Source organism: Frigoribacterium sp. VKM Ac-2859, assembly GCF_013204925.1.
In the GTDB taxonomy this organism is placed as follows: domain Bacteria; phylum Actinomycetota; class Actinomycetes; order Actinomycetales; family Microbacteriaceae; genus Frigoribacterium.
Genome location: NZ_JABMLC010000001.1, coordinates 628583 through 743322 on the forward strand (window position 1 = coordinate 628583; position 114740 = coordinate 743322).

Annotated in this window: 104 protein-coding genes and 1 tRNA gene (1 of these 105 cut by a window edge); 42 read left to right on the top strand and 63 right to left on the bottom strand. The window is 71.7% G+C overall.

Features of this window, described 5'->3' with window-relative positions; genetic code table 11:
* Nucleotides 1-139: 139 nt before the first annotated feature.
* The 4 genes from dxr to HQQ78_RS02955 all read right to left on the bottom strand — a co-directional run bounded on the left by dxr (nt 140) and on the right by HQQ78_RS02955 (nt 3467).
* Nucleotides 140-1216: a 1-deoxy-D-xylulose-5-phosphate reductoisomerase gene (gene dxr / locus HQQ78_RS02940; RefSeq protein ID WP_056045850.1), complete on the bottom strand. Its 1077-nt coding sequence runs from the start codon at nt 1214-1216 to the stop codon at nt 140-142.
* Between the two features lie 74 nt (nt 1217-1290).
* Complete coding sequence (locus HQQ78_RS02945; RefSeq protein WP_173150986.1) at nt 1291-2304, bottom strand: FKBP-type peptidyl-prolyl cis-trans isomerase; 1014 nt, start codon at nt 2302-2304, stop codon at nt 1291-1293.
* 36 nt (nt 2305-2340) lie between these two features.
* A complete protein-coding gene (locus HQQ78_RS02950) occupies nt 2341-2901 on the bottom strand; it encodes an FKBP-type peptidyl-prolyl cis-trans isomerase (protein ID WP_173150987.1) in 561 nt (186 codons plus the stop codon).
* 74 nt (nt 2902-2975) lie between these two features.
* Nucleotides 2976-3467, bottom strand: a complete 492-nt coding sequence (locus HQQ78_RS02955) for an OsmC family protein (protein ID WP_056045857.1) — start codon at nt 3465-3467, stop codon at nt 2976-2978.
* Between the two features lie 69 nt (nt 3468-3536).
* Here HQQ78_RS02955 and HQQ78_RS02960 point away from each other — a divergent pair, with 69 nt between their 5' ends.
* Nucleotides 3537-4553, top strand: coding sequence for an asparaginase (locus tag HQQ78_RS02960; protein WP_173150988.1), 1017 nt, complete (start codon nt 3537-3539; stop codon nt 4551-4553).
* Here the strand turns inward: HQQ78_RS02960 and HQQ78_RS02965 are convergent.
* The 9 genes from HQQ78_RS02965 to HQQ78_RS03005 form a co-directional block, all read right to left on the bottom strand.
* Nucleotides 4550-5410, bottom strand: a complete 861-nt coding sequence (locus HQQ78_RS02965; RefSeq protein WP_173150989.1) for a hypothetical protein — start codon at nt 5408-5410, stop codon at nt 4550-4552. The genes HQQ78_RS02960 and HQQ78_RS02965 overlap by 4 nt on opposite strands.
* A 95-nt stretch (nt 5411-5505) precedes the next feature.
* Complete coding sequence (locus tag HQQ78_RS02970; RefSeq protein ID WP_173150990.1) at nt 5506-7401, bottom strand: zinc-ribbon domain-containing protein; 1896 nt, start codon at nt 7399-7401, stop codon at nt 5506-5508.
* The gene (locus tag HQQ78_RS02975) at nt 7401-9773 is read right to left on the bottom strand and encodes a transglutaminase domain-containing protein (RefSeq protein WP_173150991.1); all 2373 of its coding nucleotides are present in this window, start codon (nt 9771-9773) and stop codon (nt 7401-7403) included. Before HQQ78_RS02975 ends, HQQ78_RS02970 begins: the two co-directional genes overlap by 1 nt.
* Complete coding sequence (locus HQQ78_RS02980; protein WP_173150992.1) at nt 9770-11176, bottom strand: DUF58 domain-containing protein; 1407 nt, start codon at nt 11174-11176, stop codon at nt 9770-9772. The genes HQQ78_RS02975 and HQQ78_RS02980 overlap by 4 nt, the downstream gene beginning before the upstream one ends.
* 53 nt (nt 11177-11229) lie before the next feature.
* On the bottom strand, nt 11230-12201 hold the full coding sequence (locus HQQ78_RS02985) for a MoxR family ATPase (RefSeq protein WP_056045870.1): 972 nt from the start codon (nt 12199-12201) through the stop codon (nt 11230-11232).
* Nucleotides 12202-12235: 34 nt separating this feature from the next.
* The gene (locus HQQ78_RS02990) at nt 12236-18040 is read right to left on the bottom strand and encodes an Ig-like domain-containing protein (protein WP_173150993.1); all 5805 of its coding nucleotides are present in this window, start codon (nt 18038-18040) and stop codon (nt 12236-12238) included.
* Complete coding sequence (locus tag HQQ78_RS02995) at nt 18040-19404, bottom strand: serine/threonine-protein kinase (RefSeq protein ID WP_267658642.1); 1365 nt, start codon at nt 19402-19404, stop codon at nt 18040-18042. Before HQQ78_RS02995 ends, HQQ78_RS02990 begins: the two co-directional genes overlap by 1 nt.
* A 232-nt stretch (nt 19405-19636) precedes the next feature.
* The gene (locus tag HQQ78_RS03000; protein ID WP_123570230.1) at nt 19637-20434 is read right to left on the bottom strand and encodes a PP2C family serine/threonine-protein phosphatase; all 798 of its coding nucleotides are present in this window, start codon (nt 20432-20434) and stop codon (nt 19637-19639) included.
* Nucleotides 20431-20985 (bottom strand): FHA domain-containing protein, encoded by a 555-nt coding sequence (locus HQQ78_RS03005; protein WP_173150994.1) that lies wholly within the window; start codon nt 20983-20985, stop codon nt 20431-20433. The genes HQQ78_RS03000 and HQQ78_RS03005 overlap by 4 nt, the downstream gene beginning before the upstream one ends.
* 211 nt (nt 20986-21196) lie before the next feature.
* Between HQQ78_RS03005 and HQQ78_RS03010 the strand changes: the two genes are divergently transcribed.
* On the top strand, nt 21197-21757 hold the full coding sequence (locus tag HQQ78_RS03010; protein ID WP_173150995.1) for a methylated-DNA--[protein]-cysteine S-methyltransferase: 561 nt from the start codon (nt 21197-21199) through the stop codon (nt 21755-21757).
* Nucleotides 21758-21790: 33 nt separating this feature from the next.
* Here the strand turns inward: HQQ78_RS03010 and HQQ78_RS03015 are convergent, their stop codons facing one another.
* From HQQ78_RS03015 to argS, 21 genes are all read right to left on the bottom strand, one after another.
* Nucleotides 21791-22546 (bottom strand): YaaA family protein, encoded by a 756-nt coding sequence (locus tag HQQ78_RS03015; protein WP_173150996.1) that lies wholly within the window; start codon nt 22544-22546, stop codon nt 21791-21793.
* A gap of 28 nt (nt 22547-22574) precedes the next feature.
* On the bottom strand, nt 22575-22835 hold the full coding sequence (locus HQQ78_RS03020; protein WP_043594515.1) for a F0F1 ATP synthase subunit epsilon: 261 nt from the start codon (nt 22833-22835) through the stop codon (nt 22575-22577).
* 2 nt (nt 22836-22837) lie between these two features.
* Nucleotides 22838-24298 (bottom strand): F0F1 ATP synthase subunit beta, encoded by a 1461-nt coding sequence (atpD, locus tag HQQ78_RS03025; protein ID WP_043594513.1) that lies wholly within the window; start codon nt 24296-24298, stop codon nt 22838-22840.
* A 41-nt stretch (nt 24299-24339) separates the two neighbouring features.
* Complete coding sequence (locus tag HQQ78_RS03030) at nt 24340-25239, bottom strand: F0F1 ATP synthase subunit gamma (protein ID WP_173150997.1); 900 nt, start codon at nt 25237-25239, stop codon at nt 24340-24342.
* Between the two features lie 44 nt (nt 25240-25283).
* Nucleotides 25284-26921, bottom strand: coding sequence for a F0F1 ATP synthase subunit alpha (gene atpA / locus HQQ78_RS03035; RefSeq protein ID WP_056045891.1), 1638 nt, complete (start codon nt 26919-26921; stop codon nt 25284-25286).
* A gap of 59 nt (nt 26922-26980) precedes the next feature.
* A complete protein-coding gene (locus HQQ78_RS03040; RefSeq protein WP_173150998.1) occupies nt 26981-27775 on the bottom strand; it encodes a F0F1 ATP synthase subunit delta in 795 nt (264 codons plus the stop codon).
* Between the two features lie 2 nt (nt 27776-27777).
* Complete coding sequence (locus HQQ78_RS03045; protein WP_056045898.1) at nt 27778-28338, bottom strand: F0F1 ATP synthase subunit B; 561 nt, start codon at nt 28336-28338, stop codon at nt 27778-27780.
* A 20-nt stretch (nt 28339-28358) separates the two neighbouring features.
* Nucleotides 28359-28592, bottom strand: a complete 234-nt coding sequence (gene atpE, locus HQQ78_RS03050) for an ATP synthase F0 subunit C (protein WP_043594505.1) — start codon at nt 28590-28592, stop codon at nt 28359-28361.
* A 54-nt stretch (nt 28593-28646) separates the two neighbouring features.
* A complete protein-coding gene (gene atpB, locus HQQ78_RS03055) occupies nt 28647-29453 on the bottom strand; it encodes a F0F1 ATP synthase subunit A (protein WP_043594504.1) in 807 nt (268 codons plus the stop codon).
* 182 nt (nt 29454-29635) lie between these two features.
* Nucleotides 29636-30061, bottom strand: coding sequence for a hypothetical protein (locus HQQ78_RS03060; protein WP_123570236.1), 426 nt, complete (start codon nt 30059-30061; stop codon nt 29636-29638).
* Nucleotides 30058-31338, bottom strand: coding sequence for an MraY family glycosyltransferase (locus HQQ78_RS03065; protein ID WP_123570237.1), 1281 nt, complete (start codon nt 31336-31338; stop codon nt 30058-30060). The genes HQQ78_RS03060 and HQQ78_RS03065 overlap by 4 nt, the downstream gene beginning before the upstream one ends.
* Nucleotides 31335-32012, bottom strand: coding sequence for an L-threonylcarbamoyladenylate synthase (locus HQQ78_RS03070; RefSeq protein ID WP_056045907.1), 678 nt, complete (start codon nt 32010-32012; stop codon nt 31335-31337). Before HQQ78_RS03070 ends, HQQ78_RS03065 begins: the two co-directional genes overlap by 4 nt.
* A 39-nt stretch (nt 32013-32051) precedes the next feature.
* Nucleotides 32052-32942: a peptide chain release factor N(5)-glutamine methyltransferase gene (gene prmC / locus HQQ78_RS03075; protein ID WP_371740324.1), complete on the bottom strand. Its 891-nt coding sequence runs from the start codon at nt 32940-32942 to the stop codon at nt 32052-32054.
* On the bottom strand, nt 32939-34021 hold the full coding sequence (prfA, locus tag HQQ78_RS03080) for a peptide chain release factor 1 (RefSeq protein ID WP_173150999.1): 1083 nt from the start codon (nt 34019-34021) through the stop codon (nt 32939-32941). The genes prmC and prfA overlap by 4 nt, the downstream gene beginning before the upstream one ends.
* A 2-nt stretch (nt 34022-34023) precedes the next feature.
* Nucleotides 34024-36357 (bottom strand): transcription termination factor Rho, encoded by a 2334-nt coding sequence (rho, locus tag HQQ78_RS03085; protein WP_173151000.1) that lies wholly within the window; start codon nt 36355-36357, stop codon nt 34024-34026.
* Between the two features lie 290 nt (nt 36358-36647).
* Nucleotides 36648-37601 (bottom strand): homoserine kinase, encoded by a 954-nt coding sequence (thrB, locus tag HQQ78_RS03090; RefSeq protein ID WP_056045917.1) that lies wholly within the window; start codon nt 37599-37601, stop codon nt 36648-36650.
* A complete protein-coding gene (gene thrC / locus HQQ78_RS03095; protein WP_056045920.1) occupies nt 37598-38680 on the bottom strand; it encodes a threonine synthase in 1083 nt (360 codons plus the stop codon). The genes thrB and thrC overlap by 4 nt, the downstream gene beginning before the upstream one ends.
* Nucleotides 38680-40011 carry a homoserine dehydrogenase gene (locus HQQ78_RS03100; protein ID WP_056045923.1) on the bottom strand — a complete coding sequence of 444 codons (1332 nt, stop codon included), beginning with the start codon at nt 40009-40011 and terminating at the stop codon, nt 38680-38682. The genes thrC and HQQ78_RS03100 overlap by 1 nt, the downstream gene beginning before the upstream one ends.
* Before the next feature lie 69 nt (nt 40012-40080).
* A complete protein-coding gene (gene lysA / locus HQQ78_RS03105; RefSeq protein ID WP_216844146.1) occupies nt 40081-41511 on the bottom strand; it encodes a diaminopimelate decarboxylase in 1431 nt (476 codons plus the stop codon).
* A 67-nt stretch (nt 41512-41578) separates the two neighbouring features.
* Complete coding sequence (locus HQQ78_RS03110; RefSeq protein WP_173151001.1) at nt 41579-42358, bottom strand: DUF2993 domain-containing protein; 780 nt, start codon at nt 42356-42358, stop codon at nt 41579-41581.
* Between the two features lie 83 nt (nt 42359-42441).
* On the bottom strand, nt 42442-44103 hold the full coding sequence (argS, locus tag HQQ78_RS03115) for an arginine--tRNA ligase (RefSeq protein ID WP_173151002.1): 1662 nt from the start codon (nt 44101-44103) through the stop codon (nt 42442-42444).
* A gap of 64 nt (nt 44104-44167) precedes the next feature.
* Here argS and HQQ78_RS03120 point away from each other — a divergent pair, with 64 nt between their 5' ends.
* Nucleotides 44168-44794 carry a hypothetical protein gene (locus HQQ78_RS03120; RefSeq protein WP_173151003.1) on the top strand — a complete coding sequence of 209 codons (627 nt, stop codon included), beginning with the start codon at nt 44168-44170 and terminating at the stop codon, nt 44792-44794.
* Between the two features lie 39 nt (nt 44795-44833).
* Here HQQ78_RS03120 and HQQ78_RS03125 read toward each other — a convergent pair whose 3' ends face one another.
* Nucleotides 44834-45661: a gamma-glutamyl-gamma-aminobutyrate hydrolase family protein gene (locus HQQ78_RS03125; RefSeq protein WP_254065003.1), complete on the bottom strand. Its 828-nt coding sequence runs from the start codon at nt 45659-45661 to the stop codon at nt 44834-44836.
* Nucleotides 45662-45762: 101 nt separating this feature from the next.
* Nucleotides 45763-46482 (bottom strand): pyridoxal 5'-phosphate synthase, encoded by a 720-nt coding sequence (locus HQQ78_RS03130; protein ID WP_056045936.1) that lies wholly within the window; start codon nt 46480-46482, stop codon nt 45763-45765.
* A gap of 77 nt (nt 46483-46559) precedes the next feature.
* Between HQQ78_RS03130 and HQQ78_RS03135 the strand changes: the two genes are divergently transcribed.
* Nucleotides 46560-46634 (top strand) — tRNA-Arg (locus HQQ78_RS03135).
* A gap of 67 nt (nt 46635-46701) precedes the next feature.
* Here the strand turns inward: HQQ78_RS03135 and HQQ78_RS03140 are convergent.
* From HQQ78_RS03140 to HQQ78_RS03150, 3 genes are all read right to left on the bottom strand, one after another.
* Nucleotides 46702-47286 (bottom strand): recombinase family protein, encoded by a 585-nt coding sequence (locus HQQ78_RS03140; protein ID WP_173151004.1) that lies wholly within the window; start codon nt 47284-47286, stop codon nt 46702-46704.
* Between the two features lie 105 nt (nt 47287-47391).
* Nucleotides 47392-47607, bottom strand: a complete 216-nt coding sequence (locus HQQ78_RS03145) for a hypothetical protein (protein ID WP_148053617.1) — start codon at nt 47605-47607, stop codon at nt 47392-47394.
* Between the two features lie 141 nt (nt 47608-47748).
* Nucleotides 47749-48639, bottom strand: coding sequence for a DMT family transporter (locus HQQ78_RS03150; protein WP_056045943.1), 891 nt, complete (start codon nt 48637-48639; stop codon nt 47749-47751).
* 50 nt (nt 48640-48689) lie between these two features.
* Between HQQ78_RS03150 and HQQ78_RS03155 the strand changes: the two genes are divergently transcribed.
* The 6 genes from HQQ78_RS03155 to HQQ78_RS03180 all read left to right on the top strand — a co-directional run bounded on the left by HQQ78_RS03155 (nt 48690) and on the right by HQQ78_RS03180 (nt 54863).
* Nucleotides 48690-49097: a hypothetical protein gene (locus HQQ78_RS03155; RefSeq protein WP_043596924.1), complete on the top strand. Its 408-nt coding sequence runs from the start codon at nt 48690-48692 to the stop codon at nt 49095-49097.
* 106 nt (nt 49098-49203) lie between these two features.
* Nucleotides 49204-51213 carry a TPM domain-containing protein gene (locus HQQ78_RS15590; RefSeq protein ID WP_216844147.1) on the top strand — a complete coding sequence of 670 codons (2010 nt, stop codon included), beginning with the start codon at nt 49204-49206 and terminating at the stop codon, nt 51211-51213.
* Nucleotides 51214-51330: 117 nt separating this feature from the next.
* Nucleotides 51331-52053 (top strand): PspA/IM30 family protein, encoded by a 723-nt coding sequence (locus HQQ78_RS03165; RefSeq protein ID WP_056045949.1) that lies wholly within the window; start codon nt 51331-51333, stop codon nt 52051-52053.
* 29 nt (nt 52054-52082) lie between these two features.
* The gene (locus tag HQQ78_RS03170) at nt 52083-53189 is read left to right on the top strand and encodes a DUF418 domain-containing protein (protein ID WP_056045952.1); all 1107 of its coding nucleotides are present in this window, start codon (nt 52083-52085) and stop codon (nt 53187-53189) included.
* A gap of 13 nt (nt 53190-53202) precedes the next feature.
* Nucleotides 53203-54030, top strand: coding sequence for an arginase family protein (locus HQQ78_RS03175; RefSeq protein ID WP_371740325.1), 828 nt, complete (start codon nt 53203-53205; stop codon nt 54028-54030).
* The gene (locus HQQ78_RS03180) at nt 54027-54863 is read left to right on the top strand and encodes a crotonase/enoyl-CoA hydratase family protein (RefSeq protein ID WP_173151005.1); all 837 of its coding nucleotides are present in this window, start codon (nt 54027-54029) and stop codon (nt 54861-54863) included. The genes HQQ78_RS03175 and HQQ78_RS03180 overlap by 4 nt, the downstream gene beginning before the upstream one ends.
* An 81-nt stretch (nt 54864-54944) precedes the next feature.
* On the opposite strand, the gene HQQ78_RS03185 is transcribed toward HQQ78_RS03180, so the two are convergent.
* Entirely contained in the window at nt 54945-55115 is a 171-nt protein-coding gene (locus HQQ78_RS03185; RefSeq protein WP_043595102.1) for a CsbD family protein, read from the bottom strand.
* Nucleotides 55116-55308: 193 nt separating this feature from the next.
* Here HQQ78_RS03185 and HQQ78_RS03190 point away from each other — a divergent pair, with 193 nt between their 5' ends.
* The 3 genes from HQQ78_RS03190 to HQQ78_RS03200 are packed head-to-tail and all read left to right on the top strand — an operon-like array spanning nt 55309 to nt 57880.
* The gene (locus HQQ78_RS03190; RefSeq protein WP_173151006.1) at nt 55309-56709 is read left to right on the top strand and encodes an NAD(P)/FAD-dependent oxidoreductase; all 1401 of its coding nucleotides are present in this window, start codon (nt 55309-55311) and stop codon (nt 56707-56709) included.
* Nucleotides 56706-57062 (top strand): Fe-S oxidoreductase, encoded by a 357-nt coding sequence (locus HQQ78_RS03195; RefSeq protein WP_371740326.1) that lies wholly within the window; start codon nt 56706-56708, stop codon nt 57060-57062. Before HQQ78_RS03190 ends, HQQ78_RS03195 begins: the two co-directional genes overlap by 4 nt.
* Nucleotides 57059-57880, top strand: coding sequence for an SDR family NAD(P)-dependent oxidoreductase (locus tag HQQ78_RS03200; protein ID WP_173151007.1), 822 nt, complete (start codon nt 57059-57061; stop codon nt 57878-57880). Before HQQ78_RS03195 ends, HQQ78_RS03200 begins: the two co-directional genes overlap by 4 nt.
* A 73-nt stretch (nt 57881-57953) precedes the next feature.
* Here HQQ78_RS03200 and HQQ78_RS03205 read toward each other — a convergent pair whose 3' ends face one another.
* Both HQQ78_RS03205 and HQQ78_RS03210 read right to left on the bottom strand, forming a co-directional pair.
* Nucleotides 57954-58910: a siderophore-interacting protein gene (locus tag HQQ78_RS03205; RefSeq protein WP_056045971.1), complete on the bottom strand. Its 957-nt coding sequence runs from the start codon at nt 58908-58910 to the stop codon at nt 57954-57956.
* A 12-nt stretch (nt 58911-58922) separates the two neighbouring features.
* A complete protein-coding gene (locus tag HQQ78_RS03210) occupies nt 58923-59351 on the bottom strand; it encodes an SIP domain-containing protein (protein ID WP_173151008.1) in 429 nt (142 codons plus the stop codon).
* Between the two features lie 285 nt (nt 59352-59636).
* Between HQQ78_RS03210 and HQQ78_RS03215 the strand changes: the two genes are divergently transcribed.
* The 5 genes from HQQ78_RS03215 to HQQ78_RS03235 are packed head-to-tail and all read left to right on the top strand — an operon-like array spanning nt 59637 to nt 64615.
* Complete coding sequence (locus HQQ78_RS03215) at nt 59637-61136, top strand: ABC transporter substrate-binding protein (RefSeq protein ID WP_371740327.1); 1500 nt, start codon at nt 59637-59639, stop codon at nt 61134-61136.
* The gene (locus tag HQQ78_RS03220; protein ID WP_173151010.1) at nt 61133-62086 is read left to right on the top strand and encodes an ABC transporter permease; all 954 of its coding nucleotides are present in this window, start codon (nt 61133-61135) and stop codon (nt 62084-62086) included. The genes HQQ78_RS03215 and HQQ78_RS03220 overlap by 4 nt, the downstream gene beginning before the upstream one ends.
* Complete coding sequence (locus tag HQQ78_RS03225) at nt 62083-63036, top strand: ABC transporter permease (protein WP_173151011.1); 954 nt, start codon at nt 62083-62085, stop codon at nt 63034-63036. The genes HQQ78_RS03220 and HQQ78_RS03225 overlap by 4 nt, the downstream gene beginning before the upstream one ends.
* On the top strand, nt 63033-63812 hold the full coding sequence (locus HQQ78_RS03230) for an ABC transporter ATP-binding protein (RefSeq protein ID WP_173151012.1): 780 nt from the start codon (nt 63033-63035) through the stop codon (nt 63810-63812). Before HQQ78_RS03225 ends, HQQ78_RS03230 begins: the two co-directional genes overlap by 4 nt.
* The gene (locus HQQ78_RS03235) at nt 63809-64615 is read left to right on the top strand and encodes an ATP-binding cassette domain-containing protein (protein ID WP_173151013.1); all 807 of its coding nucleotides are present in this window, start codon (nt 63809-63811) and stop codon (nt 64613-64615) included. The genes HQQ78_RS03230 and HQQ78_RS03235 overlap by 4 nt, the downstream gene beginning before the upstream one ends.
* A 30-nt stretch (nt 64616-64645) precedes the next feature.
* Here the strand turns inward: HQQ78_RS03235 and HQQ78_RS03240 are convergent, their stop codons facing one another.
* Entirely contained in the window at nt 64646-66070 is a 1425-nt protein-coding gene (locus tag HQQ78_RS03240; RefSeq protein WP_173151014.1) for an amidase, read from the bottom strand.
* Between the two features lie 121 nt (nt 66071-66191).
* Here HQQ78_RS03240 and HQQ78_RS03245 point away from each other — a divergent pair, with 121 nt between their 5' ends.
* A complete protein-coding gene (locus tag HQQ78_RS03245) occupies nt 66192-66530 on the top strand; it encodes a multidrug efflux SMR transporter (RefSeq protein WP_056045992.1) in 339 nt (112 codons plus the stop codon).
* Nucleotides 66531-66534: 4 nt separating this feature from the next.
* Nucleotides 66535-67194, top strand: coding sequence for a TetR family transcriptional regulator (locus HQQ78_RS03250; RefSeq protein WP_173151015.1), 660 nt, complete (start codon nt 66535-66537; stop codon nt 67192-67194).
* Nucleotides 67195-67197: 3 nt separating this feature from the next.
* Here HQQ78_RS03250 and HQQ78_RS03255 read toward each other — a convergent pair whose 3' ends face one another.
* The 7 genes from HQQ78_RS03255 to HQQ78_RS03285 all read right to left on the bottom strand — a co-directional run bounded on the left by HQQ78_RS03255 (nt 67198) and on the right by HQQ78_RS03285 (nt 72943).
* Nucleotides 67198-67791 carry a GNAT family N-acetyltransferase gene (locus HQQ78_RS03255; protein ID WP_173151016.1) on the bottom strand — a complete coding sequence of 198 codons (594 nt, stop codon included), beginning with the start codon at nt 67789-67791 and terminating at the stop codon, nt 67198-67200.
* Nucleotides 67792-67823: 32 nt separating this feature from the next.
* Nucleotides 67824-68528, bottom strand: a complete 705-nt coding sequence (locus tag HQQ78_RS03260) for a uracil-DNA glycosylase (protein ID WP_173151017.1) — start codon at nt 68526-68528, stop codon at nt 67824-67826.
* Complete coding sequence (locus HQQ78_RS03265) at nt 68525-69268, bottom strand: Type 1 glutamine amidotransferase-like domain-containing protein (RefSeq protein WP_371740329.1); 744 nt, start codon at nt 69266-69268, stop codon at nt 68525-68527. The genes HQQ78_RS03260 and HQQ78_RS03265 overlap by 4 nt, the downstream gene beginning before the upstream one ends.
* Nucleotides 69265-69813, bottom strand: coding sequence for a phosphoribosyltransferase (locus tag HQQ78_RS03270; RefSeq protein ID WP_056046006.1), 549 nt, complete (start codon nt 69811-69813; stop codon nt 69265-69267). Before HQQ78_RS03270 ends, HQQ78_RS03265 begins: the two co-directional genes overlap by 4 nt.
* A 34-nt stretch (nt 69814-69847) precedes the next feature.
* Entirely contained in the window at nt 69848-70612 is a 765-nt protein-coding gene (locus HQQ78_RS03275) for a YqjF family protein (protein ID WP_254065004.1), read from the bottom strand.
* A gap of 79 nt (nt 70613-70691) precedes the next feature.
* Nucleotides 70692-71888: an FAD-binding domain-containing protein gene (locus tag HQQ78_RS03280; protein WP_173151018.1), complete on the bottom strand. Its 1197-nt coding sequence runs from the start codon at nt 71886-71888 to the stop codon at nt 70692-70694.
* 62 nt (nt 71889-71950) lie between these two features.
* Complete coding sequence (locus tag HQQ78_RS03285; RefSeq protein WP_173151019.1) at nt 71951-72943, bottom strand: glycosyltransferase; 993 nt, start codon at nt 72941-72943, stop codon at nt 71951-71953.
* A gap of 558 nt (nt 72944-73501) precedes the next feature.
* On the opposite strand from HQQ78_RS03285, the gene HQQ78_RS03290 reads away from it, so the two are divergent.
* Complete coding sequence (locus HQQ78_RS03290; protein WP_159825284.1) at nt 73502-74092, top strand: hypothetical protein; 591 nt, start codon at nt 73502-73504, stop codon at nt 74090-74092.
* On the opposite strand, the gene HQQ78_RS03295 is transcribed toward HQQ78_RS03290, so the two are convergent.
* Complete coding sequence (locus HQQ78_RS03295; protein ID WP_371740330.1) at nt 74079-74855, bottom strand: SDR family oxidoreductase; 777 nt, start codon at nt 74853-74855, stop codon at nt 74079-74081. The two genes, HQQ78_RS03290 and HQQ78_RS03295, sit on opposite strands and share 14 nt — an antisense overlap.
* A 185-nt stretch (nt 74856-75040) precedes the next feature.
* On the opposite strand from HQQ78_RS03295, the gene HQQ78_RS03300 reads away from it, so the two are divergent.
* The 5 genes from HQQ78_RS03300 to HQQ78_RS03320 all read left to right on the top strand — a co-directional run bounded on the left by HQQ78_RS03300 (nt 75041) and on the right by HQQ78_RS03320 (nt 81018).
* Nucleotides 75041-76372, top strand: coding sequence for a bifunctional o-acetylhomoserine/o-acetylserine sulfhydrylase (locus tag HQQ78_RS03300; protein WP_159825286.1), 1332 nt, complete (start codon nt 75041-75043; stop codon nt 76370-76372).
* A gap of 102 nt (nt 76373-76474) precedes the next feature.
* Entirely contained in the window at nt 76475-77674 is a 1200-nt protein-coding gene (locus HQQ78_RS03305; RefSeq protein WP_173152131.1) for a homoserine O-acetyltransferase, read from the top strand.
* Nucleotides 77675-77849: 175 nt separating this feature from the next.
* Nucleotides 77850-79007, top strand: coding sequence for a sensor histidine kinase (locus HQQ78_RS03310; protein ID WP_173151021.1), 1158 nt, complete (start codon nt 77850-77852; stop codon nt 79005-79007).
* Complete coding sequence (locus HQQ78_RS03315) at nt 79004-80254, top strand: hypothetical protein (RefSeq protein ID WP_056046027.1); 1251 nt, start codon at nt 79004-79006, stop codon at nt 80252-80254. Before HQQ78_RS03310 ends, HQQ78_RS03315 begins: the two co-directional genes overlap by 4 nt.
* An 86-nt stretch (nt 80255-80340) precedes the next feature.
* Nucleotides 80341-81018, top strand: coding sequence for a response regulator transcription factor (locus HQQ78_RS03320; RefSeq protein WP_043593728.1), 678 nt, complete (start codon nt 80341-80343; stop codon nt 81016-81018).
* Between the two features lie 153 nt (nt 81019-81171).
* Here the strand turns inward: HQQ78_RS03320 and HQQ78_RS03325 are convergent, their stop codons facing one another.
* Nucleotides 81172-82422 carry an MFS transporter gene (locus HQQ78_RS03325; RefSeq protein WP_371740331.1) on the bottom strand — a complete coding sequence of 417 codons (1251 nt, stop codon included), beginning with the start codon at nt 82420-82422 and terminating at the stop codon, nt 81172-81174.
* A 252-nt stretch (nt 82423-82674) separates the two neighbouring features.
* Between HQQ78_RS03325 and HQQ78_RS03330 the strand changes: the two genes are divergently transcribed.
* Nucleotides 82675-84735 carry a cell wall-binding repeat-containing protein gene (locus HQQ78_RS03330; RefSeq protein ID WP_173151023.1) on the top strand — a complete coding sequence of 687 codons (2061 nt, stop codon included), beginning with the start codon at nt 82675-82677 and terminating at the stop codon, nt 84733-84735.
* A gap of 62 nt (nt 84736-84797) precedes the next feature.
* Here the strand turns inward: HQQ78_RS03330 and HQQ78_RS03335 are convergent, their stop codons facing one another.
* Both HQQ78_RS03335 and HQQ78_RS03340 read right to left on the bottom strand, forming a co-directional pair.
* Nucleotides 84798-85127: a thiamine-binding protein gene (locus HQQ78_RS03335; RefSeq protein WP_056046030.1), complete on the bottom strand. Its 330-nt coding sequence runs from the start codon at nt 85125-85127 to the stop codon at nt 84798-84800.
* The gene (locus HQQ78_RS03340) at nt 85124-86329 is read right to left on the bottom strand and encodes a glycosyltransferase 87 family protein (RefSeq protein WP_173151024.1); all 1206 of its coding nucleotides are present in this window, start codon (nt 86327-86329) and stop codon (nt 85124-85126) included. The genes HQQ78_RS03335 and HQQ78_RS03340 overlap by 4 nt, the downstream gene beginning before the upstream one ends.
* A gap of 206 nt (nt 86330-86535) precedes the next feature.
* Between HQQ78_RS03340 and HQQ78_RS03345 the strand changes: the two genes are divergently transcribed.
* The 4 genes from HQQ78_RS03345 (at nt 86536) to HQQ78_RS03360 (ending at nt 89983) form a co-directional block, all read left to right on the top strand.
* Nucleotides 86536-87366 (top strand): transporter substrate-binding domain-containing protein, encoded by an 831-nt coding sequence (locus HQQ78_RS03345; RefSeq protein WP_123570287.1) that lies wholly within the window; start codon nt 86536-86538, stop codon nt 87364-87366.
* A gap of 26 nt (nt 87367-87392) precedes the next feature.
* A complete protein-coding gene (locus tag HQQ78_RS03350) occupies nt 87393-88235 on the top strand; it encodes an amino acid ABC transporter permease (RefSeq protein WP_056046032.1) in 843 nt (280 codons plus the stop codon).
* On the top strand, nt 88232-89077 hold the full coding sequence (locus tag HQQ78_RS03355; RefSeq protein WP_173151025.1) for an amino acid ABC transporter ATP-binding protein: 846 nt from the start codon (nt 88232-88234) through the stop codon (nt 89075-89077). The genes HQQ78_RS03350 and HQQ78_RS03355 overlap by 4 nt, the downstream gene beginning before the upstream one ends.
* Nucleotides 89078-89290: 213 nt before the next feature.
* Nucleotides 89291-89983 (top strand): YceI family protein, encoded by a 693-nt coding sequence (locus HQQ78_RS03360; RefSeq protein WP_173151026.1) that lies wholly within the window; start codon nt 89291-89293, stop codon nt 89981-89983.
* Between the two features lie 104 nt (nt 89984-90087).
* On the opposite strand, the gene HQQ78_RS03365 is transcribed toward HQQ78_RS03360, so the two are convergent.
* Complete coding sequence (locus tag HQQ78_RS03365; RefSeq protein WP_173151027.1) at nt 90088-90921, bottom strand: ADP/ATP-dependent (S)-NAD(P)H-hydrate dehydratase; 834 nt, start codon at nt 90919-90921, stop codon at nt 90088-90090.
* Nucleotides 90922-91061: 140 nt separating this feature from the next.
* Here HQQ78_RS03365 and HQQ78_RS03370 point away from each other — a divergent pair, with 140 nt between their 5' ends.
* Complete coding sequence (locus HQQ78_RS03370) at nt 91062-91697, top strand: HAD family phosphatase (RefSeq protein ID WP_123570291.1); 636 nt, start codon at nt 91062-91064, stop codon at nt 91695-91697.
* The gene (locus tag HQQ78_RS03375) at nt 91694-92839 is read left to right on the top strand and encodes an NADH:flavin oxidoreductase/NADH oxidase (RefSeq protein ID WP_173151028.1); all 1146 of its coding nucleotides are present in this window, start codon (nt 91694-91696) and stop codon (nt 92837-92839) included. Before HQQ78_RS03370 ends, HQQ78_RS03375 begins: the two co-directional genes overlap by 4 nt.
* Before the next feature lie 125 nt (nt 92840-92964).
* On the opposite strand, the gene HQQ78_RS03380 is transcribed toward HQQ78_RS03375, so the two are convergent.
* The 3 genes from HQQ78_RS03380 to HQQ78_RS03390 form a co-directional block, all read right to left on the bottom strand.
* Nucleotides 92965-94005 (bottom strand): hemolysin family protein, encoded by a 1041-nt coding sequence (locus HQQ78_RS03380; protein WP_056046041.1) that lies wholly within the window; start codon nt 94003-94005, stop codon nt 92965-92967.
* On the bottom strand, nt 94002-95453 hold the full coding sequence (locus HQQ78_RS03385) for a hemolysin family protein (protein WP_173151029.1): 1452 nt from the start codon (nt 95451-95453) through the stop codon (nt 94002-94004). Before HQQ78_RS03385 ends, HQQ78_RS03380 begins: the two co-directional genes overlap by 4 nt.
* Before the next feature lie 157 nt (nt 95454-95610).
* Nucleotides 95611-97047 (bottom strand): GuaB1 family IMP dehydrogenase-related protein, encoded by a 1437-nt coding sequence (locus HQQ78_RS03390; protein ID WP_173151030.1) that lies wholly within the window; start codon nt 97045-97047, stop codon nt 95611-95613.
* A 122-nt stretch (nt 97048-97169) separates the two neighbouring features.
* Between HQQ78_RS03390 and HQQ78_RS03395 the strand changes: the two genes are divergently transcribed.
* Nucleotides 97170-100943: a multifunctional oxoglutarate decarboxylase/oxoglutarate dehydrogenase thiamine pyrophosphate-binding subunit/dihydrolipoyllysine-residue succinyltransferase subunit gene (locus tag HQQ78_RS03395; RefSeq protein WP_173151031.1), complete on the top strand. Its 3774-nt coding sequence runs from the start codon at nt 97170-97172 to the stop codon at nt 100941-100943.
* A 683-nt stretch (nt 100944-101626) separates the two neighbouring features.
* On the opposite strand, the gene HQQ78_RS03400 is transcribed toward HQQ78_RS03395, so the two are convergent.
* Nucleotides 101627-102067, bottom strand: coding sequence for a GNAT family N-acetyltransferase (locus HQQ78_RS03400; RefSeq protein ID WP_173151032.1), 441 nt, complete (start codon nt 102065-102067; stop codon nt 101627-101629).
* Nucleotides 102068-102197: 130 nt separating this feature from the next.
* On the opposite strand from HQQ78_RS03400, the gene HQQ78_RS03405 reads away from it, so the two are divergent.
* The gene (locus HQQ78_RS03405; protein ID WP_173151033.1) at nt 102198-102776 is read left to right on the top strand and encodes a hypothetical protein; all 579 of its coding nucleotides are present in this window, start codon (nt 102198-102200) and stop codon (nt 102774-102776) included.
* 64 nt (nt 102777-102840) lie between these two features.
* Nucleotides 102841-104229: a LamG-like jellyroll fold domain-containing protein gene (locus HQQ78_RS03410; protein WP_173151034.1), complete on the top strand. Its 1389-nt coding sequence runs from the start codon at nt 102841-102843 to the stop codon at nt 104227-104229.
* 120 nt (nt 104230-104349) lie between these two features.
* Here HQQ78_RS03410 and HQQ78_RS03415 read toward each other — a convergent pair whose 3' ends face one another.
* Nucleotides 104350-104595 carry a zf-HC2 domain-containing protein gene (locus HQQ78_RS03415; RefSeq protein WP_043593711.1) on the bottom strand — a complete coding sequence of 82 codons (246 nt, stop codon included), beginning with the start codon at nt 104593-104595 and terminating at the stop codon, nt 104350-104352.
* On the bottom strand, nt 104592-105278 hold the full coding sequence (locus HQQ78_RS03420) for a sigma-70 family RNA polymerase sigma factor (protein WP_082460271.1): 687 nt from the start codon (nt 105276-105278) through the stop codon (nt 104592-104594). The genes HQQ78_RS03415 and HQQ78_RS03420 overlap by 4 nt, the downstream gene beginning before the upstream one ends.
* Before the next feature lie 96 nt (nt 105279-105374).
* Here HQQ78_RS03420 and aroA point away from each other — a divergent pair, with 96 nt between their 5' ends.
* The 4 genes from aroA (at nt 105375) to HQQ78_RS03440 (ending at nt 109451) form a co-directional block, all read left to right on the top strand.
* Nucleotides 105375-106790: a 3-phosphoshikimate 1-carboxyvinyltransferase gene (gene aroA / locus HQQ78_RS03425; protein WP_056046052.1), complete on the top strand. Its 1416-nt coding sequence runs from the start codon at nt 105375-105377 to the stop codon at nt 106788-106790.
* Between the two features lie 73 nt (nt 106791-106863).
* Nucleotides 106864-107994: a ribosome small subunit-dependent GTPase A gene (gene rsgA, locus HQQ78_RS03430; RefSeq protein WP_173151035.1), complete on the top strand. Its 1131-nt coding sequence runs from the start codon at nt 106864-106866 to the stop codon at nt 107992-107994.
* A gap of 319 nt (nt 107995-108313) precedes the next feature.
* Nucleotides 108314-109075 carry an inositol monophosphatase family protein gene (locus tag HQQ78_RS03435; protein WP_216844236.1) on the top strand — a complete coding sequence of 254 codons (762 nt, stop codon included), beginning with the start codon at nt 108314-108316 and terminating at the stop codon, nt 109073-109075.
* Nucleotides 109076-109310: 235 nt separating this feature from the next.
* On the top strand, nt 109311-109451 hold the full coding sequence (locus tag HQQ78_RS03440; RefSeq protein WP_157485316.1) for a hypothetical protein: 141 nt from the start codon (nt 109311-109313) through the stop codon (nt 109449-109451).
* Between the two features lie 115 nt (nt 109452-109566).
* On the opposite strand, the gene HQQ78_RS03445 is transcribed toward HQQ78_RS03440, so the two are convergent.
* Nucleotides 109567-111096 (bottom strand): MFS transporter, encoded by a 1530-nt coding sequence (locus HQQ78_RS03445; protein WP_173151037.1) that lies wholly within the window; start codon nt 111094-111096, stop codon nt 109567-109569.
* A gap of 146 nt (nt 111097-111242) precedes the next feature.
* Entirely contained in the window at nt 111243-112463 is a 1221-nt protein-coding gene (gene fdhA, locus HQQ78_RS03450; RefSeq protein WP_056046055.1) for a formaldehyde dehydrogenase, glutathione-independent, read from the bottom strand.
* Nucleotides 112464-112792: 329 nt separating this feature from the next.
* On the opposite strand from fdhA, the gene HQQ78_RS03455 reads away from it, so the two are divergent.
* Both HQQ78_RS03455 and HQQ78_RS03460 read left to right on the top strand, forming a co-directional pair.
* The gene (locus tag HQQ78_RS03455; RefSeq protein WP_123570302.1) at nt 112793-114232 is read left to right on the top strand and encodes a polysaccharide biosynthesis tyrosine autokinase; all 1440 of its coding nucleotides are present in this window, start codon (nt 112793-112795) and stop codon (nt 114230-114232) included.
* A gap of 8 nt (nt 114233-114240) precedes the next feature.
* On the top strand, nt 114241-114740 hold the 5' portion of the coding sequence (locus HQQ78_RS03460; RefSeq protein ID WP_173151038.1) for a low molecular weight phosphatase family protein. It continues 139 nt past the right edge of the window; 500 of the gene's 639 nt are visible here — the first part of the coding sequence; it begins with the start codon at nt 114241-114243; its stop codon lies off the right edge, out of view.

Genomic DNA, 114740 nt, shown 5'->3' on the forward strand with positions numbered 1-114740 from the left:
GCGCCCGGACGTCCACCGCGTCGGGGCCATGACGACGCTGGGAGCCCCGAACTGGGGCGGCGGGATCAGTGGGCCGGCATCGCGGGCGCTCAGCGGCCCGGCAGCGCGGCGGGCTCAGCGGGCCAGGAGCGCGGCGGGCTCAGCGGGCCAGCAGCGCGTCCGCCTCGGCACGGGCCCAGCGTTCGGCCTCGAGCACGCCCTCGAGGCTGCTCTCGCCCGCGGTGTGCCGGTCGACGACGGCCTCGACCACGTCGAGGATGTCGAGGTACCCGACGCGTCCCGCGTGGAACGCCAGGACGGCCTGCTCGTTGGCCGCGTTGAAGACGGCCGGGTACGTCCCCCCCGCGCGCCCGACCTGCTTGGCGAGTCGCACGGCCGGGAAGGCCTGTTCGTCGAGGGGCTCGAACGTCCAGGTGGAGGCGCGGGTCCAGTCGAGCGGGACCCCCACGCCCTCGACGCGGTCCGGCCAGGCGAGCCCGAGCGAGATCGGGAGGCGCATGTCGGGAGGCGAGGCCTGGGCGATGGTCGAGCCGTCGACGAACTCGACCATCGAGTGCACGATCGACTGCGGGTGCACCGTGACGTCGATGTGGTCGTAGTCGACGTCGAAGAGCAGGTGCGCCTCGATCACCTCGAGCCCCTTGTTGACGAGGGTCGACGAGTTCGTCGTCACCACCAGGCCCATGTCCCAGGTGGGGTGCGCGAGCGCTTCGCGCGGGGTGACGTCGGCCAGCGATTCCCGTGTGCGACCGCGGAACGGCCCGCCCGACGCCGTCAGGACGAGCCGACGCACCTCGCGGTCGGAGCCCGACCGCAGCGCCTGCGCGATCGCCGAGTGCTCGGAGTCGACCGGCACGATCTGGCCGGGGGCGGCGCGCTTCGTCACGAGGTCACCTCCGACGATCAGGCTCTCCTTGTTGGCCAGGGCGAGCGACGCCCCCGAGTCGAGGGCGGCGAGGGTCGGCGCGAGGCCGACCGAGCCCGTGATGCCGTTCAGGACGACGTCGGCCCGGACGTCGCGGACGAGCTGCACCGACTCGTCGGTGCCGAGCGCCGTGTGCTCGACCCCGAACTCGGCGGCCTGCGCGGCCACGCCCTCACGGTCGGAACCGGCGGAGAGGCCGACGACCTCGAAGAGGTCGGGATGGGCCCGGACGACGTCGAGGGCCTGGACCCCGATCGAACCGGTGGAGCCGAGGATCGTGATGCGACGCATGGGATCAGCCTAGGGCGAGCGTCGTCGGGGCCGCCCACCGCCTCGAGGCGAGCCGTGGTCGGACGGACCGGGGGCTAGGCGACGGAGAGGATGTCGATGACGAAGACGAGTGTGTCGGTGCCCCCGATGCCGGCCGACGGTTGACCGGCCTCGCCGTAGCCCTCGGCGGGCGGGATGATCACCACGACCTGCGAGCCGACCGTCTGACCGATCATGGCCTTGGCGAACCCGGGCACGACCTGGTCGGTCGAGAACGGTGTCGGCGTGCCCTTGCCCCAACTCTGGTCGAAGACCTCGCCGGTGGTCCAGTTCACGCCCTGGTACTGGACGGTGACGTTCGCGGGGTCGGGGACGACGGGGCCGTCGCCCTTCTTCAGGACCTCGATCTGCAGGTCGGACGGCGGTTCGGTGCCGGGCGGGATCGTCACGGTGGGCCGACCGTCGTCGGCGAGCTCGACCGCCGGGAAACCGTCCTTCGGGGGCTGGGCCTCACCCGTCGCCTTGGTCGGCACGATCGAGACGACGTCCGCGACGATCACCACGGGCGTGGGTGTGGCCGCCTGCTCCCCCGCGGTCGCGGTCGTCATGTCGGCCGCCGAGGCGACGGTCACCGTGCGGCTGCCCGAGGGCACGCAGGCGATCGCGTCGACGATGCCCGGCACGTAGTAGTCGGTGCTCACCGTGAGCTGCGTGGGCTGCTGGCCCTCGTCGAAACCGGCCGAGGTGACCTCGGCCCCGGTGGTCGCGTCGTAGACCGCGATGCGGACGTTGGCCACCGCGCCCTGCCCGGCGACCTCGCCGCTGCCCTCGACCAGGGTGGTGCGTTGGGTCGACGGGACCTCGAGCGGGGTGTCGAAGACGACCTCGGGCTTGCTCTCGACCTCGCCCGTGACGTCGACGCCATCAGAGAGCTCCCCGGACGCCGGAGCCTTGCAGTCACCCGCCGCGCCACTCGCCGTCGGCGACGGCTGGTCGGAACCACTCGTGCATCCGCTCAGCACGAGGAGGACGAGCGGAACGGCCGCCACGGCGGCGAACCGTCCTCGGCGGACACGGGCGGACGGACGAGGAGGCGCGGTGCGGATCATCGGGGAGTCGTGTCGGGGGTCGGCGGCGACGGTCGACTAGGAGACGGCGAGGATGTCGATGACGAAGACGAGCGTGTCGGTGCCCGAGATGCCGGCCTGCGGGGCGCCGGCCTCGCCGTAACCGTCGGCCGGCGGGATGACGACGACGGTCTGCGATCCGACGGTCTGCCCGACCATGCCGTCCGCGAAGCCGGTGATGACCTGGTCGGTCGAGAAGGTGGCCGGTGCACCGCGCGACCAGCTCTCGTCGAAGATCTCGCCCGTGTTCCAGATGACGCCCTGGTACTGGACGGTGACGGTGTCACCGGCCTGGACCGTGGCTCCGTCGCCCTTGATCAAGGTCTCGACACCGAGTTCGGTCGGAGCGTCCGCCTCGGGGACGGTCACCGTCGGGCGGCCGTCGGCGTCGAGCTCGACCGTCGGGAACCCGTCCTGCGGGGCCTGGGGCTCGCCCGAGGCGCGCAGCGGGACGTCGGAGGTCGCCTGCGACGAGCTGCTCGGCGTCGCCGCATCGGAGGACCCGCCGGCGTCACCGGCACAGGCCGCGAGCGACAGGAGGAGGGCGGGGACGGCCAGGAGGGCGAGGGAACGGCGCATGGGGATCTCTCGGTCGGGGTGACGGGGGTCGTGCCGTGGGGCTCGGCGCGGCGGAGGTGCCGTGCCATTCTGCCTCACGCCGGGTCGGCTTCTCTGGACACCGCCACGACGGTGGGCTCGTGACCGACCGGGAAGGCGACCGACGCGGCGATGAAGCACTTGCGGCTCGCCTCGGCGTGCAGCTCGAGGGCGCGCTCGACCATGTCGTCGTCGGCGACGGTCACCCGGGGCCGCAGGGTCACCGAGGTGAAGCGACCACCCCCGTCGTGCGTCTGGGTCATCCGTCCCACGGCGGCGTCCTCGTACGCGACCACGACCACCCCGGCGGCCGCGGCGACGTGCAGGTAGCTGAGCAGGTGGCACTGCGCCAGTGCGGCGAGCAGCAGCTCCTCGGGGTTCCAGCGGTCCGCGTCACCGTGGAAGGTGCGGTCGGCCGACGCCAGGACGTCGTGCTGCTTGCCGGTGGCGACGATCGTGGCGTCGCGGCCGTACGAACGGTACGAGGTCGTGCCCTCGCCCCGGTCGCCCGTCCAACGGACGTCGACGGCGTAGTCGTGGTCGAGCATGCTGCCTCCCTCTCGGGCCCCTCGTCGGTGCGACGTGGTCGCGTGGCGGGCCTCGGTACACTCCCCATCATGACCGACCCCCGCCCCGCCGCGCCCTCCCGTCACCCCCTGACCGCCTCGGCCAGCGTCGAGCTGGCCGTGCTCGAGCGCTCGGGTTGGGACGAGAGCCGTCACCTCGGAGCCGGTGTCGTCGTGGACGCCAACGGACGCGAACTGCGTCGGATCGGGGACGCCGACGCGACCATCTACCCGCGCTCGTGCCTCAAGCCGTTGCAAGCGCTCACGGTGCTGCGGTCGGGGGTCTCCCTCGACGGTCCCCAGGCCGTGCTGGCCACGGCGAGCCACGCGGGCACGCCGGCCCACCTCGAGGTGGTCGAGGCGTTGCTCGGCCGGTCGGGCAGCACCGAGGACGACCTCCTCTGCCCGCCGGACTGGCCCGGTGACCGGGCCAGCGCCCGCGAGGCCACCGCGCCGCGCCGGCTCGCGATGAACTGCTCGGGCAAGCACGCCGCGTTCCTCCTCGCCTGTGCCGAGAACGACTGGGACCCGTCCCGCTACGTCGCCACCGACCACCCCCTGCAGGCCGCGGTGCGCGAGACGGTCGCCGAGTTCACCGGCGAGGCCGCTGACCACTCCGGCGTCGACGGCTGCGGTGCCCCGGTGATCGCGACCACCGTGGTCGGCCTGGCCCGGGCGATCGCGCGCATCACCGGGTCGGTCGGCACGACCGGGTCGGGACGCGACGGCCACGCCGCGCATCTCGTCGAGGCCGTCCTGGGCGACGCCTGGGCGATCGACGGTCCCGGTCGAGCCAACACGGTGACGATCGACGAGCTGGGCGTGCTGGCCAAGCTCGGCGCCGAGGGCGTCATGGTGATGGGCACGACCGACGGCGTCGCGGTGGCCGTGAAGGTGCTCGACGGGAACGTGAGGGCCGGCACCCTGGTCGCGCTGCGCCTCCTGGTCGACGAAGGGGCCGTCGACGCCGCCGCCGCCGCTCGCGTCGTCGAGCGCACGCTCGAGAAGGTCACCGGCGGTGACGGCCTGGTGGGCCGCATCCGCCTGGGCAGCGGGGTCGACCGCTAGGCGCACCGCGCGACGTCGTCGAGTACCGACACGAAGGCGACCCGCAGGCTCTGTCGGCACGGCCGGCCGTCCTTGAGGGTGACCGTCGCTCCTCCGTCCTGACCGATCACGACGACGGTGTCGACCGGGGGTGGCTCGGCCTCGGGCCGGGCCCCGCCCGAGGTCGGCGCCCGGACCACCACGCAGTCGATCGCCGCGGCCGCGTCGACCGACGATGCCCCTGCGGCCCGCAGCTGACGGCGGAGGCCCGACGCCACGGCCTCGGCCACCACGGGTGGACCGACGACCCTCACGGCCGACGAGAGGGGCACGCACAGCGGGGCCTCGTCGAGGGTGGCCGCCTCGGCCCGGAGGCGTGCCAGACGATGGGCGACCGGGTCGCCCGGCTCGAGGTCGTCCTCGGGACGCCCCTCGAGGACGAGCCCGCTGGAGGCGCGACCCACCCCGAGCACCAGCACCCGGGTCGGACGACGTGCGACGTCGCACTCGTCGAGCCGATCGGCCGTCGGGTACCAGTCGGCCAGCTCACGCGACCGCACCGCCCGGAGGCGCGCGACGACCTCGTCGACGTCGTCGAGGGCGGCCAGGAACCTCGACCGTTCGCGCCGTGCCGTGAGCGTCGCCCCGACGACACGGTCGACGGCCCAGCCGACGAGGACCGCGAGAGCCGTCGCGAGCGAGAGCCCGAGGACGGCAGGCGGCGCGGTCCACGGGACGAGAGCACCGCACGCGGACACGACGGCACCCGTCGACATCGCCGCCACGGGCGTCGCCGTCGGGCGGGGTCTCGTAGGCCCGGACGGCAGCCGGACGCGGGACGGCAGGACCGGTGACGCCGCGGTGGTTGAGGAGTTCATGACTCCAGTGGAGCGGAGCACCGTCCGCGGCGGGTACCGGGTGGTCGGGCCGGGGGAAGGACCGACCACCCTTCCGCGTGGGGAGGAGCCGTGGGTCAGACCACGACGAAGAACTGCTCGCCGATCTCGACCCGGGTTCCACGCGTCACGCGGACGCGGACTCCGGGATCGGCACGGCGGGGCGGGAGGTCACGAGGACGGACGACCGTCCCGTTGCCGGACCACCGGTCGCTGACCCAGAGGGCTCCGGCCTCCTGACCGAACTCCAGATGCGTCTTCGACACGGACTTGCCGGGATCGACGATGCGGACGAGCTGGTCGAAGCGCTCCCCCGGCTGGGGCGTCGGTGCACGGCCGACGAGGCCGGTCCCGTCGACCGTGATGCTCTCACCGGTGCTGAACTGCAGCACGTACTCGGTTCCGAGTGCACCACGACGGACGATCCGGGTCTCGTCGACGTCGGCGTCGTCGGGCAGGTCCACGGGCACCCGACGCGGGCGCCAGGACGGAGCCGACGACGACGTGGGAGCAGGGGGGAGGTCGGCGACGCTCGGCGTCGGAGTCGCCGCCGGTCGTTCGGGGCGGAATCCCGGGACGTGGTCGATCGGTTCGGGTGCCGGGCGTGGCGTGTCGTCCTGCCGGCCGTCGGCCTCGTCTCGGACGGGTACGTCGTCGCCGGAGCCCGGGCCGTCCGGAGAGGTCCCGGCGTCGTCGGAGCCCGATCCGGCACCCTCACGGTCCTGTGTGGCGGAACGACGGCGGAGGACGGACTCGTCGTCGGGTCTCCATTCGGGCGGGAGCGGGACGACAGGCCCCGTGAACGACAAGGCGACCGACTGCACGACCGCACCGCATTCACCGCAGAAGATGTCGTCCTCGTCGATGGGTGCGCCACAGTGCGTGCACCGTTCGGGAACGACGGCGGAGCCCGGTTCGACGAGCGGTACGGGGTCCACGAGCGGTGCGGGCCCGACGAGCGGTACGGGCTCGGGGCGGTCGGAGTCGGGGAGGGCGGGCCGGGACCCGCTCGGGACCGGCGGGCGGAGGTCACGGCCGAGCGCGGCCACCGGGGCGGTGTCGCCGTCCCGCGGCCCGTCGGCCGTCGGCCGCACGAGAGGCGGCGGGCCCGCAGGAGGCGCGACCCGGTCGCCGGGGACGACCTCGGAGGAGGAGTCGGACGAGGGAGCGGACTCGTCCGGCATCACCGTCGCCTCGGGGTCGGTCGCGCCCTCGGTGTGGTCGTTCTCGACCGGCCGGGTTCCGTCAGGGGCGGTGGACGTCTCGACCTCGCCTGACCGGACCTCGCCGTCGTCGTCTCGACGTCCGTGGGACGCCTCGGCGGAGGGGGGTTCGACGGCGGCCACCACGTCGGGAGAGGACTCGTCCGATGTGAGAGGCGTCAACGACGCCGTCCAGAGCGGGGCGGACGAGGGGCGGGGCCCGTTGTCGGGGTGCTCGGAGGGCACTCGGAGCGGTGTCGGCGATCCGACCGTCTCGGGTGCCGTCGTCGCGAGGGCCCCGACCGGGCCGTCGGGGACGGCGGGGATGCCGGAGACGGCGGGGTTGCCGGGGTCAGGGGTCCTCGGGGACTCGGCCCGCGCCTCCTCGGAGGCCGTCGGGCGGTGGTCCTCGCCCGTGGACACGACGGTTCGATCGTCCACCGGCCACACCGGGGGCTCGGGAGCCGACGCGGGCGCTTCGGACCGGGCGTGATCGACACGGGGCGGCTCGACCTCGACCCCGGGCACGCCGGTGTCGGCCTGACGGTCGCGCACCCACCACGGGGGTTGCGCATCGCTGCGGCGGGGGTGCGAGGTCGCACGCGGAGGAGCCTCGGGCAGGTCGGGCGCACTGGTGGCGTCGACGTGCTCGGCAGCGGCGTCGGCCCGACGTCGGGCAGCCGCGAGGTCTGCGCTCGAGACCGCCCGACCGCACTCGCCGCAGAACATCGCGCCGACGGGCAGGGGGCTGGCACAGGTGGGGCAGTACATCAGTCGTTCCTCTGTCGCTCGGGAGGGGTGCGCCCATGGTAACCACGCAAAGATCGGAGCGAGACCGCCGCGGCGAACCGCTGCCGCCTCGTGAGCCCGACGCCGAGGGCGTGTCTCATCTCGGCGACGGCCGTCCAGACTCGGTCGGCGTCGGACTCCGCGGGCGGGTTCGGCGAGAACACCGCACGGTCCGCCACCCGGGCGAGCACTGCGGGACGCGAGCCACCGACGACGGCGGCGACCTCGCTCCGGGTCGCCGCGGGCGGGGTGCGGATGCCGTGGTCGACCACGGCATCCTGGAACTCGTGCCAGCCGCCGCTGATGCGGTCGGAGGGACTCGTCGCCGTTCGGCGGCGACGACGCCGCTGCGCCTTGAGGACCACGACCGTCACGAACGGGGCCGCGAGCAGACCGGCGACGAGGGCGCTCCAGCCGACGACCCGCACGACCGCCAGGACGATGGCCAACCAGGCCGGAGGGGTCTCGGGATCGTCCTGCTCGGACTGCGGCGGCGTCTGGTCGTCCCGCATCTGAGGGTCCTGGGGTGGGGGCTGGACGACGGACTCGGGCCGGGAGATCTGCGTCGGGTCCTGCACCTGGTCCTCGGGGATGGGACGTTCGGCCGGGTTCGGGTCGAGCGCCACCCAGCCGTACTGGGCGGTGTCGACCTCGATCCAGGCGGTCACGCTGGACCCCGTGACGTCGACGGGGCCACCGTCCGTCTCGGGGGCGAATCCCATGACGACCCTCGCGGGGAACCCCAGCCGGTCGGCCATCAGCGCGGCGGCCGTCGCGTACTGCTCGGCGTCGCCGATCATGACGGGGTCGGTGAAGAGCTGGGCGATGCGGTCCGCACCGTGCCCGGATCGGCTGACGGGTTCGTCGGCGGTGACGCCGTGGCTCACGTAACCGTCCTCGCGCAGGGCGCTCAGCGCCGCCCGGAGGCGCGCCCCGGGGCCCTGGACCCCGGCGACGTCCTCCTCGAGCGAGGAGGTGAGCTCGTCCGGCACGTCCCGCGGCGTCGGCACGGTGGCGGTCCCCGGTGTGAGCGCGTCGAGCTCGTCGTCGCCGGGCTGGCGGGGCTCGACCGCGTCCAGTCGGTACGAATCGCCCTGTCGCAGTCCGCCGAGGACGGCCGCCGTGCCCGTGAGGTCGTTGTAGAAGAACGCGTCCCGCCGGGCATCCGCCGTGGGTCCGCCGAACGAGACGGACTCGAGTCGGCCGACGGTGGGGAGCCAGAGGTCGTCGTAGGCACCGATCGTGACGTCCACCGCGGTCGCCTGCCCGTCGACCCGGGATTGGTCGACGTCGGACGGCACGCGGGTGAAGAACCCGGAGGCGCTGTCGACCTCGCCGCTGCCGACGCTGTAGACGACACCGTCGTAGGTGTCGAGCGTCGCCACCCGCAGTCGCTGACCGTCGCGGAGGCCCGCGACCGTGAGGAGCGCCTGGTCGACGGTGGGCTCCTGTTCGTACGCCCGGAAGCCGCTGAGCGGGCTGACGTGGTCCCGCGGATCGAACGGTTGCTCGACCACCGTGCGGGCCACGGTCCGCGAGGTGACCGGCGGGATCGCGGCGACGGCGACCGTGCCGGCCGTCCCTGCGACGGCCAGCGTGGCGAACGCGCCGACGACGGCACGGACGGCCACCGGGCGGTGCCCGGCAGACGTCGTGACAGCACGGGTGGTGAGGGCCCCGAGCGCGATGCGACGTCGACGGAGGCGCCACCAGACGACCCAGGCGACCACCGTCACCAACACGGCGAGACCGGTGACGCGGGGCCACCAGGCCTCGCCCGGACCGAGCACGATCGCCGCGATCCAGACGACGACGGGAACGACGACGGCGAGTTCTCCGCGTCGGCTGCGGAGCGCGACGGACAGGCCGACGACCGTGCCGACGAGGACCAGCGCGAAGACCGGCACCAGCAGGGCCTCGTAGCTGCCCACCGGCAAGGCGATGGTGACGAGCTGCTTCCAGCCGAGAGCGGTCGCCGAGACCAACGTCAGGAGGCCCCGACCCGTGGGCAGCACGCCGCCGAAGGCTTGCGACGGCACGGCGAGCGGCACCCCGAGCAACAGGTACGCCACGATCGTCGCCGCGAACACCCACACGCTCGACAGCCGGAGGGCGGCCGTGCCCAGCGCGATGACCACGCCGACGGCGAAGGCGACGACGACGAGCACGACGAAGGCGGCGCTCTCGTACACCGGCCAGAAGGTGACGGTCGCGGCGCCGAGCGAGGCCGCGAACAACGCGACGACCCAGGCGACGAACGGGGCTCGCAGTCGTGACGGCCGCGCGCGGGACCGTGCGCGCGGAGGAGGCGCCGCGGGCCCCGCGGGCGTCCGGACCCCGTCGACGACGCTCATGCGCTCGCCGTTCGGGCGAGCGACTTCTGCAGGTCCTCGAGGAACCCGATGGTCAGCACGGTGAGATCGGCGATGCGCCTCATGCCGGGGACCGTCTCGGGGTCGCACACGATCGCCACCGCCTCCACCCCCAGGGGGAACTGCAGGGCTGCGGCGCGCATCTCGGTGACCGTCGTCGTGGACCCGACGACGAGGAACGCCACCGAGATCCCCACGACCTGATCACCCGCCACCCGCGCGACGTCGGTGATGGCCAGCGCCGACTCCGCCGACGTGACGACCGCGAGTTCGTCGAGCAGGCGGTTCCGGGTCAGCGTGCTCAGGGAGCGGATCTCGAGGTTCTTCCGCTTGGCGAACTCGGGGGTGGTCTCGCCGACGACGACGCTGACCTCACGCGCGTCACGGATGGCGCGGGCACCGAGAGAACCCGCGACGCTGACGGCCAGTTCGAACTCGTCGTCGTTGGCGAAGTCACCGGCCGCGAGGCTCAGGGCGATGACCAGGTGGCTGCGCCGGCTCTCCTCGAACTGCCGCACCATGTAGGTGCCCGTCTTGGCGGTCGACTTCCAGTGAATGTTCCGTCGTTCGTCGCCCGGCTGGTACTCGCGCAGGGCGTGGAACGAGATGTCGCTGGGCGAGAGGTCACGCGTCGGGTTGCCCTCGAGGTCACGGATGAGACCCGTGCTCGTGCTCGGGATGCCGATGGTGCGAGGGTGCACGAACACCTCGGTGACGCCGGTCCACTCGATCTCGCGTCGGGCGAGGCCGACCGGGTCGCCTCGCACGGTGCTGACCGGACCCACGGCCACGACGCCGCGTCGCGTGGTGGGCAGGTCGAACGACTCGGCGACCTCGTCTCCCGATCGGAGGCTCGGCAGGCCGATCTCGGCGAGACCCGGACCGACGGGGACCTCGACGGACACTCCGAGGATGCGGCGGGCGCTCGCGTTGCGCACCCGCACGGTGCCGGCCGCCGGGGCGCCGACGGCCACGCGCTCGTGCGGGATCTCGAGCGTGATGCGGACGGTGTTCCGTCCGACGAGAGCGAGCCCTGCGACGAGCAGCAGGACGATCGCGGCGAAGCCGACCACCACGAGCTCGGTCCAGCCGAGCAGGTAGCCGACGAGCAGCCCGACCGGTGCGGCGACGAGCATCGACCACCCGAAGGGCGTGACCACCGAGGAGGCGCTGGTGAACGCCCGGCGGACGGAACGGCGAGCCCCACGCGTCGTCCTGACCAGCAGGACGAGCAGGTCCGCTCCGATGCCGGTACGGTCGCCGACGATCCGGGTCCGGGCGTTCGTCAGTCCTTGCGTTCCCGTCGAGAACGCGGAATCGAATCGCTGGTCGGCGCCGCGGGTGCCGACCCGCGGTCGTGTCCGGCCGGCGCGGGACCCGTCCACGGTCGACCCCGGCGCGGGCCGGGCGGCCCGGTCGGTGCCTCGGGGACGCTCGCTCACACGGCTACCCGCTCGGCGGGTGGCGCCGTCTCGATGAGCAGCTGGCTCACGACGCTGGACGGCGTGACACCGTCGAACTCCGCTTCGGGGTCGAGCACGAGACGGTGGGCGAGCACGGGCTCGGCGAGCGACTTGACGTCGTCCGGGATCACGTAGTGACGACCGAGGGACGCCGCGTAGGTCTTGGCCGAACGGACGAGGGCCAGCGCACCGCGGACGCTCACACCGAGACGGACCTCCTGGGCCGTTCGCGTCCCGTCGACGAGCCGGGCGACGTAGTCACTGATGGTGGGCTCGACGTGCACGGTGCGGGCGAGTTGCGCCATCTCGGTGATGACCCCGGCCTGGACGATCGGGTTGAGGCTGCCCTCGTGGACCCTCGTGGCGGAGCCCTCGAGGATGCGGACGGTCGCCGCGTGATCGGGGTAGCCGATCGAGGTCTTCATGATGAACCGGTCGAGCTGGGCCTCGGGAAGACGGTAGGTGCCGGCCTGCTCGACCGGGTTCTGGGTGGCGATCACCATGAACGGCGACCCCACGGGGTGGCTGACGCCGTCCACGGTCACGCGGCTCTCTTCCATCACCTCGAGGAGGGCGGACTGCGTCTTGGGGCTGGCGCGGTTGATCTCGTCGGCGAGGACGATGTTGGAGAAGATCGGCCCGCGGTGGAACTCGAACCCACCGGCCTTCTGGTCGTAGATGCTGACGCCGGTGATGTCGCCGGGCAGGAGGTCGGGGGTGAACTGCACACGGTTGCTCGAGCCCTGGACGCTCTGGGCGATCGCGCGGGCGAGCGAGGTCTTGCCCGTGCCCGGGAAGTCCTCGAGCAGCAGATGCCCCTCGCTCAGCAGAGCCGTGAACGACAGCCGCACGACGAAGGTCTTGCCCAGCAGCACCTGGTCGACGTTGGCCACCAGTCGCCCGAAGATGTCGGAGAACCAGGTCGCCTGCTCGGGGGTCATGCTCATGTGTCTTCGTTCCTCGATGTGTCGTTCATGGGCTTCAGCCGCAGGTGACCCGTGCGTAGCCGCTGTCGGTCTTGCCGTCGACCGTCCCGCGGATGCGGACCTCCGTCGCCGAGGGATCGACCCGGGACGTCGTCGTGTACGCGCCGTTCCTGTCTCCCGACTGCCAGTTGTCCAGGATGAGGGGCGACACGTTGAACTCGACCGTCGCCGAGAAGTCGAGGTTACCGTTCGACGGCGGGTTGACCACGAGGGGTTCGCCGGGGACGCACGAGACGATGACGGGCCGTACCGTCACGGGCGTCGCGGCCTGACGATCGGACGCGGCGCCACAGAACGTCTCGGAAGCGTCTCGACAGCCTCGGACGTAGACCTGGAGTTCGGTGCCGTAGCCCCCGGTGGAGACGAAGCCGTCGGCGGCCAGGGGCTGCCAACCCGTCTGCCCGTTCTGCGACCACTCGAAGCGGGCTGCCGTGCCCGACACCACGTCGGTCGCGGAGACCCTCACGTCGAAGCGTCCCCCACCGTTCTCGATCGCCGCCACGGTCGCGCGAGCAGCACCCGGGGCCTTGAGTGCCGTGGTCCGACCCGAACCCGCGGAACAGAAGGTGCCGTTGTCCGCCTTCACGACGTAGAGGTAGGTGACTCCGTCCTCCGCGGACGAGTCCGTCGCTCCCCCGCCGGCGAGCGGAACGGGGTCACCAGGGGTGTCGCAGGACACCGGCCCGTCCGAGCCGGCGACGCGGACCACCCGGTACGTGGGAGCCGATCCGCCGTTCGCGGTCGACGGCGTCCAGGTGATCTGCACGCCACCGCTCACGGGGGTGGCCGTGACCTGGGGTGCCCCGGGGCTCCCGACGGGTACCACCCGCGTCAGGGACGCCCGGGCCCACGCCGCCTCGCTGTCGACGTCGGCGTCGTTCTTCGCGAAGACGTTCACCGTGTAGTTCTGGTTCGGGACGAGGCCGGGGATGACGGTCTGCTGCACCCCACGTCGAACGGTCTGGGATCCCGTCGTGGGCCCGGACCATTCGACGACGTACGACTGGATCGCGGAGCCCGGCCGGGGATCCGGCGAGTCCGTCCACGTGATCCGGGTGTCGCCCTGGCCCGACGGCACCGCAGTCGCGCTCAGGCCCGTGGGTGCGGCGGGCACGTAGTCGGCACTGTAAGCGGGACTCGGCGCCGATGCAGCGGAGTCCCCGACGCCGTTGGTGGCGACGACCGTGAAGGAGAACCGCTGGCCCGCGGGCAGGTCGGTCAGGGTGCAGACCGTCGCCAGCCCGCAGGCCTTTGAGTACGAGCCCCCGGCCGAACCCGCCCCGGTCAGACGGTAGCCGGTCAGCGGCGAGTTGTTGGCCGCGGGAGCCGTGTAGCTCAGGGTGAGCTGTCCCCCCGTGAAGGTGCCCGTTCGGACCGGGGCATTGGGGGCGTTCGGGGCGTCCTGCACGCTGATGGTGACGGTGCCCCAGACATATCGGTCGGGGTCGTCCGTGACGTCGGCGACCTGGTACTGGAGGTTCGTGTCGCCGGGGGCCGCGGAAGCCGCGACCGAGACGGCGAGACTCCGGTTGTCACCGCTCGGCGTGATCGAGACGCCTTCCGGCACGCTCGACCCGTTCAGCCCACGGATCGCCACCACCCGCAGCGCCTGCCCGGGGAAGGGATTGGTCGCCTGGTCGTTCTGCAACACGTCGACCGAGGTCGAGGCCCCGCGCTTGACGACGGCACGATCGGGGGCCGGTTGAGCGAGCGGGCGGGTCGATCCCACGACCGACACGGTGACGGCACCGCTCCGGCCCGGGTTGAGGGCATCGCTGACGGCGACTGGGAGCGACCTGCTCGTCCCCTTCGCGGTGCCGGCCTCGGCCGAGACGGTGAGCTTCGACCCGGACAGGTCGAAGCCGAAGCCCGCGACGCCGCCCTGTTCGACCGAGTACCGGAGCTCGTCGATGTCGTCCGGATAGGGGTACGTGGTGAGCCGAGCGAGGTCGAGCGTGCGGGACTGGCCCGGTTCGAGGTCGATCGAGGTGCCGTTGAAGACGGGTGGCTGGTTCTCTCGCGACGTCACCGTGATGGGCAGCACGAGCGACGCCGTCCGACCGTCCGGGTCGTCGGCCGAGCGACCGTCGGTCACCTGGAACGAGATGGAGGCCGTACCCGAGAACAGGTCGGCGGACGTGAACCGGAGGGTCGTGTCGTCGACCACGAGGGCGTCGCCGTTCGAGTTCGTCGCCCGGACCGTCGCGGGGTCGGTCAGTCGGACTCCGTTGGTGCCGGCGGAGATCACGTAACGGTCGAGGTCGATCGTGACGGCCTTCTCGCTCTCGACCGTGATCGGACGGACCGTCCGGTCGACCTGCGGAAGGGCGTCGTCGAAACCGGGCACGACGATGAACGCGTAGGAGCGGACGCCCGGGTCGTCCTTCCTCGAGACCGAGAACGGGATGATCTGGCTCGAATCGGTGATGCGGACGGTCACGCGCGAGTTCGGCGTCACCTCGGCCGTCGAGCCGAATCCCGGGGCAAGTCCGAGGTCGAGCTGCGAGGTGCTGCCGTCCGAGAAGAACACGTTGGTCAGGGGGTTGACCGTCACGGTCTGCCGACCGGCGATGTCGCTGAGTCCGAGGACCGTGTCGTCGGCGAGCGGGTAGTTCAGTGGTGCGTCGGGATCGACGGTCACGGTGACGAAGGTCGAGCTCTGCCCGCCGCGCTCGTTCGACACCGTGTAGACGAGGCCGTACGTCCCGGGGGTCTCGGGGGGCGTCACCGACACCATCGTCCCCGACACGACCTTGGCGACGACACCCTCGCCGTTCGGCTCGACGGCGTCGACCGACAAGGCGCCCCCGTCGGGGTCGGAGTCGTTGTCGAGCACCCGGACCGTGATGGAACCCCCGGGTCGCATCGTCACGGCGTCCGCGACGGCGATCGGGTTGCGCGATCCGTCGGCGCGGGTCGAGATCCCCACGCGGACCGTGCCGGTGGCCCGGGCACCCAGGCCGTCCACGACCGCGTAGGTGAAACTGTCGGTGCCCGCCGAGCTGGCGTTCGCCTGGTACTCGACGTAGTCGGTGCCGACGGTCGACACGCTGCCCTTCTCGGGGTTCGTGCCCACCCCTAGCAGCTGGACCGAGTCGCCGTCGGGATCGATGCCGTCGAGCGGAACGCCGATGCGCACGGTCTCGCCTGCGACGACGCGCGCCGTCACCGACTGGGGCGCGGGGGCGGCGTTGCTGCCCGCGTCGACCTCGCGGACCGCGATGGCGACCTGGGCCGAGGCCCGCTGCCCGTCGGGGCCCTCGACGGTGTAGGTCGCCGTGACGTTGCCCGGGGTGGTGGGGGCCAGGTACCGGAGACGGTTACCCGACGCGAAGAGCAACCCGCTGCCGGCCGGGACGTCCCTCTCGAGTCGCGGCACCAGCGTCAACTCGTCGCCGTCGGGCTGCTCGTCGTTGGCGAGGACGTCGATGTCGATGGAGTCCCCCACCCGGACGGTCACCTGGTCGTCGGTCGCGATCGGCGGCTGGGTGATCGCCCGGCGCGGGATCTCGACCACCGTCACGGTGCCGGTCGCGGAGGCGAGGCCGTTGCTGACGGTGTAGCCGAAGGTGACCGGCCCGTCGTCGAGCGGGGCCGCGAGCGTGATGCGGGCGTAGCGCTGATCGAGGGTCTCGACCCTGACCCCGGACGCGGCGGGCACGGCATCGGTCGCCGTGAGCATGAGGACGTTGTTGGCCGGGTCACGATCGGTCGCGACGACGTCGAGCGTCTGCGTGCCCAACGTCTCGACGAAGATCGTCTTGGGCGTCGTGACGGGCGGTGTGCCCGCGTCCGGAGGGGATTGGACGTCCACCCTGACCGTGCCGGTCGCCGTCTGGTCGCCGTCCGTCACGGTGTACTCGAGCAGGTGGGTCCCGGGCACGTCGCTGAGGAACCGGAACGTGCCCTGTTCGTAGTTCGGCGTGACGGTGACGTCGGCCTTCGCCGGGACGCTGTTCAGCTTGACGGTGCCCGTGCCGCCTCGAGCGTAGGTCAGCGGCCGCACGGTCAGCTGCTGGCCCGCATAGGCCTGCTGCGAGAAGGGCAGGGCTTCGAGGGGCACCTGCCCTGCCCCCATCACGGTGATCGCGAGCGATCCTCGCCCCTCGTCACGGCCGTCCGAGACCGTCAGGGGGACGTCGACGGTCGTGTCGCCCGCACCGGCGTCCTGGTAGACGACGTCCCCCGAGGGCTTGTACGAGAGCCCCGCCGCCCCTCCTGCCGAGGTCAGGTAGAAGGCATCACCGTCGGGGTCGATCCAGTCGCCGAGCACCGAGGTGGTGACCCGGCCCGACGACGACACCGACGCCGACGTCCTGCGCGCCTGCTGCGGCGGCGAGTTCTCCGACGGTTGGCGCACGGTGAGGGCGACCGTCGCGCTGGCCTGACCGCCACGTCCGTCGGAGATGGTGTAGTCGAACGAGAACGTGCCGGAAGCCGAGTCGGTGAGGGTGAGGAGCACCTGTTGTCGGTCGTTGACGAGGTCGATCCGGCCGACGGCATCGTCGAGTGCGGACACGTCGTCGATCACGAGCGGGTCGCCGTTCGGGTCGTAGTCGTTGAGCAGCACGGGCAGGGTGCTCGCTCGACCGGGTCGTGCGCCGAACGCGTCGTCCACGGCGACCGGTGGTTTCTGGTCGAGATCCAGCTCGGGCGGTTGCTGGTCGTCGTTCTCCTGTTGCTCTTCTTGGTCGCGGTCCTCTTGGAAGAGGTCCGACCAGTTGTCGATGAGCTCGCCGGAACGCTGGACCGCCCAGGACCGACCCGACGCCGGATCGTTGAGCACGACCCGGCGCGCGTTGACGTCGAAGACGAGGCTCGCCCCTCCGGTGACCTGGTCGAGGTCGAGGACTCCCCCGCGGGCCGACGCACAGTCGCTCCACGCCGACCCGCCCGCCCAGGCGCCGAAGCGGCAGTCGCCGACGACGACGGGTCGCGCGGGCTTGCCCTCGCGTCCGCCGACGACCTCGGCGACCCGTGAGGAGTCGATCGACACGGACAAGAGGCCGGTGGACGTCGCGACCAGGACCTCGTCGCCCGTGTCGGACCCCGTCTGCAGAGCGAGCCCGCCCGAGGCCCGGTCGGACAGGTCGACCTGCCGTCCGTCGACGACCAGTTCCCCCGTGACGGCATCGAGCACGGCCCAATGACCGCCGACCGAGGCCACCTGGTACCCGGAGGACGACGAGGCGGGCACGTCGTGCGTCTCGGCGACGTCGGGTGACACCGTTCCGTCGAAGATCGACACCCTGCCGGTGTCGGACGAGTAGGCGACCACACGGCCGTCGGGCGTGACGTCGGTGACCAGTCCCTTGCCGAGGCTGAGATCGGGGTCGACCTCGTTGCTGAAGGACGCCAGGTCCGAGAGCGGTTGGCTCCAGACCTCCCCCGTGCCCTGTGACACGACGAGCACACGGTCCCCGGCGATCGACACGTCGGGCGATTCGGGCGGGAGCGGGACGCTCTCGGCCACCTCGGCCGTGGCGGTGTCGACGACACCGACCGTGGCGTTGCTGCGATCCACGAGCAGGACGTCCTGCTCGCGTTGGACGACCGAGAGGTCGGCACCGGTGCCGCGCACGGCGGAGTTGAGCTGCAGGACGTCGGTGTTCGCCCGACCGATCGCGGCGCGTTCTCCGTTGGCGACCCAGACCGTTCCGTCGGAGAGGTCGACGCGCTGGGCCTCGTAGCCACCGCTGGCCACGGCGACGGTCGTCACGAGCGTGGCCACCACGACCACTCCGACCCCGGTGACGACGGCGGATCGACGACGGGAGGCCCAGTCGAGCAGCCGCCCCATCAGCCCTGACCCGCCGTCGCGCAGTTCTCGTTGCTCTCCGGGCCGGTCGAACCACCGCGGCTCACGGAGACGGTGATGCAGACCTCGTCACCCGGGTCGGCAGGGGTGGCGACGAACCGGTCGGCGGATTGCTGGCTCGTCTGCCCCCCGGTCGAGATGACGTAGGTGTCACCTGCCCGGAGCCCCGGGTCGCTCCAGGTGAAGACCACCGAGGAGCCGTCGCTCGACGACGCGACGTCGGCCACCCGGGGGATGTCGGTCGACGTCGAGCGGACGAGCACCAGCGTCGCGGCGGCTGCGAGACCGATCCCCACCACCGACGCCGCCACGAGGGCCCACGTCACGACGAGCAGCGACCGACGCCGCGTCGGACGTGTACCCGTGCTGCGAGGCACGGCGCGGCTCTGCTGGAGCGAACCGCCGTGCTGCGCCTGGACCTGGGCCTCGGTCGCCCGGCGCCGGCGGCGACGCCGCGAGGCCTGCACGGGGGTCACACCCCGGAGGCGCGTCTTGTCCTCGAGGTCGGCCACGGTCGCCAGGGCCCAGTCGTCGACCGCCACCTCGATGGGGGTCTGCGCGACGCCGATCTCGCTCTCGACCTGCTGGAGCTCGCGCACGAACTCGAGGACGCTGGCCTGGCGGTTCTCGGGGCGCCGCGACATGGACCTCGCGAGCAGTCGCTCGAGGGTGGGAGGGACGTCCGTCCGTCCGGTCGGCACGAGCTTGGCCTTGTCGATGCGACCGATCAGGTCGGACGCGCCGTTCTTGTCGCCGCCGAGGACCTCGAAGGGGCTCCGGCCCGCGAGCAGCGAGTACACCGTCGCCCCGAGGGACCACACCTCGGACTCGATGGTGCCGTTGGTCTCGTCGAGCAGCACCTCGGGGGCCGACCACGGGATCGACATGCCGACGACCTCCTGCGGCTCGCTCTCGCTGAGGGACGCGGCGATGCCGAAGTCGGACAGCACGGGGTGTCCGTAGGCCGTCATGAGGATGTTCGACGGTTTCAGGTCGCGGTGCAGGACGCCCTGCCGGTGGGCCGTCTCGACCGCGCTGCCGATCTTGACGCCGATGCGCAGCACGTCGGCGACGGGGATGCGGTCGCGCCGGTACCGCTCGCTCAACGACGACGAGCAGAGTTCCATCACCAGGTACGGACGGCCGTCGGCCGAGACGCTGGCCTGGAACACCGTGAGGATCGACGGGTGGGCACTCAGCTGGGCCATGAGGTTCGCCTCGGCCTGGAACATCTGGCGGACCTGGTCGTTCACGACCTCGCTGAGCATGACCTTCACCGCGACCTGCCGGCGCGGCATGTTCTGTTCGTAGAGGAACACGTCGGCGAAGCCGCCCGACCCGAGCACGCGCACATGCGAGAATCCCGGCAGGACGGGGGGCGCCGAAGGCAGTCGTCGAGCCACGTCGCCTCCTCTGGGAATCGATGCCGGGTCGGCTGGGCGGAACAGGTCGGCGTCGGTCCGACCGCAGCCATTCTACGTGGGGGTCCCCGACGCCCGAGAGGCCCGTGGGCCCCCCTGTGGACGGACCCGGTCCCCCCATTTCGGGGGCGGGGCCGTCCGTGTCCGCGTGTCGCGCCTACTCGGCGTCCGTCGTCTCGGCGCTCCGGACGTCCACGACGACGGCCGTGACGTTGTCGCGTCCACCCGCCTCGACGGCGGCCTCGACGAGGGCCGTCGCCGCCGGCTCGGCACCGTCGACGCCGCCGAGGAGCTCGGCGATCCGCCCGGCGGACAGTTCTTTGGTCAGGCCGTCCGAGCAGACGAGGAGGCGCAGGCCGGGTCGGGCGGGCACCCTCCAGTAATCCGGACGCGGGTCGACGTCGAACCCGACCGCCCGGGTGATCACGTTGCTGTCGGGGTGCTTCTCGGCGTCGTCCGCGTGCAGGAGCCCCGCGTCGACCATCTCCTGGACGACGGAATGGTCGACGGTCACCTGGCGGAGACGGCCGTCCTCGAACATGTACACGCGGGAGTCGCCCACGTTGAAGACCGTGAAGTCGACCTCGGCGCCTTCTCCCTCTCGTGAGAGGAACGCCCCGGTGGCCGTCGTGCCGACCCCGAGCTCGGTGTCGGCCGCCGCCACCGCGATGTCCTCCGTGGCCACGCGGAGGGCCGTCTCGACGTCGTCCGTGGTGGCGAACGGGCGTGACGCGATCTCGCTCATGCGGCGCACGACCGCGTCGCTCGCCACGTCACCCGCGCTGTGCCCACCCATGCCGTCGGCCACGACGAACAGCGGCGCCTCTGCGAGGTAGCTGTCCTCGTTGTGCGCTCGGCGACGACCCACGTCGGTCACCCCCGCCCAGTCGAAGGTGAGCCCCGGGCCGTCGAGGCCGAGGGCGTGGGCGGTCGTGGGGCGGCCGAGCTCTGTCACAGGAGGGGTTCTTTCGTCGGGATGATGCGCTGGGGAGGCAGGATCTCGAGAAGGTTCCCGTCACCTACGTCCACTATCGTGCCTGCACGGGCGACGAGCGACTCGCCTTGCCGGAGAACGACGGGAACGCGTCCGGGCTCGATCACCCGGGTCCCGTTCGTCGAACGCAGGTCGGTGACGACGACGGTGCCCCCTTGCTGGCGCACGTCGACGTGCGCCCCCGAGACCTCGTGTCGCGGAGACGGCACGGTCACCAACCGTGGCAGGGGTCCAGAGCCCACGCGCGGCCCGGTCGGGCGACGCCCCACGATGACGGGCACGTCGAGCGACAGGTCCTGCCCGGCGACCCTCACCCCGTGGAGGCGCGGGGTGGGTCGGCCCGACGGGTTCGGCTCCCCGCTCGTCGGCGGCCGTGCCGGCGGGGAGACCCGGAGGACCGTGTCGTCCGCGTCCGTCTCGTCGACGCCCGAGGGGCGGGCCGGGCGACCGACGACCGTGTCGTCGATCGAGCCGACTCGGTGCCACGATCCTGGTGACTGTTCGGTGGGCATCTCGTTCCTCTCACCGGGGGCTCTGGCGCGGTTCGGCGACCACGACCTCCACGCTAGCGCCCGGTGACCGGTCCGTTCGGGTGCCGCGTCCACACCCGCGCCCAGGCTGCACCACCGCACGTCTCCTCCCCACGCCGGGTGCGGCAGCCGTCGGTTCACACCCGGCCCGTTCTCCGGCGTCCCGACCGGGCGGCCGCCCTAACGTGACGCCATGACCGACCTCGTCCTCGTACCCCCGCTGCCACCCGGCCGTGCCGACGACGACGAACCGCCGGGGCTCGTCCGACTCGACTCCCCCGTGGGACGAATCGAGATCGTCAGTCGGCACTTCGCCGTCGAGGGCCTCGCGATCGAGCGTGAGGGCGTCCTGCCTCACGACGGTCAACCCGAGCGGCCCGACAACCTGCTCGATGCAGCCCGACGTCAGGTCGACGGCTACTTCGAAGGAGTGCGCACGCGCTTCGATCTTCCGCTCCGCCTGGTCGGTTCGAGCTTCCAGCGCTCGGTCTGGTCTGCGCTGCTCGAGGTCGAGTGGGGACGGGCCACGACCTATGGACGACTCGGCGGGACCTTCGGCAATCCTCGGGCCGGGCGAGCCGTCGGTGGAGCGGTGGCGGCGAATCCGCTCCCCCTGCTCGTCCCGTGCCACCGTGTCCTGGGCCGGACGGGCGGCGTCACCGGCTACACCGTGGGCACAGGGGTCGAGACGAAGAAGTGGCTCCTCCGCCACGAGGGCGTCGCGTTCCGAGAGGGTCCCGTGCCCCTGGACTGAGACAGATCTGAAGGGTCGCCGCCCGCCCGGCGATCAGACGGACGCCTGCAGGACCGACTCCGCCACGAGCACGCTCTCGTCTCCGGGTTCGAGCACGAACCCTCGACCGCGGGCCCACTCCGTCAGGTCGCCGAGGTCGGCCAGGTCCGGACGATCGGCCAGGAGGGCGCGAACGAACAACCCCTTGCTCTTCTTGTTGAAGTGGTTGAGGGCTCGGCGTCGGTCGCCCGCATCCGAGACGACACGGACGTACGTCGACCTCGTCCCCGCCGGCCCCAGACCGACGTATCCCTCGGATCGCAGGTCGACGACGAGTTCGCCGACGCTTGCCAGGACCGCGGACACCGGCCCTCGCCAGAGTTTCTTCAACGACGTCCGGGGAACCCTCGAGTCGTGTGAGAGCCGGTAGGCGGGGATCTCGTCGCCAGCCCGGAGCAAGCCGAACAAGGCCGAATGCACGAGTACGTGCCGGTGAGCCCACGTCCACGCGTCGGCACTCATGCCTGCCACACCGAGAGGGTCGAAGAGGACCCCCGTGTAGCGCGACAGAGCGGGCATCGTGGGCGACACGGTCACGAGCCGGTTGCGCTCGACCTCGTGAGCCTGCGTGGGACCGAGTTTGAGTGCGGCGGCGGCCGCCGCGACGTCGGCCGACATCTCGTCGAGCAAGGCCAAGGAGGCGCGGCGAGGGCCGTCGAGCTCGTCGAACGACAGTGCCGTCACATCGAGCCGCGAACCGACGCTGCCCCCGTCGAGTTTGGTCTCGGACGGGGGCAGCAGGAACAGCATGTCGTTCGGTGGTGCAGACGGGCGGAGCTCAGTTGAGCTGTGCGTTGCGCGCGACGACCGTCACGGTGTCGTTCTCGACGGACAGGAAACCGTCGTCGGCAGTCGCCTCGACGGTGGTGCCGTCGGACAACCGGACCCTGACCTGACCCGAGGCCAGGATGGCGAGGATCGGCTCGTGACCGGGAAGGATTCCGATCTCACCCTCGGCGGTGCGAGCGACGATCGACGACGCCTCGCCCGACCACACTTCGTGGTCGGCCGAGACGACGCTGACAGTGAGAGCAGCCACGATCAGCCGTTCTCCTTCTGGATCTGAGCCCACTTCTCTTCGACGTCCGAGATGGAGCCGACGTTGAAGAATGCCTGCGTGGCCACGTGGTCGAATTCGCCGTCGGCGATCGCGGTGAAGGACTCGATGGTGTCCTTCAGCGGGACGGTCGAGCCCTCGACACCGGTGAACTTCTTGGCCATGTAGGTGTTCTGCGAGAGGAACTGCTGGATGCGGCGCGCACGCGACACCGTGATCTTGTCCTCTTCGGAGAGCTCGTCGACACCGAGGATGGCGATGATCTCTTGCAGCTCCTTGTTCTTCTGCAGGATGGCCTTGACCCGGATCGCCGTGTCGTAGTGCGCCTGGCCCAGGTAACGCGGGTCGAGGATGCGGCTGGTCGACGTCAGCGGGTCGATCGCGGGGTAGAGACCCTGCGACGCGATCTCACGCGACAACTCGGTGGTCGCGTCGAGGTGCGCGAACGTCGTCGCGGGAGCCGGGTCGGTGTAGTCGTCGGCAGGCACGTAGATCGCCTGCAGCGAGGTGATCGAGTGACCGCGCGTCGAGGTGATGCGCTCTTGGAGGACACCCATCTCGTCGGCCAGGTTGGGCTGGTAACCCACCGCCGAGGGCATGCGACCCAGAAGGGTCGAGACCTCGGAACCGGCCTGCGTGAAGCGGAAGATGTTGTCGATGAAGAGGAGCACGTCCTGCTTCTGCACGTCGCGGAAGTACTCGGCCATCGTGAGGGCCGACAGCGCGACGCGGAGACGGGTTCCCGGCGGCTCGTCCATCTGGCCGAAGACCAACGCGGTCTTGTCGAACACGCCCGCTTCGTCCATCTCGGCGATGAGGTCGTTGCCCTCGCGGGTACGCTCACCGACGCCGGCGAAGACCGACACACCACCGTGGTCCTGCGCGACACGCTGGATCATCTCCTGGATGAGGACGGTCTTGCCGACACCCGCACCACCGAAGAGACCGATCTTGCCGCCCTGCACGTAAGGCGTGAGGAGGTCGATGGACTTGATGCCCGTCTCGAACAGCTGGGTCTTGGACTCGAGCTGGTCGAACTTCGGGGGCTTGCGGTGGATGGGCCAGCGCTCGGTGATCTCGACCGTCTCGTCACCCTCGAGGTTGAGGATCTCGCCCGTGACGCTGAAGACCTTGCCCTTGGTGACGTCGCCGACGGGCACCGAGATGGGCGCGCCGGTGTCGATGACCTCCTGCCCACGGACGATGCCGTCGGTGGGCTTGAGGGCGATGGCACGGACGAGGTCGTCACCGAGGTGCTGGGCGACCTCGAGCGTGATCTGCGTGGTCGTGTCACCGATGGTGATCTTCGTGGTCAGCGCGTTGTAGACGCCGGGGATGGCATCGTGCGGGAACTCGATGTCGACGACGGGGCCCGTGACCCGGGCGATGCGCCCGACGCCGGGAGCCGACTCGGTCGCGACCGGTGCGGTTGCGGTGTCAGTCATGGCTTCTCTCTCTTCGGATGATGATGCTGTGGTGCAGAGCTCTACTTGGCCGACCCGAGGGCGTCTGCGCCGCCCACGATCTCGGAGATCTGCTGCGTGATCTCGGCCTGACGCGCGTTGTTGGCCAGACGGGTGAAGTCGCGGATGAGGGTGTCGGCGTTGTCGCTGGCAGCCTTCATGGCCTTCTGACGGGCGGCGTGCTCGGAGGCGGCCGACTGCAGCATGGCGTTGAAGATGCGGCTCTCGATGTAGACCGGCAACAGGGCGTCGAGGACCTCGGTCGGATCGGGTTCGAAGTCGTACAGCGGCAGGACCTCGTCCTCTCCGGGCTCTTCGATGCCCTCGACGACCTCGAGGGGAAGCAGACGGACGACCTCGGGAACCTGGCTGACCATGTTCACGAAACGGTTGTAGACGATGTGGATCTCGTCCACGCCGCCCTCGGCCGCCTCGGTGAGGAACTTGGAGACGACGGCGTCGCCGATCTCTTTCGCCGTGACGAACTCGGGCTGGTCCGTGTTGCCCGTCCACACCTGCTCGGCGTCACGACGTCGGAAGGCGAAGTACCCCTGGGCCTTGCGACCCACGAGGTAGTAGACGACCTCTTTGCCCTGGCTCCGCAGCAGCTGCGCGAGCTGCTCGCTCTCTTTCAGCGTGTTCGAGCTGAATGCACCGTTGAGGCCGCGGTCCGACGTGAACACGACGATCGCGGCACGCTCGACCGTCTCGGGCTCGGTGGTCAGCACGTGGTCGACGTCCGAGAACGTCGCCACGGCCGACACCGCGCGGGTGATGGCTCGCGAGTACGGCCCGGAGGCTTTCATCCGGGCCTGCGCCTTCTGGATGCGCGAGGCCGAGATGAGCTCCATCGCGCGAGTGACCTTCTTGGTCGTCTGCGCAGAGCGGATCCTCTGCCGGTAGATCCGGAGTTGGGCTCCCATTACTCTCCTGTTGTCTCGTCAGTCGTGAACGTCGAACGGGCGCGTCAGCGCTTCGTCTTGACGATCTTCTCCTGGTTGACGTCGTCGGCGTCGGTGGCCTCGAACTCTTCACGTCCCACCGAAGCGAGAGGCTTGCCCTCACCGGTCTGGAATTCTTGCTTGAACGAGTCAATGCCGCTCTCGAGAGCCGCGACGATGTCGTCCGACAGCACGTTCTTCTCCCTGAGATCGGACAACACCGACGTGTTCCGACCCATGTAGTCGAGCAACTCGCGCTCGAAACGCAGGATATCGGGCACGGGGACCTCGTCGAGCTTGCCGTTGGTGCCGGCCCAGATCGAGACGACCTGGTCCTCGACCGGGTAGGGCGAGTACTGCGGCTGCTTGAGGAGCTCGGTGAGACGTGCACCACGTGCGAGCTGACGACGGCTCGCGGCGTCGAGGTCGGACGCGAACATCGCGAACGCTTCAAGCGAGCGGTACTGGGCCAGTTCGAGCTTGAGCGTGCCGGAGACCTTCTTGATCGACTTGACCTGGGCGTCACCGCCGACGCGCGACACCGAGATGCCGACGTCGACCGCGGGACGCTGGTTCGCGTTGAAGAGGTCGGACTGCAGGAAGATCTGGCCGTCGGTGATGGAGATCACGTTGGTCGGGATGTACGCCGAGACGTCGTTGGCCTTGGTCTCGATGATGGGCAGACCCGTCATCGAGCCGGCGCCCAGCTCGTCGGACAGCTTCGCGCAACGCTCGAGCAGACGCGAGTGCAGGTAGAAGACGTCACCCGGGTAGGCCTCGCGTCCCGGCGGACGACGAAGGAGGAGCGAGACGGCACGGTAGGCCTCGGCCTGCTTCGACAGGTCGTCGAAGATGATGAGGACGTGCTTACCGCTGTACATCCAGTGCTGACCGATGGCAGACCCGGTGTACGGAGCGAGGTACTTGAAGCCGGCGGGGTCCGAGGCGGGAGCGGCGACGATCGTCGTGTACTCCATGGCTCCGGCCTCTTCGAGGGCACCCTTGACCGAGGCGATCGTGGAGCCCTTCTGGCCGATGGCGACGTAGATGCAGCGGACCTGCTTGTTCTCGTCGCCGGACTCCCAGTTGGCCTTCTGGTTGATGATCGTGTCGATCGCGATGGCCGTCTTGCCGGTCTGGCGGTCGCCGATGATGAGCTGGCGCTGCCCACGACCGACGGGGATCATGGCGTCGATCGCCTTGATCCCGGTCTGCATGGGCTCGTGGACCGACTTGCGCTGCATGACACCGGGGGCCTGGAGTTCGAGGGCACGACGACCCTCGGTGGCGATGTCGCCGAGACCGTCGATGGGTGCGCCCAGCGGGTCGACGACGCGACCCAGGTAGCCGTCGCCGACGGGGACGGAGAGGACCTCACCCGTGCGGGTGACCTCCATGCCCTCTTCGATGCCGGAGAACTCGCCGAGGACGATGGCGCCGATCTCGTCTTCGTCGAGGTTCTGAGCGAGACCCTGCGTGCCGTCCGCGAAGCGGATGAGCTCGTTGGCCATGACGCCGGGGAGCCCCTGGACATGGGCGATGCCGTCGGCTGCGTCCGTGACGTGGCCGACCTCGGTGGTGGAGGCCTTCGAAGGGTCGTACGACGAGACGAAGTCCTTCAGCGCGTCGCGAATCTCATCCGGGCTGATCTTGATGTCTGCCATTGTGATTCCTATTCGTAGCGAGGCTTCGGGAGGCCTCGAGTCTGTGTGTGAGAGCGTGACTAGCCGGCGAGCTGCAGGCGGAGCAGGCTGAGCTTCGTCGCAACGGTGCCGTCGATGACCTCGTCGCCCACCTGGACGCGGAGACCGCCGACGACGGCGGGATCGATGACCTGGTTGATGCGCAGGCTACGCCCGAACTGCTTGGCCAAACCGTGCTGCAGCCGAGTGACGTGGGCGTCGTCGAGGTGGACGGCGCTCGTGACGGTGGCGACGAGCTGATCGGACTGGTCGGCGACGATGTCGGCCGCGTGACGGAGGAGCTCACCGATCCGACGGCCACGGGGCTGCTGCACCAGGTGCATCACGATGGTGACCGTCTGACGACTGGCCTTCCCTCCGAGCAGACGCTCGACGAGGTCCGCCTTGGCGGCGGGATCGCCCAGCTTGGAGCCGAGGGCCAATTCGAGCTGCGAATCCGTACGGACGGCCGCATCGAAGGCGAAGAGCTCGTTCTCGATGCTGCTGTCGGCCGGCGTGGTCGTCGCGATCGCACGGAAGGCGACCTCTTCGATGCCGGCGAGCAGATCGTCGGACGACGACCAGCGGCTGCCGACGACCGAGACGAGCACGGCTCGCGTCGACTCGGAGAACGACCCGAAGAGCCGGTCGAGCAGCTGCTTCTTCGTCGCCACGTCGACAGCGGGGTCGGCGAGATACGACTGCAGCTGAACGGAGCCGCCGATGACCCGACCGGCGTCGAGCAACTGCTCGCCGGTCGTCAGGTCGACCGACCCGCCGAGGTCGGACAAGACCGACCGCGCCGAACCGAGTGCTTCTCGGGACATGGAACCCATCGTCAGTTGCCCGCCTTAGCGTTCTCGTCCGCCTCGAGGTCGGCCAGGAAGCGGTCGACCACGGCCGACGCCTTCGCGTCGTCGCTCAGCGACTCACCGATGACGCCGGAGGCGAGGTCGATGGCCAGCGATCCGACTTCGGACCGGAGCGAGGCCACGGCGGCCTGGCGCTCGGCCTCGATCTGCGCGTGGGCGGAGGCGGTGATGCGGTCGGCCTCGGCCTGCGCCTGCTGCTTGAGCTCGGCGATGATCTCGTTGCCCTCGGCGCGCGCAGCCTCACGGATGCGAGCGGCCTCGGCACGAGCGTCGGCCAGCTGCTTCTTGTATTCGTCGAGGGCCTTGGCAGCCTCGGCCTGTGCGGCCTCGGCGTGCTTGATGCCGCCTTCGATGCGCTCGGCACGCTCGTCGAGGATCCTGCGGAACTTGGGGATCGCGAAGAGCCCGAAGAACGCGGCGATGACCACGAAGACGACCAAGGACCAGAGGATGTCGTAACCAGCGGGGAAGAAGATGGCGGCGCCTTCGGGCGCACCACCCTCGGCCGCGAGGATCGTCTCGATCATCGGTGTGTCGTCCTAACTGATCAGGAGAAGATGAAGCCGGCGGCAAGGCCGATGAAGCCCAGCAGCTCGGTGAACGCGATGCCGAGGAACATCGTGACCTGCAGGCGGCCGGCCAGCTCGGGCTGGCGGGCCATGGCCTCGACGGTCTTGCCCGCGACGATGCCGATACCGATGCCGGGGCCGATCGCAGCGAGGCCGTAGCCGACGGTCGCGATGTTGCCGTTGATCTCAGCGAGGATCGTGGTGGTGTCCACTTGTGTTTCCTTCCGGTTGGGCGATGCACGTCGGATGACGTGCGTCGTCTGTATTTAGTGTTCTTTCGCCGCGGCCTGTTGGATGTAGACCGAGGCGAGGAGCGTGAAGACGTAGGCCTGCAGCACGGCGACGGCCATCTCGACGATGGTCATCACGAAGCCACCGATGAGGGTGAGAGCACCGAAGGCCATGAAGCCCCCGCTCATGCTGAAGAAGAAGAAGTGCGTCGCCGCGAAGCAGAGCACCAGCAAGAGGTGGCCGACCATCATGTTCAACAGGAGTCGGAGGGCCAGGGAGATCGGCCGCACGATGAAGATGTTGATGAACTCGATGGGCGTCAGCAGGATGTACATGACCCACGGCACACCGGGCGGGAAGAGGGCGTTGCGCAGGAACGTCGCGCCACCGGCCTCGCGGAAGCCCGCGTAGATGAACATGATGTAGGCCACGACCGCCAGCAGCAGGGGCATGGCGATGACCGACGTGCCTGCGATGTTGAGGCCGGGGATGATTCCCGTGATGTTCATGGCAAAGATGCCGAAGAACATGGCGGCCAGCAACGGCAGGTATTTGCGTCCGAGCTTCTCGCCGAGGATCTCCTCGACGATCTGGATGCGGACGAAGTCGAGGCCCAGCTCGGCGATGCTCTGCCCGCGGGACGGGATGAGCCGCCCCTTGCGCAGGGCCAGCCAGAACAGCAGCAACATGACGGCGATCGCGAAGAGGCGGACCAGCATGATGCGGTTCAGCTCGAAGGGGGTGCCCTCGAAGAAGATGGCGGGAGGAAAGAACTCGTCAAGAGTCGGGGCATGGAATCCCCCGTCCCCGTGGCCGGCTTCGGCAGCGGAGAGCAGGTTCACAGCGTTCGCTATCAGCGCTATCTCCTGTGTCGGGGCGAGCACCCTGAAGTGTCGCGACGATTGGTGGGGTTTGTCATCCGTGCACGCTGGAGACGCGGCCGGGGAACGTCGTCAACCCTATCAAGGTAATGGTTGCTTCCACGAATCGGTCGAGGTATTTTCACCGTGTGCACGCATGGTCGTCAGTCCTGCGGAGCAGGGGGAAGCGTGGCATCGCTCACGTACGACAGGCGCCCCCGGACGACCACGAGGGCGTCGACTGCCAGCGTGCCGATGATCGAGACCACGAGGGCCAGGAACAACACGACGTCGTCCACGAACGGTTGGTCGCGCAGCAGGACGAGCAAGACGATGAAGATGACCAGCTTGAGGAGCCAGGCACCCATCACGATGCCGAAGAACGCACCGAGGGTGAAGCGGATCGCCACGAGCATGCTCGCGGCCGTAATCGCCGCGAAGAGGATCGCGAGCCCCACCCCCACGAGGGCGCTCCACAGGCCGTCGGTGCCGGCGAAGAGGTAGCCGAGCCCTCCTCCGACCACGGCGATGACGAGGGCGAGTGCGCCCGTGTACTTGAGGATCTGGGTGAAGATCGAGCTGGCGTTCATGGGTGGTCCTTCGGGTTCGTCAGTTCGGGCACCTCGGCCTTGGCCGCGGTGTCGGTGTCGTGCGGGTCGAGGACGTCCGCGGCGGCGTCGAGCGGGTCGAACCGGTCGGACTCCGTCGTCGACAGATCACCCGTGCGGGTCGTCTGGACGGCGATCTCGACCTTCTTGCGACGGCTGAGCGGAGACAACGTGGCGGCGGTGCAGGCGACCAGGCCGACGCCGAGGAAGACGGCGACCAGGTAGGTCGGCTTCACGAAGAGGAACATCAGGCCCCCGACGGCCGCCACGATCGTCCAGGCGTAGAAGATCAGGACGGCCTGGAAGTGCGAGTGTCCCATGTCGAGCAGGCGGTGGTGCAGGTGCTTGCGGTCGGCGGTGAAGGGGGACTTCCCGGCACTGAGTCGGCGGAGGACGGCCAGGCCGAAGTCGAGCAACGGCACGACGAGGATCGCGAAGGGCAGGACGATCGGGATGAACGCCGGCAGGAGTGCCGTCCGGGAGATCCCGGCCGGGTCGATCTGCCCGGTGACCGAGATCGCACTCGTCGCCATGACGAGTCCGGTGAGGAGCGCACCCGCGTCGCCCATGAAGAGCTTGGCCGGGTGCCAGTTCAGCGGAAGGAAGCCGAGGCAGGCCCCGATCAACACGGCGGAGAGGAGGGCGGCGAGGTTGAAGTACTCGGTCTGGCCGATGGTGATCGAGATCACGAAGCTGTAGACGAAGAAGACGCCGTTCGCGATGATCGCGACCCCGGCCACGAGACCGTCGAGTCCGTCGATGAAGTTCACGGCGTTCATGACGAGGACGATCGTGAGGACCGTGAGGACGAGCGACATGTACGGCGAGCCGATGGCCAGGCTGCCCCCGATGGGCAACGAGACGAGTTGGACGCCCTGCCACGCGAGGACTCCCGCGGCGACGATCTGGCCCGCCAGCTTGGTCATCCAGTCGAGGTCGTACAGGTCGTCGACGACTCCGATGACGACGATGATCGTGGCGGCGCCGATGATGGCCAGAGGAGGCCCCGCGTCGGCGAAGACGAGACGGAAGTAGTCGACACCCGAGATCAAGGGGAAGACGAACCACGCCGCGAGCAGCGCGACCACGATGCCGGCCCACATCGCGATTCCCCCGAGACGCGGCGTGGGCGTCTGGTGGACGTCCCGCTCGCGGATCTGGGGATAGAGGCGGTACTTGAGGCCCACCCGCCAGACGACGACGGACAACACGAAGCTGACCCCCGCCGAGATCGCCAGCGCGAGGAGGTAGTACCTCACGCGAGGGCGTCGACCCCGACGACGCGGATGATCTCGGCGTCGGACAGGACGCCGTGGCGCACGATGCGCAACACCCCGTCGGCGCCGCCCGTCGCGTCGACGATCGTCGACCCCGTGTTGGCGCCGGCCCGGTGTTCGTACGTGGCCCCCGCGGGGCCGTCGTCGAGGTACACCGACACGGAGTCGCCGAGCATGCGGCGGGCGTCGCCCGCCGTCTCGGCCGCGGGCTGGCCCGTGAGGTTGGCGCTCGACACCGCGAGCGGGCCGGTCTCTTCGAGCAGCTCGAGGGCGATGCGGTGGCTCGGCACGCGCAGGGCGACGGTGCCGCGCGTCTCGCCGAGATCCCAGCTGAGCGACGCCTGCGCACGGAAGATGACCGTGAGCGGGCCGGGCCAGAACTCGTCGAGCAACGGACGGACGACCTCGGGCACCCGGTCGGTGAGAGCGGCGAGGGTCTCTTGGCCCTTGATCAGCACCGGAGGCGGGGACTGGCGACCACGACCCTTGGCGTCGAGCAGGCGCTGCACGGCGGTCGGGTCGAACGCGTCGGCCGCGACGCCGTACACCGTGTCGGTCGGCAGGACGACGAGCTCGCCTCGACCGATGGCACCGCGCGCCATGCGCATGCCGGCGAGGAGTTCGGAGTCGACGGAGCAGTCGTGAAAAGTGGCCATGACCTGACGATGATAGTGCGACGGACCGGGAGAACCCGGTCAGCGCACCGCCGTCGTGGCCCGGTCGCGGCCGGTGAGGTCGGGATGCGTGGCCGGGGAGCGCCAACCGTCGACCGTCAGGAGGTCGCGGATGGCGCCTCCTTGGAGCTCGCCGTGCTCGATGACGAGCGCTCCGCCCGGGCGCAGCAGCCGCCGGGCCGTGAGGGACAGTGCGCGGACCAGGTCGAGGCCGTCCTCACCGCCGTAGAGGGCGAGCGCAGGATCGTGGAGTCTCACCTCGGGGTCGCGCGGGACCATGCCGACGGGCACGTACGGCGGGTTCGACACCACCACCGAGACCGTGCCGTCGAGTTCGGGCAGGGCGTCGGCGAGGTCGCCCTCGACGAGGCGCACGTTGTCGACCCCCACCGCGTCGATGTTGCGACGGGTCCAGACGGCCGCCTCGGGAGACAGCTCGACGGCGACGACCGTGGCCGTCGGCACCTCGGAGGCCATCGCCAGGGCCAGGGCGCCGCTCCCGGTCCCGAGGTCGACGGCGACGGGTGACGCGTCCGCCCTGGAGCGCAGGGCGTCGATCGCCAACTGGGCGACGCCTTCGGTCTCGGGTCGCGGGACGAAGACACCCGGCCCCACGCGCAACTCGAGGTGGCGGAACGACGCCCGCCCCGTGATGTGCTGCAGGGGCTCGCGGGAGGCGCGGCGCGTGATCGCGGCGACCAGCGCCTCCTGCTCGTCCGGCGTCAACGACGCGGCCGTGACGGCCCTCGCCCGCACGGCTCCCCTGGTCAGGCCCGTGACGTGGCCGAGCAGGAGTTCGGCGTCGACGTCGGGCGACGGCACCCCGGCGTCGACGAGGACGGTCGACGCGACCCGGAGGGCCACGTCGACCGTCGTCACGCCGTCGAAGGCCGTGGCGATCGCATTGGTCACGACGCGGTGTCACCGATCTCGGCGAGACGTGCCTCTTCGTCGGCCTGGATGCACGACTCGACGACCGCGTCGAGCGCACCGTCCATGACGGCGTCGAGGTTGTACGCCTTGTAGCCGGTGCGGTGGTCGGCGATGCGGTTCTCGGGGAAGTTGTAGGTGCGGATGCGTTCCGACCGGTCCATGCCCCGGATCTGGCTCTTGCGGGCGTCCGACGCGATGGCCGCCTGCTCTTCTTGCTGACGGGCGAGGATGCGGGCCCGCAGGACGCGCATGCCCGCCTCGCGGTTCTGCAGCTGGCTCTTCTCGTTCTGCATCGCGACCACGATGCCCGTGGGCAGGTGGGTGATGCGGACGGCGGAGTCGGTCGTGTTGACCGACTGGCCGCCGGGGCCGCTCGACCGGTAGACGTCGATCTTGAGGTCGTTCTGGTTGATGTCGACCTCTTCGGGCTCGTCGACCTCGGGGAACACGAGCACGCCCGTGGTCGAGGTGTGGATTCGGCCCTGCGACTCGGTCGCCGGCACCCGCTGCACGCGGTGGACGCCACCCTCGTACTTGAGGTGCGCCCAGACGCCCTGCGAGGGGTCGGACGCGTTCGACTTGAACGCGACCTGCACGTTCTTGTAGCCACCGAGGTCGGAGTCGTCGCTCGCGATCATCTCGGACTTCCAGCCCTTCGACTCGGCGTAGTGCAGGTACATGCGCAGCAGGTCGGCCGCGAACAGGGCGCTCTCGGCCCCGCCCTCGCCGCCCTTGATCTCCATGATGACGTCGCGCCCGTCGTCCGGGTCGCGCGGGATCAGGAGGCGCCGCAAGCGCTCCTGGGACTCGTCGAGCGCCTGCTCGAGGACGGGCACCTCGTCGGCGAACGCCTCGTCCTCCTTCGCGAGTTCGCGCGCGGCCTCGAGGTCTTCAGCCGCCTGCTGCCACGTCGAGTGAGCAGCCACGATGCGGCTGAGCTCGGCGTAGCGGCGGTTGATCTTCTTGGCGCGTGCGGCGTCGGCGTGGACCGCCGGATCGCTGAGCTGCGTCTGCAGGTCGTCGTGCTCGGCCAGCAGCACGGCCACCGACTCGAACACGCTCAGTGCTCCTTGTGGCCGGAGTCGTGTCCGTTCGACGCGGGGACCGACTTCTGGACCTGGACGAGGAACTCGACGTTCGACTGCGTCTCGCGCAGGTTGCGCAGGACGATCTCGAGGGCCTGCTGCTGGTCGAGCCCGGCCAGGGCGCGGCGCAGACGCCAGGTGATCTTGACCTCGTCGGGGCTGAGCAGCATCTCTTCACGTCGCGTGCCCGAGGCGTTGACGTCGACCGCGGGGAAGATGCGCTTGTCGGCCAGGTGGCGCGACAGGCGGAGCTCCATGTTGCCGGTGCCCTTGAACTCCTCGAAGATGACCTCGTCCATCTTCGAACCGGTCTCGACGAGCGCGGTCGCGAGGATGGTGAGCGAGCCACCGTTCTCGATGTTGCGCGCGGCACCGAAGAAGCGCTTGGGCGGGTACAGGGCCGACGAGTCGACGCCACCCGAGAGGATGCGGCCCGACGCGGGTGCGGCCAGGTTGTACGCACGGCCGAGACGCGTGATCGAGTCGAGCAGCACGACGACGTCGTGGCCCAGCTCGACGAGGCGCTTGGCGCGCTCGATGGCCAGCTCGGCGACGGTGGTGTGGTCCTCCGCCGGACGGTCGAACGTCGAGGCGATGACCTCGCCCTTGACCGTCCGCTGCATGTCGGTGACCTCTTCGGGGCGCTCGTCGACGAGCACGACCATGAGGTGGACCTCGGGGTTGTTGATCGCGATGGCGTTGGCGATCGACTGCAGCACGAGCGTCTTGCCCGCCTTCGGCGGCGAGACGATCAGACCACGCTGCCCCTTGCCGATCGGCGACACGAGGTCGATGATCCGGGTCGAGAGCTTCTGGGGCTCGGTCTCGAGACGGAGGCGCTCCTGCGGGTAGAGCGGGGTCAGCTTGCTGAACTCGACGCGCTTGGCGGCCTCGTCGACGGGCTGACCGTTGATCGAGTCGATCCTGACGATTGCGTTGTACTTCTGGCGCCCCTGGCCCTGGTCGCCCTCGCGGGGCTGACGGATGGCGCCGACGACCGCGTCGCCCTTGCGCAGGTGGTACTTCTTGACCTGACCGAGCGAGACGTAGACGTCGCTGGCACCGGGCAGGTAGCCCGTGGTGCGCACGAAGGCGTAGTTCTCGAGCACGTCGAGGATGCCCGCGACGGGGATGAGGACGTCGTCCTCGCCGATCTCGGGCTCGACGTCGTCGTTCTGCGCCCCACGACCGCGCTTGCGGTCCCTCTGACGACCACGGCCGTGTCGGCCGCCCTCGTCGTTCTGACCGCCGGACTGGGGGCCGTTGCCGGACTGCTCGCCGCGGGCGGCGTCGTTCTTCTCGCCGGCTTCGCGCTGGGCCTGCTGCTCGGCCCTCTGGTCCGCGCGCTGCTGGTCGCCGCGCTGCTGGCCGTTCTGGGGGGCATCGGCCTTCTGGCCACCGTTCTGCGGAGCGTCGGCCTTCTGGCCACCGTTCTGCTGGTTGCCGTTCTGCTGGCCACCGTTCTGGTCGGCCTGGGTCTGCTGCTGACCGCCCTTGCCGCGGTTGCGGTTGCGGCTCCGGCGGCCCCCACCCTGCTGGCCACCGTTCTGCTGGTCGCCGCCCTGCTGGTCGGACTGGCCCTGCTGGTCGGACTGGCCTTGCTGGTCGGACTGGCCCTGGTCGGACTGGCCCTGCGCTTCGGAACCGGCCCCGTCGGAGGGCGCGGACGGGGAGGTCTCGAGGGAAGCCGAGCCGTCGGCGGCCGGGGACTCGACCGACGCACCGGGCTGCGCCGCGTCGGCGGCGACGGACGCGTCGGAGGCGCGGCGCGAGCCGCGACGACGCGACGGGCGCTCGGAGGCGGCCTTCTCGGTCGGAGCCTGCTCGGTCGAACCCTGCTCGGCGTCGGCGACCTCGACGGCCACGGCCTCGGTGGCGGGCACCTCGACGAGAGGAGTGACACCGGTCTCGCCGGCGTTGACGTGGGCGCCGGCGGCCCGGGACTCGGGAGCCCCGGCGGCCGACGTGGCGCGGCGCGAGCCCCGGCGGGCACGGGTCGGTGCCTCGGTCGGCTCGGTGGGCTCGGTGCCCGTCTCGACGACGGGGGCCTCGGCACCCTCGGCGACGGCGGTCTCGACGGAGGCCTGGACACCGGCGTCGACGACTCCGTCGAGCGTCGGCTGGGGCGCGACCTCGGCGGCCGCCCCCTCGCCCTGCTTCGCCGCGATGGCGGCCACGAGGTCGCCCTTGCGCAGCTTGGAGATGCCGCTGATGCCCAGCGACGAGGCGAGGGCCTGCAGCTGGGGCAGGCGCATGGCGGTGAGTTCGGGCGTGGACGGCGCAGCGGCGCCGTTCTGTACGTCAGTCACGAGTGATGGGTTCCTTTCGCTCCCCCGCGTTGATCGGCGGGGCAGAGCTGGTCACACCTCGTGGACTCTCACCTGCACTGAACGGGTTCGCCCCGAGGGGGCGACCCTGTGCCGGCTCTGCCCTGAACGAGCAGCTGCCCGGGATGAGCAGGAGGCCTGGGAGGTGCGGTGCGCGCCGACCAGATCGGCAGACGAACACTGCTAGATGTGCACTACGGGATGTGCGACCCGGGGACTCGAAGACTTGTGACCCCACGCGGTAATCCCCGCGAAGAACTGCGGGGACGATGCTAGATGCCCAGGAAATCTGAGTTTTCTACCGGGTGCGGCACCACTGTAGCACCTTTGAGATCGACGGCCAGCATCAACGGACGCCACGCCGAGACGGCGTGTTCGCGCACCAGTTCGGCGGCGAACAAGCGCTGTGCCGGGTCGCTGCCGAGGACCAGGAGGGAGGGGCCGGCCCCCGACACGACGGCCGCGAGACCGGCGTCGCGCAGCATGCGGATGAGGGCGTCGGTCTCGGGCATGGCACTGGCGCGATAGCTCTGGTGCAGGCGGTCCTCGGTCGCCGCGAGCAACAACTCTGGACTCTGCACGAGGGCCGCCACCAGCAGAGCGGACCGCGACACGTTGAACGTGGCGTCCTCGTGCGGAACGGAGGCGGGCTGCAGGCTCCGCGCCAGCTTCGTCGAGAGCGTCGATTCGGGCACGAACACGACGGGCGACACGCCTCGGTGCACGAGCAGTCGCTTGTGGGACGGACCGTGCGAGTTCATCCAGGCGATCGTGAGGCCGCCGAACAGCGCGGGTGCCACGTTGTCGGGGTGACCCTCCATCTCGGTCGCCAGGGCGAGCAGAGCCGCGGAGTCGAGTTCGACCGTGCCCTCGAGCAGTCCCTTGGCGGCCATGATGCCCGAGACGATCGCGGCTGCGGACGACCCGAGTCCCCGGCCGTGCGGGATCGCGTTGCGGGCCCGGAGCCGCAGCCCCGGCAGAGGGACGTCGACCGACGCGAAGGCCGCGGCGACGGCCTGGACGACGAGGTTCGAGCCGTCGGTGGGCACCTGACCGGCCCCGACGCCCGTGACCTCGACCGAGACCCCGGGCTCACGGGTCGCCGTGACCTCGAGCTCGTCGTAGAGCGACAGCGCGAGCCCCAGCGTGTCGAAGCCGGGACCGAGGTTGGCCGAGGTCGCGGGGACCTTGACCAGCACCGAACGCCCGACGACCCCGGGGGTCATGCAGAGGCCGGCGCGAGACCGAGCACCTCGGCCACCCGGGCCGTGTCGCTCGCGACCACGGTCGGTTGCACGTCGCTGCCGTCGGCGCGCCGCAGGGCCCATTGGGGGTCCTTCAGTCCGTGGCCCGTGACGGTGAGCACGACGGTGGCCCCGGCGGGGATGACCCCGGCGTCCGCCCGCTCGAGCAGACCCGCCACGCTGATGGCCGACGCGGGCTCGACGAAGATGCCGACCTCGGCCGAGAGGATCTTCTGCGCGGCGAGGATCGCTTCGTCGGTGATGGCCCCGAACCAGCCGTCGGTCAGGTCGCGCGCCTCGAGGGCGAGCTGCCACGAGGCGGGGTTGCCGATGCGGATCGCGCTGGCGATGGTCTCGGGAGCCTTGACCACCTCACCGGCGACGATCGGCGCCGAGCCGGCGGCCTGGAACCCGAACATGCGCGGCAGCTTGGTGGCGCGGCCGATCTCGAGGTCTTCACGGTAGCCGCGCGTGTAGGCCGTGTAGTTGCCGGCGTTGCCGACCGGGATGAAGTGGAAGTCGGGGGCGTCGCCGAGCACGTCGACGACCTCGAACGCCCCGGTCTTCTGGCCCTCGATGCGGTCGTTGTTGACCGAGTTGACGAGGTGCACCGGGTAGTTGGCGGCGAGGTCGCGTGCGATGTCGAGGCAGTCGTCGAAGTTGCCCTGGATCTGCAGCAGCTGACCGTCGTGCGCGACGGCCTGGCTCAGCTTGCCCATGGCGATCTTACCCTCGGGGACGAGCACGGCGGCCGTGATGCCGGCGTGGGCGGCGTAGGCGGCGGCCGAGGCGGACGTGTTGCCGGTCGACGCACAGATGACGGCCTTGGCTCCGTGCTCGACGGCCTTCGAGATCGCCATCGTCATGCCGCGGTCCTTGAAGGAACCGGTCGGGTTCATGCCCTCGTACTTGACGTAGACCTTCGCGCCCGTGCGGTTCGACAGGGCCGGAGCCGGGATGAGCGGCGTTCCGCCCTCGCCGAGGGTGACGATCGGGGTGGCGTCGGTGACGTCGAGACGGTCGGCGTATTCGCGCAGGACACCCTGCCACTGGTGGGCCATCAGGCTCCTTCGACTCTCAGCACGCTCGTGACGGAGTTCACGACCGTGGCGTTCTTCAGGGCGGTCACCGTGGCGGCGAGGTCGGACTCGCGCGCCCGGTGGGTGCCGATGATCAGCGTAGCGGTGGCCACGGCGTCGCCCTCGCCCGTGACGCCCGGCGTCGCGCCCGACGTCTGTTCGACGTTGTGGACGCTCACGCCGTGGTCGCTGAGCACCCCGGCGACCTCGGCGAGGACCCCCGGCTGGTCCGCCACGTCGAGCGTGATCTGGTACCGCGTGGACACGCGACCGATCGGCAGGACGGGCAGGTTCGCGTGGGTGGACTCGGCGACGCCGGGACCGCCGATGACGTGGCGTCGGGCGGCCGAGACGAGGTCGCCCAGCACGGCGGACGCCGTCTCGACTCCCCCGGCGCCGGCGCCGTAGAACATGAGGTCTCCGGCCGACTCGGCCTCGACGAAGACGGCGTTCTTCGCACCGTGCACGGCCGCGAGCGGGTGGCTCAGCGGGACGAGCGCCGGGTAGACGCGTGCGCTGACGCCCTCGACGCCGTCGTCGTCGACCAGGCGCTCGCAGATCGCCAGGATCTTCACGACGTACCCGGCCTTGCGAGCCGCGACCACCTGGTCGTGCGTGACGGACGTGATGCCTTCGCGGTGCACGGCGGAGAGGGGCACGGCCGTGTGGAAGGCGAGGCCGGCCAGGATGGCCGCCTTCTGCGCCGCGTCGTAGCCCTCGATGTCGGCCGTGGGGTCCGCCTCGGCGTAGCCCAGGGCCGTGGCCGTCGCCAGGGCGTCCTCGAGGCTCGAGCCGTCGGTGTCCATGCGGTCGAGGATGAAGTTCGTCGTGCCGTTGACGATGCCCATGATGCGTTGGACGCGGTCGCCGGCGAGGCTGTCGCGCAACGGGCGGATGATCGGGATGGCACCGGCCACGGCGGCCTCGTAGTACACCTGCGCGCCCACCTGCTCGGCGGCGTCGAACAGCTCGGGACCGTGGCTCGCGAGCAGGGCCTTGTTGCCCGTGATGACGTCGGCCCCCGAGTTGAGCGCCTGCAGCACGTAGCTGCGGGCCGGCTCGAGTCCGCCGATCAACTCGACGACGATGTCGGCGCCGACGATCAGCGACTCGACGTCGGTCGTGAACAGCTCGCGCGGCAGGTCGACGTCGCGCGGCGCGTCGACGTCGCGCACCCCGATGCCGACCAGCTCGAGCCCGGCACCTGCGCGCCCGGCGAAGTCGTCGCCCTGCTCGAGCAGCAACCGCGCCACCTGCGACCCCACGGAGCCGGCGCCCAGCAGGGCGACCCTCACGTTGCGGTATTCGATCATGTCAGTCCGTTCTCGGGTGCTTCGTCGGCGGGGTGCGGTGCTCGCACGAGGTGAGGAGGCGCGGATCGCTCAGTCGAGGCCGGCGTCGCGGGCCAGCAGGTCGGCTTCGCTCTCGCCCCGCACGATCACGCGTGCCCGGCCGTCGCGCACGGCCACGACGGGCGGACGCCCGACGTGGTTGTAGTTGCTGGCGAGGCTGTGGCAGTAGGCCCCGGTGGCGGGCACCGCGAGCAGGTCGCCGGGGACGACGTCGCCGGGGAGGTAGTCGGCGAGCACGACGACGTCGCCGCTCTCGCAGTGCTTTCCGGCGACCCGCACGAGGGCGGGCGGGGCCGAGGAGGTGCGGTTCGCGATGCGCACGGAGTAGTCCGCCGCGTAGAGGGCCGTCCTCGCGTTGTCGCTCATCCCGCCGTCGACGCTGACGTAGCGGCGCACCGCGTTGCCCTCGTCGATCGCGACCGAGACGTCCTTGATCGTGCCGACCTCGTAGAGCGTCGTGCCGGCCGGGCCGACGATGACGCGTCCGGGCTCGACCGCGAGGAGCGGCACGTCGACGCCGAGGCGGAGGCATTCCGCCTGGACGATGTCGGCCAGGGCGACGGCGAGGTCGTCGAGGGGACGGGCGTCGTCGGCGCTCGTGTACGCGATGCCGAAGCCCCCGCCGAGGTTGAGCTCGGGCACCGGGCCGGACGCCAGCAGGTCGGCGTGCACGGCGAGCAGGCGGCGGGCGGCCTCCGCGAAGCCGTCCGAGCCGAAGATCTGCGAGCCGATGTGCGAGTGCAGGCCGACGAACTCGAGCGACGGCTGCCGGCGGATCGAGTCGACGATGTCGGCGGTCTCGGAGAGCGGGACGCCGAACTTCTGGTCTTCGCGGGCGGTGGCGAGGTACTCGTGCGTGGAGGCGTGGACCCCCGAGTTGACCCGCAGACGCACCCGCTGGACGCGTCCGTGCCGTTCGGCCGCCGCGGCGACCCGTCCGACCTCGGCGGCGTTGTCGAGCACGACGGTGCCGATGCCGGCCTCGACCGTGCGGTCGATCTCGGCGAGCGACTTGTTGTTGCCGTGGAACCCCATGCGGGCGGGGTCGACCCCGGCGGCCCGGGCCACGGCGAACTCGCCGCCGGTGCAGACGTCGACGGCCATGCCCGCCTCGGCCACCCAGCGGGCGACCTCGGCGGAGAGGAACGCCTTGGCGGCGTAGTAGACCGTCGCCGTCGTGCCGATGCGGGCCGCCTCGCGCTCGAACGAGCGGACGGCCTCGACCGCGCGGGCACGGGCGTCGTCCTCGTCGAGGACGTACAGCGGCGTGCCGTACGACGCCACGAGGTCGGAGACGGTGACGCCGCCGAGCACGAGTTCGCCGTCGGAGGACCGCTGGGCCGTGGCCGACCAGACGGCCGGGTCGAGGGCGTCGGCATCGGTCGGCTCGTGGAGCCAGGCGGGGGCCAGGGGGTTCGGGGACACGCGGACCTCGGGGGTTCGAAGGACGGGGAACGACATCAGAGCCTACCGACCGCCGAGGTGCGTGACGGCCAGGGTCGGGGCGACCTCGTCGCCACACCGGAGGTCAGGAGCAGGACCCCTTGGTGCCGATGCCGCTCGACGAGATCGGCAGGCCCGGCGACGTGACGTCGAGGGTCGCCGCCGACGGCGTGACGTCCACGGCGGTGAGGGTGGTGCCCTGGGGCAGGTACTGCGCGGCGCACACGTCGAAGGCGTAGCCGCCGATGAAGGGGGCGAGGTCGAGCGACACCGACGTGTCCCGCAGCGACGCCGTGGTCGGGGTGAGCGAGATGACCCGGCCCTCGCTCGTGATCGAGGGGGTCGCGACGACGTCCACGGGGACGACCGTGTTCACGATCGGGATGGTGAAGTCGCGGGCGTAGGTGACCTGTCCGTCGCCGAAGGAGATCGCTCCGCCGCTCTCCTGCACGGCCGCGAGCCCGTTGACGGTCGCCGCGTCGGCGGTGACCGTGCCGGTGATGGCCCCGGTCGATCCGCTCAGGTCGGTCGGCACGTCGCGGACGTCGAAGTCGAACGACAGGCCATCCGAGGACCCGGCGGACGAGATGGTGGCCTGCTCGATGGTGCCCTGCACCAGCTGCCAGAGCATCGAGAATCCGCCGATCTGCACGTCGACGGGACCGGCCGCGTCGCCGAGTTGCTGCGAGATCTGCTTCACGGCCTGGTCCTCGGCGACCGTCCGCACGACGAGGTCGGCGACCACGGCCAGGATCCCCAGCACGACCACGATCCCGAGCAGGACGAAGACGAAGATGCCGAAGCCCCGGCCACGGCGACGGGCGACGGGCTTGGCCTCGAAGAAGTCGGAGTCGATGTCGCTCATCGGGCCATCTTGTCAGCCGGGTGGCGAGGGACGCTCACGCCGCGCCTCCTGCGGTCGAGAGCGAGGAGGCGCGGCGCGCGCGGTCACATGCGGTCGGGTGCCGAGACGCCCAGCAGTCCGAGCCCGTTGCGGATGACCTGACCCGCCGCGTCGTTGAGCCACAGGCGGGTGCGGTGCAGGTCGGTGACCTCGTCGTCGCCGAGCGGCGTGACGCGGCACGTGTCGTACCAGCGGTGGTAGGTGCCGGCGAGTTCTTCGACGTAGCGGGCGACGCGGTGCGGCTCGCGCAACTCGGCGGCCTGGACGACGACGCGGGGCAGCTCGGACAGGGCGCCGAGCAGGGCGCTCTCGGTCTCGTGCGTGAGCAGCGACGCGTCGAACGCGTCCCGCGTCACGCCGGCGGCCTCGGCGTTGCGCGCGACCGCACGGGTGCGCGCGTGGGCGTACTGGACGTAGAAGACGGGGTTGTCGTTGCTGCGCTTCGTGAGCAGGTCGAGGTCGATGTCGATCGAGCTGTTCACCGGGCTGCGGACCAGCGAGTACCTGCCGGCGTCGACGCCGACGGCGTCCACGAGGTCCTCCATCGTGACGACGGTGCCCGCACGCTTGGACATGCGCATCGGCTCGCCGTCGCGCAGCAGGTTGACCATCTGGCCGATGAGGATCTCGAGGTTGACGCCCGGCTCGTCGCCGAACGCCGCGCACATCGCCATCATGCGACCGACGTAGCCGTGGTGGTCGGCGCCGAGCATGATGAGGTTGCGTTCGAAGCCACGTTCGCGCTTGTCGAGGTAGTACGCCAGGTCGCCGGCGATGTAGGCGGCCTCGCCGTCGCTCTTGACGATGACGCGGTCGCGGTCGTCACCGAAGTCGGTGGTGCGCAGCCAGGTGGCGCCCTCGGACTCGTAGACGTGCCCGAGCTCGCGGAGCCGGGCGATGGCGCGCTCGACGGCCTGGGATTCGTGCAGCTCGTTCTCGTGGAAGTACACGTCGAAGTCGACGCCGAAGTCGTGCAGCGACGACTTGATGTCGGCGAACATGAAGTCGACGCCGGCGGCGCGGAAGACCTCTTGCGCCTCGTCACGCGGCAGGGCGGCGGCGTCCACGCCGGTCGAGGCCACGACGCGCTCGACGATGTCGCCGATGTACTGCCCGCCGTAGCCGTCGTCGGGGGTGGGTTCGCCGAGCGCGCTGGCCAGGAGGCTGCGGGCGAAACGGTCGATCTGCCCGCCGTGGTCGTTGAAGTAGTACTCGCGGGTGACGAGCGCGCCCTGCGCCTGGAACACGCGGGCGAGGCTGTCGCCGACCGCTGCCCAGCGCACGCCGCCGAGGTGGATCGGGCCGGTGGGGTTCGCCGAGACGAACTCGAGGTCGATGGTGACGCCCCGGTAGTAGTCGCCGCGACCGTAGGACTCGCCCTGCTCGACGATCGAGCGCGCGAGGAGGCCCGCGGCCGCGGCGTCGAGGCGGATGTTGATGAACCCGGGGCCCGCGACGTCGACGTCGGCGACCCCGTCGACCTCGGCCAGGTCGGCCGCGATGTCGGTGGCGAGCTCACGGGGGTTCGTGCCGACGCGCTTGGCGAACTTCATGGCCACGTTCGACGCCCAGTCGCCGTGCTCGCGGTTCTTCGGACGCTCGAGCGCCACGTCGCCCTCGGTCACCGCCACGTCGACGGTGCCTCGGCGTTCGAGGACGCCCTGGACGACGGCGAGCAGGGACGTGGAGAGTTCGGCGGGAGTCACGAGGGTCGATCTTACCGGGAGGCACGGAGACGACGGCGAGCCCGCCGTCGGTGATGATGGAGGGATGAGCCCCGCCTCGACCCGCTCCCCCGTCGTCCTGCGCACCCTCGTCGTGACGGGTGCCCTCGCCCTGACGCTGACCGCCTGCACGGCACCGTCGCAGGCCGCGCCGAGCGCGACCCCGACCTCGGGCGAGGAGTCGCCCTCCACCCCCGTCGCCACGCCGACGGCGGCGGCCACGCCCGAGCTCGTGAGCACGCCGTTCGACGTCGACTGCGGCGAGCTGCTCGATCCCGGCTCGCTCGCGGCCTGGTACCCGGGGATGACGGCCGTCGCCGACGACGAGGCGAGCGGCGACGCGAGCCGCGACGGCGAGGCCCTGCAGCAGGTCGCCGACGCGGACGGCACGACGTGCACGTGGCAGGACTCCAGCGGCTCCACCGTCACGGTCGGTGTCGCGCACTTCGACGCGGACAGCCTCGACGAGCTGGCCAACGATCTCGTCGCGACCAGCAACTCGGTGCCGACCTTCGGCGTCGAGGGCTACTTCGACACCCCCGGTGAGATCGGCACGGCCGAGGCGTTCTCGTCGCCGGCGTTCGTCGTCGCCCGTTCGACGACCTTCCTCGAGCCCGGCGACGCGGAGCCGGTCGTGTCGGCCGTGCTGTCGGCGCTGAAGCAGGTCGACTGAGACCGAGGGCGGGAGGCGCGCTCGGGTGAGGGGCGCGGCCTAGGCGACCAGCGCCTCCTGGTCCGTTCGCGAGGCGACGGACGCGGCGAGGCGCCCCGCCTCGACGGAGGCGCCCAAGGACGCCAACAGTGCCTCGAGCTGGCCGACCGGGGCTCCTCTGTCTTCGGGGTGCCACTGCACGCCGACGACCGGGGCCGAGTCGTGCTCGACGGCCTCGACGGTGCCGTCGGAGGCGCGGCCGACGACGCGCAGGCCCTGGCCCAGGCGGCCGACGGCCTGGTGGTGCGCGCTCTGGACGACGGGCTCGGTGCCGAGGGCCCGGGCGAGGCGACTACCGGGCTCGAGCCCGACGGCGTGCGGGTGCATGAGCTGGTCGACCGGCGCGTCGGGGGTGCGGTGCACCCCGTCGTGGTCGTCCAGGTGTTGCACGAGGTCTCCGCCGAGGGCGACGTTGATCACCTGGTGGCCGCGGCAGATACCCAGCAGCGGAGTGCGGCGGGCGACGGCGCGGCGCACGACGGCGAGCTGGGCCTCGTCGGCAACGGGGTCGTGGCGACCCTCCCCCGGGTAGCCGGTCGCGCCTCCGTAGAGACGGGGAGAGAGGTCCTCGCCACCGAGGACGACGATCGCGTCGGCGTCGGTGGTCACGCGCAGCAGCTCGTCGGTGCCGAGGTCGCCCGCGGCGAAGCGCGTCGCCTGCCAGCCCGCGGCCTCGGCGGTCGCGCGGACACGGGAGTTCATGTCGTCGACGTAGGCGTGGTACTCGGGGGCGTGCGGCCGGTGCCGGGTGACCTCGACCACGGCGAGACGCATCGAGGCGACGGCGGGGTCGCTCGGGCGGGTCGACGGGGCGGCGTACGAGGTCATGGCTCCATGCTGCCGTCGCGACGGGCGCCCTGCCAGGTGCGTGTCGTCGCGTTACGCCGCTGCGGCGGCAGCGGTCGCGCCGCCGGCTCCCTCAGGGGTGGTCAGGGCCACAAGGAGGCGCGGGTCCAGCCGTCGCCGTCGCGGTCGTACCGCAGGCGCACCTGGTCGCGGCCCGTGGTGGCCTGCCAGAACTCGATCGAGGTGGGGTCGACCCGCCAGGCCGTCCAGTCGTCGGGGACGAAGGTGTCGTCGGACTCGATCGTGGCCTTGGCCTCGGCGAGGCGACGCCGCGTCTCGGCCTCGTCGGTGATCGGGCTGCTCTGCGGCTGCGTCATCGCGACGGCGCGCGAGTCGGGGTGGCGAGCGGTGAAGTCCTTCTCGCTGACGTCGCGCGGACCGGGCGTCGCCCGGCCGAGCACGCGGACCTGGCGGCCCTGCTCGCGCCAGTACAGGGTGAGCGCCACCCGGGGGTTCTCGGCGATCTGCCGTCCCTTCGGGCTGATCGACGAGGTCGCGAACCAGAGGGCACCGTCGTCGACGTCCTTGAGGAGCAGGGTGCGGGCCGTGACGTCGCCGTCGGACGACGAGGTCGAGATCACCATGGCGTGCGGCTGGGCGACGTCCTGGTCGACGGCCTCGACGAGCCACGCGACGAACTGGTCGACCGCGTCGTCGGCCACGTCGTCGACGTCGAAGGTGGGCAACTCGGGGTGGAAGACCTTGGCGGAGCGGAGACGCTCACGCAGCGTCGGACCCTCGGGGTCGGTGCGGTCGGAACGGGTGCCGGAGTCGGCTCGGTCGGTGCGGGTGTCGTCGGTCACTCCCCCACGATGCACCTCCTGCGGCGGGGCCGTCCCAGGCCGGACCGATTCGCTGCTAACCTGGACGACGTTCCCGGGCCCCCATAGCTCAGGGGATAGAGCACTGCCCTCCGGAGGCAGGGGCGGCAGTTCGAATCTGCCTGGGGGCACCACTTCTTCTCTCGAAGCCCCTCTCGATGCGACGGCCTTCCGGTGCCGCGGTCGAACGGAGCCGGCAGGTCAGTCGGACTGCTGGCGGCGGGCGCGGACGGCGTCGTCGCGGTCGAGCTCGCGACGCAGGACGCGTTCGGGGACGGCGACGTGCTCGGCGGCCTCGCGCATGCTCGCTCCCCCGGCCCGCAACTGACGGGCCGCGTCGAGGCGGCGTCTCGAGACGGGGGGCTTCGGGGTCTGCGCCACCCGCGCCTCCTGCCGTTTGCGGGTCTCGGCACGGTGCAGCTCACCGCCGACCTGCTCGTCGAAGCGGGCCAGGGCTGCGGTGACGCGGAAGAAGAAGCGGCCGTAGGCGTTGAGCTCGTCGATCTGCTCGTCGATGGAGCGGAAGGCGACGCCCAGGGCGTCGAGGGTCGCCATCACCCCCACCAGCTCGGCCACCGAGCGGCCGATCCGGTCGACGTTCGTCACGACGAAGACGTCGCCTTCCCGCAGGCTGCCGATCGCCTTGGCGAACTCGGGGCGGGACTGCCTGGTGCCGGTGGCGTGGTCCACGAAGACCCGTTCGCACCCGCCCGCCCGCAGGCGTTCCGCCTGACGATCGGACGACGGGTCGTCTCGCGAGATGCGGGCGTACCCGACGACGGTCACGGTGGGCCTTCCGGCGAGGCGAGGGTGGACAGAGAGGTGAGGCCCCGCCGACGGCGAGGCCTCGAGGACGTCCGCCCGGAGGCGCGCGTCAGTGGTGGGTCGAACTCAACTGTAGGTGAGCGCGATCACCGCGACGTCGAGCGTGCGATACGAACCCTCACGCCGGACGGCGGTGCGGACGCGCCCCCGCAACACCTCGAACAACCCGTCGGACTCGTGCACGAACCCGATCACCCCGGCGGTCGGCGTCGACACGCGGTGGAATCCGTCACCCAGGGGGACGACCTCCGCTCGGGACGTGCGCTCCAAGACAGCACCCATGATGTCTCCTTCTTCGTTCTCCGGCCCTCGTACCGGGCCGTCATCGCAGCGTACCCCGCATGTGGGGTACAAGTCCCCGTGGAGTTGTCAGACTGGTCCTCTGACTCGTTCCTCGGACAGGCGCGAGGCCTCGCCGTCCGATCAGGCCGGCGGAGCCTCGGGCAGGGCCCCACGACGCCGTCGGCGACCGGCCGCGATCGTGACCCCGACGCTCGCCGCCGTGACGCAGGCGAGGGCGACGACCTCGCGCACCCCGAGCGCCTCGCCGAGCACGACGAGGCCTGCCAGGGCTGCCACCGCCGGCCCCAGGCTCGACAGGACGCCGAACACGCGCGTCGGCAGCCGCCGCAGCGCCACCGACTCGAGCGCGTACGGGATCGCGGAGGTCAGGGCGGCCACCACGAGGAACACCAGCAGGAGGCGCGGGTCGGCCCGGACGGCCACCGTCGCGTCGTGCGCCCCGAACGGGACGACCACGAGGGCGGCGACCAGCATCGCGGTCGCGAGGGCTCCCATCGGGTCACGGCCTCGACCCAGGGCGGCGTTCGCGAGGATGTAGCAGGCCCAGAACGCCCCCGCGCCGAGGGCGAGCAGCACGCCGACGACGGGGATCGCCCCGGTCGAGTCGGAGCCGAGCAGCACGACCCCGGCGAGGGCGAGCAGGGCCCAGGCCGCGTCCCACCAGCGTCTCGTCTGCACGAGTGCCACGACCAGCGGACCGAGGAACTCGAGGGTGACCGCGACCCCGAGCGGCACGACGTCGATCGCGAGGTAGATGAGCGAGTTCATCCCGGCGAGGGCGAGGCCCAGCAGGACCACGCCCAGCCACGTTCGGCGGGGCCATCGCCAGGGGCGCGGTCGGAAGACGAGCACCAGGAGCGTCGCACCGAAGGCGAGGCGCAGGCTGGCGGCGCCCAGCGGTCCCAGTGCCTCGAAATGCGTCTTGGCGAGGGCGGCCCCGAACTGCACCGAGACGATCGCCGCGACGGCGAGCAGGGGCGACGGCACACGGCCGAGGGGGCTGGGGTTCACGGGGCTCCGGGTTCGTCACGGGGTGCGCGGCGGCACAGTACGATCGTGGCATGAGCGACGCCTTCTCCGTCATCTCGCCGGTGGTGGAGCTCTTCGGCTGGTTCGGGTTCATCGTCGGCACGCCCTTCCTCCTGGCCGGGTGGGTGCTCCGGCGCCGCGCGACCCGCCTCGAGAGCACCGTCGGCGTGGTCATCCCGCCGCCCGACTGGGCCCGTGCCGCCACCGCCCGATGGATGGACGTCGACGGGCAGCTGCACGAGACGCAGTTCGGCGACGTCCCGGTGACGACGCCGCTCGAGACCGAGCTCACCGTGCACTACGACCCCGACCGACCCCACCGGGCCCGCGTCCACCCCCCGCACGACGACGGACGGGCTCCCCGCACCGTGGGGGTCGTGCTCTACGCCGTCGGGGCGGTCTGCGCCGTCGCGTCGGTGGGCCTGCTCTTCGTCTCCTGACCCGTCTGGCGGCCGGTTCGACGTCGCCTCCTGCGCGCGCACGGCACCCCGGGCGGTCTGACGGGGGCCGTCGATAGACTCCCCCGCAACGAGCGAGGGGAGCGTCGTGAGCACGAGATCCACGACCGGCCGACGACCGACGAGACGAACGGTGGCCGCCGTCGCCGCGGCGGTCCTGGCCGTGGTCGGCACGATCGCCTTCGGTGCGGTCCCGGCCCAGGCCGTCGAACCGGTCGAGTTCTCGGGCGCCTACGTGGTCGACCAGGCCGACGTGCTGTCGAGCGCGGACGAGGCCGAGGTGACCGACGCACTCGACCGGCTCGCGACCGACACCGGCGTCAACCTCTTCGTCGTCTACGTCGACTCCTTCTCCTCGCCTTCCGACCGCACGGCCTGGGGTGAGGCGACGGCGTCCCTGAACCAACTGGGTGCGAACGACGTGCTGCTCTCGGTGGCGGTCGACGACCAGTTCTACGACCTCTCGGCCGACACGTCCGTGATCTCGGAATCGGACCGGCAGGCGCTGCAGACCGACGTCGTCGTGCCCGAGCTGCGTGACGGCGATTGGGCCGGTGCCGCCGTCGCCCTGGCCGACGGCATCCGCAGCGACGAGGCCGGGCCCGACCTCAGCTGGGTGCTCTGGGCGCTGCTCGTGCTGGTCCTCGTCGCGGCGGCCGTCGCCGTCGTCGTCGTGGTCCGCCGGGCACGACGTCGACGCAGCGAGTCCGACGCGCAGGAGGCCCGCCAGGACGAACTCGACAAGCGTGCCGCACGGGTGCTGGTCGCCCTCGACGACGAGTTGACCGCGGGCGCTCACGAGGTGGGTTTCGCGGCGGCACAGTTCGGCGACGACGCGGCGCGACCGTTCGCCGAGGCACTCGACGCGGCCCGGGTGCACGCCCGCGAGGCCTTCGCCCTGCAGCAGAAGTTGGACGACGCCGTCCCCGACTCCCCCGAACAACGCCTCGAGTGGACCACCCGCATCATCGAGTTGTGCGAGGCGGCCGACGCGTCGCTCGCCGAGCAGTCCGCCGCGTTCGACGAGCTGCGTGAGGCCGAGGGGCGGGCACCGAGCGACGTGGCGGCACTCCCCGGCGAGATCGCGACCCGACGAGCCCGGCTCGCCTCGGCCCGCACCCTCATCGGCGAGCTGACCACGATCTACTCGGCGCGGGCGGTCGCGTCGATCGACCAGAACGACGACCAGGCCGACCGTCTGCTCGAGTTCGCCGACGAGAGGGCCGGTACGGCGGCGACCGCGCTGGCGTCGTCCTCCACGTCGGAGGCCGTCATCGCCGTCCGAGAGGCCCGTCAGGCCCTGGCGCAGGTCGACCAGCTGCTCAGCGCGGTCGACGGGGCCGCCGAGTCGCTGCGGACGGCGGGCAACACCATCTCGGCCATGACCCTCGACCTGCGGCAGGACATCGCGACGGCCGAGGGGCTGCCCGACGGTTCGGCCCCGCAGGGCGTCGACGTCGCCGGCTCCGTCTCGGCTGCACGGGCCTCCGTCGCGCTGGCCGAGACGACGACCGACGACCCGCTCGCCGTCGTCGCCTCGCTCGGTGCTGCCAACGACCGCATCGACCAGGTGCTGGCGGCCGTGCGCGAAGACTCCGAGAAGCAGCGCCGGGCCCAGTCGGCCCTCGACCAGGCGCTGCTGACCGCGCGGAGTCAGATCAGCGCCACCCGCGACTTCATCGAGACCCGTCGCGGCGGCATCGGCCCGCAGCCGCGCACCCGGTTGTCCGAGGCCGAACGTCACCTGGCCACCGCGGTGTCGCTCGCGACGTCCGACCGCGACGCCGCCCTGTTCGAGGCCCACCAGGCCGTCCAGTTGTCGCAGGCCGCAGCCGCCGGTGCCGAGGCCGAGGTCTCGTCCTACCAGCAGGCGAGCCCGTTCGGCGGCGGAGTCGGCACGCGGGGGTCGGCCGGGGCCGATCTCGGCGGCATCGTCACCGGCATGCTGCTCGGTGGACTCTTCAGCGGGGGTGGCGGCGGCTTCGGCGGTGGCGGCGGAGGCTTCGGCGGGGGTGGCGGCGGCTTCGGTGGGGGCGGTGGCTTCGGCGGCGGGGGTGGCGGCGGAGGCGGCCGCAGCTCGGGCGGCGGCCGGTTCTAGGGCCCGCCCGTCACGGTCCACGCCCCGTTCCGCCCCATCCCCCCACCACCCCGAGACAGCAGCACGACCGACAAGACGAGCACCACTCCACGGCACCACCTCTCGAAAGGACGCACCATGGCAAAGCAGTCGATCTTCGGACGCATCGCGCAACTGACCCGCGCGAACATCAACAGCCTGCTCGACCAGGCCGAGGACCCCAGCAAGATGCTGGACCAGATGGTCCGCGACTACACCAACAGCATCGCCGAGGCCGAGGAAGCCGTCGCGACCACCATCGGCAACCTGCGCCTCCTCGAGCAGGACCACGCCGAGGACGTCGCCGCCGCCGCGGACTGGGAGCGCAAGGCCCTCGCGGCGAGCAACAAGGCCGACGAGCTGCGCTCGTCGGGCAACACGGTCGACGCCGACAAGTTCGACGCCCTCGCTCGCGTGGCCCTCGGCAAGCAACTGCAGAGCGAGAAGGAGGCGAAGACGGCAGAGCCGCAGATCGCCTCCCAGACGGACGTCGTCGACAAGCTCAAGACGGGGCTGGGCGGCATGCGGTCCAAGCTCGACCAGCTCGCCGCCAAGCGCGACGAACTGAACGCGCGCTCGAAGACCGTCGAGGCCCAGACCAAGGTCGCCGACGCCGTCCAGAGCATCGACATCCTCGACCCGACGAGCGAGATCAGCCGCTTCGAGGACAAGGTCCGCCGCGAGGAGGCCAAGATGCTCGGTCGTCAAGAGCTCGCGGCCTCGAGCCTCGACGCCCAGTTCGAAGGCCTCGACGACCTCGGGGAGCAGACCGAGGTCGACGCCCGCCTCGCCGCCCTCAAGCTCGGCGCGCTCGACAAGTGAGCCAGCCGCCGCCCGTCACGCCTGCGCCGGTGGACGTCCCGCCGGTGCAGGCGCGCCGGGCGGCACCCCGCCTGATGGGCGTCGACGTCGCCCGCGGCCTCGCCGTGCTCGGCATGTTCGCCGCCCACATGTGGCCTCGGCCGCTGCTCGACGAGCGCGTCTTCGACGGGCGGTCGGCGATCCTCTTCGCGACCCTCGCCGGCGTCTCGCTCGGTCTGATGTCGGGAGGCGCCCGGCCGACGCCCCGTGGCGGTCGAGGGCGGGTCGTCGGCGGGATCGCCATCCGGGCGGGCCTGCTCGTCGTGCTGGGCCTCGCGTTGCAGGCCTGGAACCCGTACCTCCTGGTGATCCTGCCCTACTACGGCGTGATGTTCGTCCTGGCACTGGGTCTGCTCTTCGCCCCCCGGGCCGTACTGTTGGCGGCCGCCGCCCTGCTCGCCGTCGTGGCCCCGTGGCTGGCCTCGTCCGTCCCCGTCGACGCCTACGGCGACACCGCGGTGTCCGGCGCCGCCGGCCTGGCGACCCAGGCCCTGCTCGTCGGCGCCTACCCGGCGCTGGTCTGGACGCCCTTCCTGCTCGTCGGTCTCGTCGCGGCTCGTTCCGACCTGATCCGCACCCGGACCCAGGTCACGCTGATCGTCGCCGGGACGTCGGCCGCGATCGTGGGGTACGCGGCGCGCTTCCTGCCCGGCGCCTCCTCGATCCCCTGGTTCGACCCGGCCGACCACGAAGGCATGCCTGCCGAGATCGTCGGCTCGGGCGGCGTCGCCGCCGCCGTGCTCGGACTGCTCCTGCTCGCCACCACCCCGCGTCGTCCCCTGACGCCCGAGGGTCGGGGACGAGGAGGCGCGGCTGCGGTCGTCCGCACCGTCCTCCGACCCCTCGCGGCCACGGGCGCGCAACCGCTCACCGTCTACACGGCCCACGTGCTGATCACCGCGCCGCTGTTCACCGTGTACCGGCTGTCCGACCCGACGGCCGCCTACGGTCTGCCCCTGGGCCACCTGGTCGTCGCCGTCGTCCTCACGCTCGTCTACGCCACCCTCTGGCAACGGTACGTCGGGCGCGGGCCGTTGGAGCGCGCCGTCGGGGCGCTGAGTCGTCCCTGGGCCTGGAGCACGGGCCCCCGCCCGTGACAGACTGACGAGCGTGAGGTTCGTCGTGGTTCCACAGTGGCAGGGTTCTCCGTCGTCGCGCGCCATGCGGCTCGCCGAGGGTGCGTACGCCATCCTGGGAGACCTGCCGTCGACGGCCACCACCCTGGTCGAGGTCCCGGTGGGTGCGGGCGACTCGCTCGGCACGCGGGTGCACCGGCTCTCGTCGGTGCTGACGATCGCCGAGTCGGTCGGACGCGAGCTGCGGACCGACGACTCCCCCGCGATCGTGGTGGGCGGCGACTGCGGCGTCGAGTTCGCGGCGGTCCGCCACGCGGTCACCCCCCGCACCGCCGTGGTCTGGTTCGACGCGCACCCCGACCTCCACAGCCCGCGCAGCAGCGAGAGCGGTGCCTTCAGCGGCATGGTCCTGCGGGCCCTGATCGGTGACGCCACCGAGGACCTCCCGACCATCGGCCCCGGCCCGACGCCCGAGCCGCTCGACCCCGCCCGGGTCGTGCTCGCCGGGGCTCGCAGCTACGACGATGCGGAAGACCGCTACATCGAGAGCCGCCACGTCCCCACGGTGTCGTCGCTGGACTTCGACCCGGCCGAGGTGGTCGCCGCCGTCGAGGCGTCCGGCGCCACCGAGGTGTACCTCCACGTCGACCTCGACGTGCTGGACCCGGGGGTGATCGAAGGCCTGCTCGACCCGCAGCCGTTCGGTCTCGAGCTCGGGGTGTTGATCGAGACGATCACGGCCCTGAAGGAGCGCTTCTCCCTGGTCGGCGCGGGCCTGTGCTCGTTCGCGCCGGTCGACGCCGCGGCCGCCTCCGACGACATGGGCCCGATCCTGCGCATCCTCGGAGCCCTGTCCCGATGAGCGCGGGCCCCCCGAGCGCCGCCCCGGCCGACCCCGCCGCCTCCGCCGCCGACCGTCAGCGCGTCACGGTGGAGCGGGACGGCCACGTGCTGCTGATCGGCCTCGACCGGCCCGAGAAGCGCAACGCGGCCGACCTGCGGATGCTGCGCGAACTGGCCCTGGCCTACGGCGAACTCGACCGCGACCCCGACCTGCGGGTGGGGCTGCTCTTCGCCCACGGCGACCACTTCACCGCCGGACTCGACCTCGGCGACGTCGTGCCCGCGGTCACCGCGGAGGGCCTCGACGTGGTCCCCGAGGGCGGCCTCGATCCGTGGCAGGTCCACGGTCGCCAGGTGGGCAAGCCCGTGGTCATGGCCGTGCAGGGCACCTGCCTGACGCTCGGGGTCGAGCTCGCCCTGGCGAGCGACGTCGTGGTGGCGAGCCGGGACGCCCGCTTCGGTCAGATCGAGGTGAGCCGCGCCATCCTCCCCTTCGGTGGCGCGACGATCCGCCTCCCCCGCCGCGTCGGTTGGGGCGACGCCATGCGGTACCTGCTGACCGGCGACCTCCTCGACGCCGAGGAGGCGCGGCGCATCGGACTCGTGCAGGACCTGGTGGACGTCGGGTCGGCATTCGACCACGCCCTCGACCTCGCCCGTCGCATCGCCACCCAGGCACCCCTGGCCGTGCAGGCCACCCTGGCGAACGCCCGGCTCGCGGTCCGTGAGGGCGACGCCGCGGCCGAGGCCCGCCTGCAGCCCGAGCTCGTGCGGCTGCTCGCCTCGGACGACGCCCGGATCGGGTTCGAGGCCTTCGTCTCGCGGACCGCCGCCGAGTTCACGGGACGCTGACCGCGCCTCCTCGGTCGTGGGCACATGAAAGAGCCCGCCCACCCCGAGGGGTGGACGGGCCCGAGAACGAGGCGGATCGGCCTACTTGAAGACGTCCTTGACGTCTTCGCCGACCTTCTTGGCGGAGGCACCGGCCTGGTCCTTCTGACCTTCGGCCTTCAGCTCGTCGTCGCCCTTGCGGTCGCCGAGAGCTTCTTTCGCCTTGCCGGCGATGTCCTGAGCGGCGTTCTTGATCTTGTCGTCGAGTCCCATGTGTGCCTCCTCGTAGGTTGACGCGCTCCCCCGCAACGATCGCGGTGGTGCGCTGATGTGAGGGACGCTACCCGTGCCTCCCGGATCTCGCCCGTGCCGTTCAGGAAAGACCCAGCAGGGTTTCACGAAACGGCCACGCCCGCCCGGGGACCCGCCTGAGAACGCCGGGCCCCGGGCGACTAGCGTCGGGGCCATGACGACTTATGACCTCATCGTGATCGGAGCCGGCGCTGTCGGCGAGAACGTGGCCGACTACGCCACCCGAAACGGGCTCAAGGTGGGGCTCGTGGAAGCCGAGCTCGTCGGGGGCGAGTGTTCGTACTGGGCCTGCATGCCGTCGAAGGCGCTGCTCCGCTCGAGCGCGGTCGTCCGTGCGGCGAAGTCGCTCGACGGGGCCAAGCAGGCCGTGACCGGTGACGTCGACGTCGCCGCCGTGCTGCGTCGCCGCGACTCGTTCACCAGCAACTGGGACGACTCGGGCCAGGCCGACTGGGTCGAGGGTGCCGGCATCGACCTGATCCGCGGGCACGCCACCATCACCGGCGTCAAGGAGGTGACGGTGAACGGCGAGGTGCACCACGCGACGTACGCCGTCGCCGCGGTGACCGGTTCGTCGGCGCTCCTGCCCGACATCCCCGGCCTCGCCGAGGCGAAGCCCTGGACCAGCCGTGAGGCCACGAGCGTCGAGTCGATGCCGCAGAGCGTCGTCATCGTCGGCGGTGGCGTCGTCGCCGCCGAGATGGCCACGGCGTACCAGCAGCTCGGCTCGACCGTCACCCTGATCGCCCGCAGTGGTCTGCTGGGTGGCCAGGAGCCCTTCGCCGGCGAACTCGTGGCCGACTCGCTGAGGGGTCTCGGCGTCGACGTGCGCCTCGGGGCCTCGCCCTCGACCGTGCTGCGCACCGAGCACGACACGGTCGAGGTCACCCTCGACGACGACTCCACGGTCGTCGCCGACGAGATCGTCGTCGCGACCGGCCGTGTTCCCCGCACCTCCGACCTCGGCCTCGAGAACGTCGGGCTCACCCCGGGCGACTGGCTCGACGTCGACGACACCATGCTCGTCAAGGGCACCGACTGGCTCTACGGCGTCGGCGACGTCAACCACCGCGCCCTGCTCACCCACCAGGGCAAGTACCAGGCCCGCGCCGCCGGCGAGGTCATCGCCGCCCGCGCCTTCGGAAAGCCCGTGCACGCCGAGCCGTGGGGTGCACACGTCGCGACCGCCGACGACGCAGCAGTGCCGCAGGTCACCTTCACCGACCCCGAGGTCGCGAGCGTCGGCCTCACGGCCGACGCCGCCGGCAAGCGAGGCATCGACGTCAAGGTCGTGGACTACGACCTCGCCGCGGTCGCCGGTTCGGCGATCCACTCGGACGAGTACAAGGGCCAGGCGCGGCTGGTCGTCGACGAGTCCCGCGGCGTGATCGTGGGCGCGACCTTCGTCGGCCCGGACGTCAGCGACCTGCTGCACGCCGCCACGATCGCCGTCGTCGCCGAGGTGCCGATCGACCGGCTGTGGCACGCCGTCCCGTCGTACCCGACGGTGAGCGAAGTCTGGCTGCGCCTGCTCGACGCCTACGGCCGTCCGTGAAGAACCCCCTGCTCGACTCCCCGATCTCGAGACTCGGCTGCGCCTGGGCGACGGCCGTCGGTCTCGCGGTCGGGGTGCCGCTCAGCGTGGGGCGGGTGCGCGTCGTCGGTGACCTGATCGTGTGCAGCGGCCTGCCCCGCTGGGCGTTCAAGCGGGGAGGCACCTGTGTCGGTCGGGTCTACCTGACCCGGGACAACGACGGGCCGCACGTCCTCGAACACGAGGCCGTGCACGTCCGTCAGTGGCAGAGGTACGGCATGCTGATGCCCGTACTGTACTTCCTGGCCGGCAGCGACCCGCTGTCGAACAGATTCGAGATCGAGGCCGGCCTCGAGAAGGGCGGATATCGATGACCCGCACCGTGATCATCACCGGGGCGAGCAGCGGCATCGGCCGCGAGGCCGCCCGCGAGCTCGCGAAGGGCGGCGCCGAGATCGGCGTCGTCGGACGCAACCCGGAACGCACCCAGGCGGTCGCCGACGAGGTGGGCGGGACGGCCTTCCTGGTCGACTACGACCGGCTCGACGACGTCCGGTCGTTGGCCGACCGGTTGCTGGAGCGCTATCCCCGCATCGACGCCCTCGCCAACAACGCCGGAGGTCTCGTCAGCGAACGAGGCCTCACCGCGGACGGGTTCGAGTGCACCCTCCAGTCGAACCACCTCGCACCGTTCCTCCTGACCAGGCTCCTCCTGCCCCGCCTCGTCGAGAGCGGTGGCCGGGTCGTGTCGACGGCCAGCGCGGCCAACCTGCTCGGGCACGTCCGACTCGACGACCTCAACTGGTCGAAGCGTCGATGGGCCGGGGGCTGGCGTCAGTACGGCACGACCAAGATCGAGACCGTCCTGTTCATCCGTGAACTGGCGAAGCGCACGGGCCTCGACGCGTTCTCGTTCCACCCGGGCATCGTGATGACCGGCTTCGGCTCGGATTCACGCTCGATGCGGGTCGCGAACGTCCTGACCAACGGCAACTACGGCATCTCGGCGTCGGCCGGCGCCGTGCCGTTGATCCAGCTCGCCGGGCCCACGACGATCTCGGTCGAGAGCGGCACCTACTTCGACCAGCTGTCGCCGCACGGTCGCCTGCACCGCCAGGCCACCGATCCCCTGCTCGCCGAGGCCCTCTGGGAGCGCACCTCCGAACTCGTCGGTGTGCCCGCCGAGGTCTAGGCGCGACCGGGGCACGAGACGAAGGAGGCGCGACCCACGTGGTCGCGCCTCCTTCGTCGTCGAGGGCCTCGCCTCAGGACTCGGACTTGCCAACCCGCCAGTAGCCCATGAAGGCGACCTGGCGCCGGTCGATGCCGACCTCGCTGACGAGGAAGCGTCGGAGCGTCTTGATCGCCCCCGCCTCGCCGGCGAACCAGGCGTACAGGTCGGAGCTGACGGCGGTGCCGCGCGGATCGTCGCCCTGCGGGACGTCCCAGAGGATGTCGTGCTCGATGTCGACCTCGCTCACCTCGACGCCGTGGTGCCAGGCGGTCACGTAGCGGGCGGTCCAGCGGCGGACGGCGACCACCAGGGCCTCGCCGTGACCGGACGTGGCGTCTCGCCTCGGCAGCCAGTGGACGTCGACCCCGGGAGGCGCGACGAGGTCGAGCTCGTCGGCCGCGGTCGGGATCTCGATGAAGACGCACCCCCGGGCGTCGACCGGCAGGGCCTCGACGATGGAGCAGATGGCCGGGGCCGCCGTCTCGTCGCCGGCCAGCAGCACGGTGCGCGCGTCACCCGGTGACCACTCGACGCCGCTGCCGGTGACGCCGCTCGTCGCGTCGGGCCCGATGAGCATGAGCTCGTCACCGACGCGCGCGCGCCCGGCCCAGGCCGAGGCGGGGCCGGTGTCGCCGTGGCAGACGAAGTCGACGTCGACCTCGCGCCTCTCGGGGCGGGCGGCCCGGGCCGTGTAGGTGCGGAAGGCGTTCTGCTGCTCGGGCGGCAGGGCGCGCCACGAGGCGTACCAGTCGTCGGTCGGGAACGTGTCGTAGCCGGTGGCCTCGAGGGGCAGGACGACCTTGATGCGCTGGTCGAGGCCGTCGACGCCGAAGTCGCCCAGGTCGTCACCGGTGAACGTGATGCGCACGAACGACGGAGCGAGGCGACGCACGGCCGCGACCCGGACGCGGTAGGGGCGGTGGGCCGGCTTCGCCGGTCGCTCGACGGTGGCGGCGGACGTGGACGTGCCCGGGGACGTGATCGTCATCGAGGGAGCCGGTCAGGCCGCGGCGGGGGTGGCGACGTGGAAGAGCTGGTGCAGGTCGTGCCGCAGGTCGTAGGCGAACGAGGGCGGGCCGCCGATCCAGACGACGTGGTCACCCGTCGCGACGGTCTCGGGTTCGACGTACATCTCGCCGAGCCACGCACGGACCGCCCGCTCGAGGGCCTGGCCGGGGGCGCAGGCGGTGCCGGTGCCGGGCACGCCCGAGCGGCGGTCCCGCGCGAGCCAGGTGACCGTGACGCGACCCGGCGAGGCGAGCGGCACGACGTCGGCAGCGCTCTCGACCTCGACGAACACCTGGCCCCTCGCGCAGATCGGCAGGACCGAGAGCATCTCTCGCAGGACGGGGATCGAGGTCGCGTCGGCGGCGAACAGGACGCGCAGGGCGTCGTGCGGCAGGGGCGGGTTCTGGTCTACGAGGAGCATGACCCCTTCAATATAGGTAAGGCTTGCCTCATCCGCCACACGGGTCTCTCGATTGACAGCGACCTTGCTGCCGTGATGGTAAGTTCTGACGGGTTCGGGCGTCCGTCAGCGACGCCCGGCGCAAGGGGCCGTGCCGTGTCCGACAGCAACACGGTGACGGATCGCGTGGACCGGTTCAGCAGCGACCGGGACTCCCCCGCCGAACGACCGAGGGGCTCTCCCGCGCCCCCGGTCCCCCGTCGCCGTGGACGATCCGCCACGGCCATCCCCGGAAGGCCCCACCAGGTGCGCACCCTCCCCCTCTCCGCCGCCGTCGCCGCGCTGTTGCTGCTCGCGACGGGTTGTTCGTCCGCCTCGTCCCCCGACGGGTCGGGCACCCCCGACCCCGACGCGACCGTCACGGTCGGCCTCGTGCTCGAGCCGAGCGACCTCGACATCCGCACCACGGCCGGCATCGCGCTCGACCAGGTGCTGATCGACAACGTCTACCAGGGCCTCGTCGGCCGCACGCAGGACAACGAGATCCGCGACGTGTTGGCCGCGAGCCACACGGTCAGCGACGACGGCCTGACCTACACGTTCACGCTGCACGACGGCGTGACCTTCCACGACGGGGCCGCGATGACGGCCGACGACGTCGTCTGGTCGCTGTCCCAGGTCAAGGACGACGCCTCGCTCGCGAGCCATTCCGACCTCGCCGCGGTCTCGACCATCACGGCGCCCGCCGCCGACACCGTCGTGCTGACGCTCTCGCGACCCGACTCGTCCCTGCTGTTCGACCTCACCGGTCGCGCGGGCCTCGTGCTGCAGCAGTCCGCGACGAACGACCTCTCGACGACGGCGAACGGCACCGGCCCCTTCGAGCTGACGAGCTGGCGACAGGGCGACAACCTGCAGCTCGGGCGCTTCGACGACTACTGGGGCACCCCGGCGAAGGTCGCGGGCGTGACCTTCCGCTACGTGACCGACCCGTCCGCGGCGATCAACGCCTCGATCTCGGGTGACGTCGACGTGCAGACCGCGGTCGACGCGACCCTGTCGACCCAGCTCGACGGCGTGGACGGCATCACCCTCGAGAAGGGCAAGACGACCGACAAGTACACCCTCGCGTTCAACAACGCCGTCGCCCCCTTCACCGACGCGAAGGTCCGCAAGGCCCTGCGCCTCGCGATCGACAACGATGCCCTGATCGCCGCCGTCGGCGGGTCGGCGGTGGACCAGGGGGGCCCGATCCCCGAGCTCGACCCCGGCTACGAGGACCTCACGAGCGTCGACTCCTACGACCCCGACGAGGCGAAGGACCTGCTGGCCGAGGCCGGTCACGAGGGTGACCTCTCGCTCACCCTCGAGTACCCCAACGTCTACCCGGCCGCCATCGGCGACGTGCTGACGACGCAACTCAAGGCGGTCGGCGTCACGTTGACGGTGCAGCAGGTCGACTTCAGCACCTGGCTCGACGACGTCTACGTGAACAAGGACTTCGAGCTCAGCATGGTCAACCACGCCGAGACGCACGACTTCGCGAACTGGGCGAACCCGGACTACTACTGGGGCTACGACAGCGCCCCCGTGCAACGGCTCTACGCCGAGTCGATCGCGGCGACCGACCCGGAGGTGGCCGACGAGAAGCTCGCCGAGGCGGCGACGATCGTCTCGGAGGACGCACCGGCCGAATGGCTCTACACGGCCACGACGCTGACGGCGATCCACGACGGCGTCACCGGGTTCCCGACGAGCTCGACCACGACCCGCCTCGACCTGGCTGACCTGGCCACCACGGAGTGACCCGCTTCGTCGTCGGCCGCCTGCTCCTCTTCGTCGGGGGGCTGGTCGTCGCCAGCGTGCTGATCTTCGCGACGCTGCGGTTGCTGCCGGGCGACGTCGCCCAGACGATCGCCGGCACGACCGGCTCACCCGAGCAGGTCGCCGCCCTCCGTCAGCAGCTCGGCCTCGATCGTCCCGTCGTCGTGCAGTACCTCGACTGGGCCGGCGGGCTGCTGAGGCTCGACCTGGGCGAATCGCTCGTCACGGGGACGCCGGTGGTCGACGAGGTGCTCGACAAGCTGGCCGTCACCCTGCCCCTCGCGGGGCTCTCCCTGGTCTTCGGATTGCTGATCGGCATCCCGCTCGGCGTGACGAGCGCGCTCCGCCGTGGCCGCGCCTCCGGGGTCGTCCTCGGCACCGGGGCCCAGCTGCTCGCGGCCGTGCCGGTCGTCTGGGCGGGCATGCTGCTGATCGGCGTCTTCGCCGTGACGCTGCGGTTGCTGCCGACGCAGGGGTTCCCGGCCGACGGCTGGAGCGAGCCCGGGCGGGCCTTGCGCTCGCTCGTGCTGCCGGCCCTCACCATCGGCATCGTCGAGGGGGCCGTGTTGTTGCGCTTCACCCGGTCGGCGGCGCTCGGGGCCCTGGACCAGGACTACGTGCGGACGGCCGCCGCCAACGGCATGACCCGGTCGCGCGCCCTCGTGCGACACGGGCTGCCCAACGTGATGCTCAGCATCGTGTCGATCCTCGGCCTGCAGGTGGCCGGCCTGATCGTGTCGGCCGTCGTCGTCGAGCAGTTGTTCACACTGCCCGGGCTCGGCCGCATGCTGGTGACCGACGTCGGCCGCCGCGACCTGACCAAGGTGCAGGGTGAACTGATGACGCTGACCACGCTCGTGCTTTTCATCGGCCTCGTGATCGACGTCGTGCACCGGCGGCTCGACCCGCGCCTCCGCGAGGCCGACCGATGAGGCGCGGCGCGTTCGTCCGCGAGCTGCTGCGTCGACCGCAGGGCGCGTTCGGCGCCGGCTGGCTGACCCTGATCGTCCTGTCCGCCGTGGTCAGCCGGTTCTGGACCCCGCTCGACCCCTTCGACACCGACCCCTACTCGGCCTGGCTGACGCCCTCGCTCGGTCACCCCTTCGGCACCGACTCGATCGGCCGCGACATCTTCAGCTACGTCGTCGCGGCGACGGGCACGACGGTCGTGGTCGCCGTCGCCTCGGGCGTGGTCGCCACCGTGGTGGGGGTGGGGCTGGCCGCCCTCGGCTCGTTGACGTCCCGCTGGGTGCGCGAGTCGGTCGCCGTGCTGATCGACGTGCTCGTTGCGTTCCCGACGCTCCTGATCGCCATGGCCCTCGCCGCGGCGTTCGGCGGGTCCCTCACCGTCGTGGTCGTCGCCGTGGGGATCGGCTACGGCGTGACGATCGCCCGGGTCAGCCGGTCCGAGATCCGTCAGGTGGCGCGGACCGACTACGTGCTCGCCGCCCGGGCGAACGGGCTCGGCACTTGGGCCGTCCTGCGTCGCCACGTGCTGCCGAACATCGCGCCCGTCTTCGTCGTCCAGCTCTCGCTGTCGATGGCCACGAGCGTGCTCGCCGAGGCCGGACTGTCGTTCCTCGGCTACGGCGCCCCGGCCGACACCGCCTCGTGGGGGCGTCTGCTGAGCGACCTGCAGAAGTTCATCGGCGTGCACCCGGGGTCGGTCGTCTGGCCCGGGCTCGCCATCACGCTGACCGTCCTGGCGCTCAACCTGCTGGGCGACGCCGTGCGCGACGCCTCCGATCCCCGGTTGCGGTCCCGGCGGACGGGACGTGGCACCCCGGGCTCCCCCACGACGCCGGCTCCGTCCACCACTCCCCCGCGGGCCACCGCCCCGGGCGCCGCAGGCACCCCGACCACCCCGGGGGTCGTCTCGTGAGCCTGGTGATCGACGACCTCACGGTGACCGTCGGCGGCCGCCGCGTCGTCGACGGCCTCTCGCTCGACGTGCCCGACGGTGCGAGGGTCGGACTGATCGGCGAGTCCGGTTCGGGCAAGTCGATGACGACGCTGGCCGTCCTCGGCCTCCTGCCCGACGGTGCCCGCGCCACGGGCAGCATCCGGCTCGACGGACGCGAACTGCTCGGGGCGTCCGAGCGCGACCTGGCCGGCCTGCGCGGCCGCGTCGTCGGCACGGTCTTCCAGGACCCCCGCACGGCCCTCGACCCCGTCGTGACCGTCGGGCGACAGATCGCCGAGCCCCTCCGCCTGCACGGCCGCATCGGTCGCCGGGACGCCCGCTCGCGAGCGGTGGCCGCGGCCGCCGAGGTCGGCCTGCCCGACCCCGAGACCGTCGTGGACCTCTACCCGCACCAGCTCTCGGGTGGTCAGCGGCAGCGCGTCGGCATCGCCATGGCGCTGATCAACCGGCCGGGGCTCGTCCTCGCCGACGAGCCGACCACCGCGCTGGACGTCACCACGCAGGCCGAGGTGCTCGCGCTCTTCCAGCGCCTGGTCGACGAGCAGCGGACGTCGCTGCTCTTCGTCACGCACGACCTCGCCGTGCTCTCGCGCATCACCGACCACGCGGCGGTGCTGTCGCACGGGCGCGTCGTCGAGCGGGGGCCCGTCGAGCAGCTGCTGCACCGCCCCGAGCACGAGGTCACCCGCGGGCTCGTCCAGGCCACGAGGGCGACGACCTGGAGGGCCTCGTGAGCGACCCGACCACCGCACCCGCGCCTCCTCTGCTCGTCGCCCGGGGCCTCACTCGCACCTTCACCCTGCCGCGCCGGTCGCCCTTCCGACCGGGCCCGGTGCGCCACGCCCTGGTCGACGCCGACCTCGAGGTCGCCGCCGGCGAGAGCGTCGCGCTGATCGGCGAGTCCGGCTCGGGCAAGTCCACGCTCGTGCGCCTGCTGCTGGCCCTCGACCGGGCCACGTCCGGCACGGTGACCTTCGACGGGCGCACGGTCGCCCCCGACCGCGCCTCGCGCCTGCGCTGGCTGCGGCGCCAGACGGGCATCGTCCTGCAGGACCCCTACGCCTCGCTGGACCCCCGCATGCGCGTGGGCGACACCGTGGCCGAGCCGCTGCGCGCCCTGCGCGTCGAGGGCGACCACGACCGCCTGGTGGCCGAGATGCTCGAACGGGTGGGCCTCTCGGCCCACGACGCCGAGGCCTGGCCCCACGAGTTCAGCGGGGGCCAACGGCAGCGCATCGCCCTGGCCCGGGCCCTCGTGCACCGGCCGCGGCTGCTGATCGGCGACGAGCCGATGAGTGCGCTCGACGTCACCGTGCGGGCGCAGATCCTCGAGCTGCTGCGCGAGCTGCGCGACGAACGCGGGCTGTCGCTGCTGCTCGTGTCGCACGACATCGGACTCGTGCAGCAACTCGCCGACCGGGTCGCCGTGCTGCGAGACGGTCACATCGTCGAGCAGGGCCCCACCGACGACGTGCTGCGTCGACCGCGGCACGACTACACGCGGACGCTCGTCGACTCGGTGCCGACCCTCGACTGAGCCCCGGCTCGTCAGCGGTGCCGACGCGCCTCACCACATCGGAGGGTGCCGACGCTGCCACCGCAGCCGCCGCTCGAGCTGGGCGCCGAGCGCGAGCAGGACGTCCTCGCGCCCTGGTCGCCCGATCAGCTGCACGCCCGCGGGGACGCCGTCGACCTCGCCCACCGGGAGGCTGATCGCGGGCAACCCGGCCACGTTGACGAACGACGTGAACGGCGAGTACAGGCACTGCTGCTCGAAGTTGCGCTCGGCGTCCTCGGCGTCGTACCAGCCGAGCGGGCGCGGCAGCATCGCCAGGGTCGGCGTCAGGACGGCGTCGAAGGCCGAGAACCGCTCGACGACGGCGCGCTCGAACGACGCGAGCCCGACGAGCGCCGCCGACAGCTCGCGCGCCGTGACGCGTCGCCCCTGCTCGACCAGCCACCGGGTGACGGGCTCGAGCAGCGCCAGGTCGGCCTCGGTCTCGGCCGGGATGCCCGCCGCCCCCGCCTGCCAGATCGTGCGGAACAGGGCCGGGTAGTCGGACGCCGGCAGGGTGGTCTCGTCCACGCCGTGCCCCATCGTCGTGAGCAGGTCGGCGGTCTCGCCGAGGACCCCCAGGAGGCGCGGGTCGACCCGGACGTCGAACGCGTCGTCCCACGGGCTCGTCGTCATGACGGCGACCTGGAAGCGTCCCTCACCCCGCACGGCCGTGCCGAGGTAGGCACCGTCGGGTGACGGAGGTGCCCAGAGGGCCTGGTGGTGCCGCGGTTCGCGCCCGTCGGGCGACACCATCGCGTCGAGCAGCAGGGCGGCGTCGGCCACCGACCGGGCCAGGGCCCCGCCGACCGGCAGGCCCGCGAGGCTCGTCAGACCCGACTGCGCCGGCACGCGTCCCCGGGAGGGCTTGAGCCCGACGAGGCCCGTGGCGGCGGCCGGGATGCGGATGCTGCCCCCGCCGTCGGACCCGGGCGCGAACGGCAGCAACCCCGCGGCGACGGCGGCCGCGGCGCCGCCGCTCGACCCGCCCGCGCCCGTCTCGGGCGCCCACGGGTTGCGCGTCGGAGGGCCCACGAGCGTCTCGGTGTACGCGGTCAACCCGTACTCGGGCGTGGCCGTCTTGCCCACGCTGATCGCGCCGGCCTCGTCGAGCGCCTCGGTGATCTCGGCCGACGTCTCGGGCACCCGGCCCCTGCTGAGGCGTGAGCCCGACCAGGTCGGCACGCCCGCGCGGTCGCTGAGGTCCTTGTCGGCCAGCGGCAGCCCCCAGAGCGGCGCGACCGAGGGGCCTCCGGCGGCCAGGGCGTCGGCCCGCGCGAGGGCGGCCTCGCCGGTCACCGTCACGAACGCGCCGACGTCGCCGTCGAGGCGGGCGATGCGCTCCAGGTAGTGGGTGGTCAGCTCACGGGGCGAGACCTCGCCGCGACGCAGCCAGTCCCACTGCTCGTGGGCGCTCAGGTGGTGGAGTTCGAACACCCGTCGAGCCTAGGCCGCGGCTCCGGCCACGGATCTCGCTTTCTGGTACATTTGTCCCATTCGTGCTCCCCCGGCCGCAGGTCGCCTCCGGGACCGTCGCACGTCTCGACAGGACGCCGTCATGGGTTACCTCTTCCTCGCGCTCGCCATCGTCGGCGAGGTCTTCGCCACGAGCTTCCTCAAGGTCACCAGCGGCCCCGACGCCAAGTGGTGGCAGTACGCGGCTGTCGTGGTCGGCTACGTCTTCGCGTTCGCGATGCTCTCGCAGTCGTTGAGCAAGGGCGTGCCGCTCGGAATCGCCTACGCGATCTGGGCCGGCGTCGGCGTCGTCCTCGTCGCCCTCATCAGCTGGATCTTCTTCAAGGAGCCCCTGACCCTCGTCCAGCTCGGCGGCATCGTCCTCGTCATCGGCGGCGTGACCATGCTCGAGCTCGGCGGTCGCCACGAGGCCGCGGCCTGACCCCGTGACGGACACCACGTCGGGTGACCGTCCGGCCCCGGACGCCTCGGACGCCCCTGCCCCGGACACCTCGGGCGCGCGGGCGTCGGTCGCCCCGGGGCCGGGCGAGCGGTCCGTCGGCCCCGGTGGCCAGGCCCTGACCCCGAAGGGCGAGACCAGGAGGCGCGCGCTGCTCGACGGCGTGCTGGCCGTCCTCGAGGCGGGCGGCCCCTCGGCCGTGACGCACCGCGCGGTGGCCCGCGCGGCCGGCGTCCCGGTCTCGGCGGCCACGTACTACTTCGCCGGACGCGACGACCTGCTGCGGGCGGCGCTGCGCCACGCGACCACGGACTGGGTGCGGTCCTTCGACCGACTCGAGCGCGCCTCCTCGGCGGACCTGGCCGAGACGCTCGTCCGGTACGCGATCACCGAGCGCGGGTCGGCCCGGGCGCAGTACGAGCTGCTCTTCACCGCCATGCGGGACGAGTCGCTGCGCGAGGACGCGGACCTCTGGTACTCGTCGCTCGAGCACGTGCTGAGGCGGACCGGCGTGCCGAGCGAGCGGCTCGACGTCGTGGCCCTCGCCGTCGACGGCCTGATCGTCCGCATGCTCTGGCGCGGCGAGCCCGGCACCGTCGACGCGACCGAACGCATGTTGCGGGAGATCGTCGGCCCGCTGCCCTGAGGTTCAGGCGCGGCGGCGCTTCTTGAGCGACTTCTGCATCGTGATCGTGCCGAGCCAGCGGCCGAACTTGAAGCCGACCCGGCCCATGCGACCGACCTCGGTGAAGCCGAGCCGCGCGTGCAGGCCTATCGACGCCTCGGCGTTCTTGTCGGCGATCACGGCGATCATCTCGCGGATGCCCGCGTCCCGGCAGGCCTCGACGAGCGCCTCGAGCAGGGCACGGCCGAGGCCCTTGCCGGTCGAGGCGGCCCGCAGGTAGATCGAGCTCTCGACGGTGTAGCGGTAGGCCGCCTTGCCGCCCCACGGCGTCGCGAGCGCATAGCCGAGGGCCTCGCCGGACGGGTTCACCGCGACGAGGAACGGCATGCCGAGCGTCGTGACGAAGGCGAACTTGCGGCGCCACTCGGCGAGGGTCATCGCGTCCTCGTCGAAGGTGACGGACGAGTTCGCCACGTAATGGTTGTAGATCTCCTGGACGTAGGGCAGGTCGGCGGGCGTCGCGGGTCGGATCTCGAACGTGAAGCCGGGCTCGACCGGGGCCGGGGGCCGGAGGGCTCGGGGAAGCCGACGCCGGGGCTGGTATTCCTCTTCGAGCACGGGATCACTCTGCCACGCCGGGTGCGGGACCGTCAGGCGGCGGGCGGGAGCGTCCAGTCGACGGGGTCGCCGCCCTGGGCGACGAGCAACTCGTTCGCCCGGCTGAACGGCCGCGAGCCGAAGAACCCGCGCGACGCCGACAGGGGGCTCGGGTGCGGCGACTCGATCGAGGGGACGTCGCCGAGCATCGGCTTGAGCGCCGACGCGTCACGGCCCCAGAGGATGGCCACGAGGGGCCCTCCCCGCGCCGCGAGCACCTCGATCGCGCGCTGCGTGACCGGCTCCCAGCCCTTGCCTCGGTGCGACGCCGTCTCGCCCGGACGCACCGTGAGCACCCGGTTGAGCAGCAGCACGCCGTGGCGCGACCACGAGGTCAGGTCACCGTGTTCGACGACGGGGACGCCGAGGTCGTCGTGCAGCTCGCGGTAGATGTTCGCGAGGCTGCGCGGCACCGGGCGCACGTGCGGGTCGACGGCGAACGACAGCCCGATCGGGTGGCCGGGCGTCGGGTAGGGGTCCTGACCGACGATCAGGACGCGCACCTCGTCGAGCGGCTGTCGGAAGGCGCGCAGCACGTCCTCGCCGGCGGGCAGGTAACCGCGCCCCGCGCGCACCTCTGCTCGCAGGTACTCGCCCATGTCGGTGATGCGGTCGGCCACGGGTTCGAGCGCGGTCGCCCACGAGGGGTCGATCTGCTCCGAGAGCGGTCGACGGTGGTCGTGCGCCTCGACGGTCACTCGACCCCGAGCGTGCCGACCGAGACGCCGACGATCTCGCCGTCGTCGTCGAGCTGCGGTTCGACCCGCCAGACGCTGCCGGTGCCGAGCACCGCGAGGGCGCCCTCGCCGACGACCAGGGCGGTGTTCTCGTCGATGGCGACGCCACCACGGACGAGTCCCGCCTCTGTGGCGGCGATGAGCCTGGTCAGGGTGCCCCACTGGGCGGCGTGCACGTCGATGGCGAGGTCGACGAGGCCGAGGCCGTCGGCGAGGGTGACCTCGTCGAGGTCTTCTGCCGCGTCCTCGGGGCAGACCGGGACGTCGCCGATCAACCAGCCGCCGAGCAGGGCGCGGTCCGCGGCGATCATGGCGCCGGCCGAGAAACCGAGGTAGGGCAGCCCGTCGGCCACCAGGAGGCGCACCTGGTCGATCAACGGAGCGACCGCGTCGAGGTAGGCGGGGGTGAGCCCACCCGCCACCAGCAGGCCGTCGACGTCGCTGAGCACGCGGGTGTCGAACTCGTCCCCGGCGGAGACGATGGTCGTGAGGGCCTCACAGCGTCCCCCGGCGGCCAGCATGGCGGGGTACCCGTCACGGAACTCGGCGGACGGCGAGTCGTCGGCCACGACGATCAGCACGGCGATGCGCGGCACGCTCCGGCCGACGGCGGCACCGCGGACGGCGGCCTCGGCGACGAAGAGGTCGTACAGCTCGGTGTCGTCGGGCGACCAGCCGCCGCCCACCAGGTGGATGCTCACTCGCCCGCCCCCGCTCCGACCTCACGCGTGACGGGCGGCAGTGCGCTCCACGGGAAGGTGATCCACTGGTCGGTACGCTTCCAGACGAAGTCGGGCTCGAGCACGGTGCGGGGCTTGCTGTAGAGGCAGACCGTGCGGACCTCGGAGGCCACCTCGGCGAGCAGGTCGCGCACGAGCACGAGGGTGCGCCCCGAGTCGGACACGTCGTCGACGACGAGGACCTTCTTGCCCTCGAGCGACGGGGCGTCGAGGGTCGGGGGCAGCAGCACGGGCTCGGGCAGCCGCTCGTCGACGCCCGTGTAGAACTCGACGTTGATCGAACCGCACATCTTGGTGTCGAGCGCGTACGCCACGGCACCGGCGAGCACGAGCCCCCCGCGGGCGACGGCGACGATCACGTCGGGCGTGAACCCCGCCTGGACGACGTCGGAGGCCAGGTGGCGAGCGGCCTCACCGAACTCGAGCCAGCCCAGCACCTCCCGCTCGGGAGCCTCGACCTCGGGTCGTGCGGGGGCGGCCTGGCTGTCGTCGGGTGGGGTGACCATGCCGACAACCGTAACGCGCGCAGGGCTCCCCGCGTCACGCCGGGACCCAGGCACCCCCGGGAGGCGCGAAGACCGTGTCGACGCCGTCGGACCACAGCAGCGAGTCCGGCTCGCGGTCGGTGACGCCCGGCAGGCCGCCGTCGGCGACGAGCTCGTCGTCGAGGTCGACGAGCTCGGCCCGGCGCAGCGACCAGGTGTCGTGCCGGTTCGGCCAGTACCGGGTGCGCCCGCCGCGGGCGACGTGCATGCCCCAGCGGGCGGTGAGGAACTCGGCGAGCGGGTCGCCGTCGACCACCTGGTCGGTGGGACGGACGGACAGGCGCGACGACGGGTTCGCCCCCGGCCCGAGCCGGGTGCTGCGGTAGGTCACGACCCCGTCGACCCGGGACTCGCGCATCGACGCCCAGCGATAGGGCAGACCGAGGCCCACGTTCGCCGCGAGCACCGAGACGAGGCGCTGCGCCTCGAGGGTGCGGAACACCACGCCGCGTCGGCCCAGGGCGTCGACCGAGTACAGCCGCACGTTCGTCTCGAGGAAGTCCCCGGCCCAGGGCACCGCGGGCAGCGGCCCGAAGGCGCTGCCCGTCAGCTTGAACGGGATGAGCCCGACCCAGGTCGACCCGTCGAACACGTCGGGCCGCGTGCCGGGCGGCAGCAGCGGGGCGACGCGATCGGGCTCGACCCGCCAGTGTGCGAAGGCCAGGCCGCCCCAGTGCTGTCGGATGAACGCGGGGCGGAGCAGCGGAGGCGCGGTGCGGGACACCGGATCGGCTTCGGCCCCCGGCATGGTCTGGTCCATGTGGCCCACGGTACGGGCGACCGCCTGGGCGGTCCACAGCCTCGGACGAGCTTCCGCCCCCGGCCCTCCCCGGGCCGCCTCAGAGCTGGCGGACGAGTTCGGGGATGCGACCGCGGAACGGGAAGAAGTCCCGGGATGCGGACGGCCACGCCTCGCCGTCCCACCGCCGCCGGACGGTGACGAGGTCGACCCCCTCGGCAGAGAGGGCTCCGCGCACGGACGTCAGTCGCTCCTGGACGGGACCGACCGGGGCGTACGGCGTCACCACCGTGTCGAGCCCCTCGGACCGCGCCCACTCGACGACGGCGGCGGGCCGTGCGTCGGTGAGCGTCCGGGCGGGCCGACCGTCGGCGTCCCGCGTCCGTGTCGCCGCGTCGTCCCGAGCGCCCGTCGTGAAGGCCACGACGGCGGCGGAGGCGCCCTGTGGGGACCGGCCTCCGGGGTCGGCGGAGACGGCCACGGCCGACAGCCGCGCGACGAGACCGGGGCGTTCGGCGAGCAGGCTCTCGGGCTCGAGGTCCTCCTCGTGGAGCAGCAGCCCGACCCGCCCACCCGGGGAGCCGACGACGTCGGCGGCCTCGACGGGCGTCCGTGACGGCAACGGCTCCTCGTCGAGGGCCCTGGCCGTGGTGGCGAGACCCTCGGGCGAGAATCGCCCGTCGGTGAAGCGCGAGATGTTCGAGGCCGTCGCGAGGTAGGTCTTGCCGGCGGTCTGCAGGCCCGCCACCCAGCGCCAGGACAGGGTGTTCGAGGCCGCGTCCCCGTCGAGCAGGTGGCGGAGGAAGAAGTCGGCGCCCAGGTGCCACGGAAGGCCGAGGGTGAAGATCCAGACGCTGGCGAACCACATGCGCGCGTGGTTGTGGAGGTACCCGGTGTCGACGAGCTCGCGCACCCAGGCGTCCATCGCGTCGATGCCGGTGCGGCCGGCGACCGCCTCGTCGTACCCCGCGGGGACGCCGGCGTCGACGGCGCGGTCGACGGCGCGTCGGTACCGCCGCCACACCTCGGGGTTCTGCTCCAGCCAGCCCTTCCAGTAGGTGCGCCAGAACACCTCCTGCACGAACTTCTCCGCCGCACCGAGCGTGTGACGCTCGAGGACCGCGCCGACGACCTCGCGTTCCGTCACGAGACGGTGGCGGAGGTACGGCGACAGTCCCGAGACGGTGCGGCGTGAGACCCCGAGGTCGTGGTTCCGGTCACGGGCGTAGGCGGAGCCGGCGAGGGGCAGGAACTCGTCGAGGGCCTCGAGGCCGGCGACTCTGGTCGGGACGATCACACGTCCATCTTGCGACCCCGGACCCGTGGGGGCCCGGGGAACGCCGTCGCGACCAGGAGACGTCAGTGGCGGACGGTGGCCGAACGCAGCGGTTCGAGCTGGTCGATCGGCAGACCGACGTGCGTTCCGCGCAGCAGCCCGAGCAGGCGACCGGCCACGAGACCGACGGCCGCGGCGGCCAGCACCGCCGTGCCGCGCCGACGACCGACGAACGAACGCCACGCGCCCGAGGCCAGGCGGGCGGCCGTGACGCCCGGGACGGCGGCGGTGTCGGCTTCTCCGCCGAGGGAGCGTCGCAGCGCGGCCTGGGTGACGCCGCGGTCGACGGCGGCGCCGACGACCGAGCTCCGGCGCGTCCGCGAGGGACGCACGGTGCGCGAGACCCTGGCCGACGAGGTCGACACGACCCGCGCCTCCGGCTCGTCCGCGGCGAGGCGCAGGCACAGCTCGACGAACTCGGCGCCGCGGGGCACGCCCTCACGGGCGTCGACACCGCTGGCCAGGCCACCGACCTGGAGCAGGTCCCACCGTCGGAAGGCCACGGTCGCTCCCGCCACGTCGTCGAGGCCGACGAGGCCGTCGGGTCGCGAGCGGGGCGTGCAGTCCACGGCCCAGAGCAGGTCGTCGGGCAGGGCGGACGCGGCCGCACCGGGCCAGGTCGGTTCGGTCCGTCCCACGACCGCGATGACGTCGACCTGGTCGAACGGGGCGGCGAGCGCCCGGGCCCAGCCGGCGTGGGCGACGCAGTCCGCGTCGAGGAACGCGACGACGTCGCCACGTGCCGACTCGATGCCGGTGTCGCGGCTGCCGGCGAGCCCCGGGGTGCGGGTGTTGTCGACGACGAGCAGGTCGTCGTACCGGTGGCGCAGGTGGTCGCGGAGTCGCGGTGCCCGATCGACGACCACGAGGACGTCGTGCACGTCGCCGTCGCGGAGGACGGAGTCGAGCGCGGCCGTCAGGCCGTCGAAGGGGGTGGATTCGTCGGCGCAGACGACGACGCTCACGCGGGGGGCCGGGGGGACGGAAGGCAGGGAGGTGCGGACGCGGAGGGTCACGGGGGTTCCTCTGGGTTCGTCGACGGTCGCCGTCGCGCCGCAGGGCGTCGCGTTCGGGGGGCGACCCTCGTCGGAGGGTGCGTTCGGGTGGCGTCGTCGGGAGGGGTGGCCCGACGTCGTCGGCCGGCGGTCGATTCGGGCGACCACGGGCAGAGGCACGTCCCGGATTCGGGTTCGGGACGTCCTGACCTCCACAACGGTACGGGTCCCTCCTGGGAAGACGAAGAACGAGGGGGTCCCCCGTTCGAGGGGGCCTCGTCCGGGTGACGTCCGGGTGGCGGCCGGGTGGGGGCCGGTCCGCGTCGGCTCCCCCCGGGTGAGGCTCGCCGTCCGGCGCGGTTCTGCGGCCCTCCGGGCCCCGGACGGCAGGAGGCGCGGGCCCTGTCGGCAGCGTTCCCCCGGTCGCCGAGCGGGTCGTCCCCTGCCGGAACCACCCGCTGGTGACCCGTGTGACGCGTCGTCCGCCCACCCGTCGCGCGGTCCGCCCACCCGGTCGTCGCTCCCCCGCGCGCCGGTAGGGTCGGGGCCTGACCCGCCACCACGAGAGGACGTCGACCAGTGCCCCACGGACCGGGAACGCGCCGTCGCGCGGAACGCACGGCGCTCGAGCGCGCGGTCGACGAAGGCCTGTTGATCGTCCGGGCGGCCCTGGTGGTGGCCGTCACGAACCAGATCATCCGCCGTGCCCTGCAGGAGCGCCTCCCGTTCGACGAGGACGTCGCGACGCGGGTCACCCGCGACGAGATCGACCGCCTGACGGCCGAGCAGACGTCGGCCGCGGTGCGCGTCCGCAGACTGCGTCGGATGACCGGCCGGTCGTACGGTCAGTCCCGTCACCAGTTCGACTACCGTCCCGAGGACGCCGACGCCCTGAAGCTCCGCGAGGCCGCGTCGAAGGGCGTGGCCCGGGCGCTGGCCGCCCGCCGGGAGGACGACGACTTCGTGGCCGAGGTCGTAGCGGACGCCCGGTCGCGGGCGTGGGACGACGTCGGGCAGACGGTCGTCGACCGGCTCGGCTGGGCCGCGCGCCCGGCCGACGACTACGACGACGGGCGCCACGAGCGCCTGCGCGACCTCGTCGAGGGCGACCTCGCGGCGCTGCGCGAGAGCCGCTCGGACGGCGGGGCCGGCTCGGTCAGTCCTTCTTGACCCTGAGCTCGCCCTTGGCCACCTTGTACGTCGCCGCCTGGGCCACGGGCTTGATGGTCACCAGGTCGAGGTTGACGTGGGCCGGCAGCTCGACCGAGTGCACGATCGACTCGGCCACGTCGTCGGCCGTCAACGGCGACTCGACGTCGCGGTAGACCGCGTCGGCGCGGTCCTGGTCGCCGCCGAAGCGCACGAGCGAGAACTCCTCGGTGTGCACCATGCCCGGCGCGATCTCGATCACCCGGATCGGCTCCCCTGCCAGCTCGAGCCGCAGCACGGCCACGAGGGCGTGCTCGGCGAACTTCGAGGCGTTGTAGCCACCGCCGTTCTCGTAGGCGACGTGACCGGCGATCGACGTGACGGTCACGATGTCGGCACCCCGCGCCTCCTCGGCTCCGCGGCGGAGCGACGGCAGCAGGGCGGTGACCGCGCGCTTGGTGCCCAGCACGTTGACGTCGAACATGCGCTGCCAGTCGTCGATCGAGCCGTTCTCGACGCTGTCGAGTCCGAACGCCCCACCCGCGTTGTTGACGAGGGCGTGCAACGGTCCGGTCTCCTCGACGTGGGCCCGCAGGGCGGCCACGTCGTCGTCGCTGGTGAGGTCGGCCCGGAACCAGGTCGCCCCCGTCTCGTCGGCGAGCGCCCGGAGGCGGTCCTCGCGTCGCGCGACGGCCAGGACCTCCCAGCCGCGCGAGCGGAACGACCGCACCGTCGCCGCTCCGATGCCCGAGCTCGCTCCCGTCACCACGACCCGCTTCGCCACGTCTGCCTCCTGTTGCCTCGTTCGTGGTCGTCGCCCGCTGCGGGCGCACCGCCCCACGCTAGCGGCCCCGTTACGTCCCGTGTCCGGCATCGTGGACGGTCGGGGGCACGGTCCGTACCGTGGCTGTCACCGCAGACCCCCGCCGACGACCCCGGCCCACGCACCCCCGACCGCAGGAGCACACCATGACCGACGCCCAGCCCGCCTGGAAGTTCGAGACGCAGCAGATCCACGCCGGGGCCCAGCCCGACCCGACGACCCATGCCCGCGCCACGCCGATCTACAAGACGACGTCGTACGTCTTCCGGGACGCGCAGCACGCGCAGGACCTCTTCGCCCTCGCCGAGAACGGCAACATCTACTCGCGCATCATGAACCCCACCCACGACGTCGTGGAGAAGCGCATCGCCGCGCTCGAGGGCGGGACGGGTGCCCTGCTGGTGTCGTCGGGCCAGGCCGCGTCGACCTTCGCCGTGCTGAACATCGCCGAGGCGGGCGACCACATCGTGTCGTCGTCGTCGATCTACGGCGGCACGTACAACCTCTTCAAGTACACGCTCGCGAAGCTCGGCATCGAGACGACGTTCGTCGAGAACCAGGACGACGCCGACGAGTGGCGCCGCGCCGTGCGTCCGAACACGAAGCTGTTCTTCGCCGAGACGATCGGCAACCCGAAGATCAACATCCTCGACCTCGAGAAGGTGTCCGGGGTGGCGCACGCCGAGGGCGTCCCGCTGATCGTGGACAACACGATCGCGACGCCGTACCTGATCCGGCCGCTCGAGCACGGGGCCGACATCGTCGTCCACTCGGCGACGAAGTTCCTCGGCGGGCACGGCACCGTCATCGGCGGCTTCATCGTCGACGGCGGGACCTTCCCGTGGTCGTCCCACGCGGAGCGCTTCCCCGGTCTGACGCAGCCCGACCCGTCGTACCACGGGGCCGTCTACACGCAGGCCGTCGGCGACGCTCTCGCCTACGTCATCAAGGCGCGCGTGCAGCTGCTGCGCGACCTCGGGGCGTCCAACAGCCCCGACACGGCCTTCTCGTTGATCCAGGGCATCGAGACGCTCAGCCTGCGGATCGAGCGACACGTCCAGAACGCGCAAGAGGTGGCGGAGTGGCTCGACGCCCGCGACGACGTCGCCGCGGTGTACTACGCGGGCCTGCCGACGAGCCCCTGGTACGCGGCGGCGAACAAGTACGCACCCAAGGGCGTCGGGGCCGTGCTGTCCTTCGAGCTCAAGGGAGGCGTCGACGCCGGCCGAGCGCTCGTCGACGCCCTCGAGCTCTTCAGCCACCTCGCGAACATCGGCGACGTGCGCAGCCTCGTGATCCACCCCGCCTCGACGACGCACTCGCAGCTCACCCCCGAGCAGCAGCTCACGACCGGCGTCACGCCGGGGCTCGTCCGCCTCTCGGTCGGCCTCGAGAACGTCGACGACCTGAAGGCCGACCTCGACGCGGGCTTCGCGGCGGCGCGCGCCGTCACCCGGGAGGCGCTCCGCAGCAGCTAGGACGGGCGGCGGCCGGTGGGGGCCTGCGCGGTGGACTCGAGGAGGCGCGGTGTGCGTAACAAACGCACCGCGCCTCCTCGGCTCGTCCAGGATGGACGTCACATGGACTGGCAGAGCACACCCGAGGACACCGTCCCGTCGAGCGTCATCAGCGAGCGCACGCGCCTGGCGATGCTCGGCCGGCCGCCGGTCACCGGAGCCTGGCGCGACGGCGACGACCCCGGCGGACGGTCGTTCGTGAGCCTGGACGACCTCGTGCTCGAGAGCGGCGTCACGCTGCCCCGACCGCGGCTCGCCGTCGAGACCTGGGGCGAACTCGACGCCGGGCGGAGCAACGCCGTGCTCGTCTCGCACGCCCTCACCGGCGACAGCCACGTCGTCGGCGCGGCCGGCCCCGGCCACCCCACGGCGGGCTGGTGGAACGGCGTCGTCGGCCCGGGGCTCGCGATCGACACCGACCGCTGGTTCGTCGTCGCGCCGAACGTGCTCGGGGGCTGCCAGGGCAGCACCGGCCCCTCGTCCTTCGCGCCGGACGCCGTCGAGTGGGGGTCGAGGTTCCCCCACCTGACGATCCGGGACCAGGTCGCCGCCCAGGCGGCGTTGGCCGACCGCCTCGGCATCGAGCGGTGGGCCGCGGTCGTCGGCGGGTCGATGGGCGGCATGCACGCCCTCGAGTGGGCGATCACGCACCCCTCGCGCGTCGCCCGGCTCGCGGTGCTGGCCGCGCCGCCGGTCGTGAGCGCCGACCAGATCGCCCTGAACACGGTGCAGTACGAGGCCATCCGGATGGACGCCGCCTTCGACGGCGGCGACTACTACGACGCCGTCGACGGCCCGTACCGCGGCCTCGCCCTCGCCCGGCGTATGGCCTTGCTCAACTACCGCTCGCCCGACGAACTGAACGCCCGCTTCGGTCGCAGCTGGCAGAGCGAGATCTCACCGCTGGGCGGTCCGGGACGGTTCCAGGTCGAGAGCTACCTCGACTTCCACGGCAACAAGTTCACCCGCCGCTTCGACGCGGGCAGCTACGTGACCCTGCTCGGTGCCATGAACTCGCACGACGTCGGGCGGGACCGGGGCGGCGTGGCGGCGGCGCTGAACCGCATCACGGCTCCGACGCTGGTGCTCGGCGTCGACAGCGACCGGCTCTTCCCCGTGTCCGACCAGCGGGTCATCGCACGACACCTGCGACACGGCCTGGACGGCGACGGCGTGGCCGTGGTCGAGAGCCCCTACGGGCACGACGGATTCCTCATCGAAGGCGACGCGGTGGGCGCCCAGCTGCGCCGCTTGCTCGACTGACCCCAGTTCGGTGGACACCACGGGGTACAGTTCCGCATCGCGACCGGATCGTTACCCCGACAATCGGCGTTTCGGGCCCTGCACGACCCCCTGAGAGGGGGCTGGGTGTGAAAACATGAGGAGTCGCCAGCCACCCGGCAGCCGTGACGCCACCGTCGGAAGCCACTCACGAATCATGGACATCTTCGCCCAAGAGCGCGATCGTCTGCTCAGCAGCACGACCCGCACCCTGGGGCTCGCCTGCGCGGCGGTCTCGGTCGTGGCCCTGGCGATCCCCGGCGTGACCGACCCCCTGCACCTCGCGGCGATCGCCCCGCTCGCCGCTCTGCTCGTCGTCTCGCTGCTCTTCGTCACCGGGCCGCGCGCCCGCGTCTGGGTCCCGGTCGGGCTGGCCTCGGGCATCGCGGCGACCGTGGTCGCCCTGTTGCCCGCCGGTGGCCCCGACGACGGTCCGCTCGCCACCGCGATCATCCCCCTGGCCGGTGGCGCGACCGCCGCCTTCAGCCTCATGCTCTCGTCCAGTCGCCCACGGCTGACCACGGCGATCGTGGCCTTCGTCGTCGAACTGACCCTGGTGGCCCTGGCGACCGGCTCGCCGTTCACCTTCCCGGTCGCGGCCGTGCTGCTCGGCTGGGTGTCCTGCTTCGTCACGGGCCTGTGGCTCGGACGCGCCGTGCCCCTGGCGGCACGCCGCATCTACAGCATCGGCAACGCCCACCGGGCCGAACGTCAGGCCAGCGAGACCGAGGCCCAGCGGCGGCAGGGCGCCCGCCTGCTGCACGACACCGTGCTGGCCACGCTGACCCTGCTCGCCCACTCGGGGTTCGGCGTCACGCCCCAGGCGCTCCAGGACCAGGCCGCCGAGGACGCACGCCTGCTGCGCCACCTCCGTCTGGGCGGCACGCCGCAGCCGCAGGCGTCGGGCGACTACAGCCTCGAGACGGTCGAGGAGTCCCCGCTCGGTCAGACCCTCGAGTCGGTCAAGCAGCGCTTCGGCCGCATGGGCCTCGAGGTGAGCTGGCACGGCACCGGTCAGGTCCTGCTGCCCACCCACGTGCTCGACGCGTTCCTGCTGGCCCTCGCGGAGTGCCTCGAGAACGTGCGACGTCACGCCGGCGTGACCGAGGCCCACGTCACGATCATCCACGACGACTCGATGGTCCGTGCCATGGTCACGGATGCGGGCGTCGGGTTCGACCTCGCCGGCATCAGCGAAGAGCGCCTGGGCTTCAAGGAGTCCGTCGTCGGCCGGCTGCACGAGGTCGGCGGCAGCGCCCGTCTGTTCTCGTCGCCCGGGTCGGGCACCACCGTCGTCCTGGAGGCACCGCGATGAGCGTCGACGAGAACACCTTCGGGATCGTCCGGGGTCGCCGAGCCGCTCGCGGCCTGCCGATCAGTTCGACCGGAGCGCGTTCGCTGCGCCAGGCCCGTGCGGCCGGTGCCACCCTCGGCACCGGGTACCTGGGCGTCGGCGCGGCCGTGGTCGCCGCGCTCCAGGCCGTGTACGGCCTCGCCTTCTTCCTCAGCCACCTCTCGGCCTATCCCGACGTCGCCCCCGTCCTGATCTCGTGGCTGCTCTACGTGGCCACCTTCATCGGCACGGCCGTGCTCGTGACCGTCCGGGGCGAGCGGCTGACCACGGGCGTGTTCGCCGTCATCGGGGTCGTCCTCGCCGTCGTCGTCACGCTGGACTTCGTCGCCATCTGGCCGCTGCACGACGTGGGCGCCTATGCCACGTCGAGCGTCGCCGTCGGCTTCGGCCTGCTGCCCATCGTCACCCTCAGGCCCGTGCGGGAGGTCGTCACGGCCACCGCCCTGCTGTTCGTGGCGTTCGTCGTCATGGTGGCGCTCTCGACCCCCGTGACCAGCGACTCGGGCCCGCAGCAGATCACCGTCGTGGCCCTGGCCGTCCTGCCGAGCGCCATCGCCACCTTCGCCGTGCACCGCTTCCGTCGCATGGTGCAGGTCGAACTCGACCGGGTGCTCGTGCAGAGCAACGTGTCGCAGCCCCGTTTCGCGGTGGGCATGCTCGCCAGCGACGAACTGGCGCGACTCGACCTCGCGGCCGAGAAGCTGCTCGACGGCGTCGCGAACGGCGACGTGCCCCTGCCCCTGTCGCCCAAGGTCGCGTCGCAGGCCGCGTCGCTCGCCACCGAACTGCGCCTGCACCTCATCGAGGGCCGGCGCGAGACCTGGCTGCACCACGCCGTCACCGAGTCCGAGTACCTCGGCCGGTCGGTCGCGCTGGTCGACCCGTCGTCGCTCGCCGGCCTGCTCGCCCCGGCACAGCGCGACGGACTGCTCCAGGGCGTCTGGTTGCTGCTCGGCGACTCGAAGAGCCGCGCACCGGGCACGACGATCCAGCTGACCCTCGGCCCGGTGACCGCCGCGTCCCAGTCCTTCGCCGGTCGCAGCGTCTGCGTGCCCGTCGTGCTCTCGACCACGGGCATCCGCCGCAACCGCGTCACGCCCGCCACCTGGAACGCCCTCGAGCGTGCCGGTGAGTACGTCGTCTCGACCCACGAGTCGAGCGTCAAGATCTCGGTCAACTGCATCGTGGACAACCCCGCCGAGGCCTGACCCGCCGAGCACCCCGCGTGGCCCGGCCCCATCACCACCCCCGCCCGTAGCATGAACCCCACTCCGTCCTGAAAGAAGGTCCCGACGTGTCAGACCACGACGACCGCATCCGCCTCGCCCTCGTAGACGACCACAAGATGCTCCTGGGCGCCCTCAGCGAGTGGATCCGTGGTGCCGCGAGCGACATCTCGATGGTCGCCGCCGTCGCGTCCTGGCCCGAGCTGCTCACGCACCCCGAGTTCCCGGTCGACGTCGTGCTGCTCGACCTCGACCTGAAGGACAACATCCCGATCTCGCTCAAGATCAACACGCTCAAGACGACGGGCGTCAAGACCGTGCTGATGAGCACCTACTCCGAGCCCAACGTGGTGCGCGAGGCCCTCGCCGCCGGCGCCCTGGGGTACCTCGTCAAGAGCGAGGACGCCGAGATGATCGTCGAGGCGATCCGCTCGGCCGCCAAGGGAGAGTCGTACATCTCGGCCGAACTCGACCTGGCCCTCAACGCCGCCGAGGTGGGTGGCGTCCCGAAGCTCAGCGCGCAGGAACGCCGCGTCATGGCTCTCTACGGCGGTGGCGAGCCGGTCAAGGCCGTCGCCTACCAGCTCGGCATCAGCGAAGAGACCGCCAAGAGCTACCTCAAGCGCATCCGCGAGAAGTACCGCGTCGCCGGCTACGACGTGGGCACCAAGGTCGCCCTCCGGAAGCGCGCCATCCAGGACGGCATCCTGCTCCAGACCGACACGCCGGCCCAGACCAGCTTCTGACGCCCGGCCCCACGCGGAGAACGGCCCGACCCCCTCGGGGGCCGGGCCGTTCGCCGTCTGCGTGACCCGCGCCTCCTCGGAACCGGGCCGTTCGTCGTCTGCGTGACCCGCGCCTCCTCGGGTCCTGTCGTCCCGCTTCGGCGGCGCGGGGGGCTAGGCCGAGACCGACTCGCGTTCGGCGGCCGTGACCCGTGCCGCTCCACGCCGATCGTCGACTCGCTGCATGCCGAAGCTGATCATGGTCAGGACGACCCCGGCCAGGGCGAGCACGACGCCGACCCACCCGGGTGCGGAGAAGCCGAGGCCTGCCGCGATGACCGCGCCGCCGAGGTACGCGCCGAAGCTGTTGCCGAGGTTCATGGCCGAGTGGTTCAGGGCGGCGCCGATGACCTGGCTCTCGCCCGCGACCTCCATCAGGCGGGACTGCACCGAGGGGCCGACGCTCGAGCCGACGAGGCCGACGAAGAACGTGCTGACGAAGATGCCGACGATCGAGCTCGACGTGAGCGCGTAGGCCGAGAGCGCGGCGATGAGGCCGACAAAGCCGAGGTACATGGCGAGTTTGAGGGACCGGTCGGCCAGCCAACCGCCGAGCAGGTTCCCGATGGTCATGCCGACGCCGACCGTGACGAGCACCCAGGGCACGACGCCCGGGGACACGCCCGCGCCCTCGGTCACGGCGTTGGCGATGTAGCTGTAGACCGCGAAGAACCCGCCGAAGCCGATGGCTCCGATGCCCATCACGAGCCACACCTGTGGCTGCTTGAACGCCCGCAGCTCGCGCTTCATCGAGGCGGACGCGTCGCCGTCCTGGTGCGGCACGGCGAGGGCGACGGCGGCGAAGGTCAGGGCGAAGATGAGGGCCACGGCGAGGTAGGCGACGCGCCACCCGGCTTGCTGGCCGAGCCAGGTGATCGAGGGCACGCCGATGACGTTCGCGATCGTCAGGCCGCTGAGGACGAGCGCGACGCCCTTGCCCCGGTTGCCCGGCCCCATGATCGACGCGGCGACGATGGACGCGATGCCGAAGTACGCGCCGTGCGGCAGACCCGCGGCGAAGCGTGCGGCCAGCACCCAGCCGAACGACGGCAGCAGGGCCGACGCGATCGTGCCGACGGTGAAGGCGGCGAGGAGCGCCAGGAGCAACTTCTTCTTCGGGAAGTGCGACGACATCGCGGCGATGGTCGGGGCCCCGACGACGACGCCGAGGGCGTAGGCGCTGATCAACCAGCCGGCCTGGGCGATGCCGGCGTCGGCCGACCGCGAATAGAGATCGGGCAGCAGGTCGCCCGCCATGTTCGGCAGGAGGCCCATGGCCACGAACTCGGTCGAGCCGATTCCGAACCCGCCGAGGGCGAGGGCGATCAAGGCGGCCGTGCGACGACGGCGGGAGAGGTGGGTCACGAGCGGGCCTTTGCGGATCGAGAAGAGCCAGAGGAGAAGGGAGGAACGACCTTCGCTCGTCATCGAGCAGGGCATCTGCGGAGGAGCGACACGTCGCGCCTCCCTCCTGATCGTATCGATTCGACCGGCGGTTGCCAACCGTCCGCCGGGACTCCGACCCGTCCGGCGAAACACCCGCATCCAGCGATCTGGCGTCGAGCCGCTCCGTGCCGCTAGATTCGAGCGTTCCGTTCCTTCCCGATGGGTTCTCGCATGTCCACACCCGGCTCCTCCCCCGCCGCCACCCTCCGAGGGCTCGGGGGCTCCGGCGACCCGATCCGGCCTCCCACGCGGACCCTCGTCGGGGCCCTGACGGTCGTCGCGCTCGTGTTGGTCTCCACGCTGGTCGGCCTGGCGGTTCCCCCTCCCGCGCACGCAGCGACGACGGGGTACGTGACCGGGCACCTGACGGGGACCGATCCCTCGCGCAGCGACTTCATCGCCGAGGCACGGTTGATCCGCCCCGACGGAGCCGAGGTGGGCTCGACCCAGTTCGTCGTTCGCACCACGGGCGCCTACACCCTCGAGGTCGTGACCGCCGGTCGCTACACGGTGCTGTTCAAGGACGGCGACACGCGCCGGAGCCAGTACTGGGGTGGAGCCCACGATCTCACCGGAGCCCGCTGGTTCGACGTGGCCGACGGCCAGACCGTCACCGACGTCGACGCCCGCCTGGTCGTCCAGGAGGCCCTGGCGGGGCGTGTGTGGCTCGGCGGGGGTCGTGACGACTTCGCCGCCGTCGGCAACGCCGACATCTCGGTCGTCAACGTCGACACCGGCGACCATTCGTCGGCCCTGACCGACTCGAGAGGCGCCTACTCGGTCGCGGTCGACCCCGGCCGCTACCGCATCCGCGCCTCGGTCAGGCCCTCACCCGACGCGCCGGACCTCTCGACGTCGTGGTTCGGGGGCGCCGCGGCCGAATCCGACGCGACGATCGTGACCGTGGCCAAGGACGCCCGGCTCTCGGGACTCGACCTGCAGGTCGAGAAGTCGGCCGTCCTGACGGGTTCGGTGACCCCGGTCCTGGACGACCCCCTCGACGTCGGCTTCAGCGCAGAAGCGTGGACGACCGACTCGCGAGGTCGTTGGTACCTCGCGACGGGGGCGGCGATCCGGAAGGGGACGTTCGCGTTCCACGGGCTGCCGGCGGGTGACTACGTCGTGCGGTTGACGGGCCTCCCCCTGAACCGCACCGACGACTCCGCCCCCGCCGTCGCGCCCCGCTACGCACCCGGTGTGGAGAACCGCGACGACGCGACGCGTTACCGTGTCGCCAGCGGCGAGACGCGCTCGGTGGGAACGGTCCTCCTCCCGCCCCTTCGTCAGACCACCACACGCATCTCCGGCCCCGATCGCTTCGCCGTCGCTGCGGCCATGTCCTCGCGGTTCACCGAGACCGGCGGCACGGTCGTCGTCGCCAACGGGCTGGGCTTCCCCGATGCGCTGTCGGCCGGACCGGCCGCGGCGCATCTCGACGCCCCCCTCCTGTTGGTCACCCCGACCACCGTTCCCGACGTCGTCGCCGCCGAGCTGAAGCGCCTGCGACCGAAGACGGTCGTCGTCGTCGGTGGTCCCGTCTCGATCTCGCCGGACGTCGAGAAGGCCCTCGGCGTCGTGGCCACCCCGACGAGCGGTCCGCGCTCGACGGTGGTGCGGATCGGCGGCGCCGATCGGTACGCGACGTCCCGAGCCATCGCGCGCTATGCCTTCGTCTCGTCCGACGCCCCTGCCGCGACCACGGCCACCTCACCGGGCCGCGTGCTGTACCTGGCCTCGGGTTCGGGGTTCGCGGACGCCCTCTCGGCCGGTGCCGCGGCTGCGGAGGCCGACGCCCCGCTCGTGATGGTGGACGGCCGGGCGGCACGCGCCGACGACGCGACGCGCGAGCTGTGGGGCGATCTGGGCAGCCCTGCAGCCATCGGCGTGGGAGGCCCGCGGGCCATGTCCCCCGGCATCGCCACGTCCCTGTCGGGCACCGACCGCGGCGGGCAGATCGTCGGCGCCGATCGCTACGAGGTGTCCCACCACACCACACGCGGGTCGTTCGACGAAGCCGGCACGGTCTATCTCGCCACCGGCGTCAACTACCCCGACGCGCTGTCGGGCGCAGCCCTCGCAGCCCGGACCTCGTCGCCACTGTTCATCGTGCCGGGCACGTGCGTGCCGGCATCGATCCTGCACGACCTCGACGTCCTCCAGACCGAGCACGTGGTCCTGCTCGGAGGCCAGCAGGCCCTCTCGTCCCGGGTCGACTCCCTCACGGCCTGCTGACGGCGGCGTCCCGTTCCCCACGCCGGACCGACGCGACGGTGGTCCGGCCCTGCGTGATGCGGTCAGGCGTCGCCGAGTGCGGCTTCGAGTCGTTCGACCTTGCCGGTCAGTTCGCCGGTGCGTCCCGGCCGGATGTCGGCCTTGAGCACGAGGGAGACGCGCGAGCCGAAGGCGCCGACGGCCTCGGTCGCGGCCTTGACGACGGCCATCACCTCGTCCCACTCGCCCTCGATCTCGGTGAACATCGACGAGGTGTGGTTCGGCAGCCCGGACGCCCGCACGACCGCGACGGCGGCGGCCACGGCCGAGTGGACCGAGTCGGGCTCGGAGCCGGCGGACGGCCCGCCCTCGGGAGCGGCACCACTGGGCGAGACGGAGAACGCGACGATCATGCGTCCATCCTCGCGTGTGCGGGCCGCAGGCGCCAGAGCGTCACGACCGTCCACCCCAGCAGTCCGAGCTCGAGCACGGCCCGCACGGTGACCACGGCCACCAGGTCGGGTCGCGCGGAGAGCAGGGCGTCGTACTCGAGGGGGTAGACCACCTGGGTCAGCCCCGCGACGACCACGGCCGCCACCGCCGGCACGACGAACCGCGGCCCGCCCGATCGTGCGAGCACGAGCCCGACGACGACGGGCACCGCGAGCCAGGCCACGAACTGCGGCGAACCGACCTTGTTGGTCACGATCAGGGCGACGACGACGGCGAGCGACAACGGACCCAGGAGGCGCGTGGCCGTCACCCCGCGGCGCACGGCCCGCAAGCCCAGCAGCACGACGCCGAGCACGACCGCGGCCATCACGAGGCTCATCGCCTTCGCGGCGAACCCGACCCCGTCGCCGGCGATCTGGTACGTCAGGATCTCGCGGTCGTAGTAGACGAAGGTGCCGGGCACTCCCGCGGCCGCGCGCCAGAGCCAGAGCACGGCTGCGGGCGACTCGACCTGGAGACCTCGACCGGCCTGCTGGCCGACGAAGCCGAAGACGTTCCACCCGCTGCCGAGCACGAGCGAGACGGACACCACGACCGCACTCGTCACCGCCGCCGCCACGACGACCTCGACCCGACGACGCAGGGCGAGGACGGCGACCACCACGAGAGCGGCGGGCCAGACCTTGACCCAGGCCGCGATCGTGAGCAGGGCGGACGCCGCCGAGGGCCGCGTCGAGACGAGCAATAGCCCCACCAGCGCGATCGAGACCGTGACGGCGTCGATGCGGCCGAGGGCGATCGGCCCGAGGGCGACGAGGAACGCCAGCCACCACCAGGCGGCGACCACGGACCCGGCACGCCGCCGCGCCACGAGCACGACGAAGGCGCCGGCGTTCAGCAGGGACACCAGCACGAGCCACACGGCCCCGTACCCGGAGTCGCCCCCCAGGCGGGCGAGCAGCATCGGCACCGCGGCGAGCAGCGGGTAGACCCACGGTCGGTCGACGCCCACCCAGTCGCCCCCGCCGACGCCCTGCTGCATCCAGGTGCGGTAGACGACGTCGACGTCGCCCAGGGTGCGGTTGCCGCCGACGAGGTTGAGCCGGACGAGCCAGGCGTGGACGAGCACGAAGGCGATGCCGAGCACGACCGGCGACGCCACGAACGACCTCGCCCGGTCGACGAACGTCGTCGGGCCGTCGGCGACGGGCCGGGTGCCCGACGTCCGCGCCGCGCGGACGATCGGTGCCCCTGGGGTGGCCGACGCGGGGGGGCACGGAGGTCGGCATGCCCACAGGCTAGCCGCCGGCCCCGACGCCGGGCGTCATGCGTCGGCCGACGTCCGCGGTCGCCGCTACGATCCCTCTCATGCGCAGACCCGCCTCCCTCCGACTCGTCGCGACCGCCGCCGCCCTCGTGCTGGCCGGGTCGCTCGCCGCCTGCTCGTCCGACGGGGGCGCGGGTGCCGACGGGGCGGCCGTCGCTCCGGTCACCGACGGCAAGATCACCGTCGCGACGGGTGAACCGGCCTACGGCCCCTGGGTCGAGGACGACGATCCGACCTCGGGCAAGGGCTACGAGGCCGCCGTCGCCTACGCGGTCGCCGAGAAGCTGGGCTACGACGACTCCGACGTGGTCTGGGTGCGGACCACGTTCGACGAGGCCATCGCCCCCGGGCCGAAGACCTTCGACCTCAACCTGCAGCAGTTCTCGATCACCGACCAGCGCAAGAAGGCCGTCGACTTCTCGCCCGCCTACTACGAGACGCGCCAGGCGGTCGTCACCCTGCCCGGCACCTCCGCGGCCGACGCCACCTCGATCGCCGACCTGAAGGGCCTCGCCATCGGCGCCCAGAGCGGCACGACGAGCTTCACCGCCGCCGAGGACGCCATCGACCCCGAGGGCGGCGTCCAGGCCTACAACTCGAACGACGACGCCAAGGCGGCCCTCGAGGCCGGCCAGGTCGACGCCATCGTGCTCGACGTCCCCACGGCCACGTACTTCGTCGAGGGCGGCGTCGTGCTCGGCCAGCTGCCCGCCACCGACGGGGCGAGCGACCAGCTCGGCATCGTCCTGCCGCTCGGCAGCTCGTTGACCGCCGACGTCACGAAGGCCGTCGACGACCTCCGGGCCGACGGCACGCTCGCCGAGCTGCAGAAGCAGTGGCTGGCCGACTACGACGTGAAAGAGCTGTCGTAGCGCCTCGTACGGTCGCGGCCGGCCCGGTGGCCGTCAGCGACCTCGAACTCGACCGGCGCGCCTTCCGTCGACGACAGTCGACCCGCTCCGTGGTGATCGCCGCCGTCAGCACGGTCGCCTTCGCCGCACTCGCGTGGTGGGCGGTCACCAGCACGCCCGGCTGGTCCCGAGTGCAGTTCAGCTTCCTCGACGGGGCCACCTTCGCGTCGGCGTGGCCCCGCGTGATCGAGGGCCTCTGGCTGAACGTGCGGGTCCTGCTGGTCGCCGCCGTCGGCGTGGCCGTCGTCAGCACCGTCCTGTCGGCACTGCGCACCCTGCGGGGTCCGGTCTTCTTCCCCGTCCGGGCGCTGGTGCGGGGCTACACCGACCTCTTCCGCGGCATGCCGCTGATCATCGTGCTCTACCTCGTCGGCTTCGGCGTGCCGGGCCTCGGGCTCGGCATCCCACGCCTGCCCGCCGAGTTCTGGGGCACGATCGCGCTGGTCCTCACCTACTCGGCCTACGTGTCCGAGGTCATCCGCGCCGGCATCGACGCCGTCCACCCGTCGCAGCGCCTCGCGGCCCGGTCGCTCGGCCTCAGCCACGCCAAGACCCTTCGCCTCGTCGTGTTCCCGCAGGCACTGCGCAAGGTCACGCCCGCCCTCATGAACGACTTCGTCTCGATGCAGAAAGACGTCGGTCTCATCTCGGTGCTCGGGGCGGTCGACGCCGTCCGCGCCGCCCAGATCGAGACCGCGACCGCGGCGAACTTCACGCCCTACGTGCTGGCCGGGCTGTTGTTCGTGCTGCTGGCCCTGCCGACCATCTGGCTGACCGACTGGCTGTCGGCGCGCCTCCGTCGCCGCGAACAGGCGGGCAGCGTCGTATGAGCAGCTCCACCCCCGACCCCACCCCAGGAGGCGCGGTGCCCGTCACCCCCGCAGCCCTCGGCCCCGGCCCCAGCCCCAGCCCCAGCCCCAGCCCCAGCCCCAGCCCCGAGACAGTGCTGCGCCTCGAAGGGGTCCGCAAGTCCTTCGGCGACACGGTCGTGCTCGACGGCATCGACCTGGACGTCGCGCGGGACGAGGTCGTGGCGCTGATCGGCGCCAGCGGCTCGGGCAAGTCGACGCTGCTCCGCACCGTGAACCTGCTCGAGCAGATCGACGACGGCCGCATCGTGCTCGGCGACGACGACATCACCGACCCCCGGGTGCGCGTCGACGCCGTCCGGGCCCGCATCGGCGTGGTCTTCCAGCACTTCAACCTCTTCCCGCACCTGACCGTGCTCGACAACGTCGCCCTGGCCAGTCGCCACGTGCTGCGCCAGCCCAAGGCCGCGGCGAACGAGCGCGCCCTCGAAGTCCTCACGCGCGTGGGTCTCGGCGACAAGGCCGGCGCCTACCCCGACCGCCTCTCGGGCGGTCAGCAGCAGCGGGTCGCCATCGCCCGGGCCCTCGCCCCGCGACCCGCCGTGCTGCTGCTCGACGAGATCACGAGCGCCCTCGACCCCGAGCTGGTGGGCGAGGTGCTCGACCTCGTGCGCACGCTGAAGGAGGTCGGCACGACGATCCTCATGGCGACGCACGAGATGGCCTTCGCCCGCGACGTCGCCGACCGGGTCGTCTTCCTCGACCGGGGCCGGATCGCCGAGCAGGGTCCGCCCGCGCAGCTGTTCACGGCACCCCGCGAGGTGCGCACCCAGGAGTTCCTCACGCGGTTCACCGCTCACTGACCGGGATCGACCGGCACCGGCCCCGGCACCGGCCCCGGCACCGGCCCCGGGCCAGGGCCAGCCCTGGCCCGGGCCCGATCCGACTCGGCCGGCTCCGGGCGCCCACCGTCTTCACCTGCGCCTCCCAGGTTCTTGCGAAGGAGACACGTCACCATCGGTTCAGCCCCGTGGACTCGCCGCGCGTCACGCCGACCCCTCCGAAGGACGAAGACCATGAAGAAGAAGACCAAGATCGGGCTCGGCGTCGCCGCAGCCGTCGTCGTCGTCCTGGGGGCCACCGCGGCCTTCGCCGGGCCGGCCTTCTACCGCGACGTGATCGTCGGCCAACCCGAGGCCGCGCCCACCGCCTCCCTCACCCCCGGGTCGAGCACGCTCGACCCCAGCCAGCTCGCAGGCGACTGGAGCATCGGTGACGGCAGCACGGCCGGCTACCGCGTCGACGAGGTGCTGAACGGCACCGACGTCACCGTCGTCGGCAAGACCGACCAGGTCTCCGGCACGATCACCGTCGACGGGACGACCATCTCGGCCGCCACCATCGACGTCGACGTCGCCTCGATCGCGACCGACAGCGGCAACCGCGACGACTACTTCCGGGGCACCGCCATGCAGGTGAACAAGTACCCCACGGCCACGTTCACGCTGACCCAGCCGATCGAGGCGGCCGTCCCCTCCGACGGTGACGTGGCCAAGGTCGACGCGACCGGCGAGCTGACCATGCACGGCGTCACGAAGACCGTCACGGTGCCCCTGCAGGCGGCCCTGTCGGGCGACGGCGTCCAGGTGAGCGGGTCGATCCCGGTGACCTTCTCGGACTACGGCGTCGACGCGCCCAGCCTCGGCTTCGTCAAGGTCGAAGACCAGGGAACGGTCGAGTTCCTCGTGGCGGCGACCCCCGCCTCCTGAGTCACGGGCGCTCGCGCGTCGAGCGCCGCACCACGACCTGAGCGTCGCACCGCCGATCTCGGCGGTGCGACGCTCAACTCGTGGTGCCGTGCGCCTGGGCCGGGCTAGCCCCGGCGCAACAGCTCCGCGATCGTGGCGGGCAGGGCGTCGACCAGGCCGAGCACCGTGAACGGTCCGCCGGCACCCGCCCGGGAGGCCGCGAGGCCGTGGAGCACCGCAGCGGTCGCGGCCGACCGGGCCAGCGCCTCCTCGTCCGCGGCGATCTCGTCGGCGTGCGTCGCGACCAGGGCCCCCAGGACTCCCCCGAGCGCGTCGCCCGCGCCGGCGGTGGCCAACCACGTCGGCGCGCTGGCGGCGACGAGGCGCGTGCCGCCGGGCGAGGCGACGTACGTGCGGTGCCCCTTGACGAGCACCGTGCAGCCCCACTCCCCGGCCGCGCGCTCGGCGGCACCGGCCGGGTCGGCGGCCACGTCGGCGACCTCGCGGCCCGAGGCCTTCGCCAGCTCGCGGAAGTGCGGCGTCAGCACCACCGGCCCGGTGGCCTGCTCGCGGAGCGACAGCGCTCCGGCGTCGAGCACGAGCGGCAGCCCCGAGGAGGCGCCGGTCGCGAAGCCGTCGCGCGTCTCGTCGTCGAGGCGGTCCGGGTCCACGCCCGAGCCGAGCAACCACGCCTGCACGCGACCCGGGCTCGTCACGGCCTCGGGCCGACGGTGCAGCACGAAGTCGGAGGCGCGGGCGGGGCCCAGGTACCGCAGCATGCCGACGCCGGTGTGCAACGCGGCCTCGACGCCGAGCACGGCGGCGCCCGGGTAGGCGCTCGAGCCGGTCACGACGCCGAGCACGCCTCGGCTGTACTTGTCGTCGTCGACCGCCGGCACGGCGATCTGGTCGGCGGCGTCGGAGGGGGTCCAGTCGGTGAAGCGGGTGTCGGAGGTCACGCCCCGACGGTAGTCGGCCGAGCCCCGCCCGGCCCTCCGCGGCCGCGCCCGCCCGACGCGCGCCCACCCAGCCGCGCCCGCCCGACCCGCGCCCACCCAGCCGCGCCCGCCCGACCTGCGCCCGCCGATACGGTGGGTCGATGAGCATCTCACTCCCCGGCCGCACCGTCGTCTTCGACTACGGCGAGGTGATCGCGCGGTTCCCCGACGACGCGTCGCGCCGCCGCCTCGAAGAGCTCGCGGGCGTCGACCCGGACGTGCTCTGGCCCAGCTACGGTCGCCACCGCCACGCCCTCGACCGCGGCACGCTCAGCGCCGGGGCGTACTGGCGGGCCATCGCGGCCGACACCGGCGCCGACTGGACCCGCACCCGCGTGCACGAGCTCTGGGCCGCCGACTTCCCGTCGTGGTTCGTGCCCGAGCCCGGCACGCTCGAGGTGATCGCCGACCTGGCCGACGGCGGCACGCGACTGGCGATCCTCTCGAACGCCGGTCTCGACTTCGCGTCGCCGTTCCGCCACTCGCCCCTCGGCGAGCTGTTCGAGCAGGTCTTCGTCAGCGCCGAACTCGACGACCTCAAGCCGTCGGCCACGATCTTCGAGCACGTCCTCGCCGAACTCGGAACAACGGCCGCCGACACGGTGTTCATCGACAACAGGTCCGACAACGTCGAGGCCGCCCAGGCGCTCGGGATCATCGGGCACCTGTTCACCGGGCCCGAGCCGCTCCGACGCTTCGTCGAGGGGCTCGCGACCCTCCCCACCGAAAGGCGATGACCACACTCGTGACGAACGCAGCACAGACGGCACCCGCCCCCACGACCCCCTCCGACTCCCCCGTCGGCCTCTTCGACCCCATCACCCTGCGCGGCCAGGCCTTCCGCAACCGCCTCTGGGTCGCGCCGATGTGCCAGTACTCGGCCGAGCTCGAGGACGGCGTCCCCACCGACTGGCATCTCGTCCACCTGGGCTCGCTCGCCCGAGGAGGCGCGGGTGCGGTCATCGCCGAGGCCACGTCGGTCACGCCCGAGGGTCGCATCTCGCCGCAGGACCTCGGTCTCTGGAACGACGCCCAGGTCGAGGCGTTCCGCCCGATCACGGCCTTCATCCGCTCGCAGGGTTCCGTGCCCGGCGTCCAGCTCGCGCACGCCGGCCGCAAGGCCTCGACCTTCCGCCCGTGGAGCGAGACGCAGGGCACCGTCCCCGCCGACCAGGGCGGCTGGACCACGGTCGCCCCGTCGGCCGTCGCCTTCGAGGGCTACGACGAGCCCGTCGCGTTGACCACCGAGGCGGTGAGCGACCTCGTCGAGGCGTTCCGCGTCGCCGCGCGCCGCTCGATCGACGCCGGCTTCGAACTGATCGAACTGCACGCCGCCCACGGCTACCTGCTGCACCAGTTCCTCTCGCCGCTGAGCAACTCGCGCGACGACCAGTACGGCGGGTCGCTCGAGAACCGTGCGCGCTTCCTGCTCGAGGTCGTCGCGGCCGTCCGGGCCGAGGTCGGCGACGAGTACCCGTTGCTCGTCCGTTTCTCGGCCACCGACTGGGCCGACGGCGGCTGGGACGAGGACGACACCGCCACCGTCGCGGCCTGGGCGCACGAGGCCGGCGCCGACCTGTTCGACATCTCGACCGGCGGCCTCGTCGCCGGCGTGAGCATCCCCGTGGGCCTCGGCTACCAGGTGCGCTTCGCCGAGCACGTCCGGACGCAGGGGCGCGTCGAGACCGGCGCCGTCGGCCTCATCGTCGGCGCCGAGCAGGCGAACGAGGTCGTGGCCAGTGGCCAGGCCGACGTCGTGCTGGTGGCGCGCGAGTTCCTGCGCGACCCGCACTTCCCGCTCCGCGCCGCGGCCGAGCTCGGGATCGAGCTCGACTACACGCCGCCGCAGTACCAGCGGGCGCCGTTCCGCGCGCACTGAACCGGGCGCGGCCGGCCGAGCACGGCCGGCCGCCCGGGGGCCGTGACGGTCCCGGACGACGCGACCCGCGCCTCCTCACCCCTCGGGGTCAGGAGGCGCGGGTCGTGTCGTCTGCGCGGGCTCGCTCAGCGACGCCGGGTCGCGTCCTGGACCTCGCCGATCAGCTCTTCGAGGATGTCCTCGAGGAACAGCACGCCGCGCGTGGCACCGGTCTCGTCGAACGAGCGGGCGACGTGGACGCCGCTGCGGCGCATGGTCGCCAGGGCGTCCTCGAGCTCGGTCCCCTGGAAGATCGAGATCAGCTGACGGATGCGCTTCGGCGGCACCGGGTCGGCGAACTCGTCCTCGTCGAGGTCGATGACGTCCTTGAGGTGCAGGTACCCCGTGGGGTCGCCGCCGTCGTCGACCAGCACGTACCGCGAGAAGCCGCGTTGGGCGACCGCCCGCTCGACGTCGTGCGGCGTGGCGTCCTCGGGCAGGGTGACGAGCTCGGCCATCGGGACGGCCGTCTGCGCGACGGTCTTCTCGGTGAACTCGAACGCCGCGCGCACCGTGCCGGTCGCGTCGGTGATCATGCCCTCGCGCTGCGACTGGGCGACGATCGTCGCGACCTCGTCGACCGTGTAGGCGCTGGTCGCCTCGTCCTTCGGCTCGACCTTGAAGGCCCGCAGCACGGCGTTGGCCGAGTGGTTGAGGGCCAGAACGACCACGTGCAGGACGCGCGCGATCGCCACGAGCGGCGGGGCCAGCAGGAGGGCGGCACGGTCCGGGAGCGAGAACGAGATGTTCTTCGGCACCATCTCGCCGAACACGACGTGCAGGAACGACACGAGCACGAGCGTGATCACGAAGCCGACGACGCTGACCAGCTCGGGGCTGAGCCCGGTCCAGGCGAGCGGCCCCTCGAGCAGGTGGTGGATCGACGGCTCGGACACGTTGAGGATCAGCAGCGAGCAGATGGTGATGCCGAGCTGCGTCGTCGCGAGCATCATCGTCGCGTGTTCCATGGCCCACAGCGTGGTCTTCGCCGCGCGACTGCCGGCCTCGGCCTTGGGCTCGATCTGCGAACGACGAGCCGAGATGACGGCGAACTCGGCGGCCACGAAGAACGCGTTGCCGGCCAACAACACGACGAGCCAGACGATGCCCCACCAGTCGCTGCTCATCGGGTCACCTCTTTCGTGCGGACCGCGCGACGGTCGTCCTCGACGCCCGTGCGCACCTTCTCGGGCAGCACCTTCGGGTCGCGTCGGCCCGACCGGTCGCGCTCGTCACGCCCGTCGCGGCGGCCCGGCTCGGTCGCCGTGGCCTCGACCACGTCGTCGGGCGTGGGCGTGAAGCGGATGCGATCGATGCGCCGCCCGTCGAGCCGTTCGACGCGGAACGCGCCGTCGTCGGTCTCGACGACGTCGCCGACCTTGGGCAGGCGGCCCAGCTCGCTCATCAGCCAGCCGCCGACGGTCTCGTAGGGGCCGTCCTCCGGCACCTTGACCGAGGCGCGCTCGAGCAGCTCGTCGGGACGCAGCAGACCGGGGAAGGTCAGCCAGTTGCGCGACCGGACGACGTCGACCCGGCTGCGGTCGTGTTCGTCGCTGACCTCGCCGACCAGCTCCTCGATGAGGTCCTCGAGGGTGACGACGCCGGCGGTCCCGCCGTACTCGTCGACGACGACGGCCATCTGGTAGCCGCGACCCCGCACCTCGCCCAGCAGGTTGTCGAGGGTCATCGTCTCGGGGACGCGGACGGCATCGGTCAGCAAGGCGGACACGGGCACGTCGGCCCGCTTCTCGCGCGGCACCGAGACGGCCTGCTTGACGTGGACCAGGCCCACGACGTCGTCGATGCCGTCGTCGGTCACCGGGAACCGTGAGTAGCCGGTGCGTCGCGCCAGTTCGAGGACCGTCTCGGCGGAGTCGCCGCGCGCGACGGTCGAGAGCCGGGGCCGCGGGGTCATGACGTCGGACGCGGTGTGGTCGCTGAACACGAGCGTCCGGGCGAGCAGGGTCGCCGTGTCGCGGTCGAGGCTGCCCTCCGTGGCCGAGCGTCGCACCAGCGACGACAGCTCTTCAGCCGTCCGGGCACCCGACAGCTCTTCTTTCGGTTCGATGCCCATGGCGCGCAGCACGGCGTTGGCCGTGTTGTTGAGCAGGGCGACCGCGGGCTTGAACACCGTGGTGAACAAGACCTGGAACGGGATGACCAGCTTCGCCGTCTTCAGCGGCAGGGCCAGGGCGAAGTTCTTGGGCACGAGCTCGCCGATGATCATCGACAGCAGGGTCGCGACGACGATCGAGACGATCGGGGCACCGACCGCGACGACCCCCTCGGGCACGCCGACCGCGGTGAGCGGCGGCGACAGGAGGCGCGAGATCGCGGGCTCCATCGTGTAGCCGGTCAGCAGGGTCGTCAGCGTGATGCCGAGCTGGGCGCTCGACAGGTGCGTCGACGTGATGCGCAGCGCCCCGATGGTCGGGGCGAGCCCCTTCTCACCTCGGGACTGACGGGCCTCGAGGTCGGACCGGTCGAGGTTCACCAACGAGAACTCGCTGGCGACGAAGAGTCCGGTGCCCACGGTGAGCAGCAGGCCGAAGGCGAGCAGTATCCACTCGTTCACCGGGTTCCGTCACCCCGCTCGGAGGACGTGGCACCCGAGGTCGGGAGGCGCGGCGTGCGATGGTGCGTGGGTGCGGTCGTCTGAGACGGAGGGTCATCCATAGACGGGAGATCTTACGGCACGTGCACGCTTTCCGTCGCGCGACCTCGGCCCCGTCTCACCAGCTGACGGGGAGCGCCTTGCCCTCTTCGTAGCCGGCCGCCGACTGGACGCCGACGAGCGCTCGCTCGGCGAACTCGGGGACCGACCGAGCCCCCGCGTAGGTGAAGGAGCTGCGGACGCCCGAGGTGATCATGTCGAGGAGGTCCTCGACTCCGGGACGCAGCGGGTCGAGGTAGATCTTCGACGACGAGATGCCCTCGGCGAAGAGCGTCTTGCGGGCCAGTTCGTAGGGGTCGAGGCGCTCGAAGCGACCGCGCACGGCCTTGGTCGAGGCCATGCCCCAGCTCTCTTTGTAGAGGCCGCGCTCGTCGCTCGCCAGCTCGCCCGGCGCCTCGATGGTGCCGGCGAACCACGAGCCGATCATCACCGACGACGCACCCGCCGCGAGGGCGAGCGCGACGTCGCGGGGGTAGCGCACCCCGCCGTCGGCCCAGACGTGCGCGCCGAGGGCACGGGCGGTGGCGGCCGTCTCGAGCACGGCCGAGAACTGGGGGCGGCCGACGGCCGTCATCATGCGGGTGGTGCACATGGCGCCCGGCCCGACGCCGACCTTGACGATCGAGGCGCCGGCCGCGACGAGGTGGCGGACGGCCTCCTCGGTGACCACGTTGCCGGCGACGATCGGCAGGCCCAGGCCGAGGGCCGAGACCGCCTTGACGGCCCGGATCATGCCGTCCTGGTCGCCGTGGGCCGTGTCGATCACGAGCACGTCGACGCCCGCGGCGGCGAGTGCCCTCGCCTTGCCGGCGACGTCGCCGTTGATGCCGACCGCCGCGGCGACGCGCAACCGGCCGTCGGCGTCGACCGCGGGCTGGTAGATCGTCGACCGCAGCGCGCTCTTGCGGCTCACCGTGCCGACGACCCGACCGTGCCGCAGCACGGGCGCGAAGTGGATGTCGGCCGCGACCATGCGGTCGAAGGCGTCGCGGGGGCTGTCGACGTCGTCCGCGTCGAGCGAGGTCAGGGCGCCGTGCAGCAGGTCGCCGAGCACCGCGTCCCGCGGGGCCGTGGCCAGGCGCGAGGTGGCGATGCAGCCGAGGTACGCCCCCGTGCCGTCGTGCAGGACGATGCCGTGGCCCTCGACGGCCGGGACGACGGAGAGCGCCTGCTCGACGGTCTGCCCCGCGTCGAGCGAGTACGGCGTGTCGTAGTCGACGGGCTGGTCCTTGACCCAACGGATCGCGGCGTCGAGGTCTTGCAGGTGCATGTCCTGCGGCAACACGCCGAGGCCGCCCCGACGCGCCAGCGTCGCCGCCAGGCGCGGGCCCGTGACCGAGTTCATGTTGGCCGACACGATCGGGATCGTGGCACCGGTGCCGTCGCCCGGGGAGAGGGACACGTCGAGCCTGCTGGTGATCGACGACCGGCTCGGGACGAGGAACACGTCGGAGTAGGTCAGATCGTGCGTGGGGGTCGTCTCGTAGAACCGCATGGGTCCACGGTAATCCCTGTGAGTCGTCCCGCCGAGGACCGGCCGTTTGCGCTTAAGGTGGAGGGGGTGGGCGTCGCAGCCCACGCACTGATCAACAATCAACGGAGAGTGGGCGATCGGCTGTGTCAAGCCACGTGACCGGTACAACTGACGACGGCGCTGCAGCCGAGTTCGGGGCCAACGAGTGGCTCGTCGACGAGCTCTACGAGCAGTGGGTGGTCGACAAGAACTCGGTCGACGAGTCGTGGTGGCCGATCCTCGAGGCCTACACGCCGCCCGAGGGCGGATCAGCCCCCACGTCGCCCACCGCACCGTCCGTCGAGACCGCACCCGCGCCTCCTGCGTCGTCCGCTGCCGCTCCGGGTGCCGGGGCGACGGCACCCGCCGCCGCTGCGACCGCCGGCCAGAAGGCCGCCGCGCGCACCACCTCGGTCGAGCCGGCGGCGAAGCCGATCCCGGCCCAGGTGCCCGACAAGGCCAAGGCGAAGCCCGCCTCGGCCGGCGAGCAGCCCACGCCCGAGGCCGAGAACGTGGTCTCACCGCTGCGCGGCATGGCCAAGTCCCTCGCCACGAACATGGACGCCAGCCTCACCGTGCCCACCGCGACGAGCGTCCGCACGATCCCGGCGAAGCTGATGATCGACAACCGCATCGTCATCAACAACCACCTCAAGCGCGCCCGCGGCGGCAAGGTGTCGTTCACCCACCTGATCGGTTGGGCCCTGGTCCAGGCCCTGAAAGAGTTCCCCAGCCAGAACGTCTTCTACGACGAGGTCGACGGCAAGCCGTCGGTCGTCACCCCCGCGCACGTCAACCTCGGTCTCGCGATCGACATCCCGAAGCCCGACGGCACCCGGGCCCTGCTCGTTCCCGGCATCAAGAAGGCCGAAGAGATGCACTTCGGCGAGTTCCTGACCGCCTACGAGGACATCGTCAAGCGCGCCCGCGACAACAAGCTCGCCGCGGCGGACTTCCAGGGCAACACGATCTCGCTGACCAATCCCGGCGGCATCGGCACCGTCCACAGCGTGCCCCGCCTGATGAAGGGCGCGGGCGCCATCATCGGTGCCGGTGCACTCGACTACCCGGCCGAGTTCCAGGGGTCGGCCTCGAAGACGCTCGTCGAGCTGGGCATCGGCAAGACCATCACGCTCACCAGCACCTACGACCACCGGGTCATCCAGGGGGCGGGCTCGGGCGAGTTCCTCAAGAAGGTGCACGAACTGCTGATCGGGCAGCGCGGCTTCTACGAGGACATCTTCGCGGCGCTGCGCATCCCCTACGAGCCGATCCACTGGAACGCCGACATCAACGTCAACCTGGCCGAGCGCGTCAGCAAGACGGCCCGCGTCCAGGAGCTGATCAACAGCTACCGCGTGCGCGGCCACCTGATGGCCGACATCGACCCGCTCGAGTACCGCCAGCGCACGCACCCCGACCTCGCGATCGAGAGCCACGGGCTCACCTTCTGGGACCTCGACCGCGAGTTCGTCACCGGTGGCCTGGGCGGCCGTACCCATGCCCTGTTGCGCGACATCCTCGGCATCCTGCGCGACTCGTACTGCCGCACCATCGGCGTCGAGTACATGCACATCCAGGATCCCGCGCAGCGCAAGTGGATCCAGGACCACCTCGAGGTGCCCTACACGAAGCCCTCGCACGACGAGCAGATGCGCATCCTCGCGAAGCTCAACGAGGCCGAGGCCTTCGAGACCTTCCTGCAGACGAAGTACGTCGGCCAGAAGCGCTTCAGCCTCGAGGGCGGCGAGTCCACCATCTCGCTGCTCGACACGGTCATGCAGCACGCCGCCCGCGAAGGCCTCGACGAGGTCGCCATCGGCATGGCCCACCGCGGCCGCCTCAACGTGCTGACGAACATCGCCGGCAAGACCTACGGTCAGATCTTCCGCGAGTTCGAGGGCACGCAAGACCCGAAGACGGTCCAGGGCTCGGGCGACGTCAAGTACCACCTCGGCACCGAGGGCGAGTTCACGAGTGCCGTCGGCGAGACCATCCCCGTGTACCTGGCCGCGAACCCGTCGCACCTCGAGGCCGGCGACGGCGTGCTCGAGGGCATCGTGCGCGCCAAGCAGGACCGTGGGACGCCCGGGGCCTTCAGCACGTTGCCGATCCTGATCCACGGTGACGCAGCCATGGCCGGCCAGGGCGTCGTGGTCGAGACGCTGCAGATGTCGCAGCTGCGCGGTTACCGCGTCGGCGGCACCATCCACATCGTCATCAACAACCAGGTGGGGTTCACCACCCCGCCGTCCGAGTCGCGCACGTCGGTGTACTCGACCGACGTCGCCAAGACGATCCAGGCTCCGATCTTCCACGTGAACGGCGACGACCCCGAGGCCGTGGCCCGCGTCGCCGAGCTCGCGTTCTCGTACCGTCAGCAGTTCAAGCGCGACATCGTCATCGACCTCGTGTGCTACCGCCGACGCGGTCACAACGAGGGAGACGACCCCTCGATGACCCAGCCGCTGATGTACAACCTCATCGAGCAGAAGCGCTCGGTGCGCACCCTCTACACCGAGGCCCTCGTCGGCCGTGGCGACATCACGCAGGACGAGTACGACGGCGCACACCGGGACTTCCAGGAACGCCTCGAGCGCGCCTTCGCCGAGACGCACGCCGCGCAGACGGGGTCGATCCCCGTCGTGACGAGCGACGACGGCGACGTCGCCGACCTCGAGCGTCCCGTCGCCCAGCAGGACGACGCCCGGGGCGAACCCGAGACCACGGGGGTGTCGCTCGAGCTCGTCCACGACATCGGTGACGCCCACGACAACCCGCCGGCCGGGTTCTCGGTCCACCCCAAGCTGCAGCAGTTGCTCAAGAAGCGCGTCGACATGAGCCGCAACGGCGGCATCGACTGGGCCTTCGCCGAGCTGCTGGCCTTCGGCTCGCTGCTCACCGAGGGCACCCCCGTGCGCCTCGCGGGCCAGGACAGCCGACGCGGCACCTTCGTGCAGCGGCACTCGGTGCTGCACGACCGTGAGAACGGCCAGGAGTGGCTGCCGCTGCAGAACGTCGCCGACAACCAGGCGAAGCTCTGGATCTACGACTCGCTGCTCAGCGAGTACGCGGCCATGGCGTTCGAGTACGGCTACTCGGTCGAGCGGGCCGACGCGCTCGTGCTGTGGGAGGCGCAGTTCGGCGACTTCAGCAACGGCGCCCAGACGGTCATCGACGAGTTCATCTCGTCGGCCGAGCAGAAGTGGGGTCAGCGCTCGAGCGTCGTCCTGCTGCTGCCGCACGGCTACGAGGGGCAGGGCCCCGACCACTCGTCCGCCCGCATGGAACGCTTCCTGCAGCTCTGCGCCGAGGACAACATGACGATCGCGCGGCCGTCGACGCCCGCCTCGTACTTCCACCTGTTGCGTCGTCAGGCCTACGCCCGCCCGCGTCGTCCGCTCGTGGTCTTCACCCCGAAGGCCATGCTGCGGTTGCGTGGAGCGACCAGCGGGGTCGACGCCTTCACCTCGGGTCGCTTCGAGCCGGTGCTCGACTGCACGCGGGTCTCCGAGCCCGAGTCGACCAAGCGCGTCGTGCTGCACAGCGGCAAGATCCACTACGACCTGTCGACCGAGCTCGACAAGCGAGGCGTCCAGAACGACGTCGCGCTCGTCCGCCTCGAGCAGCTCTACCCGCTGCCCCTCGACGAGATCCGCCGCGTGCTCGACCGCTACCCGTCCGCCGAGCTCGTCTGGGCGCAAGAAGAGCCCGAGAACCAGGGCGCCTGGCCGTTCGTCGTGCTCGAGCTGCAGAAGCACCTCGATCGACAGATCCGCGTGGCGTCGCGTCCCGCGTCGGCTTCGCCGGCCGCCGGCTCGAACAAGGCGAGCGCTGCGCAGCAGGCGACCCTGATCGCCGAGGCGCTCGACCTGTAGACGGTCCTCGCCCGCACGACCGTGGCCGCGCCTCCTGAAGGAGGCGCGGCCACGGTCGTCTCGCGCGTCGGCAACTCAGGAGAAACGTGCCCGCCGGGGACGGCCCCGGGCTGAACGACGGCAAGAGTCCTGACGTGCCGACGCGGATCGATTCGGGGCCGCGGGACGGGCCGACGGACGGCGCTTGCACCGGCCCCGGTCCGCCCGGGTTCGAGTCCGCGCCCCGCTGTCGGCAACTCAGGACTCCTGCTGCCGCAGCGGGCGCAGACACCCCGATGTGCAACCGTTCTCCGGAATTGCCCACACACACGCCCGCGACGAACGGCGCCCGCATCGACATCGCACCGGCACCGGCACCGGCACCGGCACCGGCACCGGCACCGGCACCGGCATCGGCATCGGCATCGGCATCGATGGTCGACCCCGGGAGCGGACCCGTGCCGCCCGTCGGCAATTCAGGACTCCTGCGCGCGCAGCACCCCGCGGGGCACGTCACGACGACACCGGCCAGGAGTTACCGGCGCACGACGCACGAGGCACGACGCGTCACCCGCGACACGGCTGGCCGCGGAGGGAGTCGGCACCGCGGAGAGGGATCGAACCTCAGGGCTGGGCCACCGGCGGGACGGCGCGGCCAGCACCGGGAGGGCGGTCAGCGTCAGGAGGAGACGGGACCGCCGCGGTCAGATGAGCTTCGAGTAGCGGACGCCGGCCTCGTGGTAGCCGCGCTTGCGGTAGAACCGGTTGGCCGAGTCGGTCGCGGCAGCCGAGACGGCGTTGAGAACGCGCGCCTGGTGCCCGCGGGCCCAGGACTCGAAGTGCCCCAGCAGGTACGAACCGACGCCGTCGCGGCGGGCCTCGGCCGACACGACGAGCAGCAGGAGTTCGGCCGTCGGCGCGTCGTCGTTGTACGCCCACACCACGTGACCACCGGCCACGGCGGTGATGCGCCCGTCGTCGCCACGGACGACCCACGTCTCGTGCCCCGCGTCGGCCGTGAGCCGCGTCAGGCGCGCGGACAGGACGTCCGCGTCGAGCGTGTAACCGAGCAGGCCGATCAACGACACGAGGTCGTCGAGGTCGCTGGTGGTCGGGATGCCGAGGGGCTGCACCGTTGCGGTCATGCCACGACGCTAGCGCAGGGGCGAAGAGTGTGACGACCGCCCGCCGGGCCGTGGCGGACGTGCTCTTGCTTTGATCTTGACGAAGTCTTAGTATATTACCTGCAACATATTCTCACAGACAGGATCAGCCATGCACTTCTCCCCTCGTTCACGCCGTGTCACCGCCCAACTCGCACTTCCCGTGGCCGTCGTGCTGAGCGGCATCGTCGTCGGCACCAGTTCGTACGCCGCATTCTCGGACCAGACCGACAATCCCGCCAACTCCTGGGCCAGCGGCAAGGTGGCCATCAGCGACGACGATGCCGGCGAGGCCCTCTTCGACGTCGCAGGACTGCTTCCGGGCGACTCGGGCTCCGACTGCCTCACGGTCACGACCGACACCAGTGCCGACAGCTCCGTGCGGTTCTACTCGAGCGAGTCGAGTGACGCCGACGCCCTCGCGGACCACCTCGACCTCGTCGTCGAGCGTGGCGCGGCGACGGACGACTGCTCGACCTTCGAACCCGTGGGCGCCCCCGTCCTGGACGGCAGCCTCTCCGACCTGATGGAGGTCACGTCGTTCGCCGACGGCCTGGGGCAGTGGGACGTCCCCGCCGGCTCGACCTCGTCGACGTACCGCTTCAGCTACGAGCTCGACCCCGCTGCCCCCAACACGGTGCAGGAGGCGAGCGCCATCACGACGTTCGTCTGGGAGGCGCAGAACGACTGACCTCGCAGGCGTCGGCCCCCGATACCCGCCTCCCCCGCACGGCCCCGAGACAGAGAGGACCCCGATGCCCCCACGCCTCCGTCGCTGTTCCGGCGACCTCGGTCCGCTCGTGGTGGCGACGACGGCGCGGACCGTCCTCTGGCTGGGCGTCCTGCTCGCCCTCTGGTGCGTCGTGCCCGCCGCTCTCGGCTGGCACGTCACCACGGTGGCGAGCGACTCGATGGCACCGCGCCTCCTGACCGGTGACGTCGTCGCCGCCGCCCCGATCGACGGCGACGACGTCACGCCGGGCCAGGTGCTGCTCGTCGACGACCCCGACCGCTCTGACCGGCTGCGGCTCCATCGGCTCGTCTCGCACGAATCCGGCGGGCTCCGGCTGCGGGGTGACGCCAACGCGGCCCCCGACAGCTCGCTCGTCGACGCCGAGGCCGTCCACGGGGTCGGGATCTTGCGGGTGCCCTGGGTGGGGGCGCCGGGGCTGTGGCTCCGGGGCGGCGAGGTCGTCCGGCTCGTGATGCTCGCGACCGGGGTCGCGGTCCTCGTCGGGCTGGCGCGTCTCGACCATCCGACGAGGTCGGCAACACCGTGTCCCGGCTGCGGACGACCCCGCTGGGAGGTCACCGCTCCGCCGATCGGGACGGCGGCGTCCCGGTCCGCCTCGCCGACCGCCGTCGGGGCAGCGGTGCTCGTCGTCGCTTCCCTGACGGGCATGGTGCCGAGTGGCGCGGCGTTCGCGGGAGTCACCGCGTCGGGCGGTCATGCCTCGACGGCGCACTTCCCGTGCATGGCGGGGCCCCTGCTCGACGACCCCGTCCTTGCTTGGGACTTCGACGAGCCCAAAGGGGACGACTACCGTGACGCCAGTGGGCACGATCGGGCCGGGCGGGCCCTGAGCGGCGCGGTCCGGAACGACGGATCGTGCGAGGCGAACCCCTCGCTCGACCTCCGGGCGGACGACGCCCGCGTGGTGGCCGAGACCCCTGAAGCAGCGCCGTCGACGTTCTCCGTCGAGGCCTGGTTCCGCACCGACCGGCCGGGCGGGCGCATCGTGGGCTTCGGTTCGAGCGACGCCCCTGCCTCGCCGAACAAGGACCGCCAGCTGTACGTCACGGCCGACGGTCTCGTGTCGTTCGGCGTGCAGGGCTCCAACGATTTCCGGTTCGCTGTGGCGAGCCGCAGCCGGGTGGACGACGGCGAGTGGCACCACGCCGTCGGCACCTTCCGCCCCGGGGGCCTCGACCTCTGGCTCGACGGCGTCCACCAAGCCGGCCGGAGCGACAACCGGGCAGCCAAGACGTACGACGGCTCGTGGAGGGTGGGCCGCGAGTCCCTCGACCCGTGGCCCGGCCAGCCTGCCGACTACACGTTCCGGGGTGACGTCGACACGGTCCGGGTCCACGACCGAGTGATCGACGCTCCGTCCGTCGCCGCGCACCACTCCGCCGGTCGCTGACCAGCGCCTCGACGACCGACGACCGAGGAGGTGCGGGCGGCGTCGACCGTGGAGCTCACGCCCGCGACAGACGAGTCGGGCGGCGATCCGGGTCCACGACCGCGACCGGCGAGGCGACGACTAGCGGTGGGCGGACTGCAGCTCGCGCAAGCGCGCCAACACGGTCGCACGCAGGTCTTCGGGTGCCGTCTCGCGGCAGGCCCGCTGGACGGCCTCGGTCAGCACGACGCCGACCTTGTGCTCGCCCGAGCAGTCGCCGCAGTTCGCCATGTGCTCGCGGATGTCGGCCGCGTCCTCGCGGCACAACTCGTTGTGCAGGTAATCTTCGAGCTCGGCCTTGGCCTTGGTGCAACCACAGTCGGTCATTTCTTTCCGCCCTTCGACGAGCCGACGGGAACGGCGATGCCACGATCGCGTGCGTAGTCGGCGAGGAGTTCACGGAGCAGGCGACGGCCGCGGTGCAGGCGGCTCATCACGGTGCCCACGGGGGTCTTCATGATGTCGGCGATCTCTTGGTACGAGAAGCCTTCGACGTCCGCGAAGTACACGGCCATGCGGAAGTCTTCGGGGACCTTCTGCAGGGCGTCCTTCACAGCACTGTCGGGGAGGTGGTCGATCGCCTCGGCCTCGGCCGAGCGGGTGGAGCCGGAGGCGCGGGTCGCCGACTCGGCGCCGCCCATCTGCCAGTCTTCCAACTCGTCGATCGTGCCCTGGTACGGGTCGCGCTGCTTCTTGCGGTACGTGTTGATGAACGTGTTGGTCTGGATGCGGTAGAGCCAGGCCTTGAGGTTCGTGCCCTGCTGGAACTGCGCGAACGCCGCGTAGGCCTTGACGAACGTCTCTTGCACGAGGTCGCTCGCGTCGGCCGGGTTGCGCGTCATGCGCATGCCCGCGGCGTAGAGCTGGTCCATGAACGGCAGCGCCTGTTCTTCGAACAGGGCGCGCTTCTCGGCGTCGGCGTCGACCGCCTCGAGGGCGGCGTCGACGTCGGCCTCGGTCGGTTCGACGGCGGCGGTCGGTGTGGGCTCGTGGCCCTCGGGGGTGCTCATCAGGGCCGATTCTAGTTCGGCGACGGTGATTTCCCTCGGTGCGAGTGCGACAGGCACAGGTCCTCCAGGTTCTTGCTGCATTACTGTGGTGAACCGATGCAGGTGTACAGGTATTCCGGGCCCGAGTTCTCTCCCTACGGCGACGGGAAGGTTCCCGAGGTCGACGAGGGGCGCTGGGTCGCGCCCACCGCCTCCGGGCCGTTGCGCGCCTCCTCGTCCCTGCCCGGGTCGAAGTCCCTGACGAACCGCGAACTCGTGCTGTCGGCGCTCGCCTCGTCGCCGTCGACGCTGCGGCTTCCGCTGCACTCCCGCGACACGGCGCTCATGATCGAGGCGCTGAAGGCCCTGGGCACGACGGTCGCCGAGTTCCCGAACGACTCCCCCTTCGGCCCCGACCTGGTCGTCACGCCCGGCGAGCTGCAGGGCGGCGCGACGATCGACTGCGGCCTGGCCGGCACGGTCATGCGCTTCCTGCCCCCGGTCGCCGCACTCGCCCTCGGACCGGTCACCTTCGACGGCGACGCCGGAGCCCGCAAGCGCCCCATGCGCACGACGATCGACGCCCTGCGCTCCCTCGGCGTCGAGGTGAACGACGACGGCCGGGGCGCGCTGCCCTTCAGCCTCTACGGCACCGGCGAGGTCGAGGGCGGCGACGTCGAGATCGACGCGTCGGCCTCGAGCCAGTTCGTCTCGGGGCTGCTGCTGTCGGCCCCCCGCTTCGAGCGCGGCCTCACCCTGACCCACACCGGCGAACGCCTGCCGAGCCTGCCGCACATCGAGATGACGATCGACGCGCTCGCCCAGCGCGGGGTCGAGGTCGCCTCGCCCGCCGTCGGCACCTGGATCGTGCCGCCGACGCCGATCGCGGGGCGCGAGGTCGTCATCGAACCCGACCTGTCGAACGCGGCGCCGTTCCTCGTGGCCGCCCTGGTCGCGGGCGGCACCGTGTCCATCCCGCACTGGCCCGCCGACACGACCCAGGTCGGGGCCGACCTGATCGAGCTGCTGCCGCTCTGGGGTGCGTCCGTCACGCTCGACGGCGACACCCTCACCGTCGACGGCGGCGTGGGCCTCGTCGGCGGCGGCTCGCTGCCCGGCGTGGACGTCGACCTGTCCCGCGGTGGCGAGCTCGCCCCGGCGCTGGTCGCCCTCGCCGCCCTCGCGTCGGGCCCGAGCACGATCACCGGCATCGGCCACCTGCGCGGCCACGAGACCGACCGCCTCGCGGCCCTCGCCGCCGAGATCAACGCCCTCGGAGGCGCGGTGACCGAACTCGAGGACGGCCTGCGCATCGAGCCGTCCCCGCTGCACGCGGGCCAGTGGCGCACCTACGAGGACCACCGCATGGCGACGGCGGCGGCGATCATCGGCCTCGCGGTCGAGGGGGTCGAGCTCGATGACGTCCGGGTCGTCGGCAAGACGCTGCCGCAGTTCGTCGAGTTGTGGGACGAGATGCTCGGCCGGTCCGTCCGCCAGAGCCCCGCCGACATCGACCTGCTCGGCTTCCTCTAGGCGCCGGGCCGACGACGATGAGCGGGGCACGGCGCAGGACGAGCGGGGCACGGTCGACGATGAGCGAGGCACGATGAGCTGGTGGAGCGACGGCGACGACGCCGAGGACGAGGGCGACTACGCCCAGTACGACGAGAGCTCGGTGCGGGTGCGCCCGAACCCCAAGGGCAACAAGCCGCGCACCAAGCAGCGCCCGGCCTACGCGAACGCCGAGGAAGGCGTCGTCTGGACGGTCGACCGTGGCCGCTACGGCGTGCTGATGGACGCCGGCACCCCCGACGAACGCGAGATCACGACGGCGCGGGCCCGCGAGCTCGGCAAGAAGAGCGTCGTGACCGGCGACCGCGTCGGTGTCGTCGGGGACACGAGCGGCTCCGAGGGGTCGCTCGCCCGCATCGTCAAGGTGCACGACCGCTCGACCCTGCTGAGGCGCAGCGCCGACGACAGCGACGCCGTCGAGCGCGTCATCGTCGCCAACGCCGACCAGATGCTGATCGTCGTGGCCGCCGCCGACCCCGAGCCCCGGCCCCGCCTGGTCGACCGCTACATGGTGGCGGCGTTCGACGCCGGGGTCGAACCGATCCTCTGCATCACCAAGACCGACCTCGCCGACCCGGCACCGTTCGCGGCGCACTTCTCGTGCTTCGACCTGCGCATCGTCACGACGACCTCGACCTCGTTCGACGAGGTCGCACCCGGCGGGCAGGCCTCCCCCGCGCTCGACGAGCTGCGCGGCGTCCTCGACGGCCACGTGACGGTCACGGTCGGCCACTCGGGCGTCGGCAAGTCGACCCTCGTCAACGCCCTGACCGGGTCGCGTCGCGAGGTGGGCGTGGTCAACGCGGTCACCGGTCGCGGACGGCACACCTCGTCGTCGACCGTGTCGTTCAAGGTGCCGACCGGCGGCTGGATCGTCGACACCCCCGGCGTGCGGTCGTTCGGACTCGGGCACGTCGACCCCGAGAACATCCTCAAGTCGTTCGCGGCGCACGCGATCCCGGCCGAGGGCGAGCCGGTCGACGGCATCCCGCTGGCCGAGGCCCACGACTGGGAGATCGTCGACCGCATCGAGGCCGGCGAGCTCGGCGACGTCGGCCGCGAACGGCTCGAGTCGCTGCAATCGCTGCTCGCGTCCAAGGGCGGCGTGAGCGCCCGCGACCTCGCGGCCGCGGCCGACGACGCCCGCAGCGACGAACTCGGCTAGCGCGCCGCCGCGTCGCACCGCGCTCGGTCGCTCGGCGTCGGCCGATCCGCGCCGGGGCCGACCGCGCGACATCGCACCGCGTTTCGTGCAGCACACCTGGACTAGTCGCGGTGACGTGCACGAAACGCGGTGCAGTGAGGTGCGGGGCGGGGCGGGCCGGGGGCGGCGGTGCGGTGGGTGCAGGAGGCGCGGGCCGGGTCGGCGGACAGGGCGCGGACGAGCAGGGCGGGCTGGGTACGCTGACGGGGTGACCGATGCTGCCGAGCCGACCCGCGCCTCCTCGTCCGACCGATCCACCGGGACGCCCTGGGCGGACGACCTGGCGCTCGCCCTCGAGCTGGCCGACCTGGCCGACGCGATCAGCACCGAGCGGTACCGGTCGGCCGACCTGCACGTGTCGCTCAAGCCCGACCGCTCGCACGTGACCGACGCCGACCAGGCCGTCGAGCGGGCGATCCGCGACCGGGTCGCCGCCGCGCGGCCCGACGACACCTTCTACGGCGAGGAGTACGGCCACGACGCTCCCTCGCACCGCCAGTGGGTGGTCGACCCGATCGACGGCACGGCGAACTTCCTGCGCGGGGTGCCGGTCTGGGCGGCGTTGATCTCGCTCGTCGTCGACGGGGTTCCCGTGGTGGGCGTGGTCAGTGCTCCCGCGCTCGGCCGGCGCTGGTGGGCGACGCAGGGCGGTGGCGCGTTCTCATCCGAGCACGACGGGCCGCTGCGGGTGTCGGGCGTGCGCGACCTGGCCGACGCGTCCCTCAGCTTCAACGGGCTCGAGTACTGGATCGACGCCGGGCGCCTGCCGCAGCTGCTCGACCTGACGAGCCGGGTCTGGCGGACGCGGGCGTACGGCGACTTCTGGTCGTACATGCTCGTCGCCGAGGGCGCACTCGACGTCGCGGGCGAGTTCGACCTGCAGCCCTACGACATGGCGGCCGTGGCGGTCGTCGTCGAGGAGGCCGGCGGACGCTTCACCAGTGCCGAGGGCCAGCCTGGGCCGTGGCACGGCACCGCGATGGCGACGAACGGACTGCTGCACGAGAGCGTCCTCGGGGTCGTGGCCGCGCCTCCTGCCTGATCGGCACCGGCGGCCGAGGTTCATCCCTGCGACGGAGGGCGACTCAGCCCTGCGCTTATGTTCACGCAACGTCCGGGCGGCTTGACTGATCACACGACGTCACCGGCTCCGCACAGGGGCACCGAGCAGCTCGGGCAGGGTCGTCAGGGGCTCCGCCGCCCGTGTCCCTGCACGGGCGGCCGGGCCTCGCCAACCGCGTCACCGACCGCGTCACCAGCCGATCGAAAGGCCCATCATGTTCGTCACGCCCGCCGTCTCCGTCTCCGCCACCACCAGCACGGTCGCCGGCTCGATCGACCCCGCGTCGATCGCCCTGCCGACCACGCGTCAGGTCGACGTCACGAGCTACGTCGTCGAAGCCTTCGCCCGCCTCTGACCCGACCGCCACCCGACGGTTCGCCGCCGGACGATCCGCCGTCCGACGGTTCGACGCCTCGGGAGGCGCGGCCCCCCGAGGAGGCGCGGGTCGCCTCCTCGACAGCGGTCGCCGGCTACGACGCCTCGGCCCCCTCGCCCACGCGCCCCTTCTTGCGGGCGCGCAGGTCCATCAGCCCGAGCACGAGCGCCACGGACACGAGGGCGATCGTGACGAAGAAGCCGTTGCGGTAGGCCACGTGGTAGACGTCGAGGTTCGCCCCGTCCGCTCCCCCGGAGCCGGCGATGACCGAGTAGAACGTCGAGACCGCCGCCGCCGTGCCGATGGCCGTGCCGGCCCGCTGACCGACCTGCCCCATCGAACCGGCGACGCCGCCCATCTCGACGGGCACCTCGGCCAGCGTCAGCGTCTGGTTGGGCGAGATGACGAAGCCGCCGCCGGTGCCGGCGATCAACATGCCGATGCCCATGGCGTAGGGCGTGATGTCGCGCGGGGTGAGCACGGCCGCGAGCAGCAGGGCGACGAAGCCCACCGCGACCAGGATCAGCCCGAGCACGACCAGGCTGCGACCGAAGCGGTCGACGAGGCGTCCGCCGTAGAACGCGGCGACCGCGCTGGTCAGTGCGAAGGGAATCGTGACCATGCCGGCGTAGACGGGTTCGAGGCCGAGCCCCTGCTGCAGGTACAGGGTCGTCAGCAAGAAGGTCGCGGGCAGGGCGCAGAAGTAGACCGTCGCGATCAGGGTGCCGTTGCGGTACGACGCGAGCGAGAACAGGCTGAAGTGCACGACCGGCGACTTGCCCCGGGCCTTGTAGCGCTGCTCCCACCAGACGAAGGCGGCGCCGAAACCGACGAAGCCGATCAGGAAGAGCCAGCGCAGCGGGTCGTCCCCCTGGCCGGTCGTCAGCACGAACGGCAGCATGAGGGTGAAGATCGTCAGGCCGAGCAGCACGATGCCGAACAGGTCGAGCTCGTTGTGGCCGTTGGAGGCCGTCCGCGTCTTCGGCAGCAGCTTGAGGGCGAAGAAGATGGCGATCAGGCCGAGGGGGATGTTCATCCAGAACAGCAGGCGCCAACCGTCCTCCGGGCCGCCGATCGCGATGAGCAGGCCACCGAGGGTCGGGCCGAACGCCGTGCTGACGCCGATGATGGCGCCGAAGAAGCCGAACGCGCGACCGCGCTCCTTGCCCTGGAAGAGCTGCTGGATGAGCCCGAGCACCTGCGGCATCTGGATGCCGGCGGCGACGCCCTGCAGGATGCGCGCGGCGACGAGCAACTCGATGGTCGGCGCGAGGGCGCAGAGCAGGCTCGCGACGGTGAACGAGGTCAGGCCGATGACGAACATCATGCGGCGCGACTTGAGGTCGCCGAGTCGGCCGGACGGCACGAGCGAGAGGCCGAAGGCGAGCGCGTAGCCGGCGACGATCAGCTGCAGGGCGGTGGGGCCGGCGCCGAGCGACGCCTCGATGCTGGGCAGACCGACGTTGACCTTCGACAGGTCGAGGATCGTCAGGGCGGCGACGCCGACGCAGACGGCGAAGGCGCGCCACTTCTGGCGTTCTTCGTCGGAGCGGGCGGCGCGACCGGAGGCGGGGCGGGCGGCGTCGGCGCCTCCCGGGGCAGGGGCGTCGGATGTCTTCGTCATGGGATCGTTCCGTCATACACCGTGCACGGCCTGCAACGACGCGGGTGCCTGCGGAACGCGAGGGGCGAGGGTGCGCCGACCCGCGCCTCCCGGGCTCTGTCGGTCGGGGGAACCGAGAGCCGAGGAGGCGCGGGTGGCGACGAGGGTCAGGCCGCCTTGATCAGGCCGTTCGGGTTGAGGACGTACTTCGTGGCCGCGCCCTGGTCGAACTCGGCGTAGCCGCGCGGGGCGTCCTCGAGGCTGATCGCCTGGGCGTGGACGTTCTTCGCGATGCTCGTGCGGTCGTGGAGGATCGCCATCATCAGCTGCCGGTTGTACTTCATCACCGGGCACTGGCCCGTGGTGAACGACAGCGACTTGGCCCAGCCGGTGCCGAGGCTGAGCGACAGCGAGCCCTTCTGCGCGGCGGCGTCGATGCCGCCCGGGTCGCCGGTGACGTAGAGCCCCGGGATGCCCATGGCGCCACCGGCCGCGGTGATGTCCATCAGCGAGTTCAGCACGGTGGCCGGTGCTTCCTCGCCCGAACCGCCTCCGTGGCCCTTGGCCTCGAAGCCGACCGCGTCGACGGCGCAGTCGACGAGGGGTTCGCCGAGGATCTGGTCGATCTGCTCGCCCGGCTCGCCCTTGGTCAGGTCGACGGTCTCGCAGCCGAAGCTGCGGGCCTGGGCGAGGCGGTCGGCGTTCATGTCGCCGACGATGACGACGCTGGCACCGAGCAGCAGGGCTCCGGTGGCGGCGGCGAGGCCGACGGGGCCGGCTCCGGCGACGTAGACGGTCGAGCCGACCTCGACCCCCGCGGTGACGGCACCGTGGAAGCCGGTCGGGAAGATGTCGGACAGCATCGCCAGGTCGAGGATCTTCTCCATGGCCTGGTCGGCGTCGGGGAACTTGAGCAGGTTCCAATCGGCGTAGGGCACGAGCACGTACTCGGCCTGGCCGCCGACCCAGCCGCCCATGTCGACGTAGCCGTAGGCGCTGCCGGGGCGGTCGGGGTTGACGTTGAGGCAGATGCCGGTCTTGCGTTCCTTGCAGTTGCGGCACCGGCCGCAGGCGATGTTGAACGGCACCGAGACGATGTCGCCGACCTTGATGAACTCGACGTCGGGGCCGACCTCGACGACCTCGCCGGTGATCTCGTGGCCGAGCACGAGGTTCGTCGGGGCGGTGGTGCGGCCGCGGACCATGTGCTGGTCGGAACCGCAGATGTTGGTGGCGACCGTGCGCAGGATCGCGCCGTGGTTGACCTTGCGCCCGACGTTGGCCGGGTTGACGCCGGGGCCGTCCTTGAGCTCGAAGGTCGGGTAGTCGACGTCGATGACCTCGACCTGGCCGGGGCCCTTGTAGGCGACCGCGTGATTCGTTGCCATGGTGATCCTCCTTGATCACGAGCGAGCACGGGACGTGCCCGTCGTCGGCAGGCTATTGCGCGGGTCGGGTGGTGCGCCCGAATCACAGCCAGCGTTCAGGCGGACGATCAGCGACGGGTGTCGCGGTACGGCCCCCCGCACCCCCGTTCGGGGGCCACTTCGCCGGATCGGGCAACATATGTACCCCGTCTGGCCGTCCCGTGTGTGAGTATTGGTCACGGCGCAGAGTCGCGGGGAGCCATCAGGGTGCCGGGAGGCATGGTCCGTGCGACGACTGCCGGGGTGCCTGCCGCGGTGCCCGCACCCGATCAGGACAGGACCTCAGCCACGTGGAACTCCGTGACTACATCCGCATTCTCCGCAAGGGCTGGATCTTCATCGCCGCCCTCACGCTCGTCGGCCTCGCCGCCGGGGCGCTGAGCTCGATCCTGGCCACGCCGACCTACGTGTCGTCGACCCGGCTGTTCGTCTCGGTGCAGGCGCAGGACTCGTCGACCACGGTCGACGCGGTGCAGGGCAGCAGTGCGGCCCAGCAGAAGGTCCGGTCGTACGTCGACGTCGTGACGAGCGACGCGGTGCTCGACCCGGTCATCGACCAACTCGGCCTCGACACCACGGCCGCGAGCCTCGCCTCGAAGATCACGGCCGAGTCGCCCCTCAACACCGTGTTGATCAACATCACGGTCACCGACACCGACGCCCAGCGCGCCGCCGACGTCGCCAACGCGGTGGGCGCCTCCCTCACGGACGTCGTCGTCAACGAGCTCGAGACGCCGACCGGTGGAGGCGCGAGCCTGGTCAAGATCGCGACGATCGTCCCCGGGTCGGTCGCCTCGGCCCCCTCGACCCCGCGCACCACGCTGAACCTCGGCCTCGGCCTCCTGATCGGCCTCGCCCTCGGCGTCGGAGCGGCCGTGCTGCGCAGCACCCTCGACACCCGCATCCACGGGTCGCACGACGTCGAGCTCGTCACCGACGCACCGATCGTCGGTGGCATCAGCTACGACCCCGGGGCGAAGAAGCACCCGCTGATCGTGCACGTCGACCCGCGCAACCCGCGCGCCGAGTCGTTCCGCACCCTGCGGACCAACCTGCAGTTCGTCAACGTCGAGTCGGCCAGCCGCTGCTTCGTCGTCACCTCGTCGCTGCCCGGCGAGGGCAAGACGACCACGACGGCCAACCTCGCGGTGGCCCTCGCCGAGACCGGTGCCACGGTGGCCGTCGTCGACGGCGACCTCCGCCTGCCGCGCCTCGCCGACACCCTCGGGCTCGAGGGCGTCGTCGGCCTGACCGACGTGTTGATCGGTCGTGCCGACCTCCAGGACGTCCTGCAGCCCTGGGGCCGCGGCACGATGTACGTGCTGCCGGCCGGCCGCGTTCCCCCGAACCCGAGCGAGCTGCTCGGCTCGAAGGCGATGTCGTCGCTGATCGAGTCGCTGACGACGTCGTTCGACTACGTGCTGATCGACGCGCCTCCGCTGCTGCCGGTGACCGATGCGGCCATCCTCAGCAAGCTGACCGGCGGTGCGATCGTCGTGTCGGCCGCGGGCCGCACGACCCGCAACGAGCTGCAGTCCGCGCTGCGCAACCTCGAGCACATCGGCAGCAAGGTGCACGGCATCGTGCTGACCATGCTGCCGACGAAGGGGCCCGACGCCTACGGTTACGGCAACTACGGGGCGTACTACGGCATGGAGCAGGACGCCCCCGAGGCGGGCGTCGGCGACCTGCCCGTGGCCCCGAAGACGAGTTCGCGCTCGGCGAAGTAGGCGGCCCCGTGTCTTTCGTGATCCCCCGCCGCACCTCGACCACCTTCTCGTTGCTGACCGTCTGCACCGGCAACATCTGCCGGTCCCCCCTGGCCGAGCTGTACCTCCGCCGCGGTCTCTCGTCGTGGGACGACGTGACCGTGTCGAGCGCCGGCACCATGGCCGTCGACGACGACGTCATGCCCGACCAGGCCCGGGCCCTCGCCCGGTCCTTCGACCTGGAACCCGACGACCACCGGGCCCGGTTCCTGTTCGAGCGCGACGTCCGCGATGCCGACCTCGTCGTGGCGCTCGCCCGCGAACACCGCCGGGCCGTCGTCTCGATGCACCCCCGCGCCAGCCGGTACACGTTCACCCTGCGCGAGGCCGCCCGCCTCGCCCGCGACGTGACCGACGCCGAGCTGGTCGACGCCCTGCCCGCCGACGCGTCCACCGTGGCCGACCGACTGCGCGCGACCGTGGCCCTGCTGGCGTCCCGCCGCGGCACCGTCGAGGCACCGGACGACCC

Bases quoted from the DNA above. Each gene is read 5' to 3' on its own strand.
- aroA (WP_056046052.1), top strand. From the start codon at position 105,375: ATGCAGGTGTACAGGTATTCCGGGCCCGAGTTCTCTCCCTACGGCGAC.
- HQQ78_RS03305 (WP_173152131.1), top strand. From the start codon at position 76,475: ATGGACTGGCAGAGCACACCCGAGGACACCGTCCCGTCGAGCGTCATC.
- HQQ78_RS03180 (WP_173151005.1), top strand. From the start codon at position 54,027: ATGAGCGCGGGCCCCCCGAGCGCCGCCCCGGCCGACCCCGCCGCCTCC.
- HQQ78_RS03440 (WP_157485316.1), top strand. From the start codon at position 109,311: ATGTTCGTCACGCCCGCCGTCTCCGTCTCCGCCACCACCAGCACGGTC.
- HQQ78_RS03010 (WP_173150995.1), top strand. From the start codon at position 21,197: ATGACCGACCTCGTCCTCGTACCCCCGCTGCCACCCGGCCGTGCCGAC.
- HQQ78_RS02965 (WP_173150989.1), bottom strand. From the start codon at position 5,410: ATGAACTCCTCAACCACCGCGGCGTCACCGGTCCTGCCGTCCCGCGTC.
- HQQ78_RS03210 (WP_173151008.1), bottom strand. From the start codon at position 59,351: ATGCTCCTCGTAGACCAGAACCCGCCCCTGCCGCACGACGCCCTGCGC.
- HQQ78_RS03070 (WP_056045907.1), bottom strand. From the start codon at position 32,012: ATGGCCACTTTTCACGACTGCTCCGTCGACTCCGAACTCCTCGCCGGC.
- HQQ78_RS03420 (WP_082460271.1), bottom strand. From the start codon at position 105,278: ATGAGCACCCCCGAGGGCCACGAGCCCACACCGACCGCCGCCGTCGAA.
- HQQ78_RS03405 (WP_173151033.1), top strand. From the start codon at position 102,198: ATGCACTTCTCCCCTCGTTCACGCCGTGTCACCGCCCAACTCGCACTT.
- HQQ78_RS03360 (WP_173151026.1), top strand. From the start codon at position 89,291: ATGAAGAAGAAGACCAAGATCGGGCTCGGCGTCGCCGCAGCCGTCGTC.
- HQQ78_RS03335 (WP_056046030.1), bottom strand. From the start codon at position 85,127: ATGATCGTCGCGTTCTCCGTCTCGCCCAGTGGTGCCGCTCCCGAGGGC.
- HQQ78_RS03415 (WP_043593711.1), bottom strand. From the start codon at position 104,595: ATGACCGACTGTGGTTGCACCAAGGCCAAGGCCGAGCTCGAAGATTAC.
- rsgA (WP_173151035.1), top strand. From the start codon at position 106,864: ATGAGCTGGTGGAGCGACGGCGACGACGCCGAGGACGAGGGCGACTAC.
- HQQ78_RS03225 (WP_173151011.1), top strand. From the start codon at position 62,083: ATGAGGCGCGGCGCGTTCGTCCGCGAGCTGCTGCGTCGACCGCAGGGC.
- HQQ78_RS03410 (WP_173151034.1), top strand. From the start codon at position 102,841: ATGCCCCCACGCCTCCGTCGCTGTTCCGGCGACCTCGGTCCGCTCGTG.
- HQQ78_RS03390 (WP_173151030.1), bottom strand. From the start codon at position 97,047: ATGCGGTTCTACGAGACGACCCCCACGCACGATCTGACCTACTCCGAC.
- HQQ78_RS03205 (WP_056045971.1), bottom strand. From the start codon at position 58,910: ATGACGATCACGTCCCCGGGCACGTCCACGTCCGCCGCCACCGTCGAG.
- thrB (WP_056045917.1), bottom strand. From the start codon at position 37,601: ATGACCCCCGGGGTCGTCGGGCGTTCGGTGCTGGTCAAGGTCCCCGCG.
- HQQ78_RS02970 (WP_173150990.1), bottom strand. From the start codon at position 7,401: ATGTACTGCCCCACCTGTGCCAGCCCCCTGCCCGTCGGCGCGATGTTC.
- HQQ78_RS03190 (WP_173151006.1), top strand. From the start codon at position 55,309: ATGACGACTTATGACCTCATCGTGATCGGAGCCGGCGCTGTCGGCGAG.
- HQQ78_RS03200 (WP_173151007.1), top strand. From the start codon at position 57,059: ATGACCCGCACCGTGATCATCACCGGGGCGAGCAGCGGCATCGGCCGC.
- HQQ78_RS02955 (WP_056045857.1), bottom strand. From the start codon at position 3,467: ATGCTCGACCACGACTACGCCGTCGACGTCCGTTGGACGGGCGACCGG.
- HQQ78_RS03005 (WP_173150994.1), bottom strand. From the start codon at position 20,985: ATGCCCACCGAACAGTCACCAGGATCGTGGCACCGAGTCGGCTCGATC.
- HQQ78_RS03015 (WP_173150996.1), bottom strand. From the start codon at position 22,546: ATGCTGTTCCTGCTGCCCCCGTCCGAGACCAAACTCGACGGGGGCAGC.
- HQQ78_RS03380 (WP_056046041.1), bottom strand. From the start codon at position 94,005: ATGAGCAGCGACTGGTGGGGCATCGTCTGGCTCGTCGTGTTGTTGGCC.
- HQQ78_RS03060 (WP_123570236.1), bottom strand. From the start codon at position 30,061: ATGAACGCCAGCTCGATCTTCACCCAGATCCTCAAGTACACGGGCGCA.
- HQQ78_RS03030 (WP_173150997.1), bottom strand. From the start codon at position 25,239: ATGGGAGCCCAACTCCGGATCTACCGGCAGAGGATCCGCTCTGCGCAG.
- HQQ78_RS03400 (WP_173151032.1), bottom strand. From the start codon at position 102,067: ATGACCGCAACGGTGCAGCCCCTCGGCATCCCGACCACCAGCGACCTC.
- HQQ78_RS02975 (WP_173150991.1), bottom strand. From the start codon at position 9,773: ATGAGCGTCGTCGACGGGGTCCGGACGCCCGCGGGGCCCGCGGCGCCT.
- dxr (WP_056045850.1), bottom strand. From the start codon at position 1,216: ATGCGTCGCATCACGATCCTCGGCTCCACCGGTTCGATCGGGGTCCAG.
- HQQ78_RS03275 (WP_254065004.1), bottom strand. From the start codon at position 70,612: ATGGACCAGACCATGCCGGGGGCCGAAGCCGATCCGGTGTCCCGCACC.
- HQQ78_RS03040 (WP_173150998.1), bottom strand. From the start codon at position 27,775: ATGGGTTCCATGTCCCGAGAAGCACTCGGTTCGGCGCGGTCGGTCTTG.
- HQQ78_RS03245 (WP_056045992.1), top strand. From the start codon at position 66,192: ATGGGTTACCTCTTCCTCGCGCTCGCCATCGTCGGCGAGGTCTTCGCC.
- HQQ78_RS03270 (WP_056046006.1), bottom strand. From the start codon at position 69,813: ATGGTCACCCCACCCGACGACAGCCAGGCCGCCCCCGCACGACCCGAG.
- HQQ78_RS03145 (WP_148053617.1), bottom strand. From the start codon at position 47,607: ATGGGTGCTGTCTTGGAGCGCACGTCCCGAGCGGAGGTCGTCCCCCTG.
- HQQ78_RS03370 (WP_123570291.1), top strand. From the start codon at position 91,062: ATGAGCATCTCACTCCCCGGCCGCACCGTCGTCTTCGACTACGGCGAG.
- HQQ78_RS03110 (WP_173151001.1), bottom strand. From the start codon at position 42,358: ATGAGCGACATCGACTCCGACTTCTTCGAGGCCAAGCCCGTCGCCCGT.
- thrC (WP_056045920.1), bottom strand. From the start codon at position 38,680: ATGGCCCACCAGTGGCAGGGTGTCCTGCGCGAATACGCCGACCGTCTC.
- atpA (WP_056045891.1), bottom strand. From the start codon at position 26,921: ATGGCAGACATCAAGATCAGCCCGGATGAGATTCGCGACGCGCTGAAG.
- HQQ78_RS03375 (WP_173151028.1), top strand. From the start codon at position 91,694: ATGACCACACTCGTGACGAACGCAGCACAGACGGCACCCGCCCCCACG.
- HQQ78_RS03355 (WP_173151025.1), top strand. From the start codon at position 88,232: ATGAGCAGCTCCACCCCCGACCCCACCCCAGGAGGCGCGGTGCCCGTC.
- HQQ78_RS03445 (WP_173151037.1), bottom strand. From the start codon at position 111,096: ATGACGAAGACATCCGACGCCCCTGCCCCGGGAGGCGCCGACGCCGCC.
- HQQ78_RS02960 (WP_173150988.1), top strand. From the start codon at position 3,537: ATGACCGACCCCCGCCCCGCCGCGCCCTCCCGTCACCCCCTGACCGCC.
- HQQ78_RS03125 (WP_254065003.1), bottom strand. From the start codon at position 45,661: ATGACCTCGTACGCCGCCCCGTCGACCCGCCCGAGCGACCCCGCCGTC.
- atpD (WP_043594513.1), bottom strand. From the start codon at position 24,298: ATGACTGACACCGCAACCGCACCGGTCGCGACCGAGTCGGCTCCCGGC.
- fdhA (WP_056046055.1), bottom strand. From the start codon at position 112,463: ATGGCAACGAATCACGCGGTCGCCTACAAGGGCCCCGGCCAGGTCGAG.
- HQQ78_RS03345 (WP_123570287.1), top strand. From the start codon at position 86,536: ATGCGCAGACCCGCCTCCCTCCGACTCGTCGCGACCGCCGCCGCCCTC.
- HQQ78_RS02945 (WP_173150986.1), bottom strand. From the start codon at position 2,304: ATGATCCGCACCGCGCCTCCTCGTCCGTCCGCCCGTGTCCGCCGAGGA.
- lysA (WP_216844146.1), bottom strand. From the start codon at position 41,511: ATGTCGTTCCCCGTCCTTCGAACCCCCGAGGTCCGCGTGTCCCCGAAC.
- HQQ78_RS02990 (WP_173150993.1), bottom strand. From the start codon at position 18,040: ATGGGGCGGCTGCTCGACTGGGCCTCCCGTCGTCGATCCGCCGTCGTC.
- HQQ78_RS03120 (WP_173151003.1), top strand. From the start codon at position 44,168: ATGAGCCCCGCCTCGACCCGCTCCCCCGTCGTCCTGCGCACCCTCGTC.
- HQQ78_RS03300 (WP_159825286.1), top strand. From the start codon at position 75,041: ATGACCGACGCCCAGCCCGCCTGGAAGTTCGAGACGCAGCAGATCCAC.
- HQQ78_RS02950 (WP_173150987.1), bottom strand. From the start codon at position 2,901: ATGCGCCGTTCCCTCGCCCTCCTGGCCGTCCCCGCCCTCCTCCTGTCG.
- HQQ78_RS03155 (WP_043596924.1), top strand. From the start codon at position 48,690: ATGAGCGACGCCTTCTCCGTCATCTCGCCGGTGGTGGAGCTCTTCGGC.
- HQQ78_RS02985 (WP_056045870.1), bottom strand. From the start codon at position 12,201: ATGAGCATGACCCCCGAGCAGGCGACCTGGTTCTCCGACATCTTCGGG.
- HQQ78_RS03100 (WP_056045923.1), bottom strand. From the start codon at position 40,011: ATGATCGAATACCGCAACGTGAGGGTCGCCCTGCTGGGCGCCGGCTCC.
- HQQ78_RS03315 (WP_056046027.1), top strand. From the start codon at position 79,004: ATGAGCGTCGACGAGAACACCTTCGGGATCGTCCGGGGTCGCCGAGCC.
- HQQ78_RS03045 (WP_056045898.1), bottom strand. From the start codon at position 28,338: ATGATCGAGACGATCCTCGCGGCCGAGGGTGGTGCGCCCGAAGGCGCC.
- HQQ78_RS03310 (WP_173151021.1), top strand. From the start codon at position 77,850: ATGGACATCTTCGCCCAAGAGCGCGATCGTCTGCTCAGCAGCACGACC.
- HQQ78_RS03330 (WP_173151023.1), top strand. From the start codon at position 82,675: ATGTCCACACCCGGCTCCTCCCCCGCCGCCACCCTCCGAGGGCTCGGG.
- HQQ78_RS03185 (WP_043595102.1), bottom strand. From the start codon at position 55,115: ATGGGACTCGACGACAAGATCAAGAACGCCGCTCAGGACATCGCCGGC.
- HQQ78_RS03165 (WP_056045949.1), top strand. From the start codon at position 51,331: ATGGCAAAGCAGTCGATCTTCGGACGCATCGCGCAACTGACCCGCGCG.